This is a genomic window from Paenibacillus sp. J31TS4, assembly GCF_018403265.1.
In the GTDB taxonomy this organism is placed as follows: domain Bacteria; phylum Bacillota; class Bacilli; order Paenibacillales; family NBRC-103111; genus J31TS4.
This window is the reverse complement of the sequence record NZ_BOSI01000003.1, coordinates 57672-173014: the sequence shown is the minus strand read 5'-3', so window position 1 is coordinate 173014 and position 115343 is coordinate 57672. Positions and strand designations below refer to the sequence as shown.

General features: G+C 55.5%; 96 protein-coding genes, 5 tRNA genes, 1 pseudogene and 2 riboswitches (2 of these 104 cut by a window edge). Of the genes and pseudogenes, 79 read left to right on the top strand and 23 right to left on the bottom strand.

What is annotated here, in order from left to right; genetic code table 11:
- The 7 genes in view from rfbC to KJS47_RS15685 are tightly spaced (at most 44 nt apart) and all read left to right on the top strand, a layout consistent with a single transcriptional unit that may run on beyond the window.
- Positions 1 to 71, top strand: the final stretch of a protein-coding gene (gene rfbC / locus KJS47_RS15715) for a dTDP-4-dehydrorhamnose 3,5-epimerase (RefSeq protein WP_213526015.1). 475 nt of this gene lie to the left of the window's left edge; 71 of the gene's 546 nt are visible here — the last part of the coding sequence; its start codon lies beyond the left edge, outside the window; it ends in the stop codon at positions 69 to 71.
- A gap of 15 nt (positions 72 to 86) precedes the next feature.
- Positions 87 to 1106 (top strand): dTDP-glucose 4,6-dehydratase, encoded by a 1020-nt coding sequence (gene rfbB, locus KJS47_RS15710; protein WP_213526014.1) that lies wholly within the window; start codon positions 87 to 89, stop codon positions 1104 to 1106.
- 1 nt (position 1107) lies between these two features.
- The gene (gene rfbD / locus KJS47_RS15705) at positions 1108 to 1959 is read left to right on the top strand and encodes a dTDP-4-dehydrorhamnose reductase (RefSeq protein ID WP_213526013.1); all 852 of its coding nucleotides are present in this window, start codon (positions 1108 to 1110) and stop codon (positions 1957 to 1959) included.
- Positions 1956 to 2939 carry a glycosyltransferase family 2 protein gene (locus tag KJS47_RS15700; protein ID WP_249716435.1) on the top strand — a complete coding sequence of 328 codons (984 nt, stop codon included), beginning with the start codon at positions 1956 to 1958 and terminating at the stop codon, positions 2937 to 2939. The genes rfbD and KJS47_RS15700 overlap by 4 nt, the downstream gene beginning before the upstream one ends.
- Positions 2940 to 2983: 44 nt before the next feature.
- Positions 2984 to 3850 (top strand): glycosyltransferase family 2 protein, encoded by an 867-nt coding sequence (locus KJS47_RS15695; protein ID WP_213526012.1) that lies wholly within the window; start codon positions 2984 to 2986, stop codon positions 3848 to 3850.
- Positions 3851 to 3857: 7 nt separating this feature from the next.
- Positions 3858 to 5258, top strand: a complete 1401-nt coding sequence (locus KJS47_RS15690; protein ID WP_213526011.1) for an undecaprenyl-phosphate glucose phosphotransferase — start codon at positions 3858 to 3860, stop codon at positions 5256 to 5258.
- Between the two features lie 16 nt (positions 5259 to 5274).
- Positions 5275 to 7779 (top strand): LTA synthase family protein, encoded by a 2505-nt coding sequence (locus KJS47_RS15685; protein ID WP_213526010.1) that lies wholly within the window; start codon positions 5275 to 5277, stop codon positions 7777 to 7779.
- Between the two features lie 161 nt (positions 7780 to 7940).
- Here KJS47_RS15685 and KJS47_RS15680 read toward each other — a convergent pair whose 3' ends face one another.
- On the bottom strand, positions 7941 to 8894 hold the full coding sequence (locus tag KJS47_RS15680) for a PfkB family carbohydrate kinase (protein WP_213526009.1): 954 nt from the start codon (positions 8892 to 8894) through the stop codon (positions 7941 to 7943).
- Between the two features lie 84 nt (positions 8895 to 8978).
- Positions 8979 to 9653 carry a hypothetical protein gene (locus KJS47_RS15675; protein ID WP_213526008.1) on the bottom strand — a complete coding sequence of 225 codons (675 nt, stop codon included), beginning with the start codon at positions 9651 to 9653 and terminating at the stop codon, positions 8979 to 8981.
- A gap of 415 nt (positions 9654 to 10068) precedes the next feature.
- Here KJS47_RS15675 and KJS47_RS15670 point away from each other — a divergent pair, with 415 nt between their 5' ends.
- Positions 10069 to 12405, top strand: a complete 2337-nt coding sequence (locus KJS47_RS15670; RefSeq protein ID WP_213526007.1) for a S9 family peptidase — start codon at positions 10069 to 10071, stop codon at positions 12403 to 12405.
- Between the two features lie 534 nt (positions 12406 to 12939).
- On the opposite strand, the gene KJS47_RS15665 is transcribed toward KJS47_RS15670, so the two are convergent.
- Positions 12940 to 14226, bottom strand: a complete 1287-nt coding sequence (locus KJS47_RS15665; protein WP_249716433.1) for a copper amine oxidase N-terminal domain-containing protein — start codon at positions 14224 to 14226, stop codon at positions 12940 to 12942.
- Positions 14227 to 14618: 392 nt separating this feature from the next.
- On the opposite strand from KJS47_RS15665, the gene KJS47_RS15660 reads away from it, so the two are divergent.
- The 6 genes from KJS47_RS15660 to KJS47_RS15635 all read left to right on the top strand — a co-directional run bounded on the left by KJS47_RS15660 (position 14619) and on the right by KJS47_RS15635 (position 22487).
- Positions 14619 to 15569 (top strand): phosphotransferase family protein, encoded by a 951-nt coding sequence (locus KJS47_RS15660; protein ID WP_213526006.1) that lies wholly within the window; start codon positions 14619 to 14621, stop codon positions 15567 to 15569.
- A gap of 414 nt (positions 15570 to 15983) precedes the next feature.
- Positions 15984 to 17321, top strand: a complete 1338-nt coding sequence (locus KJS47_RS15655; protein ID WP_213526005.1) for a hypothetical protein — start codon at positions 15984 to 15986, stop codon at positions 17319 to 17321.
- Between the two features lie 247 nt (positions 17322 to 17568).
- Positions 17569 to 18750 carry an alanine racemase gene (gene alr / locus KJS47_RS15650; protein ID WP_213526004.1) on the top strand — a complete coding sequence of 394 codons (1182 nt, stop codon included), beginning with the start codon at positions 17569 to 17571 and terminating at the stop codon, positions 18748 to 18750.
- A gap of 352 nt (positions 18751 to 19102) precedes the next feature.
- Positions 19103 to 19354, top strand: a complete 252-nt coding sequence (locus tag KJS47_RS15645) for a CopG family ribbon-helix-helix protein (RefSeq protein ID WP_213526329.1) — start codon at positions 19103 to 19105, stop codon at positions 19352 to 19354.
- A 3-nt stretch (positions 19355 to 19357) separates the two neighbouring features.
- On the top strand, positions 19358 to 19708 hold the full coding sequence (locus KJS47_RS15640; protein WP_213526003.1) for a type II toxin-antitoxin system PemK/MazF family toxin: 351 nt from the start codon (positions 19358 to 19360) through the stop codon (positions 19706 to 19708).
- A gap of 556 nt (positions 19709 to 20264) precedes the next feature.
- A complete protein-coding gene (locus KJS47_RS15635) occupies positions 20265 to 22487 on the top strand; it encodes a Tex family protein (protein ID WP_283772085.1) in 2223 nt (740 codons plus the stop codon).
- 345 nt (positions 22488 to 22832) lie between these two features.
- Here KJS47_RS15635 and cmpA read toward each other — a convergent pair whose 3' ends face one another.
- Both cmpA and KJS47_RS15625 read right to left on the bottom strand, forming a co-directional pair.
- Positions 22833 to 22994 (bottom strand): cortex morphogenetic protein CmpA, encoded by a 162-nt coding sequence (gene cmpA / locus KJS47_RS15630; RefSeq protein ID WP_213526002.1) that lies wholly within the window; start codon positions 22992 to 22994, stop codon positions 22833 to 22835.
- A gap of 74 nt (positions 22995 to 23068) precedes the next feature.
- Positions 23069 to 23419 carry a hydrolase/acyltransferase gene (locus KJS47_RS15625; protein ID WP_213526001.1) on the bottom strand — a complete coding sequence of 117 codons (351 nt, stop codon included), beginning with the start codon at positions 23417 to 23419 and terminating at the stop codon, positions 23069 to 23071.
- Positions 23420 to 23629: 210 nt separating this feature from the next.
- On the opposite strand from KJS47_RS15625, the gene KJS47_RS15620 reads away from it, so the two are divergent.
- The 6 genes from KJS47_RS15620 (at position 23630) to KJS47_RS15595 (ending at position 25066) form a co-directional block, all read left to right on the top strand.
- On the top strand, positions 23630 to 24100 hold the full coding sequence (locus KJS47_RS15620; RefSeq protein WP_213526000.1) for a SprT family protein: 471 nt from the start codon (positions 23630 to 23632) through the stop codon (positions 24098 to 24100).
- Between the two features lie 154 nt (positions 24101 to 24254).
- Positions 24255 to 24330: transfer RNA gene (locus KJS47_RS15615), tRNA-Asn, on the top strand.
- Between the two features lie 7 nt (positions 24331 to 24337).
- Positions 24338 to 24428: transfer RNA gene (locus tag KJS47_RS15610), tRNA-Ser, on the top strand.
- Positions 24429 to 24744: 316 nt separating this feature from the next.
- Positions 24745 to 24819 (top strand) — tRNA-Glu (locus tag KJS47_RS15605).
- Between the two features lie 8 nt (positions 24820 to 24827).
- Positions 24828 to 24903, top strand: a tRNA-Lys gene (locus KJS47_RS15600).
- Between the two features lie 77 nt (positions 24904 to 24980).
- Positions 24981 to 25066: transfer RNA gene (locus KJS47_RS15595), tRNA-Leu, on the top strand.
- 116 nt (positions 25067 to 25182) lie between these two features.
- Here KJS47_RS15595 and KJS47_RS15590 read toward each other — a convergent pair.
- Positions 25183 to 25818 carry an NAD(P)-dependent oxidoreductase gene (locus tag KJS47_RS15590; RefSeq protein ID WP_213525999.1) on the bottom strand — a complete coding sequence of 212 codons (636 nt, stop codon included), beginning with the start codon at positions 25816 to 25818 and terminating at the stop codon, positions 25183 to 25185.
- 149 nt (positions 25819 to 25967) lie between these two features.
- On the bottom strand, positions 25968 to 26411 hold the full coding sequence (locus KJS47_RS15585; protein ID WP_213525998.1) for an Rrf2 family transcriptional regulator: 444 nt from the start codon (positions 26409 to 26411) through the stop codon (positions 25968 to 25970).
- Positions 26412 to 26720: 309 nt separating this feature from the next.
- Between KJS47_RS15585 and KJS47_RS15580 the strand changes: the two genes are divergently transcribed.
- From KJS47_RS15580 to KJS47_RS15550, 7 genes are all read left to right on the top strand, one after another.
- The gene (locus KJS47_RS15580) at positions 26721 to 28268 is read left to right on the top strand and encodes a trypsin-like peptidase domain-containing protein (RefSeq protein WP_213525997.1); all 1548 of its coding nucleotides are present in this window, start codon (positions 26721 to 26723) and stop codon (positions 28266 to 28268) included.
- 374 nt (positions 28269 to 28642) lie between these two features.
- Complete coding sequence (locus tag KJS47_RS15575) at positions 28643 to 29941, top strand: MFS transporter (protein ID WP_249716429.1); 1299 nt, start codon at positions 28643 to 28645, stop codon at positions 29939 to 29941.
- Between the two features lie 577 nt (positions 29942 to 30518).
- A complete protein-coding gene (locus KJS47_RS15570; protein WP_213525996.1) occupies positions 30519 to 31736 on the top strand; it encodes a Gfo/Idh/MocA family protein in 1218 nt (405 codons plus the stop codon).
- A gap of 77 nt (positions 31737 to 31813) precedes the next feature.
- Positions 31814 to 32593: an SDR family NAD(P)-dependent oxidoreductase gene (locus KJS47_RS15565; protein ID WP_213525995.1), complete on the top strand. Its 780-nt coding sequence runs from the start codon at positions 31814 to 31816 to the stop codon at positions 32591 to 32593.
- Positions 32594 to 32658: 65 nt separating this feature from the next.
- The gene (locus tag KJS47_RS15560) at positions 32659 to 35010 is read left to right on the top strand and encodes a hypothetical protein (protein WP_213525994.1); all 2352 of its coding nucleotides are present in this window, start codon (positions 32659 to 32661) and stop codon (positions 35008 to 35010) included.
- A gap of 301 nt (positions 35011 to 35311) precedes the next feature.
- Positions 35312 to 36667, top strand: coding sequence for an extracellular solute-binding protein (locus KJS47_RS15555; RefSeq protein ID WP_249716428.1), 1356 nt, complete (start codon positions 35312 to 35314; stop codon positions 36665 to 36667).
- Positions 36668 to 36706: 39 nt separating this feature from the next.
- Positions 36707 to 36904 carry a twin-arginine translocase TatA/TatE family subunit gene (locus tag KJS47_RS15550; RefSeq protein ID WP_213525992.1) on the top strand — a complete coding sequence of 66 codons (198 nt, stop codon included), beginning with the start codon at positions 36707 to 36709 and terminating at the stop codon, positions 36902 to 36904.
- Between the two features lie 445 nt (positions 36905 to 37349).
- Here the strand turns inward: KJS47_RS15550 and KJS47_RS15545 are convergent, their stop codons facing one another.
- On the bottom strand, positions 37350 to 38129 hold the full coding sequence (locus KJS47_RS15545) for an IclR family transcriptional regulator (RefSeq protein ID WP_213525991.1): 780 nt from the start codon (positions 38127 to 38129) through the stop codon (positions 37350 to 37352).
- 350 nt (positions 38130 to 38479) lie between these two features.
- On the opposite strand from KJS47_RS15545, the gene KJS47_RS15540 reads away from it, so the two are divergent.
- The 12 genes from KJS47_RS15540 (at position 38480) to ptsP (ending at position 52593) form a co-directional block, all read left to right on the top strand.
- Entirely contained in the window at positions 38480 to 39793 is a 1314-nt protein-coding gene (locus tag KJS47_RS15540) for an aspartate aminotransferase family protein (RefSeq protein ID WP_213525990.1), read from the top strand.
- 36 nt (positions 39794 to 39829) lie between these two features.
- Entirely contained in the window at positions 39830 to 40669 is an 840-nt protein-coding gene (locus KJS47_RS15535; protein ID WP_213525989.1) for an amidohydrolase family protein, read from the top strand.
- A 48-nt stretch (positions 40670 to 40717) separates the two neighbouring features.
- The gene (locus KJS47_RS15530; protein ID WP_213525988.1) at positions 40718 to 42433 is read left to right on the top strand and encodes an IlvD/Edd family dehydratase; all 1716 of its coding nucleotides are present in this window, start codon (positions 40718 to 40720) and stop codon (positions 42431 to 42433) included.
- Positions 42434 to 43012: 579 nt separating this feature from the next.
- A complete protein-coding gene (locus KJS47_RS15525) occupies positions 43013 to 45142 on the top strand; it encodes a BglG family transcription antiterminator (protein ID WP_249716426.1) in 2130 nt (709 codons plus the stop codon).
- A gap of 26 nt (positions 45143 to 45168) precedes the next feature.
- On the top strand, positions 45169 to 45603 hold the full coding sequence (locus KJS47_RS15520) for a PTS sugar transporter subunit IIA (protein ID WP_213525987.1): 435 nt from the start codon (positions 45169 to 45171) through the stop codon (positions 45601 to 45603).
- A gap of 4 nt (positions 45604 to 45607) precedes the next feature.
- Positions 45608 to 45874, top strand: a complete 267-nt coding sequence (locus tag KJS47_RS15515) for a PTS sugar transporter subunit IIB (RefSeq protein ID WP_213525986.1) — start codon at positions 45608 to 45610, stop codon at positions 45872 to 45874.
- 34 nt (positions 45875 to 45908) lie between these two features.
- Entirely contained in the window at positions 45909 to 47204 is a 1296-nt protein-coding gene (locus KJS47_RS15510; protein WP_213525985.1) for a PTS ascorbate transporter subunit IIC, read from the top strand.
- Positions 47205 to 47897: 693 nt separating this feature from the next.
- A complete protein-coding gene (locus KJS47_RS15505; protein ID WP_213525984.1) occupies positions 47898 to 48890 on the top strand; it encodes a phosphotriesterase family protein in 993 nt (330 codons plus the stop codon).
- A gap of 18 nt (positions 48891 to 48908) precedes the next feature.
- A complete protein-coding gene (locus KJS47_RS15500) occupies positions 48909 to 49670 on the top strand; it encodes a creatininase family protein (RefSeq protein ID WP_213525983.1) in 762 nt (253 codons plus the stop codon).
- 3 nt (positions 49671 to 49673) lie between these two features.
- Entirely contained in the window at positions 49674 to 50408 is a 735-nt protein-coding gene (locus KJS47_RS15495) for an SIS domain-containing protein (RefSeq protein ID WP_213525982.1), read from the top strand.
- Positions 50409 to 50563: 155 nt separating this feature from the next.
- Positions 50564 to 50830 (top strand): HPr family phosphocarrier protein, encoded by a 267-nt coding sequence (locus tag KJS47_RS15490; RefSeq protein WP_213525981.1) that lies wholly within the window; start codon positions 50564 to 50566, stop codon positions 50828 to 50830.
- Entirely contained in the window at positions 50830 to 52593 is a 1764-nt protein-coding gene (gene ptsP / locus KJS47_RS15485) for a phosphoenolpyruvate--protein phosphotransferase (RefSeq protein WP_213525980.1), read from the top strand. Before KJS47_RS15490 ends, ptsP begins: the two co-directional genes overlap by 1 nt.
- 262 nt (positions 52594 to 52855) lie before the next feature.
- On the opposite strand, the gene KJS47_RS15480 is transcribed toward ptsP, so the two are convergent.
- Positions 52856 to 53671 (bottom strand): DUF2935 domain-containing protein, encoded by an 816-nt coding sequence (locus KJS47_RS15480; protein ID WP_213525979.1) that lies wholly within the window; start codon positions 53669 to 53671, stop codon positions 52856 to 52858.
- A 216-nt stretch (positions 53672 to 53887) separates the two neighbouring features.
- On the opposite strand from KJS47_RS15480, the gene KJS47_RS15475 reads away from it, so the two are divergent.
- The 3 genes from KJS47_RS15475 to KJS47_RS15465 all read left to right on the top strand — a co-directional run bounded on the left by KJS47_RS15475 (position 53888) and on the right by KJS47_RS15465 (position 56433).
- Positions 53888 to 54682, top strand: coding sequence for an alpha/beta hydrolase (locus KJS47_RS15475; protein ID WP_213525978.1), 795 nt, complete (start codon positions 53888 to 53890; stop codon positions 54680 to 54682).
- A gap of 68 nt (positions 54683 to 54750) precedes the next feature.
- A complete protein-coding gene (locus KJS47_RS15470) occupies positions 54751 to 55524 on the top strand; it encodes an SDR family NAD(P)-dependent oxidoreductase (protein WP_213525977.1) in 774 nt (257 codons plus the stop codon).
- A gap of 318 nt (positions 55525 to 55842) precedes the next feature.
- A complete protein-coding gene (locus KJS47_RS15465) occupies positions 55843 to 56433 on the top strand; it encodes a UxaA family hydrolase (protein WP_213525976.1) in 591 nt (196 codons plus the stop codon).
- Between the two features lie 118 nt (positions 56434 to 56551).
- Here KJS47_RS15465 and KJS47_RS15460 read toward each other — a convergent pair whose 3' ends face one another.
- Both KJS47_RS15460 and KJS47_RS15455 read right to left on the bottom strand, forming a co-directional pair.
- Positions 56552 to 57430, bottom strand: a complete 879-nt coding sequence (locus tag KJS47_RS15460) for a VOC family protein (RefSeq protein WP_213525975.1) — start codon at positions 57428 to 57430, stop codon at positions 56552 to 56554.
- Positions 57431 to 57514: 84 nt separating this feature from the next.
- Positions 57515 to 58558, bottom strand: coding sequence for a serine hydrolase domain-containing protein (locus KJS47_RS15455; RefSeq protein ID WP_213525974.1), 1044 nt, complete (start codon positions 58556 to 58558; stop codon positions 57515 to 57517).
- Positions 58559 to 58898: 340 nt separating this feature from the next.
- On the opposite strand from KJS47_RS15455, the gene KJS47_RS15450 reads away from it, so the two are divergent.
- The 17 genes from KJS47_RS15450 (at position 58899) to KJS47_RS15375 (ending at position 75741) form a co-directional block, all read left to right on the top strand.
- The gene (locus KJS47_RS15450) at positions 58899 to 59369 is read left to right on the top strand and encodes an NUDIX domain-containing protein (protein WP_213525973.1); all 471 of its coding nucleotides are present in this window, start codon (positions 58899 to 58901) and stop codon (positions 59367 to 59369) included.
- A 195-nt stretch (positions 59370 to 59564) separates the two neighbouring features.
- Positions 59565 to 60398, top strand: coding sequence for a YwmB family TATA-box binding protein (locus KJS47_RS15445; RefSeq protein ID WP_213525972.1), 834 nt, complete (start codon positions 59565 to 59567; stop codon positions 60396 to 60398).
- A 268-nt stretch (positions 60399 to 60666) separates the two neighbouring features.
- Positions 60667 to 60750: riboswitch (cyclic di-GMP riboswitch) on the top strand.
- Between the two features lie 83 nt (positions 60751 to 60833).
- The gene (locus KJS47_RS15440) at positions 60834 to 61049 is read left to right on the top strand and encodes a hypothetical protein (RefSeq protein WP_213525971.1); all 216 of its coding nucleotides are present in this window, start codon (positions 60834 to 60836) and stop codon (positions 61047 to 61049) included.
- Between the two features lie 419 nt (positions 61050 to 61468).
- A riboswitch (cyclic di-GMP riboswitch) is annotated at positions 61469 to 61552 on the top strand.
- A gap of 86 nt (positions 61553 to 61638) precedes the next feature.
- Positions 61639 to 61761 (top strand): hypothetical protein, encoded by a 123-nt coding sequence (locus tag KJS47_RS24270; RefSeq protein ID WP_283772084.1) that lies wholly within the window; start codon positions 61639 to 61641, stop codon positions 61759 to 61761.
- Between the two features lie 16 nt (positions 61762 to 61777).
- Complete coding sequence (locus KJS47_RS15435) at positions 61778 to 62185, top strand: hypothetical protein (RefSeq protein ID WP_213525970.1); 408 nt, start codon at positions 61778 to 61780, stop codon at positions 62183 to 62185.
- A gap of 50 nt (positions 62186 to 62235) precedes the next feature.
- Positions 62236 to 64065: a polysaccharide biosynthesis protein gene (locus tag KJS47_RS15430; protein ID WP_213525969.1), complete on the top strand. Its 1830-nt coding sequence runs from the start codon at positions 62236 to 62238 to the stop codon at positions 64063 to 64065.
- Positions 64066 to 64464: 399 nt separating this feature from the next.
- Positions 64465 to 65358: a UTP--glucose-1-phosphate uridylyltransferase GalU gene (gene galU, locus KJS47_RS15425; protein WP_283772083.1), complete on the top strand. Its 894-nt coding sequence runs from the start codon at positions 64465 to 64467 to the stop codon at positions 65356 to 65358.
- A complete protein-coding gene (locus tag KJS47_RS15420; protein WP_249716424.1) occupies positions 65351 to 65935 on the top strand; it encodes a sugar transferase in 585 nt (194 codons plus the stop codon). The genes galU and KJS47_RS15420 overlap by 8 nt, the downstream gene beginning before the upstream one ends.
- A gap of 27 nt (positions 65936 to 65962) precedes the next feature.
- On the top strand, positions 65963 to 66931 hold the full coding sequence (locus tag KJS47_RS15415) for a glycosyltransferase family 2 protein (RefSeq protein ID WP_213525968.1): 969 nt from the start codon (positions 65963 to 65965) through the stop codon (positions 66929 to 66931).
- Entirely contained in the window at positions 66888 to 68018 is a 1131-nt protein-coding gene (locus KJS47_RS15410; RefSeq protein WP_213525967.1) for a glycosyltransferase family 1 protein, read from the top strand. The genes KJS47_RS15415 and KJS47_RS15410 overlap by 44 nt, the downstream gene beginning before the upstream one ends.
- A 69-nt stretch (positions 68019 to 68087) precedes the next feature.
- Positions 68088 to 69221: a glycosyltransferase gene (locus KJS47_RS15405; RefSeq protein ID WP_213525966.1), complete on the top strand. Its 1134-nt coding sequence runs from the start codon at positions 68088 to 68090 to the stop codon at positions 69219 to 69221.
- Positions 69218 to 70315 (top strand): EpsG family protein, encoded by a 1098-nt coding sequence (locus KJS47_RS24415; protein WP_213525965.1) that lies wholly within the window; start codon positions 69218 to 69220, stop codon positions 70313 to 70315. The genes KJS47_RS15405 and KJS47_RS24415 overlap by 4 nt, the downstream gene beginning before the upstream one ends.
- Before the next feature lie 19 nt (positions 70316 to 70334).
- Positions 70335 to 71423, top strand: coding sequence for a glycosyltransferase family 2 protein (locus KJS47_RS15395; RefSeq protein ID WP_213525964.1), 1089 nt, complete (start codon positions 70335 to 70337; stop codon positions 71421 to 71423).
- Positions 71420 to 72532, top strand: coding sequence for a glycosyltransferase (locus KJS47_RS15390; protein WP_213525963.1), 1113 nt, complete (start codon positions 71420 to 71422; stop codon positions 72530 to 72532). The genes KJS47_RS15395 and KJS47_RS15390 overlap by 4 nt, the downstream gene beginning before the upstream one ends.
- A gap of 65 nt (positions 72533 to 72597) precedes the next feature.
- Complete coding sequence (locus tag KJS47_RS15385) at positions 72598 to 73896, top strand: flippase (protein ID WP_213525962.1); 1299 nt, start codon at positions 72598 to 72600, stop codon at positions 73894 to 73896.
- Between the two features lie 23 nt (positions 73897 to 73919).
- Entirely contained in the window at positions 73920 to 75227 is a 1308-nt protein-coding gene (locus KJS47_RS15380) for a UDP-glucose dehydrogenase family protein (protein ID WP_213525961.1), read from the top strand.
- A 31-nt stretch (positions 75228 to 75258) separates the two neighbouring features.
- On the top strand, positions 75259 to 75741 hold the full coding sequence (locus tag KJS47_RS15375; protein ID WP_213526323.1) for a VanZ family protein: 483 nt from the start codon (positions 75259 to 75261) through the stop codon (positions 75739 to 75741).
- 38 nt (positions 75742 to 75779) lie between these two features.
- Here KJS47_RS15375 and KJS47_RS15370 read toward each other — a convergent pair whose 3' ends face one another.
- Entirely contained in the window at positions 75780 to 75941 is a 162-nt protein-coding gene (locus tag KJS47_RS15370) for a hypothetical protein (RefSeq protein WP_213525960.1), read from the bottom strand.
- Between the two features lie 588 nt (positions 75942 to 76529).
- Here KJS47_RS15370 and KJS47_RS15365 point away from each other — a divergent pair.
- The 3 genes from KJS47_RS15365 (at position 76530) to KJS47_RS15355 (ending at position 79195) form a co-directional block, all read left to right on the top strand.
- Positions 76530 to 76682, top strand: a complete 153-nt coding sequence (locus tag KJS47_RS15365; protein WP_213525959.1) for a hypothetical protein — start codon at positions 76530 to 76532, stop codon at positions 76680 to 76682.
- Positions 76683 to 76877: 195 nt separating this feature from the next.
- Positions 76878 to 78143 (top strand): sensor histidine kinase, encoded by a 1266-nt coding sequence (locus tag KJS47_RS15360; RefSeq protein WP_213525958.1) that lies wholly within the window; start codon positions 76878 to 76880, stop codon positions 78141 to 78143.
- Between the two features lie 224 nt (positions 78144 to 78367).
- Complete coding sequence (locus KJS47_RS15355; protein WP_213525957.1) at positions 78368 to 79195, top strand: SPL family radical SAM protein; 828 nt, start codon at positions 78368 to 78370, stop codon at positions 79193 to 79195.
- 221 nt (positions 79196 to 79416) lie between these two features.
- Here the strand turns inward: KJS47_RS15355 and KJS47_RS15350 are convergent, their stop codons facing one another.
- Positions 79417 to 80472, bottom strand: coding sequence for a metallophosphoesterase family protein (locus KJS47_RS15350; protein ID WP_213525956.1), 1056 nt, complete (start codon positions 80470 to 80472; stop codon positions 79417 to 79419).
- A 197-nt stretch (positions 80473 to 80669) separates the two neighbouring features.
- Between KJS47_RS15350 and KJS47_RS15345 the strand changes: the two genes are divergently transcribed.
- Positions 80670 to 82031, top strand: coding sequence for a sodium-dependent transporter (locus KJS47_RS15345; RefSeq protein WP_213525955.1), 1362 nt, complete (start codon positions 80670 to 80672; stop codon positions 82029 to 82031).
- Positions 82032 to 82321: 290 nt separating this feature from the next.
- Here KJS47_RS15345 and KJS47_RS15340 read toward each other — a convergent pair whose 3' ends face one another.
- Complete coding sequence (locus KJS47_RS15340) at positions 82322 to 83563, bottom strand: Nramp family divalent metal transporter (RefSeq protein ID WP_213525954.1); 1242 nt, start codon at positions 83561 to 83563, stop codon at positions 82322 to 82324.
- Positions 83564 to 84104: 541 nt separating this feature from the next.
- Here KJS47_RS15340 and KJS47_RS15335 point away from each other — a divergent pair.
- Positions 84105 to 85385, top strand: a complete 1281-nt coding sequence (locus tag KJS47_RS15335) for an ArsB/NhaD family transporter (RefSeq protein ID WP_213525953.1) — start codon at positions 84105 to 84107, stop codon at positions 85383 to 85385.
- 21 nt (positions 85386 to 85406) lie between these two features.
- Positions 85407 to 85697: a hypothetical protein gene (locus KJS47_RS15330; protein WP_213525952.1), complete on the top strand. Its 291-nt coding sequence runs from the start codon at positions 85407 to 85409 to the stop codon at positions 85695 to 85697.
- Positions 85698 to 85864: 167 nt separating this feature from the next.
- On the opposite strand, the gene KJS47_RS15325 is transcribed toward KJS47_RS15330, so the two are convergent.
- Positions 85865 to 86428 carry a hypothetical protein gene (locus KJS47_RS15325; protein WP_213525951.1) on the bottom strand — a complete coding sequence of 188 codons (564 nt, stop codon included), beginning with the start codon at positions 86426 to 86428 and terminating at the stop codon, positions 85865 to 85867.
- Positions 86429 to 86733: 305 nt separating this feature from the next.
- Complete coding sequence (locus tag KJS47_RS15320; protein WP_213525950.1) at positions 86734 to 87390, bottom strand: aminotransferase; 657 nt, start codon at positions 87388 to 87390, stop codon at positions 86734 to 86736.
- Positions 87391 to 87745: 355 nt separating this feature from the next.
- On the opposite strand from KJS47_RS15320, the gene KJS47_RS15315 reads away from it, so the two are divergent.
- The 5 genes from KJS47_RS15315 to rlmD all read left to right on the top strand — a co-directional run bounded on the left by KJS47_RS15315 (position 87746) and on the right by rlmD (position 92189).
- The gene (locus KJS47_RS15315) at positions 87746 to 88036 is read left to right on the top strand and encodes a YerC/YecD family TrpR-related protein (protein WP_213525949.1); all 291 of its coding nucleotides are present in this window, start codon (positions 87746 to 87748) and stop codon (positions 88034 to 88036) included.
- Between the two features lie 157 nt (positions 88037 to 88193).
- Positions 88194 to 89009 carry a sirohydrochlorin chelatase gene (locus tag KJS47_RS15310; RefSeq protein WP_213525948.1) on the top strand — a complete coding sequence of 272 codons (816 nt, stop codon included), beginning with the start codon at positions 88194 to 88196 and terminating at the stop codon, positions 89007 to 89009.
- A gap of 16 nt (positions 89010 to 89025) precedes the next feature.
- Positions 89026 to 89970, top strand: a complete 945-nt coding sequence (locus tag KJS47_RS15305) for a diacylglycerol kinase (protein WP_213525947.1) — start codon at positions 89026 to 89028, stop codon at positions 89968 to 89970.
- Positions 89971 to 90147: 177 nt separating this feature from the next.
- The gene (locus KJS47_RS24120) at positions 90148 to 90510 is read left to right on the top strand and encodes a hypothetical protein (RefSeq protein WP_249716422.1); all 363 of its coding nucleotides are present in this window, start codon (positions 90148 to 90150) and stop codon (positions 90508 to 90510) included.
- Positions 90511 to 90620: 110 nt separating this feature from the next.
- Positions 90621 to 92189, top strand: coding sequence for a 23S rRNA (uracil(1939)-C(5))-methyltransferase RlmD (gene rlmD, locus KJS47_RS15300; RefSeq protein WP_374707035.1), 1569 nt, complete (start codon positions 90621 to 90623; stop codon positions 92187 to 92189).
- Positions 92190 to 92518: 329 nt separating this feature from the next.
- On the opposite strand, the pseudogene KJS47_RS15295 reads toward rlmD, so the two are convergent.
- Positions 92519 to 92617 (bottom strand): annotated as a pseudogene (locus KJS47_RS15295) (NAD(P)H-dependent oxidoreductase); the annotation flags it as partial.
- Between the two features lie 278 nt (positions 92618 to 92895).
- On the opposite strand from KJS47_RS15295, the gene KJS47_RS15290 reads away from it, so the two are divergent.
- The 4 genes from KJS47_RS15290 to KJS47_RS15275 all read left to right on the top strand — a co-directional run bounded on the left by KJS47_RS15290 (position 92896) and on the right by KJS47_RS15275 (position 100443).
- Positions 92896 to 93885, top strand: coding sequence for a tRNA dihydrouridine synthase (locus KJS47_RS15290; RefSeq protein ID WP_213525945.1), 990 nt, complete (start codon positions 92896 to 92898; stop codon positions 93883 to 93885).
- 106 nt (positions 93886 to 93991) lie between these two features.
- Entirely contained in the window at positions 93992 to 94561 is a 570-nt protein-coding gene (locus tag KJS47_RS15285) for an SF0329 family protein (protein ID WP_213525944.1), read from the top strand.
- A 653-nt stretch (positions 94562 to 95214) separates the two neighbouring features.
- Positions 95215 to 99999, top strand: coding sequence for a metallophosphoesterase (locus KJS47_RS15280; RefSeq protein WP_213525943.1), 4785 nt, complete (start codon positions 95215 to 95217; stop codon positions 99997 to 99999).
- A 216-nt stretch (positions 100000 to 100215) separates the two neighbouring features.
- Positions 100216 to 100443: a hypothetical protein gene (locus KJS47_RS15275; protein ID WP_213525942.1), complete on the top strand. Its 228-nt coding sequence runs from the start codon at positions 100216 to 100218 to the stop codon at positions 100441 to 100443.
- 246 nt (positions 100444 to 100689) lie between these two features.
- Here KJS47_RS15275 and KJS47_RS15270 read toward each other — a convergent pair whose 3' ends face one another.
- The 3 genes from KJS47_RS15270 to KJS47_RS15260 form a co-directional block, all read right to left on the bottom strand.
- A complete protein-coding gene (locus KJS47_RS15270; protein ID WP_249716420.1) occupies positions 100690 to 101616 on the bottom strand; it encodes a carbohydrate ABC transporter permease in 927 nt (308 codons plus the stop codon).
- Between the two features lie 12 nt (positions 101617 to 101628).
- Positions 101629 to 102594, bottom strand: a complete 966-nt coding sequence (locus tag KJS47_RS15265; RefSeq protein WP_249716418.1) for an ABC transporter permease — start codon at positions 102592 to 102594, stop codon at positions 101629 to 101631.
- Between the two features lie 64 nt (positions 102595 to 102658).
- Positions 102659 to 104272, bottom strand: coding sequence for an extracellular solute-binding protein (locus tag KJS47_RS15260; protein WP_213525941.1), 1614 nt, complete (start codon positions 104270 to 104272; stop codon positions 102659 to 102661).
- A 334-nt stretch (positions 104273 to 104606) separates the two neighbouring features.
- On the opposite strand from KJS47_RS15260, the gene KJS47_RS15255 reads away from it, so the two are divergent.
- From KJS47_RS15255 to KJS47_RS15245, 3 genes are read left to right on the top strand one after another with little or no spacing between them, the layout of a single operon-like run.
- The gene (locus KJS47_RS15255) at positions 104607 to 106016 is read left to right on the top strand and encodes an FAD-dependent oxidoreductase (protein ID WP_213525940.1); all 1410 of its coding nucleotides are present in this window, start codon (positions 104607 to 104609) and stop codon (positions 106014 to 106016) included.
- A gap of 31 nt (positions 106017 to 106047) precedes the next feature.
- On the top strand, positions 106048 to 107460 hold the full coding sequence (locus KJS47_RS15250; protein WP_213525939.1) for an MBL fold metallo-hydrolase: 1413 nt from the start codon (positions 106048 to 106050) through the stop codon (positions 107458 to 107460).
- Positions 107461 to 107492: 32 nt separating this feature from the next.
- The gene (locus KJS47_RS15245; protein WP_213525938.1) at positions 107493 to 108095 is read left to right on the top strand and encodes a histidine phosphatase family protein; all 603 of its coding nucleotides are present in this window, start codon (positions 107493 to 107495) and stop codon (positions 108093 to 108095) included.
- Here the strand turns inward: KJS47_RS15245 and KJS47_RS15240 are convergent.
- Positions 108092 to 108889, bottom strand: a complete 798-nt coding sequence (locus tag KJS47_RS15240) for a helix-turn-helix domain-containing protein (RefSeq protein WP_213525937.1) — start codon at positions 108887 to 108889, stop codon at positions 108092 to 108094. The two genes, KJS47_RS15245 and KJS47_RS15240, sit on opposite strands and share 4 nt — an antisense overlap.
- A gap of 501 nt (positions 108890 to 109390) precedes the next feature.
- On the opposite strand from KJS47_RS15240, the gene KJS47_RS15235 reads away from it, so the two are divergent.
- Positions 109391 to 111076, top strand: a complete 1686-nt coding sequence (locus KJS47_RS15235; RefSeq protein ID WP_213525936.1) for a ribulokinase — start codon at positions 109391 to 109393, stop codon at positions 111074 to 111076.
- 305 nt (positions 111077 to 111381) lie between these two features.
- Here the strand turns inward: KJS47_RS15235 and KJS47_RS15230 are convergent, their stop codons facing one another.
- The gene (locus KJS47_RS15230) at positions 111382 to 112221 is read right to left on the bottom strand and encodes a malate synthase (protein WP_213525935.1); all 840 of its coding nucleotides are present in this window, start codon (positions 112219 to 112221) and stop codon (positions 111382 to 111384) included.
- Between the two features lie 374 nt (positions 112222 to 112595).
- On the opposite strand from KJS47_RS15230, the gene KJS47_RS15225 reads away from it, so the two are divergent.
- Positions 112596 to 114875 (top strand): ATP-binding cassette domain-containing protein, encoded by a 2280-nt coding sequence (locus KJS47_RS15225; protein ID WP_213525934.1) that lies wholly within the window; start codon positions 112596 to 112598, stop codon positions 114873 to 114875.
- 254 nt (positions 114876 to 115129) lie between these two features.
- On the opposite strand, the gene KJS47_RS15220 is transcribed toward KJS47_RS15225, so the two are convergent.
- Positions 115130 to 115343, bottom strand: partial view of a PQQ-dependent sugar dehydrogenase gene (locus tag KJS47_RS15220; protein ID WP_213525933.1) — the 3' portion only. The gene runs 1199 nt beyond the window's last position; only the last 214 of its 1413 coding nucleotides appear in the window; its start codon lies beyond the right edge, outside the window — the gene reads right to left on this strand; it ends in the stop codon at positions 115130 to 115132.

Below are 115343 nucleotides of genomic sequence, written 5' to 3'. Positions count from 1 at the left end.
CGACCGAACCGATTCTATCGGAAAAGGATAGGAAGCATCCTGTATTGAGCGAAGCGGACACAAACTTTTAGACAGGAGGACCCAGCATGAGAGTACTGGTGACCGGAGGAGCCGGGTTTATCGGCAGCAATTTTGTTCATTACCTCCTCAAAACCTATCCGACCTATGAAATCGTGAACCTGGACGCCTTGACCTACGCCGGCAATCTCGAAAATTTGCAAGGCTTAGAAGGGCGGAAAGGCTACGAATTCGTGAAAGGCGATATTGCGGATGCTACGTTGATCGAACAGATCTTCCAAAAGGGAGTGGACGTGGTTGTCAATTTTGCGGCGGAATCCCATGTAGACCGAAGCATCTCTGACCCAGGCATATTCGTTCATACCAATGTGGTGGGGACGCAGGTGCTTCTGGAAGCGGCTCGCCGTTATCAGGTGACTAGGTTCGTTCAAGTTTCAACGGATGAAGTATATGGAACTTTGGGGGAGACAGGACTGTTCACGGAAGAGACGCCGCTTGCTCCGAATAGTCCTTACTCGGCCAGCAAAGCCGGCGGGGATCTGCTTGTTCGCTCCTATCACGAAACCTACGGTCTGCCGGTGAACATAACGCGCTGCTCCAATAATTACGGGCCGTACCAGTTTCCCGAGAAGCTGATTCCGCTTATGATCTCCCGAGCGTTGGCCGACCAGGCTCTGCCCGTCTATGGCGACGGATTGAATGTCCGGGATTGGCTGTATGTAGAGGATCACTGCAGCGCGATTGATCTCGTTATGCATAAGGGTGAAGACGGAGAGGTTTACAACATAGGCGGCAATAACGAGCGAACGAACATTGCCATCGTCAAGACGATTTTGCAAGCGCTGGGTAAGCCGGAATCTCTGATCACCTATGTGCAGGATCGGTTGGGCCATGATCGGCGCTACGGAATCGACGCCACCAAGATCCGTACCCGCCTTGCCTGGCAGCCGAAGTACCCGTTTGAGGCTGGAATCCCGGCAACCATAGAGTGGTACCTTCAAAATGAAGACTGGTGGAAACGAATTCTTTCGGGCGAATACCAGGAATATTATGCGAAGCAGTACGGCGCTCTTGCCAAAGGAGAGTAGCATGAAACTTATCGTAACCGGAGCAAACGGGCAATTGGGTCGGGACTTGGTCCGGACCCTAGGCGAACGTCATGAGGTTCATGGGTTCGGTAGGCAGGAACTCGATATTACCTCCCCTGAAGCGTGCAGGCGTGTGCTGGAGGAAATTCGGCCGGATGTCATCCTTCATGCCGCAGCCTACACTGCAGTGGATAGGGCGGAGACGGAGGAAGAGGAGGCCTATCGGGTCAATGCGGATGGCTCTCGCAATTTGGCTGTGGCCACCGAGCGTATAGGGGCCAAGCTATGCTTTATCAGCACGGATTACGTATTTGATGGAGGGTCCTCAACGCCTTACCGGGAATACGACAACACCAATCCTCAAGGGGTATACGGGAAATCGAAGCGGGCGGGGGAACAACTGGTCCAGACTCTGTGCTCCAAGTATTTTATCGTACGAACCTCTTGGGTTTTTGGCGTGCACGGGGCAAATTTCGTGAAAACGATGCTGAAGCTGGGGCCGGAGAAAGGAACGCTTAAGGTTGTCTCCGACCAAATTGGATCGCCGACGTATACGGTGGATCTATGTTTGTTTCTGGAGCAACTGGTGGCCACCGAGCGATACGGTATCTACCATGCTTCCAATACCGGAGTATGCTCCTGGTATGAGTTTGCGAGCACGATTTTTGAGGAAGCAGGGCTGTCTGTAGACGTACATCCATGCACAACTGAGGAGTTCCCTCGGCCGGCCAAGCGGCCGCCCTTTTCCGTGATGGAACACTTGGCTATCCGGTCAAATGGACTTCAGGATTTGCGGCCGTGGCGGGAAGCGCTGCGGGACTTTCTAAGAGAGCTAGGGACCGCGTCACCATGAGCAGGGTCAAAAATGGGGATCGCGCCAGCATAAACACGGTAAGTGTCCATATCGTAACCTATAACAGTGCTGTGGATATCGAGGCCTGTCTGGAGGCCGTTCTAGGCCAGACGTATCCGCTCCATGAGATAGTAGTCGTGGATAATGCTTCTCAAGACGAGACGGGAACGATTCTTCAGCGCTACTCCGACCAAGTCCGCATCCAATGGAATGCGGAGAACACCGGCTTTGCCCCCGCGCATAATCAGGCGATTCGTTCCTGCTCGAGTAAGTACTTTCTTGTTCTTAATCCGGATGTGGTTCTTCATCCGGATTATGTTCGTTGCTTGATAGAAGCGTTGAAAGAGAGTGGACCGCGGATCGGAAGCGCAACCGGCAAGCTGCTCGCTAGGGAGAATCCTAAGCTGATCGACAGCACCGGGCTGGTTATGAAGAAAGCCCGAAGGGCATTCGATCGAGGCGCGGGAACGCAAGAGGAGCAATGGGCCAAGCAGGAAGAGGTGTTCGGCGTTTCCGGCGCGGCTGCGTTATATGCCACCAACATGGCTAGACAGATCAGCGTGGAAGGGGAGTTTTTTGACGAACAGTTCTTTGCCTACAAGGAGGATGTGGACGTAGCTTGGCGGGCCAGGTTATTCGGCTGGAGCGCTCTCTATTGTCCGAATGCGATCGCCTACCATGAACGGGGCTGGAAGTCAGGGACGCGCGCCAAGCAATCGCTGAGAGTGCGGCGCTTTTCTTACATCAACCGGTATCGGATGATTTATAAAAATGATCAATGGCGCTATATCCTACGTCATCTTCCGTCCTTGCTACTCTATGAGCTGCTCAGCTTCCCGTATTTTTTGCTTCGAGAACCACAAGTTCTCTCCGGGTGGAGTGACTTCTGGAGAGATCTCCGCACGCTTAAAAAGAAACGCTCCTTTATCCAAAATCAAAAGAGCAAGGATTGGGCGGAGGTTTATACGTTCTTTCAATAGGCATACCATATTCATCCATGTTATAATACATTTGGTGATCTTTCGTGGACTTAAGTATTGTGATCCTCAATTATAATACCCGTGAATTAACGAAGAGAGCGATTCAATCGGTCTATGAATCTCGTACGTCTTTTTCCCTAGAGATTATTCTTATAGACAATCATTCAACAGATGGTTCGGTAGATTGTTTGCGAGAGGCGTTCCCGGATATTCATCTGATAGAGAACAAGGAGAACGTAGGGTTTTCACGTGCCAACAATCAGGGAATCCGTGTAGCTCGCGGCCGCTATGTGCTGCTGCTCAATTCCGATACTATCTTGGAAGAAGACACGCTTGAGACGATGCTTACCTTCATGGAGGCCCATCCTGACGTCGGTGTCAGCGGATGCAAAATTGTGCTCCCCGATGGAACGCTGGACAAGGCCTGCAAGAGGGGATTCCCGACGCCTTCCGCGTCTTTTTACTATGCGTTCGGCATTGCGAAGCTTTTCCCGGACAATCCGCGTTTCAACCAGTACCAGCTAGGGTACCTGGACGAAGACGAGGAGTATGAGGTCGACTGCCTGGTCGGTGCGTTCATGCTGCTCCGCAGGGAAGTGCTGGACGAGGTGGGACTGCTGGATGAGACCTTTTTTATGTATGGAGAAGACATCGACTGGTGCTACCGGATCAAGCAGGCCGGTTGGCGGGTCTACTATTACCCGAGAACCCGGATCACCCATTACAAAGGGGCTAGCAGCCGCCGAAAGCCGTTCAAGATTGTGTATGAATTTCACAGAGCCATGTACCTGTTTCATCATAAACACTATAGAAAAAAATATAATTTTCTTATCAATGCGCTGGTTTACAGCGGTATCGGCGTCAAATTGACCGCCGCCGTCATCAAGAACCGGCTCAGACAAGTGAGGTGAGGAGCCCATGATTCGCAAAAATCAGGGAATTCTGGCCCAGTTATACGCCGCGAGCGACTTCGCCTTCATTCAATTGGCGTTCCTCGTCTCGTTCTGGCTGAAGTTTTACTCAGGCTGGATTGCGACCGACGGACATCTGCCGATTCAAACCTATTTTATCTGGAGCTTGGCTTACGGCGGAATTTCGGTCGTGCTCGGCTTTTTCCTGCATTTGTATACACCGAAGCGTAAGAAGAGGTTTGCCTTTGAGGCGTGGAAGGTTATCCAGACGCAGGTGCTCAGCCTGCTCATTTTGATTAGCTTGCTGTTTATTGGAAAGGAAGTCCACCTTTCCCGGGAATTTTTGGCATTATTCCTCATTTTCAGCATCGGCTTCTTGGGAGGTTACCGGTATTGGGTCAAGGTACTGCTAAAGCAGATGCGAGAAAAAGGGTATAACAAGCAATTTTTGCTCATCCTCGGGGCAGGGGAAGTCGGCAAGCGCTTCTATGACAATTTGCTTCAGCACCCAGAGCTCGGCTATGAGGTTGTTGGATTTCTGGATGATTACTTGGTACGGCATGAGGTGGGGCGTTATAAACCGATCCTCGGCACCGTAGACGAGCTAGAGACCATCCTGCAGGGAGTCTTGATTGACGAGGTCATCATCGCGCTCCCTCTGGCCGCTCACGAGAAGTATGGGCGCATTATAGCCATATGCGAGAAATACGGCATCCGCACGCTTATTATCCCGGATTTCTTCAACTACCTGCCGGCTCGCCCGCATTTTGACCATTTTGCCGGGATGCCGCTCATCAATGTGAGAGACATACCGCTGGATAGCCTGGGCAGCCGGACGGCTAAGCGATTGTTTGACATCGTGTTTGCGTCGGCCGCGATTCTGGTTACTCTGCCGGTGCTGATGGCCATCGCGATTGGCATTAAGCTGACCTCGCGGGGTCCGATCATCTTTAAGCAGGAGAGGGTAGGGCTGAACCGCCGTGTATTTTCGATGTACAAATTTCGTTCGATGCGTGTGATGAGTGAAGGAGAGTCCGACACCCAATGGACGACTCTCGACGATCCGCGTAAAACCAAATTTGGCGCTTTTTTGAGAAAGACCAGCTTGGATGAGCTCCCTCAGTTTTTTAACGTGCTGCTCGGCCATATGAGCGTGGTCGGCCCGAGGCCGGAGCGTCCTTATTTTGTAGAGCAGTTCAAGGAGAGGATTCCCAAATACATGATTAAGCATCATATCCGTCCTGGCATAACGGGATGGGCGCAGAGCAACGGTCTGCGCGGCGATACCTCCATCGAGGACCGGATCAGCTACGATATTTTTTATATCGAGAACTGGACCTTCTTGTTCGATCTCAAGATCATCTACAAGACAATATGGAACGGATTCGTAAACCGGAATGCCTATTAAGAGGAGAAACAATAGCATGAAAACCCAGCTCGCTTTTTCTCGTACGAAAGATAGTAATAAAAAAAAGGTGATTTTTAACACTGCCAATTTACTTATAGTGTTAGCAATAATCTCAATCCTTTATTATTCTCTCATTGGCTTCTTTAATAATAGACTTATTATTATCTTTAAGACTGATATTGTTGGATTACATAAAGTATATTACGATGTCGGTGAGGGATTTAATGAAGGAGATACAGTAGGAACAGTACTCGAAAAGAAAGAGGGTAGTCAACGGTTAGTATTTGATTTGCCGAGCAAACGCATATATAAATTGCGATTTGATCCAGGGGATAAAATTGGAAATATTGAAATTGAGAGTATCGTTTTTAAACAAGGCTTTTCCGAACAAGAGATCATTAATCAATTTATTAGTTATAATGATCTCAAGGTTGAAGGTGAAAGAGGCCATACATTAAGGCTTGTTTCTACTGGCGAAGACCCATATTTATCAACAACCGTGTTATCAGGGGCAGAAATAGGAAAATATCAAAAGGTCATATTTATTGCCTTAAGTATCATCCTTGGTATAGTGTTATTTTTTTTATTAAAAAAATATACAAACCATTTAGAATTAGCTTCTCGATTGGTACGTAAGACAACACAGAGTAAGTTTTTTACCACTTGTTTGCGCCTTGTCCTATACAGTTTGGACATTGTTTTGCTAATTTCAAGTATATATATTAAAATAGTATACTTTTCAAATACAATAGGTGTTCCTATAAATATTAAAGTTAAAATGTATTCACTTGCCCTCCTGTTATTGCTGGCTTTCCTGCTCTCATTACTAAAGAAGTTCCGATATAGATTTTTTCTTGCTGCTAGTATCAATTTATTGCTAACTTCCCTTATCTTTGCTGACTTAGTATACAATTCTTATTTTAATGACGTTCTAACGGTATCTGTGTTGTCCTATGCAAGTCAACTGTCTACTGTAGCAAGTAGCGTGGGAGAGCTTATTAACATTAAATATCTCGTCTTATTCGGTGACCTAGTTGTTTTATTTTTTGTAGGATGCTTTATAATAAAATTTAAATCGATACAGGTTTCTTCAGGAGTAGTAAGATCTACTCGCATTTTCTGGACTATTGGACTGTTGTTTTCTATTGTTCTCTTTACAAACTTGACAAGCGAAATTAAAAAGGATGAAGGTCACATATATAGCAGCAATTTCTCACATAAGGACTTAATTAAATATCTAGGTGTAATTAATTATCATTTTTATGATGCTTTTCAAGTTGTCAAAAGCTCTGTTAATAAACCTGAGTTATCAAAAAAAAGGGTAAGTGAAATTAATGCTTGGATAGATAATCACAGGCAAGAGTCATTCAAAGAAAAAAATGAATATTTCAATTTGGCCAATAATAAGAACCTAATACTGCTTCAGTCAGAGTCCTTTCAAAACTTTTTAATTGGGTTGAGGATCGGAGGAGAGGAAGTAACCCCTAATATAAATGAGTTCGCTCGAAACAGCATTTATTTTGAGAATTTTTATGATCAAACCCATCTGGGAAGAACTTCCGATGGGGAATTTGTTGCAATGAACTCCATGTATCCATTAAGCGTGGGTGCCCTCTCCATGACATATCCTGGAAACAAATTTACTTCTCTTCCACATTTATTTAATAAAATCGGCTACACAACTTTCGCTACTTCTCCCTTTAGAGGGGACTTTTGGAATAGGGCTGTCATGCATAGTAATTTCGGGTTTGTAAACAGTGCTTATGTCAAGGAATATAAAATTACAGGGGATAACATTATCGGATTGGGATTATCGGATGAAATATTTTATGAACAAGTAATACCAAAATTAATGAGCTTGCCGCAGCCTTTTTTCTCTTTCATGATTAATCTAACGAATCATCATCCATATAGTGATATCTCTCAAATAAAGGAACTAGACATAGGGGATTTGGAGGGGACATTGTTAGGGAATTACTTGCACTCAGCTCACTATGCTGACAAAGCTTTTGGGAGGTTGATTGCACTTCTCAAGGAAAGTGGATTATACAATAATACGGTCATCGCTTTTTACGGGGACCACGATGCGGGGATTCCTGAGACAGATATTGCCTTAGTAAGTAATAACCCGAATACAGGAGTTTTTCTAAAAAAGACAGTTGATAAAGTTCCATTTATCATTCACATTCCCGAATATAACAAGCCGAGGACAATTGAAACTGTGACAGGTCATTTAGACATAAGTCCCACTTTAGCTTACCTGTTCGGTTTGGATATTTCAGATTCATTCTTTATGGGCAAAAACATGCTGACAAATCAACAGATTCAAGATGTAGTAATCTCCAGAGATGGTTCATATGTTACTAATGATCATGTTTATGCATTTGAGACTTGTTATGATAACAAAGGGGATGCAATAGGATCAGACGCGTGTGCTGATGAGCTGGAAACGGCAAAAAAAATCTTGAACATTTCGGATGAAGTAGTGCAAACGAATTTTTTAGCAAATAAAAGACATTAACTAGTGCGTTCAAGTTGCCTTCCCCTCTCCTTTACGACTAAGTTGTCGTGGACTAGGAGAAGGGATATTTTTTTCTTAACTCCTAAAAAACTTCTCTATGTCTTTTTCTCATTTTTTAATATTGAAGGTATGTGTGTCATATGTTACTTTTCAGTTTGGGACTAGTTAACCAACAATCCTTGAAACAGAGGGTCCGCCAGCATGCGTTCCCGCAGGTCCCGGCAGTTGTTTTCCTCCGACTCGATCGTCCAGGCGGCTACCTTGGTGCCGCAATGGACTGCGTCCGCGAGCGGGAGCCCGCGTACCAGCGCCATGACGGTGCCGCTGAAAAACGCATCCCCGGCCCCGCTCGTATCCACGAGCCGGGCGGGCTCCGCGGCCTGGACGCCTAACGTCTGCGTCTCGGCGTCGTAGAACACGCACCCTCGCTCGCCGAGGGTGACAACCATCGCGCGCAGCCCAAGCTCGTCTGCGCATAGCTTCAGGAGGGGCAGAAGGTCCTCCGGACGATGCCCCTCCAGCTCCTGCCCGAGCAGGCGGCCGGCTTCATGCTCGTTGCAGATGAAGCAGGCGAGGCCGCGAAGCAGCTCGGGGCAGCTCAGGACGACATCCAGGTTCCCGGGGATGCCGTAGACGGGCTTGCCGGCAGCTTCGGCAAGAGCCAGCACGCGCCGGGCGAGCGTCTCGTTCAAATCGAGCTCGAGCACGGCGTGCGAGCTTTGGCGAAGCAGCCTCTCGCCTTGGCGGTCCAGGAGGCCGGCCAGCTGTTCAAGGTCCGGCATGTGAGAGATCGATCCGGCCAGATTGCCGGTCTCGTCGAGAATGGCGAGCCACATGCCCATGCCGTCCGCCTCCAACTCCTCCACGAAGCTCGTGTCCACGCCGCTCTCCTGCAGATGCTGGAGCACCTCCCGGCCGACGCCGGTGCGGTCCACCGTGGTCAGGAAGGAAGTCGGCAGATCCAGCCGGGCCAGATTTTCGGCCACGTTGCGGGCAACCCCGCCGTGCACGAAGCGGACGCTTCCCAGATTCCTCCCCTGGGGGCGGTAAAGCTGATGGGCAAAGCCTTTGCAATCGACGAACACAGTGCCGATAACGGCGACAGATGGCAACATAACGGGTAACTCCTTTTATAGGCAAGTATGGATGGCTGTACAAAAACGGTCGGGGCCGCTCGTCGGCAAGCCGAGAGAGGTCCATTAGACAGTATACCGAATGACGCGCGCATGGGTATAGCCGAATGAGCATAAACCTAAGAAAAAAGGGGGAGTGGGCATGCTGGAAGAAGCGCGGGACAAGCTCAAGCATACGGCAGGCCCGACGGAAGACACGGCTGTGTACGAAGCCGGCGCCGCGGAAGCTGGCGAGACGCGCAACGGCGGCCCCGCCGAGCCGCAGTCGCAGTCGGGCCCGGGCGCGAACGCCGCGGAAGCCGCTGGCGAAGCGCCCAGCGGCGTCCCCTGCGAGCCGCAGGCGCAGCCGCGTCCGAGCGCGAACGCCGGGACATCCGCTGGCGAGGCGCCCAGCGGCGTCCCCAGCGAGCCGCAGGCGCAGCCGCGTCCGAACGCGAGCGCCGCAGCATCCGCTGGCCAAGCGCCCGACTGCGACCCCGCCGAACCGCTGCCGCATACGCGTCCGAGCGCGAACGCCGCATCCGCCGGCGAAGCGCCCAGAGGTGACCCCGCCGAGCCGCAAGCGCAGCCGCGTCCGAGCGCGAACGCCGCAGCATCCGCTGGCGAAGCGCCTAGCGGCGGCCCCGCCGAGCCTCCGCTGCAGCCGATCCCGGAACCGCCGGCAACCACCACCGGCATACCCGAGCGAACCGGCGGCATTGGCAAGGGCCTGGTGTACGGCATCGCTTTCGGGGTCGCCATCTGGGGGGCTGCTGCCCTACTTCTTTGGTGGTGGCTCGGAGCATAAGCAAGGGGCGGGTAACCCGGCACAGAATGAAAAGGACGGCAGAGGCCGTCCTTTTTTACGGCCGCAATAAAGGTGCTGAATGACCTGCGGGAAGCCTATTGACTAATCTTACCAATGATGTGTATACTGTGTATATTGATATGAACAGTATGCACAGATGCTTATATTTTGTAGGTATGGCGTATGTTAGTGTCTTTTTGCCCAGATGCCCATACCCGTAGGTGTAGTCTTTTTAGCACAGACGCTCCTATCCGCAGGTGTTGTACTTATTAGCATTCCGTTTGATCCTGTGCATGCTCGTTCGACCAGTTGCTATTCCCATACATACTTTCATCGTCAAATTTAGCTAGGAGAGAGAGAGGACTTCCCGTGAAGAAAACGAAAAAAACATTATTATCCGCTGCCTTATCCGCGGTCCTGCTGACATCGGTACCGGTTGCGGCGCTGGCTAACGCCTCGCAGGCGGACAGTTGGTATGCGAGCGGCATGCAGACGCTCATCAACAAAGGCATCTTGGCCAAAGAGACATCCTACGGAAGCCAGGTCAGCGTGAAGGAGTTCCTCGGCTACGCCCTGCGCTCAGTAACGTTCCAGCACGGTTCGGAAGCCATGCAGCAGGAAATTGTGAAGGACTGGGTACGGGACGGCGAGCTGGCCGACCGGGGCGCGCCGATCAAGCGCGGCGAGATCGCCCGCATCCTCGTGAGGGCTCTGGGTGAGGAGAGCAAGGAACAAACGCTCGCGGATTACGCAGACACCGCCCGCAAACTCGGTCTGCTGTCCGGCTATGAGGACGGCAGTCTCAAAGAGCAGAATGCCGCGACGCTCGCGGAAGCCGCTGTCGTGCTCGAGAACTACAAGAAGGCGCAGGCGGCCAAGAGCGGCAGCCAAGGCGTCCCTGCCATCCCGGTAGAGGACTTCATGCGCAATCCCGGCAGCTTTGCCTACGAGATGTCGCCGGATGGCGAGTATCTGTCTTACGTCGCTCCTTGGGAGAGCCGGTCCAACGTATTCGTCAAAAAGCTCGACGGATCGGGCGAACCGATCCGCGTCACGAACTCCAAGGATCGCGACGTAGCTGCTTCTTTTTGGAAGGACGATCAGATTCTGTACGCAAAAGACAATGCGGGGGACGAAAATTACCACATCTATAGTTCCTCCTTCAATGGCAGCGAGGAGAAGGACCTGACACCACACCCGGGCGTCCGTGTCGGCATCGTCAGCCTGCTGGCGGATGTCAAGGACGAGATCCTCATCATGATGAACAAAGAAGACAATACGGTATTCGACGTCTATAAGCTGAACGTGAAGACGGGCGAGACGAAGCTTGTCGCCAAAAACTCGGGCGCGATTCAAGGCTGGATCGCGGACCATGACGGCCAGATCCGTCTGGCGATCGCCTCGGACGGCGTCACTGGCACGATCCTGTACCGGGACAACGAAGAAGAGGAATTCCGCCCCTTCCTCGAGATGAAAGAGAGCGACCAGATCCTGCCGATCGCTTTCTCCAAGGACAATCAATCGATCTATGCCGTCTCGAACAAGGGCCGGGACAAGATGGAGCTGGTGGAATACGACCTGACGGGCAAAGAGAAGGTGCTTTATGCTAATCCTCAAGTCGACATTACAAGTGCCCACTACAATGCGAAGCAGGATAAGCTGCTGTACACGTACTATGTGACAGATAAAGTGCATTACAAGTTTTTTGATTCGGCGTTCGAGGCGCTGTTCCGCAAAATCCAGACGAAGCTGCAGGCCGGCGAGGGCGACATCGGCATTAACGACTACAACCAGGACATGACCAAATTCATCGTGAGCTACTCGACCGACAAAGTCTACGCCAAGTACTATTTCTACGACGCGACGACCGACGAGATGACGGAGCTCGCCAACCTGAGCGAATGGCTGAAGCCGGAGCAGATGGCCGACATGCATCCGATCTCGTACAAAAGCAGAGACGGCCTTACGATTCACGGCTACTTGACGCTTCCTAAGAACAAGCCGGCGGAGAACCTTCCGCTCATCGTCAACCCGCATGGCGGCCCGTGGGCACGCGATATGTGGATGTTCAACCCGGAGGTTCAGCTGCTCGCAAACCGGGGCTATGCCGTCCTGCAGGTGAACTTCCGTTCCTCGACCGGATACGGCAAGGAGTTTATGAATGCAGGGAACAACGAATGGGGTCGCAAAATCCAAGATGACATCACGGACGGCGTCCAATGGGCGGTCGGCCAGGGCATCGCGGATCCGGAGCGGATCGGCATCTACGGCGCTTCCTTCGGCGGGTACGCTACGCTGGCGGGCATCACGTTCACGCCGGATCTGTACGCGGCGGCGGTCGATTACGTCGGAGTTTCGAACATCTTTACGCTTCTCGAGACGCTCCCGCCTTACTGGGAGACGAACCGGAACATGTTCTACGAGCGCGTAGGCCATCCCGAAAAAGACAAGGAGCTGCTGACCGCCGCTTCGCCGGTGTTCCACGCCGACCGGATCGAGACGCCGCTGTTCGTCGCGCAGGGGGCGAACGATCCGCGGGTGAACAAGGCGGAGTCCGACCAGATCGTAAACGCGCTGCGCGCCAGAGGCGTCGACGTCGAGTACATGGTCAAGGACAACGAGGGCCACGGCTTCATGAACGAGGAAAACCGCATTGAGTTTTACAACGCGATGATCAAGTTTTTGGACACGCACCTGAAAAAATAACGGCTAAAGGACCTAGGGGAAACCCGAGCCGTTCCAGCAGACGGTCCCGGGTAATCCGGAGCTGCTCAACAGGCGGCCCTAGAAATCCGGAGCCGCTCCTTAGGTAATCCGGAGATTAAATGCCACTTAGGCGTGCCGAGGCGCTCACCACCTGGAGCATGCTCCGGTTTCCCCGCCATAAGAACAGCAAACCCCCGCTCAAAAGGCCAAAGCCCTTGAGCGGGGGTTTTTTTTGTATCTTCTTTGGAGATGGGGCGAGGAGGAGGCGGGCATGGGCGGCGTTCCGGCTAAAGGCTGGCAGCAAGGCTGCCGACTAGCTAGGGCGGGGACACAAGGCGCTTGGAGGCATAGGTTCGACACTGCTAACCATAAGCCGATTCGCGGACTCTCAAGGCGGCACACCTAGTGGCCGACGGCACCTTCACCGAGCCTGCGGCCGTCTTGAGGAAGACCACCCCGTACCGGACGCGATGCAGGAGCGTCGCTTCCAAACGCCACGGCCGCCTCCGACAAAGCCCCACGAGCAGCCGCCAACTACGGCTTCGTGGTGATGACCACCGTCTGTGTCGCGTCGATCCAGTCCACCTTGGCTTCAAGCGCTTCGCTGACAAACCGGATTGGCACCATCGTGTTGGAATCGACGAGCTGAGCGGCAATGACGAGTTCCACTGGTTTGCCGTTCACCGTGGCGTTCCGGCTGTCGATGGCGAGGTAAATGGCCGTTCCGCCTTTGACCGCGGTGACCGAGCGCTCCTCGTTGTTCCACTTCACCTCGGCTCCGAGCCGCTCGAAGATGGCGCGCATCGGCACCATCGTATTGCCTTCGATCTTGACGGGAGGCTGCTCGAACGACTGACGCTCCCCGTCGATGATGACCTCGATGCCGTATCGGTCGAGCGGACCGAGCTCCACTTGGAGCGGACGGATCGTCAGGCGTCCGCCGAAGTCGCGCTCCCTTTTCTCCTGCAGTCCCTCGACGGCTTTTGCGCGGCGTTCGAGGATGGTGGCGACGGCTTTGTCACGCGTCTCGGTAACCCGCGCTAGTGTATCCTTTCGCACGTCGGTGAGCTTCTTAACAGTTTCATCATAGGTCTTCTGCAGGCTTGCCTGGCCGTCCGTCAGTATGGTATCCATCCGGCGGGCCGCCTCCGTCCGGCTGAGGTTCCCCTGCTTGTAGGACCACATCGTGCCGGTGCTGTAAGCCGGGTTTGCCTCGTTGCGCAGCTTCCACATCGTGCTGGTCGAATAGCTCGGATTGACCGTGTTCTTATAGTGCCACATGGTGCTGGTGGAGTAGCTGGGATTGACCTCATTCTTGTAGGTCCACATGGCGCTCGTCGAGTAGGCCGGATCAATCTGCTTCGCAAACGACCAGTGTGCGCTGGTCGAGTAGGACTTGTCCGACGCCGTCTTGTATGCCCACATCAAGCCGGTGGAGTAGGAGGGATCGGCTTGGCGGCGGTACTCCTGCAGTTTGTTTTTGCTAGCGTAATCGCTGCCGACCTGGGTCTCTAGCTGCTTCACATCCGCCTGGAACAGCCCGGTGAGGTAGGACAGATCGTCCGCCAGCAGCTGCTCCAGAAGCTTTTGCTGAGCCGCGGCCGCATCCCGCAGCGTCTCGTAGTCGCGGGTAGACTGGGCGAGCGTCTCCTCATACCGCTGGCGTTCCTTCAGCTCGAGCTGCGCGTACCGATCCCCGATCTCCTGAATAAAAGCCGAGTCCGCCGCAAGCGCCGCCGTCGGCGACAGGACGGAGAGCAGCAGGACGGCAGCCGCCATGGCTTTGCCCGGCGAGGTCTTCTTTTTCAACCAGTTTCGCACGTCAATATCCCCCTTTGTTCTTATCCGATCGGAGAAGTCCGGTGCCCCGGAAGCCCCTCCGAATGGTTCTTTTCTCCTCCTTCCGCCAAATTCCTCCAATATTTGTTAAATTGCAACGAAATGACTAGAGAGCAGAGCAGTTAGTTGCGACTTAATGACTAAGCCGGAAAGAACGGGTTCAGCCAAATTCTCCGGGAGGAGTTTGCCGAGTAGAGGAGAAGTAACTGGATTAGAAGCAACAGGAGAAGCAGCTAGAATCGAAGCAACTGGAGTCGAAGCAACTGTAATTGAAGCAACGAGATAGAAGAAATAAGGATGGCCGGTGACAGCGGGAACGGATGTTTTCCGGGACGGCGGTCACCGGACTTGTGAGGAGAGGGGAAGAGAAACTGATGAACCATTCCCATGTAAACGAAAGCCTGCCTGCGGAAGTGGAGGACTGGGTGAAACGTGGGGTCGATTCCCGTGCCGAGGTGGTGGCGGTGCGCCGGCTGCAGGGAGGCGTCTCTGCCATCGTACAGCTGGTGACCCTCCGCATCGGTGAGGACGTGTGGGAGGTCGTCCTGCGCCGGTTTCATGACAAAGAGTGGCTCGAGAACGAGCCGGATCTTGCTCGTCACGAGGCGGCAAGCCTACAATGGGCGGTCCGGACCGGCGTGCGGGCGCCGGAGATTCTCGCCTATGAAGAGAGCGGACAGGTTGGCGGCATGCCGCTTGTCCTTATGACCAAGCTGGAGGGTACCGTCCTGCTCCAGCCCCGTTCGATGGAGCGCTGGCTGGACGGACTCGCTGCGGCTCTGGCCTCCATCCATGCGGTCGACGCCGACGGATTTCCCTGGACGTATCGTCCTTATCAGAGACTGGAGGCATTCATGACGCCCGACTGGTCGCCCTACACGGCCGAATGGGAGGCAATCATTCGGATCGGCAGAGGTCCGCGTCCTTCGGTGAGAGAATGCTTCCTCCATCGGGACTACCATCCGACGAATGTATTGTGGGTGGAGGATGAGGTCAGCGGAGTCGTCGACTGGGTGAACGCATGCCGGGGACCAGCCGGCGCCGACGTCGGCCACTGCCGCTGGAACCTGGCGATGCTGTTCGGCGTAGCGGCGGCGGATGCCTTTTTGGCTGCGTATGAGCGCCATGCCGGCGAGCGGTTCCGCTACGAGCCTTACTTCGATGTGCGGGCGCTGCTGGATGTGCAGTACGGGCCGCCCGAGGTCTACCCCGGCTGGACCGCCTTGGGAATGCCAGGGCTGACGAAGAAGCTCATGGCCGAGCGGACGAACGACCTCATGCTCAGCATTCTGGAGAGAGCCCGCGCCGCGGGCCTTACCGGCTGAGCGGGAGAGAGCGCCGTCTGCGAGAGGCGCGACACGGGCAAGGGCACGAGCGGCACGGAAGCAGGGCGCATATTGCCCACTCCTAAGCAATCTTGTAACATCAATCGGTAAGAAGCAAGGGAACGATACGGCCAGCATGGACCGAAGAGCATACACAGCACAGCAATGGCAAGCTTGAGACGATGGGCGGGCCACCCCGCAGCATGGAACGGAACAGCAAGCACGAGCCGAACAGCAAGACAGCGCAAACGCGCTGGATATAGGGGAGCCGGGAACGGCTCCTTTTTCTTTTGCCCGGAGGTTGGAACGGAGCAAAGCAGGACAGGGCTGACGAGTCGGGGGCCAGTCTGCATAAAGGGCCAAGTACCCACATAGACATGTACCAGTGGACAAATCAGGGAAGAGGTGGAGAAGATGCGTCGAATCGCCTGGGGAATGGTGTTCGTCTTAACGGCCATGCTGCTGCTGGCCGGCTGCGGAACCAAGGATGCGGGAGCGGTCGTCAAGGATCTGAACAACACGGTCGACAAGCTGGAGAGCTACGAGGGGACGGGCCGCATGGTGCTGCATTCGGGCCAGCAGCCGCAGGAGTACCAGGTGGAGGTGTGGTACCAGAGCCCGCACTACTACCGGATCTCGCTGACGAACGACAAGAAGGACATCACGCAGATCGTGCTGCGCAACGATGACGGCGTCTATGTGCTGACGCCCCATCTGAACAAGATCTTCCGTTTCCAAAGCGACTGGCCGGACAACCAAGGACAGGTTTACCTGTATCAGTCGCTCGTTCAGAGTATTCTCGCCGACAAGGAGCGGCAGTTCACGACCGAGGAGAACGCCTTCGTCTTTGACGTCCTGGCCAACTACGCGAATGCCTCCCTCGCGCGGCAAAAGATCTGGCTGGACAAAAAATCGTTCGCTCCCCGGCACGTCGAGGTGGCGGACGCCAATGCCAACGTCATGGTGTCGGTCGACTTCAATCACTTCGAATTCAACAAGAAATTCGATAAGGACGCATTCGACATGCAGCGCAACATGACGGCTTCCCGCCTGCAGGAGCTGCCGACCCTGTCGCAGGAAAATGCCAAGGCCAGCGAGGCACAGAAGCAGGCGGCGGGACCGCAGCAGCCGGCCAAGACAGAGCCCGGCAAGACGGGCACGGAGCAAAAGTCCGGTGCAGCTGAGCCGGGCAAAACGGGCACGGGTCAAAAGTCCGGTGCAGCCGAGCCAGGCAAAACGGGTACAGAGCAAAAGTCCGGCGCTGCCGAACCGGGCAAAACGGCCACGGAACAGAAGTCCGGCGCTGCCGAACCGGGCAAAACTACCACGGAACAGAAGTCTGGCGCAGCTGAGCCCAGCAAGACGGGCAGCACATCCGGTCAGGCTTCCGCGCAGCAAACAGCGACGCCTCCGAAGTCGACCATCGTCATCGACCCGATGTATACGCCTAAGGGGACGAAGATGACCGAGATGGGCGAAGTGAAGCTGGGCGGAGAGGTGGGCGTGATCCAGCGCTACTCGGGCAGCTACAATTACACGCTGCTGCAGTCCCGCCCCGTCGTGCAGGCGGCCTCCAGCCTGACAGGCAGCGTCGTGGATCTTGGCTTCTCCTTCGGCGTCCTGTACGGCGACAGCCAAAAGACACTGCAATGGATGTACGAAGGCGTGGAATTCCGGCTGACGTCCGGCGATCTGCCGAGCGACGAGATGGTCAAAATCGCGCAGTCCGTGCAGGGTCAAGTCGGCAAATAAGGAGTCGTCAGGGGACGGCCGAACCGGCCGTCCCCTTCTCCTTTGGCGAAGCCTATAACAGGGTGAAGAATGGAAGGAGATGCGAGAGGCTGGTGGATGTTACCGGGAGGACTTCATTGACAGCGTCAGACACAGCCTTTACCATGGATTTATTATGGAAGCATTACGACCAGAAGAAGGGGATCGCCCGACAGGCCAGTTCCGCCGCCGGGCCCCCTTCTTACGCTGTCAAAGAAGGTGAACGGGTTTGGATTCGTTTTACCGTCCGACTTGGCTTGAAATTTCGCTCGATGCGCTGAGGGCCAATCTGCTGGCTTTCCGGCGGCGGCTGCCCGAAACGATCCGGATGCTGGCTGTTGTGAAGGCCGATGCCTATGGGCACGGCGCGGTCGAGGTGGCGAAGGAAGCGCTGGACGCGGGAGCCGAGTATTTGGCCGTCGCTCTGCTGGACGAGGCGCTGGAGCTGCGGGAGGCAGGCGTCACCGCTCCGATCCTCGTGCTCGGCTATACGCCGGAGACAGGCATCCCGCTCGCGCTTGAGCACGACATTACGCTTACGGTGTTCACGGACGCCATGCTGGAGGCGCTGGCCGCCCGGGCGGGCACGGGGAAACGTGCCCGGGTCCATATCAAGCTGGACACCGGCATGGGACGCATCGGCCTGCACGACGAGGAGGAGGCGCTCGCGTTCATCCGCCGGGCAGTTGCGATGCCCGAGCTGAATGTCGAGGGCATGTTCACTCACTTCGCGAGAGCGGACGAGGAGGACAAGAGCTACACGTTCGAGCAGCACGCCCGGTTCGAGCGAGTCGTGAAGCGGCTCGACGCGGAGGGGCTCTCCATCCCGCTTCTCCACACCGGGAACAGCGCGGCCGCGATCGAGCTGCCGGAGCTTAGCTACAACATGGTGCGGCTCGGCATCAGCATGTACGGCATCTACCCGTCGGACGAGGTGAAGAAGGACATCGTCCGCCTGGAGCCTGTCATGGCGCTCAAGACGACGATCGTCCATCTGAAGGAGCTGCCCGCCGGCTGCGGCGTCAGCTACGGCTCCCGCTACGTCACGCAGCGGGACGGCGAGAGGATCGCGACGCTGCCGATCGGCTATGCCGATGGCTACTCCCGCATGCTGACCGGCAAGGCGCAAGCGCTCGTCCGCGGTGTCCGGGTACCGGTGGCAGGTACGATCTGCATGGACCAGTGCATGCTGACGCTGAAGGACGGGCCCGAGGCCGCCATCGGGGACGAGGTCGTCCTGTTCGGCCGGCAGGGAGAGGCCGTCCTAGCGGTCGAGGAGCTGGCGGACGCGATGGGGACCATTCCCTACGAGGTCGTCTGCATGATGGCGCGCCGCTTGCCCCGAGTGTATATACGCGGAGGACAGGCAGTGCGGACCGTGAACCGGCTGCAGACCGGACGGAACGGCTAAGGCTCCGTCCGGCCGGAGCCGAGTATTCGGCGGAATCGTCCGCATCCGGGCATGGTGACGGAAGAGGAAGCATAGCGTAATCAGGGGCCGCTTTATGGGGCTGCTCAGTCCGGCAGAGACCCCCTTGCGCCTGCTTCCGCCGAGTATCGGCCTTGGATCGGAAGTGGAACAGGGTCCCTGGCGCTGCCGGGAAGCGGATGGACTTTCACTAGGAATGCAGCATGTTTGCTATATGCAATGCATATATTTTTTCTTGTATGAAATTGCTTGTATTCCGTTATAATGGTAATATGGGTTTGTGTAACGTTATGGGGGTGCGAGACCGGTGTCCAATGTGAACACGAAGAGGATCATGATTAGCTTGCCAGACCACCTTTTGCAGGAAGTCGACGGCATTGTGGAATTGGAAAATTCCAATCGCAGCGAACTGATCCGTCAGGCGATGAAGCTCTACCTGATGGAGCGCAAAAAGAGATATCTGCGCGAGTCTATGCAGCGCGGGTATATGGAAATGGCCAAGATCAATCTCCATATCGCATCGGAGGCTTTTCAGGCGGAAGAGGATGCAGGAAGCACAGTAAACCGCTTAGTTAGCGGGGTGTAGCCTTTGATAGTCAAACGAGGCGATGTGTTTTTTGCGGAACTTTCCCCGGTGGTCGGCTCCGAGCAAGGGGGCCTTCGGCCGGTGCTGGTCATCCAGAACGATATCGGGAACCGATTCAGCCCGACCGTCATCATTGCCGCCATCACGGCACAGATTCAAAAAGCGAAGCTGCCGACGCATATCGAGATTGATGCGGCGACTCACGGCTTCGACCGGGATTCGGTCGTGCTGCTGGAGCAGATCCGCACGATCGACAAGCAGCGGCTCACGGACAAGATTACGCATCTGGACGATGAGACGATGCGCCGGGTGGACGAAGCTTTGCAAATCAGCGTAGGTCTTATCGACTTTTAGCTTCCGGAGCGGAAGGGCTGTCCGGCGGGCGCCCGGAAGACCGATACCCGCACCGGATCCGCACGCGAGCGGCCACAGGCCGGCGTGAGGTACGGACCGGTGCCCAGACCGCATGGACAGAGGCCCGCGAGCGGGGCTGCTGCAGAGAGACGGCATCGCCTCAGGCGGCCCGCAAGCCAGGAAGCCGCGCACAGATTCGGCAGCGGCCAAGAATCCGATGTCGCCGCGAGGTGGACAGGGGCTTTGTCGTCCCTGTCGTTTGTCGCGTTGACGCGGCAAAGCTGCCGGGTTGCGGGCGGACTGGCCGGGAGGCAGCCCGGCGGACGGGTGACAGGGAAAGCATAAACACAGGAGAGAGAACGGGGGACGGATGTCCGCCGTTTTTTCGTTGCCGCCAAGGGCCTGGCTGCGCAGCAGCGCGCCACTTGCGTTCGGTCCGGACGACCTTAGCGGCGGAATCGGCTATAATGGAAAGAGAACTGGAATCCAATTAGCAGACCTTCCGGGAGGCAATGCGGGATAGCATGCCTTGCGGAAGGGGAGTGAGGAGCGTTATATGGCAAACGGAACGGAACCGCTGCTCGAGCGGCCGATGGAGCAGACGGAGGAAGAGAAGGCGAAAACGCAGGAGCGGATTCTGAAGCAAATTGCGCAGGAGCTGAAGCTGGCGCCTGGCAAGGTCAAGACGACGGTCGGCCTGCTGGACGAGGGCAATACGATCCCCTTCATCGCGCGCTACCGGAAGGAAATGACCGGGGAGCTGGACGAGAACGCCCTGCGCGACATTGAGGAAAGGCTGCAGTATTTGCGCAATCTCGAAGCGCGCAAGCTGGAGGTGCTGCGCCTCATTGCCGAGCAGGACAAGCTGACGCCCGAGCTGCGGGCCGATATCGAGAAGGCGGCCAAGCTGCAGGAGCTCGAGGATTTGTACCGGCCGTACCGGCAAAAGCGCAAGACTCGCGCGAGCGCGGCTAAGGAGCGCGGGCTGGAGCCTCTCGCCGATTGGCTTTGGAAGCAGCCTAGGCAAGGAGATGTCGAGCAGGAAGCCGCCCGTTACGTCGATCCGGAGAAAGGCGTAGAGACGGCGGAGGCTGCTCTGCAGGGAGCGATGGACATCCTCGCCGAGCAGCTGGCCGACGATCCGAAAATCCGGGCGTGGGTCCGGTCGTTCACTTGGGAGCAGGCGACTCTCGTCACTGCGGCCAAGGACAAGTCGCAGGAATCCGTCTATGAGATGTATTACGACTACCAGGAGCCGGTCAAAAAGCTGCCGCCGCACCGGACGCTCGCCATCAACCGGGGTGAGCGAGAGGACGTGCTCAAGGTGAGCCTGACAGTCGATGCGGCGAGGATCACGGACCAGATCGCCCGGCAGACGATCAAGCATTGGGGGTCGGTGGCGGTCGATACGCTGAAGGCGGTCATCGAGGATGCCTACAAACGGCTCATCGCGCCGGCGGTCGAGCGCGAAATCCGGGGCCGGCTGACGGAGCAGGCGGAGGAGCAGGCGATCGGGATTTTCTCGGGCAACCTGCGCAGCCTGCTGCTGCAGCCGCCGGTCAAAGGCAAGATCGTGCTCGGAGTCGATCCTGCTTACCGGACCGGCTGCAAGCTGGCGGTCGTCGACGAGACCGGCAAGGTGCTCGACATCGCGGTCTCGTACCCGACGCCGCCGAACAATAAGGTGACGGAGGCGAAGGCGCTGTTCCGGAGGCTCGTCGATACGCACGGCGTCGAGCTGATCGTCATCGGCAACGGGACCGCCTCCCGCGAGACGGAGCAGTTCGTTGCGGATTTCATCCGCGAGCACAATCCATCGCTCGCCTACAGCATTGCGAGCGAGGCCGGGGCGAGCGTCTACTCCGCGTCCAAGCTGGCGCAGACGGAGTTTCCGGAACTCGATGTCGCCGAGCGGAGCGCGATCTCGATCGCCCGCCGGATGCAGGATCCGCTCGCGGAGCTGGTCAAGATCGACCCCAAGGCGATCGGCGTGGGCCAGTACCAGCACGACGTGTCGCAGAAGCGGCTTGAGGAGAGCCTCGGCGCGGTCGTCGAATCGGCGGTCAACCACGTCGGCGTCGATCTGAACACGGCGTCGCCGTCTCTGCTCGCCTATGTGGCGGGCGTGAACGGGACGATCGCCAAGAACATCGTCAAGCACCGCGAGGAGAATGGCAAATTCGCGAGCCGCAAGCAGCTGCAAAAGGTGCCGCGCCTCGGCGCGAAAACGTTTGAGCAGTGCGTCGGCTTCCTGCGGATTCCGGGCGGGGACAACCCGCTCGACAATACGCCGATCCACCCGGAGTCGTACGACGTTGTGGACCGCTTGTTCCGCGAGCTGAAGGTTGAGCTGGCCGAGCTGGGCTCGGCAGGGCTGAAGGAGCGGCTGCAGGCCGTCCAGGCCGGTGAGCTGGCCGACCGTCTGGGCGTCGGCGTCCCGACGCTGCGCGATATTCTGGACAGCCTGCAGCGTCCGGGACGCGACCCGCGTGAGGAACTGCCTCCGCCGATCTTCCGCAAGGACGTGCTGAAACTCGAGGACCTGAAGCCGGGCATGGAGCTGCAGGGCACCGTTCGCAACGTCATCGATTTCGGTGCCTTCGTCGACATCGGCGTGAAGAATGACGGACTTGTGCACATCTCGCAGCTGAGCAGCCGGTTCGTGAAGCATCCGATGGATGTCGTCTCGGTCGGCGACACAGTCACCGTCTGGGTGCTGGGCGTGGACGAGAAGAAGGGCCGCGTCAGCCTGACGATGCGGAAGCCGGATCGTGCGTAGACCGGATCACGCAAGGACCGCGCATAGGCCGGACCGAGCGTAAGCGGACTTCACGGCTGCCGAACGGTGAGTGCGCGGATCGCATGCTAACCGACGTGTGTAGCGCGAGACGATGCGTAGGCCGGGTCGCCACAAGTCGGAGCGGGAGTAAGCCGAATATGCGGAAGCCGGATCGCTTCCGGCCGTGCGAAATACGTACCGTCCGCGTGCAGCCGCATCTATGCGGAACCGACAAAGAGCATGGGCGATTTGCCCATGCTCTTTTTTTTGGCATCTTATTCGATTCGGCGGCTGTGTGCCGCTCCAGTCCCTAGCCCGCAGGGCGGGCCTGATCGGGAATTTCATCTACCGGTGCTCGTCGCTCCTGGACGACAGGGAGGTCTCCTGCTCCCTCCAGGCGGCCTGCTTCGTCCGGTAAAAGAACCAGCAATCGTTCAGCAGCTTGACCTGCTTCCGGTTCTTGTTTTGAAACGCCCGCATCAACTGATGACATAACCACTGCGGCATGGCTCCTGCCCCTTCCTGCTGAGAGTACCCGTATCCCTACCTTATGGGCGCTCCCGGCATTTCGTGCAGGTCCATCAGTCGGTTTCTTCCTCATACCACTGCTCCAGCTGCGCCTGCAGAGCCCGGATCTCGGTCAGCAGCGACACGAGCGGATAATGGGTCTCAGTGACGGCCGCGAACTCGCTCTCCAGCCGGTTGATATAGGCGAGACCGCCGGTTATCGGGACGAGGCCGTCGACGATCTCCAGCTCGCCGCATTCCGCCACAAGCCGGGGCAGCGCCGGCACGTTGGCCGCCGTCAGCTTGTCGATTTCCTTATGCAGGCGGCGGTTCAACGCCGTCAGTTGATAGAGGTGAGTGGCGGGCATTTCCACATACTCCAGCTCATTTCCCAGCTGGAGCAGCCCATAGCGCATGTTCGGCATGGTCAAGTTCCTTCCTTCGCGTCAAATAGTCCGTTGCCGGGCGCATCCGCGAACGGCGGCCGCCCGGCTGCTACTTGACAGTGTATCCTACCTTGCGAGACTATTTCAATAGAGACGTCGCAGCAGAACGGGCGGAAGCGGTCATTGCCGCGGACCGTCCACGACATCGCCGCCGCCCGGACGGGCGCGCATCGCATAAGGAGATATCGCATGACCAATATAGAATTGCAGGCCTGGGTGGAACGGGTCTCTCTTGCTTCGTTCGGCGTGCCGTTCCGGCACCGGGCGACGTTCAACTCGAGGCTCCGCTCGACGGGCGGGCGCTACTTTACCAAGTCGCATAATATCGAGATCAGCACCAAGCAGTATGAGACATTCGGCGCCGAAGAGGTCGAGAAAATCATCAAGCACGAGCTTTGCCATTACCATCTGCATCTGAGCGGGCGGGGGTACAAACACCGGGATGCCGATTTCCGGCGGCTGCTTGAGCAGGTGGGCGGGTCCCGGTTCTGCTCCGCACTGCCCGAATCGCGGAAGAAAGAGCCTTACCGCTACCGGCTGTTCTGCGGCAGCTGCGGGATGGAGTACAGGCGCAAGCGCCGGGTCGATACGAGCAAATACGTCTGCGGACGCTGCCGGGGCCGGCTGCGCCTGGAGACGCTGCCGTCCGGCGGGGGCTGACGGCGCCGTTAGGCAACACGGCAAACGCATGCCAGGGTCGCAGACAGCTCCCGAGTGCCGGAGAAGGAGCGAGGGGAGCCGCTTTCCCATGCGGGGCGCGGTTTCCCATCTTGACTCCTTATTCTGATCGTGTTACATTAAGACATATCCATATTCCCTGATAGCTCAGTTGGTAGAGCACTCGACTGTTAATCGAGTTGTCACAGGTTCGAGTCCTGTTCGGGGAGCCATTATCTTGGAGAGATACCCAAGTGGCTCAAGGGGACCCTCTGCTAAGGGGTTAGACTGCGTAAGCGGTGCGAGGGTTCGAATCCCTCTCTCTCCGCCATTAATGGATCGGATAGCGGAAGCTGCGAAAGCGGCTTTTTTTGCTGTTTGGAGACCTTTTTAGGGACCCATAAACAGGGGCCGGGCCGGCCTGTCCGTTGCGGCGGCGCTCTAGGAGTGCAGGCCAAAAGGGGAGCTTCCCGCTGCAGCCCGGGAGTCGGGAAGAGGGCCGAGCGGAGCGAGCCGAATGCGACGACTGCCCAAGCGAAGCGGACGGTAGAGGACTCGCGAAAAGGACTTGTCAGCGAACTACGAATCCGCTATAATAACAAATGTCTTCTTGCCGGACCTCCGGCGAAGGCTGACTGGATGACGATGGCCCGTTGGTCAAGGGGTTAAGACACCTCCCTTTCACGGAGGTAACAGGGGTTCGAATCCCCTACGGGTCACCAATGAGCTCGAGCCATTAGCTCAGTTGGTAGAGCACCTGACTTTTAATCAGGGTGTCGAAGGTTCGAGTCCTTCATGGCTCACCATTGCTGCTCGATTGGGCAGGAATGGGCGGACGCTCCGAGCACGAACGGCGGCGATCCAATCCCTCGTTTGTTCATATGCGGTTGTGGTGGAATGGCAGACACGCTATCTTGAGGGGGTAGTGGGCGAAAGCCCGTGGAGGTTCGAGTCCTCTCAACCGCACCATATTCGAAATTGGAATCCTTACGCAGGCGTAAGGATTTTTTTGTTTGTCTGGAACATGCCGAACCAGAGTCTCCGGTAGGAAGACTCTGGTTCGGCTGGCTGCAGGAGAGGGAGCTTCAGCGAGCTTCGCCTACGACTGTGAAGCGCTCGTTGACGTGCTGCGGATGCTCGAGCTCGTCCAGGACGGCGATGGCGAAGTCGGCGTAGCTGATATAGCTGTTCCCTTCCGAATTGACGAGCAGGTTGTTCCCGCCGGCCCGGTAGGCACCGGTCCGAGGGCCTTGCGGATCGAAGAAGGCTGAGGGGCTGAGGAACGTCCAGGCGAAGCCGGAGGACTGGAGCAGATCCTCCAGGTTTTGGGCCTGGTTCGCCGCCGTCGCATAATATTCGCGTGGGAAGCCCGGCGTGTCTAGGACGCGCACCGATTGGGCTTCGTCTGCGAATAGGCTGCCGGCTCCTCCAACGACGAGAAGCCGGGTCCCGGAAGCGCCCTTCATAGCCTCGATTAGGTGCCGCCCGGCTTCCACGTGCAAGTGCTCTTGGCCGGGGGCGGCTCCGAATGCATTGATGACGGCGTCAAACGGCTTCAGGTCGTCCGAGGTCAGGGAGAAGATATCCTTCTCCAAAACCGGCAGACCTTCGGCCTTGGACGCATCCCGGACGAGCCCGGTCACCTGGTGGCCTCGGCGGAGCGCTTCCTCCGCGATGAGCCGGCCGGCCTTGCCGCTCGCTCCGATAATTGCAATCTTCATATCGTTAACCTCCCGAATGGATTGTTATGCCCAACTTGTAACTATTATAGTTACAGGTGATGGCCGCTGTCAATCCTTCCTCTTTATCCTGCCCTATCAAGAAAAAAACGCCTGTCTCCAAAAGAAGACAGGCGCAAAAGAGGTCAACTTTAGACAGGGATGCTGTGAAGGATGTCCGTCAGACGAATGCGGTCCAGCTCCGATTCCATCGCTCTCTGGGCAGAGACGAATACGGGGAGGATCGCGGATTGGATGCTCCGTCCGACAGGACACTCGGGATTAGGACATTCATGAACGGCAAACAGGCCGTTTTCCTCGACTACCTGAACCGCCCGGTAGATGTCGAGCAGCGTAATGGCGGATGCCTCCTTGGCCAACCGGGCCCCCGCGACGCCGGACTTGACCTGCACGAGTCCTGCCCTGCTCAGCATGCTCACGATCCGGCGGACGACCACGGGATTCGTGTTGACGCTGCTGGCGAGAAAGTCGGATGTGTTTGTGCCTCCCTTGTTCATCTCGAGAAGGGAGAGAATATGAATCGCAACGGCGAACCGGCTGCTTATGTTCGTAGGGAACGCCTCCTTTTGCGGCATGTCGGTCTGCAACAAATCCAGACAAAGAAGGATTTCGAGACGGGCCCGTCGTCCTTTCTCCTTAGTTTACTATACATCGTGCCGGTTCTTCTATCCGCCTTCCCGGCAGATCCCACAAGCATGGCGCTGGGCGGAAAAAGTCGTACGCTGGCGGCTGAAGGAAGACATTGCGGAGCCCGGAATAGGGACTATTCACAAGAAACGAACGGTGCTATAATCGGTTAGCTGCAGGTTTGCCTAATTTTGGAAATAATCAGACTGCGGCTCAAACGATTACATACACGGGGAAAAAGTACGCGTGTTTTACCTGTGCGGTTGGAGGAGAACCCTATCAAGAAGAAAAGCCATCATCGCCTTGTTACTTGGTTTCTAGCTGTCGTATTGCTGGCCGGCCTTGGGCTGCAGCCTGCGCCGGCCCGAGCGGAGGCACCTGCCGTCAAGGTTCTGCTGGACGGACTGCCTGTCGCTTTTGAGGAGCAGCCCATCCTGGAGGACGGGACGACGCTGGTCGCGTTTCGGCCAATCTTTGAACGGCTCGGCCTGACCGTCTCGTGGGATCCACAGACCAAGACGGTGAGCGGCGTGCGAACCGGACTCAAGATCGTCCTGACGATCGACCAGGCCAAGGCTTACGTGAACGGTCAGGCGGTGACGCTGGAGAAAGCTCCGCGGCTGGTGAACGGCAATACGCTCGTCCCGCTCCGCTTCGTGGGCGAGGCATCTGGTGCCACAGTCAGCTGGGACGGCGAGACGTCCACGGTCCTCATAGCGCCGATGCCAGTCGAGCGGACGGTGGAGGAGATCGCCCGACAAGTCGACAAGGTGGTCTATCTGGAGACAATGGACGAGAAAGGCAAAGCGGTGGGAGCCGGGAGCGGCTTCCTGCTGACGCCGGACGGCCGGATCGTCACCAACTACCATGTGGTGGCGGGAGCGAGCAGCGTCCGGGTCACCTTGGCGGACAAGAGGGAATATACAGTCGACCAGGTTCTGTATGCCGATGAAGAGAAGGACCTCGTCGTGCTCAAGGTGAAGGACATCGACCTGCCTGTCGTGCAGCTGGGCGATTCGGATCAGGTGAAGGCGGGGGAGACGGTCGTCGCGATCGGCTCGCCGCTCGGCATGACGAATACCGTCTCCACGGGCATCATCAGCAGCGCGTCCCGTCAGCTGGAGGGGCAGACCTATATCCAGACCACCGCTCCACTGGATCATGGAAGCAGCGGCGGTCCCCTCTTTAACTTGAAGGGCGAGGTGATCGGCATTACCTCAGGAGGACTGGGCAGTTTTGCGAATCTGAATCTGGCGGTTCCGATCAACGAGCTGAAGAACTTGATGGAACAGCCGGCCGCTCCGAAGCCAATGCCGCTTGAAGAGACACGGGCGGATTGGTTTGACATGCTGATGGAGCTCGAGGATCGGCTGAACGATGAGTTCGGCGGGCCGGTCCGCTATATTGCGGACGGCCATACGTTCCACATGTCGTTCGAGGTGGACCAGGACGAGGAGGAAGGCACGATCTACATCGACGCGGTTGTGCGGGACCGGCAGGAGGGTGCGGATCTCATCCGGCTGCAGCAGCAGTCGCCGAATCTGATCCCCGATTTCTTCCGGAAGATCGGAAACGAGGCTCACAAGGACATCCCCGACAATGTGCAGTTGATGATCTGGCATTCGTTCCGGACGACGGAGTTTCCTTCCTCCTATAAGCCCAAGCAGATCGAGAAGGACGTTGACGGCAGTTATATCGTGACGCTGCCGCTCTATGCGGGATACCTTGACTTTGCCGAGAAAAAACTGTACTTCATGGTGGATCCGTCGGGCCGGAACAGCACGGAGAAGGAGCTGCCGCTCTAGACCGGATTGAATCCGCAGTCGAAGAGCAAGCGGTTCGGGGTGTACCCCGGCACCGCAGACGCGTAATCAGTTAGCGTTCCGGGATCGGACGGAGCAGCAGCACAGGGCGGGAGACCGCCGGCGAGTGGAACGGCACCCAATAGTGAGGCATGAACTAACGTTGGGGCCGTCCCGAGGCTGGCGGTTTCTTTTGTTGGGCACAGAAACCGGGCGATGCATAAAAGCCGCCGAATCCAGCCATACCAACAGGTACCGGGCATTCGTCCAAGCCAAAATCCGATTAATCCTACGGTTATTGGCGGATATATTATGCTCCACCGGACGACTGGAGAGCCGAAGAGGCCGGAAATGATCGCTCAAGAGGAGGTTTGCGCTTGGAAGCCGGTAAGCGAGGGGCGCTATTGTCCGTGGCGACCATCCCCCTCATCATGACGCTGGGCAGCTCGATGGTGGTGCCTGTGCTGCCCAAAATAGCCGACCAGCTGGGCGTCTCGCCGCTGGCCGTCAGTCTGCTCATCACGGTCTATTCCGCGGCCGCGATCCTGCTCGTTCCTCTGGCCGGCTATTTGTCCGACCGCTTCGGCCGAAAGGCCGTCATCCTCCCAGGTCTGCTGCTGGCAGGTATGGGGGGCGCCGTGTCGGGTACGGCGGCTTGGCTGTGGACCGGTCAGGCTGCCTATGGGGTCATCCTCGCCGGGAGGCTGCTGCAGGGGATCGGTGCGGCAGGGGCGGCCCCAATCGTTCTGCCGCTCATTGGGGACTTGTATCGGCGGGAATCCGATGTCAGCCGAGGCCTCGGCATCGTGGAAACCGCGAATACGTTCGGCAAGGTGCTTAGTCCCATTTTGGGAGCGGCTTTGGCGGGCGTGGTTTGGTTTTTCCCGTTCTTCGCGCTTCCCGTTTTTTGTGCTGTGTCGATGATACTCGTTGCGTTCCTCGTCAAGGCACCCCAAGGCGGCAAAGCGCGCGAGCTAAAGCCGTTCGGTCCGTTTCTCTGTTCGCTATTCCGACTGTTTGGGGTTAAGGGACGCTGGCTGTTTTCCGTGTTTGCCATTGGGGGCGTGGCGATGTTCGTTATATTCGGCGTCCAGTTCTACCTTTCCTCGATCCTGGAGGCCGAGTACGGCATTCGGGGTGTCCGCAAAGGACTGCTGCTCGCCATCCCGCTCGCCTCGATTAGTCTCACCTCCTATCTGACGGGGCGTTGGATCGGCCGCAGCAAGAAGGGGATGAAGCGGGCCGCCGCCGGCGGGCTGCTGCTGTTGACCGCCTCGCTCCTTGCCGCCGGGCTATTGGAACGGCTTCCGTACCTGCTCGGAAGTCTGTTCGTCGGCGGCATCGGCATCGGGGCCGCGCTGCCTTGCATGGACGCCTTCCTGACGCAGTGCTTCGAGGAGGAGCAGCGGGGGACGGTCACCTCGCTGTACAGCAGCGCCCGCTTCCTCGGCGTCGCCCTCGGACCACCTGCCGTGTCGCTCCTCATGCAGAGTTCGCACCGGACGCTCTTCTTCCTGCTGGCCGTTCCGTGCGCCGCCGCCGCTTTGCTGGCGCTGTTCGCGATCCGGCCGCGGGAGGGAGGCGCAGCGGGCGGCGATCGGACCGCGCGCAAGCGGTCGTCAATAGCCGAGCGGGTGACCGCCCGGCTGCGCACACGGAAGCCGGTCCGGCAGTAGCGGGACCGCGCTCCGTGCCACGCGACGCATGCAGCCTCTCCGCAAAAAGCGGACCCTCGCACCGTGCACGCGTGAGGTAGTGTTGCCCACGCGGCGTAACGCAGAGGCTTCGTCCGCCGTCGATTGCTCCACCACGCCGGCTCATGGCCTCCGCCTCTCAGCGCCGGGTGCTCCCTCTACGCCGCTTCTCTCCAACGTCCAGTGCCGCTGGGCGTTTTTATATGTCCCATTGAAGAAATATCGCCCAACTCGTTGACAGCGCTTTCAGGACAATTCTATAATAAAACAAACCAGGAACAAACCAGGTTTAGGAGTATCAGAAGTCGATTGAGAACACGACTGGCTGGCCGGCGGGGAGTGCTTCCTGCTCACCAAATAGGGCAAAGCCGGCGCTCATTACAAGCGAAATGGCAAGGAGACCCCGAGATTATCGAAGAACGCCTACACGCGGGATAGTGTCGACAATGACAACATCGTCGAGGTGTACGGCTGGTTCAAGCCGTGATCGCCGGAGCGCCCGGGCAAGCCAATCATGTTAAAGGCGGAGAAACCAATCCGCCCGAAGGGGAGTTCGCTCGTGAAACATGGGGATAGGCCTGTACGTCTGGCCGTGGTAGGCGGAAGAAGGGGAGCCGCGTTCCATGCGGCCCTCGAAGCAATGCCGGAGCGGGTCGCTCTGGCGGCGGTATGCGAATATAACGAGGAGTATCTGGCCCAGTGGAAGGAGAAATACCCGGAGATTCGCACCTACACCGAATACAGCAGGCTGCTGGAGGATCCGGGGGTGGACGCCGTCCTGCTGGCGACTCCGCTCCTCCTCCACGCCCGGCAGGCGATCGAGGCGCTCCAAGCGGGCAAGCACGTGCTGAGCGAGGTGATCGCGGCGCACACCTTGGAGGAATGCCGGGAGCTCGTCGAGACGGTCGAGAGCACCGGGCTTACGTACATGATGGCCGAGAACTACTGCTTCATGCGCCAGAACCAGATGGTGCTGAATATGGCGCAGCAGGGCACGTTCGGGGAGATCACGTTCGCCGAGGGCGGGTATCTCCACGACTGCCGCAGGCTGACGCTGCAGCCTGACGGACGGCTCGCGTGGCGGGGCGAGCTGCAGCGGGACTACAACGGGATGAACTACCCGACGCATTCCCTCGGCCCTGTCGCCCAGTGGCTCGGGATCGGACAGACCGATGAGCTCGAGACGCTCTCGACGTTCACGTCGCGAGCCGGCTCCATGGCCGGCTACGTGCGAGAGCAGTTCGGCGACGCTCATCCGGGGGCCGATCCTTTCTATTGGAAGCAGGGCGATACGGCCGTCACGCTGATTCGCACCCGGAACGGAGCCGTCATCTCGCTGCGGGTCGACTGGGTGTCCGGGCGGCCGCATCAGATGACCCATTATGGACTGCAGGGGACCCGCGGCGCTTACGTCTCCGAGCGCAGACAGGGCGAGGAACCGCTCGTCTGGCTCGCAGGCCGGTCGCCCGGCGCCTCGCCCGGGCGAGAGGGAGACCTGGAGCCCGAATGGGAGCCGCTCTCGGCCTACCGTGCCGAGTTCGAGCACCCGCGCTGGAAGCGGTGGGGGGACGAAGCGGACCGGACGGGGCACGGCGGCGGCGACTTCTTCGTCATCGAGGAATTCGTAAGCGCCGTGCGTGAAGGCCGGCGGCCCGCAATCGACGTCTATGACGCGGTCCGGTGGAGCTCGGTCTTTCCGCTGTCAATGCAGTCGGTGGTGAAGGGAGGCCAGCCGATTCCGTTTCCCCGCTTCGATGTTAGCCGTCCGACGTCCTAGCAAGCGGAGGAAGGCGGATTTTGCGCAGCATGAGAGTGGCAGACCTACACCGAATAAGAGACGGAGGTAGCCGGTTCATGAGATTAAGAGGGAAGCGTGCCCTGATCAGCGGGAGCGCGCGAGGCATTGGGCTGGGAATTGCCGAGCGGTTCCGGCAGGAGGGCGCATCGGTCGTGCTGCTGGATTACCGCGAGGAGGAGCTGGCGGCGGCTGCCGCCGGACTCAAGGACCGCTGCCCGGAGCAGCCGGAATTAGGCGTATGCACCGTTGTCTGCGATATGAGCGATCCGGCTGCGGTCGAGCGGGCAGCAGACGAGGCATGGAGCCGGTTCGGCGGACTTGACCTGCTCGTCAACAATGCGGGAGTTGCGACCCGGGAGCCGTTTCTGGACATCCCGCTCTCCCGCTGGCAGCGGACGCTGGACATCAACCTGACCGGCATGTTCCGGCTGAGCCAGCTCATCGCCGGACGGATGGTGAAGGAGAGCATCCGGGGCGCCATCGTCAACATGGCGTCCAAGAACGGCGTCGCCGGCAGCACGATGCTCGCTCATTACAACGCGTCCAAGGGCGGAGTCGTCCTGCTGACCGAGTCGATGGCGTCGGATTTGGCGCGCTACGGCATTCGCGTCAACGCGGTCGCGCCGGGCTTCATCGACACGCCGCTCGACCGCGAGCTGAAGCAGAAGGGAGAGCCGGGCCTCGAGCTGACCGCCCGGACGCCGATGGGGCGTCTCGGCACAGTCGAGGAAGTGGCGAATGCGTTCCTCTTCCTCGCCTCGGACGAAGCTTCCTATATTACGGGAGCGACGCTTGTCGTGGATGGAGGCCATCTGGCCAACGCCGGGGATTTGTAAGTGCAGTCCAATTCCAGGGACCGGACAGGTCCTACCAAAGTTGATCAAATGGAGGCTGGGAAACGATGAATCAGGACGGCTGGACACCCGAAGCGGGAGCAAGCGAAACAGGCGGCGAGGGCCGCAAGGCAGGCATCAGCAGACGCAAGATGCTGCAAACATTAAGCGCGGGAGGCGTGCTGCTTGCCGGCAACGCCCTTGTTCCCCGGCTAGCCTTTGGGGCGGAAGAGACAGTGGGAACGGAGCAGGCGGACACCGGCCTCTCGGGCAAAGGGAGCGGAGGACCGACCGGCATGCTGCAGGTTCCGAACGTTGAGGCACTGCTGAATCTGCCGCAGGGACAGTGGAAGCAGGGGACTACTGTCTATGTAGGCGGCTATTACCGGGAAGGAGACGGCGGCGCTAAGATCGTCCGCTGGGTAGAGGGGAGCACCCGTCCGGACAACGGCGGTTCGGTCCACGACCCGACTGGAGGAAAAGGCAAGCCCGGCCGCTGGGAGCAGCTGCACGGCGGCGTAGGGGATTTTCGCTGCTTCGGTATTTTCGGTGAGACCAAGAATGCGGACGACGCGCTCGACGCCATGGTGAACGACCCGGCGATCTACCGGATCGAAGCGCACACCAATCTGAACTTTGTCCGCCGGCATAAGTACAGCCGCAGCGGCATCGAGCTGGATTTTTACGGCCACACCGTAACGACGAACGGCATCGAGCTGAACACGCGCGACAATCCGTTCGGAGCCGTCCTGTTTTTCCAGGGGACGCCTGCCGGACCGACCCAGACCGTCACGCTGTCGGCCGAACTCATTGAGCTGACCGACGTGTTGGAGGTGGCCGACGCCTCCGCCTTCCAGGTCGAGGACTGGTGGATCGCCCAGGTGAAGAACAACCCGGGCGGCGGCGCCCAGCGGGAGCTGGATTATCTGCTGAAGGTGACGGAGATTCTCGACAGCAAGCATATCCGGGTCAACTACAAGCTGGGCTGGGCGCTCGCTGCCGGGCGGGTCATTACATACAAAAAGATGAATCCGGTGTTCCGCTGCCATGTGCGCAATATGCGGTTCGTTGGCGTGCCGGTGCCGCCGACCAACTCCACGAGCGAGAGGCCGTTCGAGACGTGGGACCAGATCGGCTCGAACCCCGTCGCCTATGAATTCGCGGTGGAATGCGACGTGTCCGGCGTGCGGGCGACCAAGGTGTTCTGGCCCGTCGTGCAGCGCCGCTACTGCACGCATTACGTCACGGAGCGGTGCGAGCTCATCAATCCCGAGGAACGGGACTGGGGCGGCACGGGCTATCTGACCCAGCAGCTGAACGTGCTCTACGGGCATGTCCGGGACTGCAATACAAGCAACGCACGGCACCTGAACGACTTCACCTGTGCCGGCTACTGCATGGTCGAGAACTGCCATGGCGACGGCGACGATTACGGTCCGTTCGTCACGCACGGCCAGTTCGAGCACGATCTCGTTTACATAGGAAATTCCGGCCTTCTGTCGTTCGCCAACAGCGGGACGACCTGGGGCGACAGCGCCAAGCGGATTACCGTCCGCAAGCACGTCGCTACCCGGATCGTCGCCCACAAGAAGCTGACGGATCTCACGCTGGAGGACGTGCATGCGTTTTATAAAGAGGGGCTCGCCAATTCGGGCACGATCTGGGCGAACGCCGACGGCCTCCAAATGCGCGGCTGCACGGCGGAGACGATGCTAACTCTGTCTCGGAGCTCGAACCGCTCCAAGCGGGCGAACCTGGCCGACGGCTGCACCTTCGGCATGACGAAGGATTACGAGATCTCCCGTCCGGTGCGGAGCACGGCGGTCGGCAATCTGCCCGTCGACGCGGACTTCACGATGACGAACTGCCAATTCCTTAACGTGGATAACAACAACATCGGCAGCTTCGAAAGGCTGGTCTTGGTCAACACGTGGTTCAAAGGGGCGTCCCCTGCGGCGTCCCCGATCCGCGTAGGCAGCAAGGAGATCGTCATGCAAGGCGGCGGCTTCCAGAACACCGGCTTCGTGCTCAAGGGGGCCTACGACCAGGCGGCGACGGGCAAGCCGGAGCAGGCCGTTACGGTCGACGGCGGCGCCGTCTTCCACGGGACCAATGCGGAGAAAGCGTTCCTGAAGAGCGTCGATCCGGCGAACAACGTCACCTGGAGCTTCGGCGGCGTCGTGAGCCGGCCGGCGGATGCGGCGACCGCCCACTTCCAAATCGAGGGCGCCGCCAACCGGCTCAAGGCGATCGGCTCCCGGTTCGTCGGGGGCAAATACGAAGCGGCCAAGGGCGGCTTCGGCGGGTCGAACTACTTCTTCCTGACCTCCTGCGTCGAAGAGGGAGTGAACCGCTCGTCGCTTCCGGCGGAAGGGGACGGCATCAAGCATAGCGAGGGCAATCTGACGATAGGCGGGTAACTGCAACGAAGAATCCAGATGATTCGGAGAGCCTGCGAAACGGGTAACGACGAGCAGGCGGCTCCGCCGATCGCGGCCGTTCTTTACGGAAGGGTATCCAGCTTATCGGAACTTGCCCGCAGGACGGCAGGGAGCGGGAGGAGATAGACTAGGAACGAACGCGGCCGGCGTCAGCGCCGGCCGCGCATCGTCCTGCTATTGGAAGGGTTTGGGAAATGGTATACTAATTACGCGTCTCCCGCGGCGCAGCCAAGCGGCCGCGGATCATATAGAATGAGGGTTTGCTATGGAGAAGGGAAGCATGCACCAGACTTCACGGATGAGGCTGAACGAGCTCGTCCGCACATTACGAGAAGAGATACGGACGGGGAAGCGGAGGGCCGGGGAGTTTTTGCCGTCGGAGAAGACGCTCGCCGTTCAATACCACTTGAGCAACCAGTCGGTTCGCAAAGGGCTCGACATTCTGGTCGGCGAGGGGCTCATCGAGAAGCTGCCGCGGGTTGGGACCAAGGTCATCGGCCAGCCGGAAGCGGGCCAAACGACGATCAAATTCGGCTTTCACTCGTCAGTGACGGGAGAAGCGGATATCCATGGTCTGCTGGCGCGGTTCCACGAGAAGCATCCGCATATCCGCGTCCAGGCGGTGCCGGTTTCGAGCGACCATTTCGGCTACGTGAAGACATACCTGTCCGGGGGCATCTTCGACGCCATCATGATGAACTATACGGACTTCCGCTATTTCACGGAGACGAACGACGCGCAGCTGCTTCAGCCGCTGCAGCGAGACCCGGGACATTACGAGTTCCTGTCGGACGCATTCACGCTGAACGGCCGTCTGCTTGTCCGCCCGTTTATCTTTTCTCCGCTGATTCTGTGCTACAATCGGGAGCATTTTCGCGAGGCGGGGCTCAATGAGCCCGACAGCAGCTGGCGCTGGGAGGATCTGATCCGCAACGCGGCCAAGCTCGCCATCCCGAACGAGCGAATCGGCTTCCACAGCGACTTCTATTCGCCGAACCGGTGGCCGCTCCTGCCGCTGCAGATGGGTGCGCGCTTCGAGCGCGGCGCCGGCGGCCGCATCCGGCTCGCCGATACGCGCATGATGGAGGCGCTGCGCATTTGCCGGGACATGAAGAACGAGCTGCCTCTCCTGTCTGAAGGCATCACGACCGGAGAATCGGAGCGTCTGCTGGCGAACGGCAAGGTGTCGATGGTCATTACGAGTTACTTTTACTTGAATTACTTAAAAGGAGAGACGGCGTTCGATCTGGCGCCGGTCCCTTATCTGGAGAAGCCGGTTACGCTGCTGCTGAATATCGGCCTCGCCGTGAACAGCCGCTCCGCGAATAGGGAAGCGGCGGAGGAGCTGGTCAACTTCCTCACCTCGGAAGAGGCGCAGCAGGTGATCCGGCAGCAGACCTACAGCCTGCCCGCCCTGCGGACGGCGGCCGAATGGAACGGCGACTCCGGGCTGTACCGGCCGTCGCGGTTCTCGCTGTTCCGCGAGACGATCCCGGGCTTCCGCTATTTCACCGACATGGGCGTGACGGTGCAGGAGCTGGCGGAAATCAACCGGGAGGTCAAGCTGTTCTGGGCCGCGCTTGAATCGGAGGAGACGTTCTGCGCCCGTATCGAGGAGAAGGCTCGGCACGCGTAACAATATGTGATCCCCCAAGGGGAGAGAGGCGGTAGCTCTATGTTCCTGAACATCGGCCTGACCGGCTGGATTCTGATTGCGCTTGTGGTCATTCTCGTGATGAAGCCATCCCGGCTCCCGGCGCTCGGCCGGGCGATTCGCTCGACCATCGGCGACTTCCGCAAGAGCAGGCGGGAGGAGTCCGAAGACCACAGCCGGGAGGACAAGCAAGACGACCGGAAGCCGGACGGTTGCTGACGGTCAGTGGGAATTTGCCGGAGAAGGCAGAGCTCTATTCCGGCTCTAGGCTATTGCCATGGGAGCTTCGGCCTCCGTCCTGCGCACATCATTATGTAAGCGCTACCGGAGATTGGCGCGTCTGTTGGCCGACCTATTGTGCAGGAGAGGAGGTCGCTCGCGACCTAACGGAGCTCTGTAGGTCATACAGGGACTTCATGACCCGTACGACCCCGCTCGGTCACGGCCCCGTCCTTGCCCTCAGCCGAACCGGTTAACCCGCTTAACGTTTCACCGGGCTGATGGTTAGCCCGGTTACGGCGGCTCTCATAAGGTTCTGCCCCCGGGGATATCCTGGGGCCCCCGCAAAGTAATAGGAATTTACTACGTCAGCATCCGCTTCACTTTGTGAGGATGTTTCGGGGCCCCCGCAAAGTACTCGGAATAAACATCGTCAGCATCGGCTTCACTTTGTGGGGAGGGGGTATCCTAGCCGCTCGGAAATCCGATTGGCCGCATTCTTGACCTGCTCGCCGACGCGCGGAATGTCGTGGATGGGCAGTTCGGTCCGCAGTGCCGTGATGCTGACCGCGGCCTTGAGAACGCCGAGATGGTCGAACACCGGTGCGCCAATGCAGCGGATGCCCGATTCGCCTTCTTCGTCCTCCACCGAGTATCCCTGCTGGCGGATAATCTCCAGCTGGGTGAGGAAGTCCTGCCGGTTCGTGATGGTCCGCTCCGTCTTCTCGGGGAGGCCCTTGACTCGGATCGCTTCCTCCACCTGCTCAGCCGGCAGGAAGGCGGCGATCGCCTTGCCGACACCGGAGGCATGGAGCGGCTGCCTCTGTCCAATATAGGTGGAGAACTTAACGAATGCCTGGTTCTCCACCTTGGCCAGATACATGGCCTCATATTGATCGGGAACGGCGAGATGGACGGTGAAGCCCGTCTCGTTCATCAGCTCCTCCATCACCGAGAGGGCACGGTCGCGGATGTCCAGCCGGTTCAGGGCGGAGAGCCCGATCGTAATGAACTTGGAGCCGAGGGAGTACTTACCTTCGGCGCTTTTGAAAATATATTGATGTTGCTCAAGCGTATTCAGAATGAAGAAGACGCTGGTCTTCGGAATCTCGACCATCTTGCACAGCTCGCTGACGCCGAGCGGCGTGTCGTGCACCGCGAGCGTCTCGATGATGGCGATGGCCTTGTCCAGCGCGGGAACCTTGTATTTGTTGTCGGTGGTCATGATGGCTGCACACCCCTAATTAAACATCGTTTAATATTAAAACCAACTTCCTTTTGTTTACTATACAAACAAATAGGCCTTACCGTCAATGTTAACCGCTGGTTAACCATGCAAGGGCAGACCGGGGTCGACGGGGACCGTCCTTGGACTGACCGGACACTGAGCGAGGACTGGCCGAGGGTTGACCGTTGGCTCCCTCCGCGGCAGTTCTTTTTCCCGCCAATCTCGCCAGTCGCCGGGAACAGCCGGGAGAAGAATCGCGTCCGGCGTATTGACAGAACGGGGCAGGAGGATTATTTTATAAGAAACGTGTTTAATATATAAAACAATGTTTAACAAGGAGTGAGCAGATGAGTACATTGGCTGTCAACGTCTCCAAAGGTCTGTACGAGAAAGCGAAAGAGTTTACACCGGGCGGCGTCCATACGTCGATCCGTAACGTAGAGCCTCATCTTATTTTTACCAAAGCGGAAGGCGCTTACATCTATGATGCCGACGGCAACCGCTATATCGACTACCAGGCGGCGTTCGGTCCGTTCGTGCTCGGCCACCGTCATCCCTATGTAACTAAGAAGGTCGTGGAAGCACTCGAGCGCACCGACCTGTACGGCGTAGGCACGACCGATCTCGAGATCGAGCTCGCCGAGAAGATCTGCAAGCATATGCCGTCGGCGGAGCAGGTGCTGTTCTGCAATTCGGGCTCCGAGGCGACCTACCACGCGATCCGGCTGTGCCGGGCCGTTACGGGCCGCAAGAAACTGATCAAATTCCAGGGCTGCTACCACGGCTGGCACGACTATGTCGCCCGCAACATGCTGAGCGCACCGGACATGATCGGCAAGCGCGATCCCGGCTCCGCGGGCATGATGGACGAGGCGATCGACAATACGCTCATCTGCACGTTCAACGACCTCGATGACGTGCAGCGCACGCTCGAGGAAAACAAGGGCGAGGTCGCGGCGCTCATCGTCGAACCGATCCCGCACAACATCGGCTGCGTCATGCCGCAGGACGGCTTCCTGCAGGGGCTCCGCGACCTGTGCTCGCAGCACGGTACCCTTCTTATTTTTGACGAGGTCATCACCGGCTTCCGCCACGACATTGGCGGCTTCCAAAAGGTATGCGGCGTTACGCCGGACCTGACCACGATGGGCAAGGCGATGGCGAACGGCTTCCCGATCGCCGCGATCGCAGGCAAGAAGGTATACATGCAGCGCTTCAATACGTACCCGGGCGGCGACGTCTGGTTCGCCGGCACCTATAACGGCCATGCCGTCGGCACCGCCGCGTCCATCGCGACGCTCGAGATGATGGAGAACGAAGGCGTGCATGAGCACATCTTCCGTCTGGGCGAGAAGATGCGCCAGGGCATCCGCGACATCCATGCCGCCATGGGCCTCGAAGCTTACGTGGCGGGCTTTGGCTCGGTCTGGACGACTTACTTCATGGACCGCGAGCCGCTGAACTACACCGATTTGATGGACAACAACGCCGAGGTTTATGTCGACTACCGGCGCCGGCTGATGAACCGCGGCATCTTCAAAATGCCGATGAACATCAAGCGCAACCATATCAGCTTCAGCCATACGGATGCGGACATCGACCATACGCTGACCTGCATCGAGGACGTGCTCAAGGAGCTGCGCGGCGAAGGCAAGCTCTAAGCCGGCCGCCCGAAACCGAGGAAGGGGACGTTAGCCATGATATTCGATTGCCATACCCACTTATTCGGACCGGGACAGTTCGGAGGCGCCACGCTCGCCGCCGCCAAGCGGGCCTGGGGCGGTGACCAGGAGCTGCTGGTGACGCCCGAGATTCACTGGGAGCTCGTCAAGGACTTCGCAGGCGCGATCGTGCTCGCATTCGACGCGCCCGCGACCGGAATCAACGTGCCGAACGAATATGTCGCCGAGTATGTAGCCAAGCATCCCGGCAAGCTGTTCGGCTTTGCTAGCGTCGATCCGAACCGGGAGAACGCACCGCAGCTGCTGGAGACGGCCGTCAAGGAGCTGGGACTCGTCGGGCTTAAGCTTGGCCCAATCTACCAGAACTTTTATCCGGATGCCAAGGAGCACTTCCCACTGTACGCCAAGGCGGAGGAACTCGGCGTGCCGATTCTGATCCACCAGGGGACGTCGTTCGTGCCGGAGGGCTATCTGGACGCGTCGCGCCCGGCGGCGCTCGATCCGGTCGCCCGGGCGTTCCCGAACCTGAAGATCCTCATCGCCCATATGGGCCATCCGTGGGTCGATGAGTGCATCGCGGTCGTACGCAAAAATCCAAACATGTACATGGACGTCTCTGCACTCGGTTCGCGCCCGTGGCAATTCTACAACGCGCTCGTCTCCGCGATGGAGTACGGCGTGACGCACAAGATTCTGTTCGGCTCGGATTATCCGTTCTTCACGACGGAGCGGATGATCGAGGCGCTGCGAAACATCAACGCTCTGGCCGAGAGGACGGCACTGCCCCGCATTTCGGAGGAGATCATCGAGGGCATTCTTCACCGCAATACGCCCGAGCTGCTGGGCCTCGTCTAGGCAGGGCGGTACAGAAACGAAGTTTAACTTAAAGGAGCGACCGGCAAGATGGCAGCGGATACCGAGAATACGAAGCGAAGAGGCGAGAACTATTTCACCGACGGAGGGCTGTGGGGCTTTATCCACCGGTCCTTCACCAAGTCGATGGGCTACACGGAGGAGGATCTGGCGAAGCCGGTCATCGGCATTTGCAACACGTTCAGCGAGCTGAACAAGTGCCACTCCCACTTCAACGAGCTGGTCGACTACGTCAAGCGGGGCGTCTGGCAGGCGGGAGGGCTTCCGATGGAGTTCCCGACCATCTCGATCGGCGAGCCGTACGTCAAGCCGACGACGATGCTGCTGCGCAACCTGATGGCGATGGATACCGAGGAAATGATGAAGGCTCATCCGATCGACGGCGTCGTCCTGATCGGCGGCTGCGACAAGACGGTGCCCGCCCAGCTGATGGCGGCGGCGAGCGCGAACATCCCGGCCATCGTCCTGACTGGCGGCCCGATGCTGAACGGCCGGCTGCACGGCCGGAGCCTCGGCGCATGTACGGACTGCTACCAGTTCACGTTGGAGCACAAGGCGGGCAACCTGAGTGACGAGCAGCTCGCGACGGCGGAGAATGCGATCTGCCGCAGCGACGGCCACTGCATGGTCATGGGGACGGCCAGCACGATGGCGTCCATCGCCGAGGCGATCGGCATGGCGCTGCCGGGCTGCGCCGCTATCCCGGCGCCGGACAGCCGCCGCCGCCATATGGCCGAGCGGACCGGCAAGCAGATCGTCGCGCTCGTGAAGGAGAACATCCGCCCGCGCGACATTATGACCGAGCGGGCGCTGGAGAACGCCATCCGCGTCACGATGGCGAGCGGCGGCTCGACCAACGCGATCATCCACCTCGTCGCGATCGCCGGACGCCTCGGCATCCGTCTGCCGCTCGAACGCTTCGACGAGCTGGCGGCCTCGACGCCGTTCCTGCTCAACCTCCGGCCGTCCGGCCAGTACCAGATGGAGGAGTATTTCGAGGCCGGCGGCGTGCCGTCGCTTATGAAGGAGATGGAGTCTCTCCTGCACGGAGACTGCCTGACGGTGACCGGCGGTACCATCGCCGAGAACTTGAACGGCGTCGAGGTGCTGGACCGCAATGTTATCTTCCCGCTCGACAAACCGCTGGACCCGCAGGGAGGCATTGCGGTGCTCCGGGGCAACCTGGCGCCGAATGGCGCGCTGATCAAGCAGACGGCGGTTTCAGCGCATCTGCGCAAGCATAAGGGTAAGGCCGTGGTGTTCGAATCGCCGGCGGATCTCGACCGCCGCATCGACGACCCGGGGCTCGACGTGGATGAGAACAGCGTCCTCATCCTCAAGAACGCCGGGCCCAAGGGAGCCCCGGCCATGCCGGAGATCGGGCAAATCCCGATTCCAAAGAAGCTGCTACAGAAGGGCGTGCGCGACATGGTCCGCATCTCCGACGCCCGGATCAGCGGCACGTCGTATGGCGCGCTTATCGTCCACGTCGCGCCGGAGGCCGCGATGGGCGGCCCACTCGCGCTCGTGCGCGACGGCGATGTCGTCGAGCTCGACATCGCCGCCCGCCGGCTGCACATGGAGGTGGACGAGGCGGAGCTCGCCCGCCGCCGCTCGGAATGGCGGGCGCCAGAGCCGCATTACGACCGCGGGTACGGCCTGCTCTTCATCGAGCATGTGCTCCAGGCGGATCGTGGCTGCGACTTCGACTTTCTCGTGCCGAAGGAGCTGCGGGATCAGGAGTGAGGCCTGATCCCGCCGGACCGCCCGGCCGGCTGGCCACTGCCCGCAGGACGAGCGGTTCGTTAAGCAAGGCAACATTAGCGTATTTGACACGGCAATCCAATCCGAACAAAGCCGATGCGCCCCCTGGGGTATCGGCTTTTTCGCGTTTGGCGTGCGTCAAGCCGTCCCGACGGAGAAGGGAGCCGTCCGCTCTCTTGGGACGAGTGGACTCGCCTGCTTCCCATCCGCGACTAGTCCGAATGGACTAGAAATGTTCATATTTTTCTGAGAATAGCCAAGGAAACTAGTCCCTCCCCGTCGATATAGAAGCAACCGGTCAAGCGGAATGAGTGGCCGAAGACCAACCCAAGTTCTATTGACCAACAGAAAACCATCCGAAAAATACGCGGACAGCAGCGGATATCGGATGGTTTTTCCTATGTCAGCAAATGCTATGGACAAGGGGGGCATACAATCGTTGCACACTTCCGGTGCCATCATTTGAACGCCCGGGCGTCTTCTAAGGGTGGAAGCGCTCCTATATAATGAAAGCAACAGAAGCTTACAGGAAATGCGCTCCGACGAAAGGAGGAGATCCTGATGGATGAACGCAGCATGCAAATCCTGACCCTTCTGCAGGAAGCGGACGGATACGTGCCCGCCTCCGTCATGATGGACAAATTCCACATTTCCAAGCGGACGGTTTATTACGATCTAGACAAAATTAACCATTGGTTAATTACAAACGGGCTGGATCCCGTCGAGCATCTGCGGGGTTCCGGTTTCCGCCTCCCCAAGGAGGCGAAGGATCGGCTGCCCAAGCTTGTGCAAAGCTTGACCGTCCGGCAGTACTATTACTCGCCCGAAGAGCGAAAGGCCTGGCTCGCCATTCATTTGCTGACGCAGAAGGAGCCGCTGTTCAAGCGGGACCTCGCCGAGCTGCTCCAGGTGAGTCGGGGCACGGCGCACCAGGACCTGGCCGCCGTCCGAGAGACCTTTACCCGCTACGGCGTCGGCATTTCGTTCGATCGGGTGCTCGGCTACCGGCCGACCGGCCGGGAGGAGGACAAGCGGCGCGCACTCACCGAGGCGCTGTCGCCCATCCTCTCTGACGTGAGCTGGAAGGAGTTCGTGTCCCAGGTCAGCGGGCTCGTCAACGCGAGCTTGACCCGGACGCAGCTGCCTCAGCTCAAAGAGGAGGACCTCGCCTCCGTCTACGGCATGATCGACCGCTGCGAGGCAGCGCTCGGCATCGAGCTGACGGACGAGATGGTGGTTCACCTCGCGTCCCGGCTGCTTCTTTTTGCGAGCCGGATCGCCACGGGTGAGACGGTAAAGCTCGACAGGGACGAGGCGGAGGCGCTGCGGCGCACTCCGGAGTACCGGGCTGCGGAGGACCTCGCTTCCCAGCTCGGCGCGCTGCTCGGCATCCGGCTTCCGGGCGACGAGATCGGCTACCTGACGATCCAGCTGCTCGGCGCGCGTCTCAATCGCGCCTCTTCTCTACCGGATGAAAGTGGAACCGACGAGCGTATCCGGGAGCTGACTGCCGAGATGATCGACCGGTTTGAGCGCCAGGCGTGCGTCTATTTTCACGATCGCGAGCAGCTCGAGAGCAACCTGCAGGTTCATATGAAGCCTGCCTATTACCGGTTGAAATACGGCATTCGGCTGCCGAATCCGGCTGTCGACTCGATCCGCGACCGGTACGGGGAGATTTTCGTCCTGACCAAGGCGGCCGTCAAGCCGTTCGAGGACTATCTCGAGCAGACGATGCCGGACGATGAGATCGGGTATGTGGCGATGCATTTCGGCGGCTGGATGAAGCGCGAGCAGGCCGTTCCGGCGGGCCGCCGCAAAGCGGCGATCGTCTGCGTCAACGGCGTCTCCACTGCCCGGATGCTCAAAGCTCAGCTCGAGCAGCTGTTTCCGTCGCTCGATATCCTCGAGTTTTTGTCGCTTCGGGACTATGAGCGCTACGAGGGGGACGCGGACGTTATCTTCTCCACCGTCCCACTGCAGGGAGGCTCTCGCAAAATCTTCAAGGTGAGCCCCATCCTGTCGGATCTCGAGAAGGCCGATCTGCTCGCCGCCATGAGCGGCATTGCTGGCGGTCCCGGCCGTGGCGGCGTCGGCTCCGCCGAGACGCAGGCGCTGCAGCTGCTCAAGCTGATCCGCCGGCACGCGGACATCCGCGACGAGGAGGCGCTAGGCGGGGAGCTGACCCGCTTCCTCGCCACCGGGATGGCCGGCGTGGATGCTGGCGAGAAGCCGGTGCTTCGCGAGCTGCTCACCGAGGCGACGGTCCGGGTGCGGCCGTCCTGCCGGAATTGGCGGGAGGCGATCCGACAGGCGGCCGAGCCGCTTGCGGCCAACGGCAGCATCACCCCCAGCTACATCGAGGCGATGCTCGGCAAGGTGGAGACGTACGGCCCTTATATGGTCGTCGCTCCCGGCGTCGCCATCGCCCACGCCAAGCCCGAGGAGGGGGTGAACCGGCTCGGCATGAGCCTGCTCAAGCTGGAAGAGCCGGTCGCCTTCTCCGAGGAGGAGAAGCACCAGGTGCGCGCCATCGTCGTGCTGGCCGCCCAGGATGGCGAGCGGCATCTGCGGGCGCTGCAGGACCTGACCCGGCTGCTGCGGGAGGAAGAAGCCCGCACCCGGCTGCTCGAGGCGTCGACCGTCTCCGAGCTCCTAACGTTATTCGACACCAATATACCGCAAGACTAGTTAGCGCATAGAAGGGGTTGTTACCGTTGAAATTTCTGGAACCGGCCATGATCGATCTGGCGGCGAACGCCGCCACTCCGGAGGAAGCGATTCGGGCGGCGGGCCGCCTGCTCGTCGAGAGTGGAGCCGCCGAGGACTCTTACGTGGAGGCGATGGTCGCCTCTTACGAGGCGAAGGGCCCGTATTTTGTTCTCGCTCCGCACATCGCTCTCCCCCATGCCAAGACGGAGGACGGGGTGCACGAGGCGTCCGTCTCGCTCGCCCGGCTGCAGGAGCCTGTGGCGTTCGGCCACAAGGCGAACGATCCGGTGAAGCTGGTATTCGCTCTCGGATCCGCCTCGAACGCTGACCATATCGCGCTGCTTCGCAAGCTGACTTTGCTGCTGAACGACCCGGCGAACATTGAGCTGTTCAAAACCGGCACGCTTGACCAAATTACGGCCATTCTAAAGGAGGACTAACAAGATGAAAGTATTGTGTGTATGCGGATTGGGACAAGGAACTAGCCTTATTCTTCGGATGAACGTAGAGACGGTACTGCGGGACCTCGGCGTCGGCGCAGATGTGGAGCATACGGACGTTTCGTCGGCCGCCGGCATGTCTGCCGATTACATTGTCACCAGCAACGAGCTGGCACAGAGCCTGCAGGGCCACAGCGCACAAATCGTGATCGTGAACAACTACTTCGACCTTGCCGAGATCAAGGAAAGGCTGCAAGCGGCTCTTGCCTAACGGTCCGCTTGTCAACGATTAGGGAGGGAATTGGATGAACGTCATCTCATGGATTGCGACGAACGTCTTCGGCACACCGGCGATCCTGCTCGGCTTCATTGTTCTGCTGGGCCTGGTGCTGCAAAAAAAATCGACGAGCCAGATCATCAGCGGCACGTTCAAGGCGATCATCGGCTTTTTGATCATCAACGCGGGGTCCGGCGTCATCGTCGGCGCGCTCAATGTGTTCGAGCCGATGTGGAAGGAAGTGTTCGGCCTCGAGAGCGGCTCGCTCGGCAAGTTCATCGGGCAGGACGCGTTTAACAGCAAATACGGCAGCATGGTGACGCTGGCCATGTTCCTCGGCTTCCTCATCAACGTGCTGCTCGCCCGCTTCACCAAGTTCAAATACATTTACCTGACCGGCCACATGATGTTCTGGACGGCAACGATCTTTGCAGGGGTAGTCGTGCATACGGTCGGCGATGTGTCCTTCTGGAAGATGGTTCTCTTCCTGTCGGTTATTCTCGGTCTCTACTGGACGTTCCAGCCGGCGGTTACCCAGCCGTTCATGCGCAAAATCACCGGCAACGACAACATCGCTCTCGGCCATACGTCGGCTTCGGTCTCGCTGCTCTCCGCCTGGTTCGGCAAGCTGCTGGGCAACAAGAACAACGACGCCGAGAAGATCAAGGTGCCGAAGGGACTCGAGTTCCTGCGCGACTCGAACGTCATTACCGCCCTCAGTATGGGCATCCTGTTCCTGATCGGCGCGATCGTCATCGTGCTGAAGAGCACGCCAGGCGCCCAAGAGCTTGTAGGCAAGGCCGGCGACCAGAACTTCATCATCTACTCGATCGTGCAGTCGTTCACCTTCGCCGGCGGGATTGCCGTCGTGCTTCTCGGGGTGCGGATGTTCATCGGCGAGCTGGTGCCGGCGTTCAACGGGATCGCCACCAAGCTCGTGCCAGGCGCCAAGCCTGCGCTCGACAGCCCGATCGTGTTCCCGTATTCGCCGAACGCGGTTATCCTCGGCTTCATCGGCGCCTTCGTGGGCGGCCTGATTTGGCTGGTGGTACTCGGTAGTACGGTGTCGTACATTTTCGTTCCGACGATGATCGTGCTGTTCTTCCACGGGGCGACGGCCGGGGTCTTCGGCAACGCAACCGGCGGTGCGCGCGGCGCCGTCATCGGCGGCTTCATCACTTCGACGGTGGTGGCCTGGGGCCAGTTCTTCATGGTCAAGTATCTGATCAGCTCGACGATTCCGGATACGGCCATGTGGGCGGCGGACTCCGATATGTTCATCATCGGTCCGATCGTCAGCTTCTTGGCTAAGCTGTTCTTCTAACAATCACGAGGAGGGGGAGTCCTGTCATAGGAAGCCCCCTGCTTTGCACCTGAAAAAGGCTTTGGGCGAAGGCTCCGTAGGCTTGCGAGGCACAGTTTTGCAGGCTGCGAGGGCATTAGCTCCGGAGCAAAACCTTTGCGGGCAGGCGGCTGCGGGCCGAATGGCCTCCGGCTCCGTTGCAAGCCCGTTTCCTTGATGGAATGGGCCTTCGGATGGTGGAAACGGGCCCGCAAAAGTCGCTTCTCCGGCTCATTCGCCCCTACGCCGCGGGCATCGAAGAAGGTTTCGCCTTCGGCGGGGGCCTCTTGCAGGCTCGAGGCCGTCTTGTGGGCCTCTGCTTCGCAGGATGCGGGCGGATGCTCCGTAGGCTTGCGAGGCACAGCTTTGCAGGCTGCGAGAGCATAGGCTCCGTAGCAAAACCTTTGTGGGCAGGCGGCTGCGGGACGAATGGCCTCCGGCTCCGTTGCGAGCCCGTTTCCTTGATGGAATATGCATTCGGAAGGTGGAAACGGGCTCGCAAAAGTCGCTTCTCCGGCTCATTCGTCCCTCCGCCGCGGGCATCGAAGAAGGTTTCGCCTACGGCGAGGCCTCTTGCAGGCTCGAGGCTACCTGCGAGAGCAAGCTCCGCAGGTTTAACGCGGGCATAAGCTCCATATTTTAACCAACAAAATTACCTATGGGAGGGTTTCTAGCATGAGCTTCATTCGTACGCTGACCAAAGACATCGCCCCCGACCAAATGGGTTTCACCTATTCGCACGAGCACATCGTGTGCCGTCCGGACTTCTGGGTTCAAAAGGGAGAGGACGATCTGCTCCTCGACGATCCCGAGAAGTCCAAGCTCGACGTGCTGGACTTCAAACGCCTCGGAGGAGACACCATCGTAGACGCGACGGCGATCGACTACGGACGGGACGTACCGGCCGTGCACCGAATCATGGAAGAAACCGGCGTGACGATCGTTGGCACCGCCGGCTTCAACAAGAGTTTCCTGTGGGACGCCAAGATCAAGGAAGAGCTCAAGCCGCTGCTCGGCAACTACCGCACCTACGCCGAATGGATCGACGCCAAGTCGATCAACGAGCTTGCCGACTGGGTCATCCGCGAGGTGGAGGAAGGGCTCGAGGGCACGCCGTTCAAGGCCGGCCAGGTCAAGTTCGGCACCGGCTACAACCGGATTACGCCGCTTGAAGAAAAAACGCTGCGCGCCGTCGCCCGCGCTCATCACGAGACGAAAGCCCCGATCCACTCCCACACGGAGGTGGGCACGATGGGTCTCGAGCAGCTCGAGCTGCTGCGGAGCGAGAACATTAACCTCGAGTACCTGAGCCTCGGCCATATGGACCGCAACCCGGATCCGTACTACCACGAGCAGATCGCCAGCACCGGCGCGTTTCTGAGCTTTGACGGCATCGGCAAAATCAAGTACGCTCCGGAAAGCACCCGCATCGCACTCGTCCTCAACATGGTCCGCAAAGGCTACGAGGACCAGGTGCTGATCAGCGGCGACACCGCCCGCAAGACGTACTACAAGCACTACGATTACGGCCTCGGCCTCGAATACATCATCGGCAAATGGGTGCCGCGCTTCATCGACGAAGCGAACCGCGAAGGGTTTGACGGCGAGAAGCTGATCCGCAAATTCTTCGTCGAAAACCCGGCCCGCTGCTTCTCGTTCAAGAAGTAGGAAGGAGGCGCGATCCGCATGAATTTTCAACAGCAATCGTCTTACGAGGCCCAGGCGCTGATCGACCGCTGCCAGGCGGCGATTCTGCCGATCGGCGCCGTCGAGGCGCACGGCCCGCATCTACCGCTAGGCACGGACAACGTGCTGGCGGAGCGGCTGTCGTACAAGCTGGCGGAGCGGACGGACAGCATCGTGCTGCCGACGCTGCCGTACGGCCAGGTGTGGAGCCTGCAGACGTTTCCCGGCAGCATCAATGTCTCGAACGAGGCGCTGATCGCGATGCTGTACGATATCGGGGAGAGCCTGCACCGGCAGGGCTTCCGGATTTTCGTCATGGTGAACGGCCATCTCGGCAACGGCGTTGCTCTCAAGGAAGCGGCCCGCAAGCTGTACCGGGATTATCCGGAGCTGAAAGTGTTTTATTTCTTTTATCCCGGCGTCGGGCAGGTAACTGCGCGTGTACGGGAGTCGTCCTCGGCACATTCGTCGTATTTTCACGCTTGCGAGCTGGAGACGTCGTATATGCTCTACCTTGCGGAAGAGCAGGTCGACATGAGCAAGGCGCTGTCGGAAGCGCCGGAGATCCCGATGGAGGCCGACTGCACGCCGACCCCGTGGGAGACGTTCACGTCGACGGCCGTACTGGGCGACGCCCGGCTGGCCACCAAGGAAAAAGGCGAGGCGATCGTCGAGACGGCGCTCGCGAACATGGAGCGGATGCTGATGGACGCCAAGCGCCGGCTGGCCGGCGGGCAGACCCCGCATCCGGAAGGAGAATAGGCTATGCTGCATACGTATATGGACCGGATTCATGAGATGCTAAAGCAAGTGGAAAGCACGGAGGCCGAGACAATGAAGCAGGCGGCCGCCAAGGTCGCGGACTGCCTCGCGGACGGCGGGATCGTTCACCTGTTCGGCTGTGGCCACTCGCATATTTTGACCGAGGAAGTGTTCTATCGCGCCGGCGGCCTTGCTCCGCTGCGCCCGATTCTGTACCCGCCGCTCATGCTGCACGAAGGCGCGGTCCGCTCGTCGGAGCTCGAGCGGCAGAACGATCTGGCCGCCACCTTCATGGACGACCAGGACATCCGGCCGGGCGAAGTCGTCTTCGTCCTCTCGACGTCGGGCCGCAACCCGGTTCCGGTCGATGTCGCTCAGATCGCCAAGGCGAAGGGAGCCTACACGATCGGCATCACGTCGCTCGAATACTCCAAGAGCCAGCCGTCGCGCCATGCGAGCGGCAAGCATCTGTTCAACTCCGTCGATCTGTGCCTGGACAATCACGCGGTGCCGGGCGACGCGGTACTGACGCACCCGAATGTCAAGGTTCCGTTCACCCCAACGTCGACCGTCATCGGCGCGGCGATGCTGAACGGCATTCTGGCCGAGGCGATCGGTCTGATGGCGGACCGCGGCCAGGAGCCGCCGGTATTCCTGAGCGGCAATATCGACGGAGCCGACGAGCATAACAACCGGCTGATCGAGCAGTACCGGGGACGGATTCCTCTTTTGTCCTAGGTTAGGGAGACCGAGGGGAAGCGTCCTCTGAGGCGGTTATAGATAGGTGGGTCGCTCGAGAACGGATAGAGATTCGCTCGTCCGCGCCGGGCCGCGATCGTGCGGCCTGACGCCGGGCAGGGCGGGGAGAAGCACATGATAGGAGGAGATCCATAATGTACGCAAGACAAGTGACGATCGCGAATCAGGAAGGGTTCCACGTCCGGCCGGCGCAGCTGTTCGCGGACAAGGCAGCCGAGTTCGAGGCGGAGATCAAGGTTAAGGCGGCGGACGGGGAAGCCGACGCGAAGAGCATGCTCGAGCTGATGACGCTCGGACTGGAAAAAGGCTCTGCGATCACCATCGAGGCCGACGGCGCCGATGCGCAGGAGGCAGCCGACGCGCTCGCCGGTCTCGTTGAGAGCAAATTTGGTGAAGACTGATGGACGCTCGGACGATGCAAGGCATCGGTGTCTCGGACGGCATACGCATCGGTCCGGCGTTTTTGTACCGGCCGCACGGCGAGACGGCCGCTCGGACAGCGGGACAGCCAGGCCCTGGTGAGGAAACGCCGCGTCTCGGCGAGGAGGAAGCCGCCCGCGAGACGAAACGGCTCGAGGCCGCGCGCGACGCGAGCGTAGCGGCCTATGACGCGCTCATCGAGCGGGCAAAGCTTACCGTCGGCGAGCAGCAGGCGGCGATCCTCGTCGGGCAGCAGCGGCTGCTGACCGACAAGGCATTCTACCCGCCGATCGCGAAGCTGGTCGCCGAGGAACGGCTGCCCGCCGAGGCGGCCGTTCGTCAGGTGGTCGAGCAGGTCGCGGGCAAGTTCGAACGGCTCGCGAGCGACTACATGCGCGAGCGCGCGGCGGACATCCGCGACATCGGCGGCCGCTTGCTCGGCGAGCTGACCGGGGAGGGGGCGGGCCAATTGGCGAGCCTAACGGAGCAGGTCATCCTTATCGCGGACGATCTGGCGCCATCGGACACGGTCCAGCTCGACAAAAACGTCGTGCTTGCCTTCGTCACACGCAAAGGTGGGAAGACGTCGCACACGGCGATCCTGTCGCGGTCGCTCGGCATTGCCGCGGTTGTCGGCGCGGGTAACGCGCTGGACGAGATTCAGGACGGCGACCTGCTCATCGTCGACGGCGCCGCCGGCGTATGCCATGTGCGGCCGGATGAAGCCACCGTGGCGGAGTACCGGACCCGGATGGAGGAGGAGGCGCGCCGCCTGGAGCAGCTGGCCGCATTCCGGGAGGCGCCTGCCGCTTCCCGCGACGGCAAGCGCATCGAGGTGGCCGTCAACATCGGCACCGTGAAGGAAGCCGAGGCTGCGGCGGACAGCGGGGCGGAGGGCGTCGGCCTGTACCGCACCGAGTTCCTGTTCATGCACAGCGATCATCTGCCGACCGAGGAGGAGCAGGCTGATGCCTACACCCAGGTTGCGGAGCTGTGGGGCGGCCGGCCGGTTATTATCCGGACGCTCGACATCGGCGGCGACAAGGCGCTGCCGTATTTGCCGCTGGCGAAGGAAGAGAACCCGTTCCTCGGCTACCGGGCGATCCGCATCGGCCTGGACCGGCCGGAGCTGCTCCGGACGCAGCTGCGCGCCATTCTGCGCGCCAGCGCCCACGGCAAGCTGCGGGTCATGTTCCCGATGATCTCGTCGCTCTCCGAATGGCGGCGGGCAAAGGCCATGCTTGAGGAAGCCAAGGCGGAGCTGGACCGGGAAGGCGTCGCGTTCGACCGCGGCATCGAGGCCGGCATCATGGTCGAAATCCCGGCCGCCGCCATGCAGGCGGACTCATTCGCGCGCGAAGTGGACTTTTTCAGCATCGGCACCAACGACCTCGTCCAGTACACGCTCGCCGTCGACCGGATGAACGAGCAGATCGCGCATCTGTACGATTATTTCCATCCGGCTGTGCTGCTGCTCATCCGCCGCGTCATCGTCGCCGCCCACCGGGCGGGCAAATGGACCGGGATGTGCGGGGGCATGGCGGGGGATCCGCTGGCCGCGCCGCTGCTGCTCGGCTTCGGCCTCGACGAATGGAGCATGGACGTCTCCTCGATCAACCGGATCAAGGAGACGGTCAGCCGCCTCGACAGCGCAGAATGCACCGCTCTGGCCGACCGTCTGCTCGAGGAGGCGACGCCGGAGGATGTGCGCCGTGAGCTGAAGGCTTATGTGGACGGTTTGTAGGCATTCCTTTTCCTGGAAGCAGGGGAATGCAAAGAGGACTGTGTCTGAACCGAGAGCGTGCTCTCGGGGCTAGATACAGTCCTTTTTTGTATGTCTCTTTGGCATGCAAATCGCCGTCCCTGCTTTGTTTCACGTTTCCCTGACAAATCGGCTCTTGCCGGCCCTGACCACCGTCCTATGACGCCGAACACCTCGCGCTGGGAACTTCGTGCGGTGTGGAATGTACTGGTTCCTGCTACTTCCTCCCGCGCTCCCGCGTGCTCTAATGCCCGCTCACTCCCTGATTCCCTTTCCCTGTCAGCGCTGCTTCGAATTCGTCGATGATCATCAGGAAATGATTCGCTTCCCGGAAGACGTGGTCGGCGAGCAGAGGATGGATAATACTTTTGATCTTGCATTGCTCGATCAGATCGCGGGCGGTTTTCTTGAAATCCCTCAGCGAGACGACGGAGACCCGATTCTGGTCTAGGAACTGGCTCAGCAGAGGAACCGTTTGAGATTGGGGACGCATAGAGTCCAGGTCGACCGCCTGGTACAGCAATTGGTCGAACTCCTGGCTGAACTCTCTCGCCTGATCGACGAGCTTGCGTTCGGACGGATCCAGGAGATGCCCGATGAACTTGGCATGATCCGCCATGATGCGCAGGAAGAACACATTCTCGTCGATGATCGCGTCGGGCAGAGGCTCCAGCCTGCCCTGGTTCAGCTCAGCAAGCCGGTTCCGGAAGTAATTGGCCTCCCGGCTGATATGGTCGACGAGCAAAGGAAAGTTGTTCTGTCCGGGCAGCTGGCAGGTCAGAATAAGGCCCAGCACCTTGCGTTTGAAGGCCCAGATGTGGGCGGCCGCCGAATACACTTCATTGTTGAACTCCCGGATCACCGCCGGATCCGTGTTGACCCCGAACGAGTAAGCTTGTTGTTCGATCTTCTCAAACAAGTAGAAGAATTGATTGGCCTCCTGGATCAGTTGGGTATCCTCCCTTCGGAAGCCCAATCCCAGGAAAAACGAGTGTTCCTTCATAATCCGGGACCAGAACCGGATTTCTTCCAGTGACTGGCTAACAAAAGCATCCGACATAGACCCACCTCCATCGTCCTCTTGGTTATCTGTATGGCGGCACGGCTTGACCCAATACCTGGTTCTCCTTTCTTCCCGCCGGACAGACACTTGCAATTCAGGTAGGGCGGAGGTAAGGTAAAAGCAGGAAATGGAAGCGCTAGCAGGAATGCCGCCAGGCATCCGTACCGGCGTGAAAGAAAGAGTCATTCTGCATCGCCCGGAGGGAAGACGACCTTGACCGAATCGATTGTGCTCTGGCCGGACGGCGCGCCCCAGGCCGCCGGCCGGGAAGAGGAAGATTGCCCGCGCCTCGAGCTTTATCCGCTCGCGGGCGAGGGCCCGCACCCCGCCGTCGTCATCTGTCCCGGCGGGGGATACCAGCGCCGCGCGCCCCATGAGGGCGAGCCCGTGGCGCGCTGGCTGAATGCGGCCGGCATCGCCGCATTCGTGCTTCATTACCGGGTAGCGCCGTACCGCTACCCGAGCGCGCTTCAGGATGCCCGGCGCGCGATCCGCCTCGTCCGCCACCATGCGGCGGACTGGGGAGTGGATCCTGCGCGTGTCGGCATTCTGGGGTTCTCCGCCGGCGGCCATCTAGCGGCCGCCACAGCGACGGGGACGGAGGCGGAGGAATCGCCTCCAGTGGACGCCGCGGATGGGCAGAGCGGCCGGCCGGACGTGCAGGTGCTGGCGTACCCGGTAATCTCCTTCGGGGAGTTCCGGCACCAGGGCTCGCTGGATCGGCTGCTCGGCCCGGAGCCGGAGGAGACGCTGGTCCGCCAGCTGTCCGCCGAGAACCGGGTGACCGGGGACACGCCGCCGGCGTTTCTCTGGCACACGGCCGACGATGCGAGCGTGCCGGTGGAGAACAGCCTGCTCTACGCGATGGCGCTCGGCCGCAGCGGCGTTCCGTATGAGCTGCATGTGTTCCCGAGCGGGCGGCACGGCCTCGGGCTCGCCGGCGAGCATCCGCACGCCGCGCAGTGGACGGGGCTGTGCGAGAGGTGGCTGCGGCAGCAGGGGTTCTAGACGGGCCGTCCGCTCCCGCGGAGGGACGGCGCAGGACGCACGTATACCTGAGGAAGAGAGGGATAGGGATGAGACTGCAGGACAAAGTCTGCCTGATCACCGGCTCGGGGTCCGGCATCGGGCAAAGCACCGCATTCTTGTTTGCGTCGGAGCGCGCGGTTGTGATCGTGAACGACCGCGACGAGGCCAAGGGCCGGGAGACCGCCCGCCAGATCGAGGCGGAGGGCGGCGAGGCGATGTTCGTCCAAGGGGACGTGACGAGCGAGCGCGAGATGGAGGCGCTCGCCGAGGCCGTCCTAATGAAGTACGGCCGGGTCGACGTGCTGTTCAACAATGCCGGAATCAGCGGAGTCGGGGCGCTGCACGAGGTGGAGGAGGAGGCATGGGACCGCATCATGGCCGTCAACATCAAGGGCGTCTATTTGGCGTCCAAAGCCGTGCTCCCCTCCATGATGGAGCGCCGCAGCGGCACGATCATCAACATGTCGTCGTGCATCGCCGAGATCGGGCTGGCGCGCCGGGCTTCCTACGCGGCGACCAAGGGAGCCGTGCTCGCCATGACCAAGTCGATGCAGGTCGACTATGCCCCGTATAACATCCGGGTTAACGCGCTGCTCCCCGGCACGATTCTGACGCCGTTCGTGGAGGATTACTTGCGCAAGTCCTATCCCGATCCGGAGGAGGGAATGGCGACGCTTCGCAGCCGCCAGCTGAGCGGCGAGCTCGGCCGCCCGGGGGACGTGGCGAACGCTGCGCTGTTCCTCGCCTCCGACGAGTCCAAGTTCATGATGGGCTCTCCGCTGTACATAGATGGAGGGGTTGTGTTCGGCAAAAACGCCTGACCCCTTAGTCCCGTTAGGCGGCGCTGCCCCGCCCGGGACCGCTGCGTATCCTCTAAGCACACCACGCAGCCGGAGCCCGTTCCCGTTAGCACATTTTTGCAAAAAGCCTGCCGGCCGGCAGGCTTTTTTCTCTTCTGTAATGGCCGGAACCAGCAGGATTCGTGTAGGCTAGTAGGCGCTTTCTTTAGCGAATATGACGAAATTAGCAAATTCATGCAACCAAAGTCCTATTAGCGGGGTATTAATGGTATATAGGAACAATTGGAAGAGTTAGTACGAATGGAGTGGCAAGCCACATTTTACAGGCAGGTGAACAGCATGATGCAACCAAAAGCCGCCGGTACCCGGAAGTCGATGCCGACCCCGCGCGTTCCCGCAGCTGCAGACGAGCAGAGTTTGGCGGCAGGCACCGCCTCGGAGCAGCTCCCGCACAACGAGAACAGCATAGGGCAACAGAGAGATTCCCTTCCATCCCCTGAGGGTGATCGGCTGGGAACGGATCAGGAAGGGACGGGCAGGAAGCGGGTGCTTGTACTGCCGACCGTCGTCTGCGCCAATCCGCTCTGCGCCCGCATCAGCCAGATGGCGCCGGGCACGATCGTCTTCGAGCACCAGCTCGGCTGTGGACAGCTGGAGGCCGGACGGCGGGATGCGTTTGGCGAGCTTGTCCGGCAAGCAGCCCGCCCCGAGGTCGGCAGCGTGCTGATCATCAGCCATGGCTGCGAAGTGATAAATCCGTACGAGCTGGAAGAGGAGATCGGCCGGCTGGGCAAGCCGGTCGAGGTTCTGGACATTCTGACGGCGGGAGGCTCGGTCAAGACGCTGCGAGCCGGTGCGGAGATGGCCCGGCGGATGCAGGAGGCGCTGGACCGCGGGGCTTTGTTACAGACGGGGACAGGACATGCGTGAGCGTTCCGAGTCTGGGAAGCCGATGCAGCGGACTTTTTGAACCGATACGGTTACACCACCCGATAAATAACGACAGGGTCACTTCCTTTTCATTGGGAAGTGACCCTTTTTCGAAAGATCAGACGAAGCTGCTAACGTTGAACCGGTTGCCGTCCCGGTCATACAAGTGGAACAGGGCCAGCCCCCGGCCGGTGAAGCCACCCATTTCGCCGACCATGACTCCGCTGTCCTTCAGGAATTGGTAGTACGCGAAAAACGCGTCCCGGCCCTGGACGAAGCAGGTTGGCCGAACCGGTCCGTCGACTGGGCCGGTATAGGCACCGGGCGGGAGCGACTCGAGGATCCACAGCGATTTGCCGTCCGGGTGATGGTTGACCCCTAACGACATCACGGCATAGCCCTCCTCGCGATGCACCGCCTCTACCTGCATCCCTATGTACCGCTCGTACCACGGGACCGCCTCGTCCAGATGGCTGACCCCGATCCGGACGCAGACGTCCTCGTTGGGGCCGCAAGGGGGGAGCGGGACGGGAGAGGGCGCCTGCTCCTCCACGAAGGCTATGCGGGTACCCTCCGCCGTCAGCCACGCATCGAAATACCGGTGGCCGCCAGGACCGGCATAGAGGTCGGTGACGCGAACCCCTCGCCCCTCAAGAGCCGAGCGGGTCTGCTCGAGGTCCGCCGCCCGCAGACAGAGCCGAACGTGTGGATCGACTGTTCCGCGCTCCGCGTAGTGATAAGGCAGGCGCTGACTGGTGACGGAGGACGTGAGCCACAGGCCTCTGCCCATATGTGTCATTTTGCCCTGGGCCGCTCTAGGGTCGGGCTTCCAGCTCTCCTGCTGGCGCACGCTCCAGCCTAGATTTGTTTCGTACCAGCGGACCGCTTCCTCATGGTAATCGTAGAGAACGTCGATACTGCCGCCGTCGTACAGCAAATCCGGGACTACCCGGCCGCTGCCCACGACCGGCTCCGTATGCACAAGCTGCTCGTTCACGGAAATTCCTCCCTCGATCGAGATTCGATTCGAGGAAGGATTCGGCAGCGTTGGTGGGGTTTCCTTCCATATACTGGGCGAACTTTACTGCGAAGCCAGCGCGAGCCGCATGGACAAGCGAATGGGAAGGGCGGGGTTCGCCATCTGATTCAGATCACCGACCAGATACAGCTCCCGCTGCGGATAATAAAAGGCAAAGGAGCCCGTCGAGCCGGAGTGGCCCAGGAGGTCTCCCTTCTCGGCGAAGGGCATGAGGAGGCCGCCGAGGGCGACCCGCATGAACCCGCCCCCGTAGTGGAGCGGCCCCATTCTCAGCTGCAGCCGGTTGTAAGTCATGAGCTTGCCGAGAATGTCCCGGTCGAACAGCCGGCCGCTCCAGAACCCTTTGAGGAAAACCATCATCTCCCGGGCGGTCGAGACGGCGCCGCCGCTTGCCCGGCAGCTGCGGATGAACTGCGGCCGTTTCAGCACCTGGCCGCGGCAGTAGAGGGAAGGAATCGCCTCGTCCCCCGTATGCGGCAGATAGGTCTGTTCGAGACCCAACGGGGCGAAGATCAGCTGCTCGTAGGCTTCCGCCAGCGGCAGGTCCGTCACCTTTTCGATGACTTCTCCCAGCAGATCGAAGTTGATGTTGTTGTAATAGGCTTTGCCTTTGGTGCGCGGAGCGAAGTGAGGGGGGAGGGCTTTGGTCCATTGAAGGAGCTCGTCGAACGTATAAGCGAAGTCCTCCCGGATGACGGCGCGTTTAAGCGAATCCTTCTTTTCCTCGTACTTGTCGGGCAGGCCGCTCACCTGGAACAGCAGGTCCGACAGGGTAAGGGCGGAGGAGTAGTCCTGTCCCTTGTACCGGTGCAGTCCTTCCAGCAGGGACGGGGCGAAATAAGCGGACAGCGGGTCGTCCAGCGACAGCTTGCCCCGCTCTCGCAGCGTGAGGAGGCAGCTCGTCGTGAACAGCTTGGTGATGCTGGCCATGAGCAGCGGGGAATCCACCTCTTTGCCGGCATAGCCCCGGCTCCAGGAGAAGGAGCCGTCAGCTGTCTCGAGGAGAACGGCGCCTTCGTGCAGAAGCGGGGAGGCCATCGTCTTGTCGAAGATGGCTTCATAGGTTTTGGCTTTGGTAGCGTCCATGGGAAGTTCCTTTCATCAGGAAGGCTCGCGATGCGAATGAGAGATTTTTCTATTTTATCGGATGCCGGAGCTTTGCCGGTAAAAGGGAGAGCCGCTGCCAGGCGGTTTCTGGCAGAGCTTACCCCAGGGGTTCCAGCTTCCCGAAGCCTTCGTCGCGCAGAGACTGTTCAATTCGCTTGCGGATCGCTTCGATCTTGTGTCATTTACCTTAATTTGTCAATTGACCTGGACAAGATAGTTTATCAAAAGACAACAAAAAAAGGCCCGCGAGAGCCCTGACAGGGATCCGGTGATTCGCCATCGAAATAGAGATCCATTACGACCTGGGAGAGTGTTGTTTGTGGAAGCCAAATTTTATTATAGAAGCCCCGAAGCTCCGACCCCTAACCAACCAATGAGTATAGGGGTGGTGGCATTCATCAAAAGTAACGACTGCCTCTTATTAGAAAGACGAATGGACAGCGAGAGATGGGCATTTATTGGAGGGGCCATCCAAATGGATGAAGATCTAGTGGAAGGGCTCAAACGCGAAGTAAAAGAGGAAACGGGCCTAAACGTACGGGACGTTAACCTGTTTGGTACCTTTTCCGACCCTTCCAGAATCATTGCATTTCCGGATGGGAATGTGAAGCGGATTATTACGCTCGCTTATGAGGTGGAGGTAGAAGAGGATAACGAGCTAGTTTGCAGTGAAGAATCGAGAGAGCTTAGGTTCCTTTCAAAGGAAGAGCTGGATAAGATTCATCTAGCAGAAACGCATATTCCCATCCTACGAGCTTATCTGGACAAGGAAAGGATCGTATTGGAATGATCGGTCTACCATTCTAAAGGACAAGTGGGCAGAAAATCCCTAATCGAATTAACGCGTCGGCAATATCCCTAGTGGTGGTGACGATCATAACTCCCCTCCTTTTGCAGCTTGGCCTTCTCCATGTATATTCTTTCTCCCTTCCGGCTATCCTGTTACTAGATTGCTAGATTCGGATGAAGAAAGGGGTTCTCTCCCATGAGCCAAGCCGTCCGCCTCCCCGCCGCCGCTCCCACCATTCCGGCCAAGCCCGCCGGCCTTCGCCGGCTCGGCCTCGCCGTCTTCGCCGCCGCAGCCGCACTCGTCTTCGCGCTGCAGGGTGCGCTGCCGTCCGCTCCGGCGGCGGCTGAGGCGGACCGTGACCTCGCCGCCGTGTGGGCGCTGTCCCGCACGGTGCTGCGGGACGACGCTCCCGCGCGGCTCGTCGTCCGCCACGCCGCCGAGCTGGCTGCCGTACCGGCGGAGCTGCCGGCGCTCGGCGACCGGCTCGCCGCCGGCCTCGGGCTCGCGGCGGGCGAGCTCAGCCGCCGCGCGGACGGCGGGGCCGCCTACACTGCGGCGGCCGAAGCGGACGGCGGCACCGTCACCCTGCGGCTGCTGCCTATGAACGAACGGTCGGTCTTCGTGACCGTTCAGTACGAGGCAGCCGAGCAGGCGGCGCTGCGCCCGGCCCGCGCCTGGCAGGCCGCCGCAGAGAGCGCGCTGCGGGCGGCGGGCATCCGCCCGGCCTGGAGCGTGCAGGTGCAGGGCGAGCTGAACGCCGCCCTGACACCAGACATCGCCGCCGCGCGGAACGACGACAGCCTGGGCCTGGGCGCTTTTTGGCGGCAGCTCGAGGACGGGCTCGGCGCCAAGCCGGTGGAGCGCTACACGGACGCGGCGACGGAGAGCCGCTCTTACCGGGCTCCGCAATTCGAGGCGTCGGTGCTCAGCGGCGGCCGCCCGATCGGCTTCCAGGCGGCGGTTCATCGGACGACGGAGGGGTTGTGGCGGGTCACCGTGGGCACGCCGGTGCTGACCCTAGAATACTAATTTTTCAGGACTCAGCGAGGGAGGTTGGAGGGGAGAAGGGGCAGGAGTATATCCTAAGTCCCGCTTTTCCTTCAAATTTAAGATAAAATCGCCAAAATAGAGAGGGTCTAAGGACATTGATAAAATTCTTCTTTCGGGAGGGTCCATTCAGGAAACTTTTTTTGGGTGGTCAAACGAGAAAAACATAATATAATGGGAATATATTGAAAGAGCAAACCTGAAGCAGCGCAAGAAACCGGCCCCACCCATGTAGGGCGGCCCGGGTTTAACTTAATAGGGGAGCGTTGAAGTCTACTCTGTATATGGGCACTTGGGGTAGATGGAGCTACTAGTGCAACCGACCATCTTTCAGAACCTTGAAAGGTGGTTTTCTGTTTATTTAACCTTGTCTGATCAGGTAGCGGGTCTACACTATAGTCCGGAAGGTGATTGAGAATGAGTCGGTACATTGAGAATGACTCCGAGTTTGTGTTGGCGATCGTGCTGAAGCATCCTGTTTCAATCTGGAATAATGAGCACCTGATCGATACGGGCGGTCACGTGGAGTGGGTAACGCCCAAGACGGTCCGAATCAACAGCCAGGCATATCCACGGGAATTCTACCAATTCCGGGTGGAGCAGCAGCAGGTCGCCAAGGGCATTACGTCCTAGTCTCCCGGGCATCCGGTTAATCGAATAACGCGAAGCGGACGCATGTGTCCCTTCCTTCGACAATGAAACCTCGGCGGGCGGTCCTGCTGGGGTTTTTGCGTATTTGGCGCTCTTTGTCGAAAGATATTTGGGGTCTTTCGTCATAGTTCTATATAACTTCGAGGGCAGTGGACGAATTTGGGTGGGTCGGAGAGAGGATTTTTTTGATTTACGGACAAAAAGCTTTTGGCCGAGAATACGGGACAATCCGCGCCAGATCGCCACTTTTCTGGATTTGTTTACACCATATTCCAGAAGAATCGGGACGTGTAGCACGTTTTTGTAAAAAAAAGTTGCGTAGGTCCCAAATTTCGACAAAAAATCATGCCTTTCTTCCTATATAATAAAGGAAGAATTTTCCGATGGATAACTTATACAATTTAAAATATGGGAGCGTTGAAGTCTACTCTGTATCTGGGCACTTGGGGTAGATGGAGCTAGTAGTGCAACCGACCATCTTTTTTCGCATACGCGGGAGGAGGTGGTTTTTTTATGGGACTCGCCATCGCACATGTCGAAGTGAGGAGGAACCAGGATGCCCTTAATTCCGATGAAAAGGATATGGACGCCGCTCGAGCTGGCTGGGATTCAGCTCTACTACGCCGAGGACCGCCACTGGTACATGAAGCGTAGAGGCAAACCGATCAAGCGCCTGTTTAACAAATCCAGATGACATTGAGGGTGAGAAGATGAAAGGATTCTGCAAGATCGACGGCTGTGAGAAGAAAGTGAAGGCGAAAGGTTTGTGCTCCATGCATCATCAGCGCTGGTGGCGCAACGGCGATCCGCTGTTCCTGAAGCAGCAGATCAAGAAGATTTGCAAGGAAGAGGGCTGCGGCGAGCTCGCCAAGTGCAAGGGCTACTGCACCGTGCATTACGCGCGCTGGCGCAAGTACGGCGATCCGCAGCAAGTGCGCCAGGTTATCGCTACCTGCACGGTCGAGGGCTGTGACAAGAAGCACCGCGCTCGCGGCATGTGCGCGTCGCACTACCAGATTTGGTCGCGCCGCAACGCAGCGGAGAATAGAAAGCTGAAGGCACTCAAGCCATGGATGACGGTTCCCGCTCATCCGGTTCCGATAGAGGTTGTAAGATGAGATCGGCAGTCCTGGGCGGGCTGCGCGAACAGTAGGGGGAAGGAAAGCAAGTGAGCTATTCCAAACGATTGTTTCTATTAATAAGCATGGATTCGGCCATTGTCCTCATGTCCATCTATCTGTGCACATTCATCCTCGTGCCGTCAATCTCGGGGTTTAGCCCGGTCCTCGCTGTCAGCGCAGCCGTCCTGCTGCTCGCCCATCATGTGTTCGCTCACCGCTACAAGCTGTACAAGCGAGTGTGGCGGTACGCGAGCGTGGGCGAGCTGATCGCCATCAGCAAGGCGGTGACCTATTCGATCCTCGCCGCGGCTATTGCGCAGCTCGCTGTGAGCGGTCACATCTATGTGAGAACGCTGTTCGTCACCTGGATGATGCATCTTCTGCTGATCGGAGGGCTTCGGTTTGCCTGGCGGCTGCTCCGGGATACGTATACGAAGGAGCTGCCCGGCAAGCAGAAGGCCCTGATCGTCGGAGCCGGCTCGGCGGGCTCTCTCATCGCGCGTCAGCTCAAGCACAAGCCCGATTCCGAGCTGTATCCGGTGGCGTTCATCGACGACGATGCGAGCAAGCATCAGCTGGAGGTGTGCGGCATGCCGGTCGTGGGCGGGCGGGACCAGATCGAGGAAACGGTCAACCGGCTCGGCATCTCCCATATCCTCGTCGCTATCCCTTCACTGCGTAAGGGGGACCTGAACGCCATCGTCCAGGCATGCAGCAAGACCAGCGCCAAGGTGCAGATCGTGCCGATGCTCGACGACCTCGTGAGGGGCAAAGTCTCCCTGAACGAGCTGAGGGATGTGCAGGTCGAGGATCTGCTCGGCCGCGATCCGGTCGAGCTCGATACGCAGGCTATTGAAGAATACATAACCGGCAGCACTGTCCTCGTGACCGGAGCAGGTGGCTCGATCGGGTCCGAGATTTGCCGCCAGGTTAGCTCCTTCTCTCCGGCCAAGCTCATTCTGCTCGGGCACGGGGAGAACAGCATCTATGCGATTGAGATGGAGCTTCTCCGGACATTTGGCAGGGAGATGGAGATCGTCACCGAGATCGCGGATGTCCAGGATCGGGACAAGCTCATCCAGGTTATGCTGAAGCATCACCCCCGGGTCGTTTTCCATGCCGCTGCGCACAAGCATGTGCCGCTCATGGAGCGCAATCCCGAGGAAGCGATCAAGAACAACATTCTCGGTACGCGGAATGCCGCCGAAGCGGCCCATGCGACAGGCGTCGAGACGTTCGTCATGATCTCAACGGACAAGGCGGTCAATCCGACGAGCGTCATGGGAGCGTCCAAGCGAATTGCGGAGATGCTCATTCAGAACCTCGACCGCACCAGCAATACGCGGTTCGTCGCCGTCCGCTTCGGCAACGTTCTCGGCAGCCGGGGGAGTGTCATCCCGCTGTTCAAGGAGCAGATCCGCCGAGGCGGTCCCTTGACGGTGACCCATCCGGAGATGGAACGCTACTTCATGACCATCCCCGAGGCGTCGCGTCTCGTGCTGCAGGCCGGCGCTTTGGCGCGTGGCGGCGAGATCTTCGTGCTCGACATGGGCGAGCCGGTCAAGATCGTCGACCTGGCCGCCAACCTGATCCGGCTCTCCGGCTTCGAGATCGAGGAGATCGGCATTACGTTCAGCGGCATGAGGCCGGGCGAGAAGCTGTTCGAGGAGCTGCTGAACGAGAACGAAGTGCATGAGGAGCAGGTTTATCCCAAAATCTACCGGGGCAAGGCCGCCCTTCCGTCGGAATTTACCGTAGTTCAAGAGATACTGACACAGTACAAGCAGTGGGATGCCCCCACGACCCGGCAGCGCCTGTTAGCGGCGGCCGGCGGGAGCGCTCCCGCATCTGCACCTGAACCGGTTCCGCTTGGCTGACAATGCAACATGAGAACCAAATAGTCCTATTCAACCTACCTATCAGTATGGTAATATTTTCAATAGTCTAGTTTGTTAGACCTATGACATCCCTACCAGGTTGGGTCTTGAAGGACAGGTCAAGTCTGCTGTACCTCTATCACGGCGGGCACTCGGTTATGCTGTGGGCGGAAGAACCGCCTTAGACGTGGATCGTCATGGGTATAATGTGAGGCTGGGTTCAATGCCCGTGTAGAAATGCCGTTTTTATTGCATAAATACAGGGGAATCAACCTTGGCAAGAGAGACAAGGCGCTTGTTTCTGTTGCCGAGGTTGATTTTTTGTTGTGGGGAGAGATGACGCGAAAGAGCCCATATCCCGCTTAGCGGGACGATCTGAACAAAAAAGGAGAATCGATCATGAAAGTACGCAAGGCCATCATCCCGGCAGCGGGACTCGGCACCCGGTTCCTGCCGGCAACCAAGGCAATGCCCAAGGAAATGCTGCCAATCGTAGACAAACCGACCATCCAATACATAGTGGAGGAGGCTGTCGCGTCCGGCATTGAAGATATCATCATTGTGACAGGCAAGAGCAAGAGGGCCATCGAGGACCACTTCGATACATCGTTCGAGCTGGAGCAGAATCTGATGGACAAGGGAAAGCTGGAGCTGCTGAGCGAGGTGCGCAAATCCTCGCATATGGCGGATATTCATTATATCCGGCAGAAGGAGCCGAAAGGACTCGGCCACGCTATCTGGTGCGCACGCAAATTCATCGGTAACGAACCGTTCGCCGTCCTGCTTGGTGACGATATCGTGCAGGCAGACAAGCCGTGCTTGAAGCAGATGATCGAGGTGTTCGACCGCTATCGCTCTTCAATCGTAGGGGTACAGCAGGTACCGGAGCAGGACGTCTCCCGGTATGGCATCGTGGACGCACAGCAAATGCAAGATCGGCTCTACAGCGTGCTTGGCCTAGTCGAGAAGCCGAAGCAAGAGGAGGCTCCCTCGAACCTGGCCATCCTCGGACGCTATATCCTCACACCGAGGATCTTCGACATCCTTGAGAGCCAGGAAACCGGAGCTGGCGGCGAGATCCAACTGACGGACGCGATCTCCACCCTTAACCAGCACGAGGCTGTTTACGCCTATGACTTCGAGGGTGTTCGCTACGACGTAGGAGAGAAGATGGGGTTTATTAAGACGACGATTGAGTTTGCGCTGCAGCATGCGGAGCTGCGCGAGGAACTGTTGGCATATTTGGGTCAGATAGAGAGAGACCGGAAGCGGGAGGGACATTACGTTGTATAGGAGTTTTGGCAAGAGGATATTTGACATTCTCCTTTCCCTAGTTGGCATTCTTGTTTTGTCTCCGATCTTTCTGCTGTTGATCCTTCTGATCAAGCTGGATTCCAGCGGGCCGGTCTTCTTCAAACAAAGAAGAATGGGCAGGCACAAGCAAGAATTTAACATTCTCAAATTTCGCACTATGAAAGTCGATACACCTAGCAATACACCGACTCATCTTCTAGAAAATCCAGATCTATACATCACCAAGCTAGGAAGACTTCTGAGGAAATCGAGTCTGGACGAACTGCCGCAGCTCATTAATATCTTGATGGGTGAAATGAGCGTTGTGGGACCAAGGCCGGCGCTCTGGAATCAGTATGATCTCATTGCCGAACGTGACAAATACGGAGCGAACGATATTCGCCCTGGCTTGACCGGATGGGCTCAGGTGAATGGCAGAGATGAAATTTCGTTGGTGCAAAAAGCGTGTTTTGATGGCTCGTATTGCAACAATACAACCTTAAAGTTCGACATTAAAATACTTCTAATTACCATCATTAATATAGTTAAATCCGAGGGAGTAAAAGAAGGCGTTTAAAAACACATTAGTAAAAAAGGTGACTATATGAATAGTAAAGTAAGTATAATAATCCCAACTTTTCGAAGGGTTGCTCCTCTTCGAAGAGCTATAGAATCAGTCATTAATCAAACATATACAAATATTGAGATAATAATAGTAGATGATAATGAGAAAGAGAGCAGTTACAGGAAAGAGGTTAATCAAATTATTGAAGAATATCAACAAAAATTTAATAATATCCTCTATATAAAAAATAAGAAGAACTTAGGATCAGCACAGACTAGGAATATCGGAATAGAGACATCGAAGGGGGATTTTATTACCTTTTTAGATGACGATGATATCTATTTGCCAGATAAAATAAAGAATCAATTAACGTATATGTTAGAGAATAACTTGGAAATGAGTTTCGCGGATTTATGTCTTATGAACGAAAGGGATAGAATTGTAGGTTATAGAACTAAAAATAGGCTTAAGAGTTTGGAACATAGCAATTTAATGAAATACCATCTTAAGCATCATATAACAGGAACTAATACTTTTATGTTTAAAAGGGATCTTATCACAAGAATCAACGGATTTGATTTAATCGATGTTGGTGATGAATTCTACTTAATGCTTAAAACTATACAAAGTGGTGCACGAATAGGTTATTTGCAAAGATGTGATGTGATTTGCTGCGTCCATAATAATGATGGGGGGTTGTCCACAGGCCATAAAAAAATTGAGGGAGAAAACTATTTGCATAAATGTAAAAAGAAATTTTTTAATATGTTAACATTTAGTGAAAAGCGATACATTAATTTCAGGCACTATGCTGTTCTTACATATGTAAATCTAAAGAGAAAAAGACTGATGCCTGCAACCAAATATGGAATAATTACCGTTATGTTTTATTGCGACATCATTATAAACGAAGGTTATATTATCATGAAAAGTAGATTAAGTCGTAGATTGGCAGGTAGAGAAAATGAACAAGCCCATAAAGGTACTGCAGTTTGGAATGACATATAATGCCGGTGGGGTTGAAAGTTTTATAATGAACTATTTTAGAAACTTAAACCCGAATAGAATTAAGACTGACTTTATTAATATGTATTCAAGCATAGCATACCAAGAAGAAATAAAGGAATTAGGGGGAGAAATATATAATGTTACACATTTTATGAAAAACCCCATTAAAAATTACGTTCAAATCAAAAGGTTAATTAGGAAAAATAATTACGACATTATACATGTTAATATGCTTTCAGCTGCTTATATTTCTCCATTATTAGCGGCAAAAAGGTGTGGGGTTAAATGCATAATAGCCCATTCTCACAACTCTTCATCCCCACCGGGTATACTGCGTAAATTTCTCCATTATCTCAATCGGAGGAATGTGAAAAGATACGCAAATTACCACTTAGCTTGTTCAAATGTTGCGGGGGATTGGTTGTTTGGAAAAGTACGACTTAAGACCAATAAAAGCAAACCTCTTTTAATAAACAACGCAATAGAATCGGAAAAATTTCAATTTAACCCGAATACTAGAAGAGATATCAGGGCTGTTCTTGGGATTAAAGACAAATTTGTAATAGGACATGTTGGAAGATTTAGTGAACAAAAAAATCATGAATTCTTAATTGATATTTTTAAAGATATTATTATTAGAAAATCTAATTCTGTATTATTGCTAATTGGAAAAGGTGATATGGAAGAACGTATTCGAAAAAAAGTAATTTCACTTGGCTTAGAAGGTTCAGTTCTTTTTTTAGGAGAGCGTTCTGATATTCATACAATTATGCAAGCGATGGATGTCTTTGTTCTTCCTTCATTATATGAGGGTTTACCAGTGGTTGCTATTGAAGCTCAGGCATCAGGATTAAAGTGTTTTCTCTCCGATTCTATCGCACGGGACAGCGATATTACAGGAGATGTCGAATTTATTACCCTAAATGGATCTACAGAAGACTGGGTTAAAAAGCTTTTACATTATTATAAGGGTTATGAAAGGCAGGATACCCTTAATAAGATAATAGACAAAGGCTATGATATTAAGAATAGTGCTGCATGGTTAGAAAAACTCTATATAACTATTTCAAGAGAAGAGGCCAACTAGCAAGAATCGTGGCTTCAGTAGAAAGATAGAGTTAGGAGTTTAGTTAAATATTATGGAGGAGTTGTCTTTTTGAAGGTCTTACATATAGCATGGCTTGATAATAATAAATCAAATGGCGTATCTGTTATAGTTCCAGGCCATGTAAAATCTCAATGTATATACTCCACTGTTGCTTTATTGAACTGTTCGAAAATTGATATAAGAAATAAAGAAGATGTAGTGGGTTATACTTACTTCTCATTGGATGATTGTCCCGACGGAAATATTTCTAAAATATTGGGGTTTGAAAAACCGGATATTGTTATATTTCATGGCATCTACTTTTTCTACTATTTTAGAGCAGCCAAATATTTGATTGAACAAAGCATTCCTTATGTCATTACCCCACATGGTAGTCTAACTAACTCAGCTCAACTCAAGAAGAAATATAAAAAAATTGTAGGTAATTTTCTCTTTTTTAACTACTTTATCAAAAATGCTTCCGCTTTACAGTACCTTACAGAAAGGGAAAAAGAGGATTCCCTAGATTTTAATATTAATTCATTCGTTTGCGGTAATGCAATAGAATTAGGGGCCATAGAAGTAACAAGAGGTTTAAAAAATGATAATTCTTTTAATATATCCTATCTCGGCCGATTAGATCCTTATCATAAAGGAATAGATATATTACTAGAGGCTTGTAACAGAATATCAAGTTTTATGCGGGGAAATAATATTAAATTATTTATAAATGGGCCTGATGATAATGGTGGAAGAAAAAAAATAGGAAATATTATTAATAAATATAACTTGGAGGATATTGTAACTCTGGGAGACGCTTTATACGATGACCAAAAACGCAAAAAGTTGTGTGAAAGTGATTTGTTTGTTTTGACTTCACGCTTTGAGGGTCAGCCGCTTGCTGTTTTGGAAGCTTTATCCCTTGGAGTTCCTGTATTATTAACTCCCGGTACCAATATGGCTGATGACATCGAAAAGTATAAGTGTGGATGGAAGGCGGACTTTAGTGTCGATGGTATAGCAGAACAAATTATTAATGCATATAGGGCGAGAAGCGAGAGGGAATTATATACTAAAAATGCATTAAAGTATATAGCTGATAAGTATTCCTGGAGTAATGTTTCTAGGAGGGCTATTGAAGAATATGAAAAAATAGTAAATGCAGTAAATACAGTAAATATAGAAAGGGTTACTACCTGGTGATCGTATATGGATCGGCTTTAACTTTCATTTGCTTAATAGCTGCCATTTTTTCTAGTAGAGGATGGGGGAAGACAAGTAAAGTTATATTTCTGTTTGTATCATTTTTGATACTATTTGGAATCTCCGGATTTCGTGCACACAATATTGGTAACGATACAAATTCATATATAAATTTCTATGAAATAGTAGGGTATTCCTCTTTAGACTATTTGTGGGATTTCTATTATGAAAAAGGGTTTGTCCTGCTAAATAAATATTTGCATATAATTTCCGATAATAGCCAAGTGTTATTGATTACTACAAGTTTTATAATAATTAGCTCCATGATGGTCTTTATCTACAAAAACTCAAATATAGTTTGGTTAAGTGTGTATTTATTTATTGTTATGATGTTTTTCTATAGTTCGATGAATATAATGCGGCAGTATTTAGCCATGTCCTTACTAGTACACAGTTTTAATTTTGCGCACAGGAAAAAGCCAGTCCAATTTTCTGCCACTATTCTACTTGCTACTCTTTTTCACAAATCTAGCATTATCTTTGGCTTGGTTTATTTCCTGAACAAAATAAAATTCAGTTATAAAATATTGTGTCTATTTTCCCTAGTTGTCATCTTATTGTTCAATTGGTTCTATCCTTTTATTGAATATATAATGATAAAAACAAATCAATATGGAGGTTATACTAGTTATTTCGACAGCAATAAGATGGGAAACATTATTAATGCTGTTGTTTACGGAATGATATTCGTTTTCGGATTGTTTATTAAGTATTACAAGGAATCAGAACCAGAGGCAGTAAAACGAGAAAACGCAGTAAGAGGAAAAGGTAATTTACTTACATTAATAGCTATGATTACTGTCGGAATAGCTATTCTATCTATACGAATGAGTATATTAGGTAGAATGGTCGAGTACTTCTCTATTTTCCTAATAATTTTTTTACCAAATATAATTTCAGTAATAAAGAAAAAGAGTATTAGGATAGTTAGTATTATTTTAACTGTAGTATTCTTCTCATTCTACAATATAATTATTTTTGTTTACAGGCCTGAATGGTATCAAGCCACCCCGTTTTACTTTTTTGTTAATTAAATAAACTCAGGAGGACACTGTGAAGTCTCCCTTTTTTAGTATTATCATACCTATGTTTAATGCGGGAAAGACAATAGGTTCATGTCTTGAGTCACTAATAAATCAAAGTTTTAAAGACTTTGAGATAGTAATTATTAATGATGGTTCTATTGATAATAGCCAACTCATCTGTAAAGAATTCTTGGCTGATAAGCGAATTAATCTAGTATACCAAAAGAATCAAGGAGTAAGTGTTTCCAGAAATAGGGGGATATCTCTATCTTCGGGAAAATACGTAGTCTTTGTTGATGCAGATGATTGGATAGAGCACGATATGCTTGAAGTTTTTTACTCTTATATTGTAAAGTCTAACTCTGATATCCTTATTGGAGGTATAATTTTTGATTATATAAATTATAGTAAATATCTTGGCGTTAAAGAATCAATGTGGGGAAGTAATACATCTACTATTAGGGAGATGTTACTTTCATTAGATAAATTGAATTTAATAGGTTATAGCGGTGGAAGGGTAATAAAACGAGAAATCATTAAAAAAAACAACATATGTTTTGACCCGATAGTAAAGAATATGGAAGACTTTTTGTTTAATTGCAAGGTATTGTTTAATTCTAGATCGATTTGCATAATAAACCAAAATAAGTATCACTACATCGTTAAAAGTAATTCGTTAAGCTCTAGCTATTCACCCGAGTTATATGAGACGTTTAATGAGATAAGCAAATTGTTAAGTCAACTGTTCGCTAAACACAATATTGACTCCCTCCTGTTGAATAACACTTATGTTCTTGGCATTCAAACCTGTGTCCATAATATTTATCAATCGGGAAGTCCGCTGGATCGTAAACATAGGATCTCCTTCCTTGAGGAAATACTTAATGAGAAAAAGGTTCAATATGCTCTTTCTCGATATGATAATAAGAAGGATGTCTTTACTAAGATATTTTGTTTTTTATATAGTATAAATGACGCAAATATCATGGATAGTGCTTACAGAGCTCTATTTTGGTCCCGAAATAAGTTTAAAAACACTTATAATATGTTTCGAAAAATAATTTTTAGAAACAAAAGAGAAATATATGAAGTAGAAAGAGTGAGAGAGAATATATGAGAGGTTATTATTTAGTTTCGATTTCAAAAGAAATCATGCATAAGAAATATGAAGGTGTGGCCAAAAAGATACATTCGCAAATAGAAATATTTAATGGCGAATCTTTATATACGAAACTATATTGTTACGAAAGTAAAAATAGTTTCCTTTTTAAAGTGGCAAGACACCTACCTTTCAATTCATTTGTTTTTGAAAAGAAATATAATAGCGAATTTAATGGATCGGATTTTATTTATATTAGAAAAATGGCATTTGATATAGATTTCATACTACTTCTTAAAAATATAAAAAAAAATAACCCGAGAATTAAAGTGGTTATTGAATTGCCCACATACCCTTATGATAAAGAAAGAAGCCGCCGGATTATATACTTCGCATCAAATATCAAAGATGCGTTTTATAAGCATAAATTAAAAAAGTATGTTGATAGAATTGTAACCTTTTCAAATGATGATATTATATTTGGAATTCCTGCTATTAAGTTATCAAATGGAATAGATTGTAATAGAATTACATCTAAAAAACCAAGTGACGCAAAAGAAATTCATGTAATTGCAGTTGCAATGTTGTCATTCTGGCATGGTTATGACCGATTTATAGAAGGCCTAGGATTGTACTATAAATCAGGAGGAAAAAGGGATGTTGTATTACATATAGTGGGAGATGGAGATGTTATTAATTTTTATAAAAACAAAGTCCATGAATATGGACTACAGGATAAGGTTTTCTTTCACGGTAAATTGTATGGTCCCTCATTAGATGAACTGTATGATCTATGTGAAATTGGTCTAGATGCCATGGGGAGGCATAGAAGCGGAGTATATTATAACAGCAGTTTAAAAGGAAAGGAATATCTAGCTAAAGGATTGCCTATAGTCTCAGGGGTAGAAACAGAGTTAGATTATATCAAAGATTTTAAATATTATATGAGGGTATCAGCTGATGATTCTCCGATAAATATCAAGGAAATAATAAGCTTTTACGACAGCGTTTATGTTGGTAATAGCAAAAACAAAGTCATTTCGGAAATAAGACGGTATGCGGAAAAAAACTTTGACCAAAAAGTATGTATGCAGCCACTAGTAAAGTACTTGTCAAGCGGAAATTGAAAAGATATAGAAACCAAGGAGGAGAAAATCTTATTATAAAGGTTGGAGAGAATGGAAGGAAGTTGTTGAATAATACAACTTGGATGCTGTTCGACAAGGTAATAAGGGGAATTGTAAATTTAATTTTATTAATGTTAATAGCTAGATATTTAGGACCCAACAATTACGGTTTGCTAACCTTTTCTTTATCAATAATAGCTATTTTTTCAGTAATAAGTAGTCTAGGGCTAGAGGGAATCATTATAAAATACTTTGTAAGCGACCCTCAAAACAAGAGTGTTATTGTAGGCACGTGCATTATTCTTCGAACCGTATCTTCTGCTTTGTCAATAATAGCTATTTTGATCTTTATTATTATACTACAGCCCGAAGATAAATCAGTATTTTATATCGCATTTGTCCAGTCTCTTAGTCTGCTATTTTCCTCGCTTGATGTGATAGACTTTTGGTTCCAGTCTAAACTTCAATCTAAATATATCTCGCTAGCCAGAATAATATCCACTACTTTGGTCACTGTTTTTAAGTTAATGCTAATAATGTTTAACTCTGGCGTATTTTTATTTGCATTGACCAGTAGCGTTGAAGTGTTAATAGTATCAATTATTATTTTTGGAGTATATAGAAAATATAACAGTGAAAGATTGCTCTTTTCTTGGGAACTTTCCAAGAATATATTGTCTCAAAGTTATCACTTTATAATTTCAGGTTTACTTATATCACTGTATACACAGATGGATAAAATTATGATTGGAAAAATGATTAACCAAAGTTCTGTTGGAATATATTCAGCTGCAACTACCCTATCAGACTTGTGGATAATAATTCCGATAACAATCATAAATTCTGCAAGGCCTATAATCATGGAGTCTTTTAACAAAGATAAGGTAAAATACTTGAGACAATTGAAACAACTCTATTCCATAGTTATTTGGCTGGGGATTATTGTAGCATTACTATTTAAAATTTTTGGAAGCATACTTATTCATATGTTTTACGGAATTAGCTATATTGAAGCAACAGAAATTCTACAAATTACTATATGGTCATCGTTGTTTGCATTGCTTGGTGGGATAAGGGTAATATGGTTAGTCTGTGAAGATAAGGTGAAATACAATAAATATTGCGTTGGAGTAGGAGGAACTGTAAATTTGCTAATGAACTTCCTTACTATTCCTATTTGGGGTATTAACGGAGCGGCCTTTTCAACGTTAATAGCCCAGGTAATTGTACAACTTATTGCTCCTTTGTTTTTTAAAGAAATGCGCATATCTGTTAAGCATTTGATTGAGGCTCTATTACTGTATGATAATTTTTCATTGAAAATAAACAAATTTCTTAATAACGTAAGGCGCTTTAACCAATAACTAGATGAATGTGGGAAGATAAAATGAGAATATCGGTAATTGGTACTGGCTATGTTGGATTGGTGACAGGTGTTTGCTTGGCTGAAATTGGACACACCGTAACTTGTGTTGACGTCGATTCGTTCAAAATTAAGATGTTAAAAGAGGCTAAATCGCCAATATATGAACCACTCTTGGAAGATCTAATGTTAAAAAACATATCTAATGGAAAATTGTACTTTACGGACAGTTATTGTGAAGGAATAAATGACGCAAAGGCGATATATATCGCTGTTGGAACCCCACCTAAAGATGATGGAACAGTAAATCTAGAATATTTAGATGGCGTAGTTAATACTATTTCTGAACACATAAGTGAATATACTGTGATTATAACTAAAAGTACTGTTCCAGTCGGGACTAATAAGAGAATAATGGAGTGTATCTTACAAAAGAAAGTTGACAGGTCTTTATTTGATATAGTTTCTAATCCTGAATTTTTGCGTGAGGGGTCCGCTGTTCAAGATACTTTTAAAGCTGATCGAATTGTTATTGGTACTGACAGTGAAAAAGCAGCTAAACTAATGGAAGAAATAAATGGTCCCTTTGAGGTCCCCATCTTTAAGACTGACCTTCAGAGTGCTGAATTGATTAAATATGCTTCTAATGCATTCCTAGCGACCAAAATAAGTTTCATTAACGAGATTGCAAATTTATCGGAGAAGCTAAATGCGAACATAGAAGACGTTTCAAGAGGGATGGGGCTTGATAAGAGAATAGGTAGTAGTTTTTTGAACGCTGGAATTGGTTATGGTGGTTCGTGCTTTCCTAAGGATACTAAAGCTTTAGTTCAAATTGCAGGTAATGTTAGACATGAATTTGAATTACTTAAATCAGTCATAAATGTAAATAATAATCAACAACTTGTGTTAGTAAGCAAGGCGAAAAAACGTTTTGGCTCACTAAATGGGCTTAATATAGCTGTTTTAGGCTTAGCATTTAAACCTAATACAGACGATATGAGAGAGGCTGCATCAATAAAAATAATACAACAACTACTAGAGGAGGGAGCAAATATTGTTGCTTATGATCCTGTTGCCATAAATAAAGCAAGGGAACATATTTCAGGAAATCTTCAATATACTACTGATCTCAAGGCAGCAGTTAATAACTCGGATTGCATTTTTATATTGACAGAGTGGGACGAAATTAAGAATGTTAATTTATCTGAGTGGAATAGCTCCCAACGAAAGATAATTATTTTCGATGGAAGGAATTGTTACCCGCTTGATAAAGTTCGTTTATTAGGCATTGAATACCATTCAATTGGAAGACCAATTATTAATGGATAAATATTAGCGGAACAAAAGAAGGTGAAGCCCCATCAAACGCCTACTCTACCTGATCCCGCTCCTGGCGTGGCTGTTCCTGATCTTCCACCTGTCCTCGCAGCCGTACAAGGTCCAGAACATCCAGCCCTTCTTGAAGGAGAAGGTGTCGGAGCAGACGCTGAGGCAGGTGGTACCGGATGTGACCTTCCGGTACCACAAGTCGGTGGTGGACGCCAAAAGGAACCCGTACGGCTTCGTCGAGTTCCTCTTCCGGAAGGCGGCTCACTTGTTCGTCTACGGGATGCTCGCGGTGTTCGCGTTCGTCGCGCTGCTGCCGTATCGGGGGCATGTGGCGGCCAAGGCCGCGTTCGTGCTGGCCGCTGTGGCAGCCACGGCGCTGGTGGACGAATGGAATCAGCTGCAGCGGGGAGGGCGGACCGGGGCCATCCAGGATGTCTTCGTTGATTTAACCGGGGCTGCGGTGGCGCTGCTGGTGGTGCTCTTGCTCGTCAAGAGCCGCCGGCGCGCCCCGTAGCCTTTTTTGCGTTTCGCCGGCCGCTCACGCTTCCTCGCTCACGCTTCCTCGCTCTCGCTCCTCATCAGCTTGAGCAGAATCTGCTGCAGTTCGTGCACGTACGGCCGGAGGGTCGGATCCGGCGCCGGCGCGGCGGTGGTCTCGACAAACTGTCGCAGGTCCTGCAGGAACTGCGACAGCCTCGGGTGCGGCTCTCCCACCTGAAGGGTCCCTCCTTTTCTCTACTCTTTGGCGTTTCCTCTACCGTATGCCGCCTGGCCCGTGTCGGCTTTGGCATTCACCCTAGCTTGTTCGCCTTTTTTTCTTGGCTTCGCTTTTCGCTGCCGGCTGCTTAGCAGACTTGGGTTCCGGGCAGACTGGGTGCTAGCGGGGGTTTCTGCCGCTGCTTCTAATCGCTGCTGGGGAGGAATGGGGTTTGCTTAAAGGATTGGCATGGGGCGTCACGCTCAGTGTCCCGCTCTGGCTCGCCTTGTGGGGCTGGGTGCTGCTGCTGTCGGATTGGCTCGGATAATCCCGGGAGTCCTAGGGGATTGGCGAAATTTGGCAGGCAAATTGGCCTTTTTCGGCTACAGACAAGTCCCCGCTGGCTCAGCTAGGATAGAGTAGGGATCCGCTTTATTTTTTTGAAAGCGGTTTACTTCATTCGCCGTTTGGGTATGTAGTTTGACAGAAAGCCTGCCGATATATAGAGGGAAGTGGAATAAAATGGATGTCTTCTCCATACTCTTGACCATCGGACGGGCCGCTCCGCCAGGTGTCTGGCGGTGAATGGATGGAAGGGGAGAAGAATGCTGAAGGAGATCCGGATGATCTGGCACCGGTTTTGGTTTCGTCTCTATATGACGCTGCTTCAGGATTGTCTCGACGCCCGGACGCGGGCCAGGCTGCTGCAAAAGGCCGACTTTCATAATTGCTGGCTGGTACTGAACAAGGGGGCCTGACCGAGCCGTTCTGTTTCCGCTTCGCGTTGCAACGCTATTGTCTTCCGTGAACCGGATTTTATGGAATTGTTTAACAATGTGACATATTTCTCTGTTCTCCTCATCCCGGGAGAATGGTATATTCAGGTGGATTGCTAGTGTCCATCACCCTGGTTTTCGCTTCCACAATCCGGAAATGAGGCAACCGTCATATACTTGAAAGATTTGATTAATCAGCTCGTCTTCGTCGCGGCCCCGATCCTGGCCTACCAGGCTTGGCTGAAGCCCCAGCCGGCGGAGTCGATGTCTTTCCTGCAGCGGGTTCTCCTGTTTGTGCTGGGTGCGGGCTCGATGGTGCTGTGCCTGCTGTTTCCCGTCCATCTCGCCTCCGGCTACCGCGTGGATCTCCGGCTCGTGCCCATGACTCTCGGGTTTCTGTACGGAGGCCGGCTGAATGGGAGCCTCCTGTTCCTCCTCTACGTGGGGATTCGGCTGCTTACGGGAGAGACGGGCCCGCTAACCGCTTCGCTGCTCATCTATCTGTTCCTGCTCGTGCCCTGTTACCTGTTTGCGCCCCGGTTTCAAGCCGCTACCCGCGCCGGGCGCTTCCGATTCACCCTCGGCCTCGTGCTGTTGGCCCTCCCGATCCGCATTGCCGTGCTGACCGTCTTTCAGCCCGATCTGCTCTACTCCCAGCCGCTCCTCATGCTCGGGCTGTTTCCGTTCTTCCAGGCTTGCGGCATGTGCCTCTCCGTCTATCTGGTCGAGATGACGCGGGAGAAGCAGCAGCTGCAGCTGGAGCATGCGCTTGCGCTGCGCAACCGCGCGGTCGGGCAGATGGCGGCGGCGGTCGCCCACGAGATCCGCAATCCGCTCACGGTCGTCAAAGGCTTCCTGCGTCTGCTTGAGCGCCAGCGGGAACTGCCCGAGGACAAGCAGCTGGAGTATCTCGTTCTTATGCAGACCGAGGTCGACCGGGCGGATCAGATTATTCGGGACTATCTGTCTCTTGCTAAGCCGGACCCCGGTCCCCTCGAGCCGCTGAGGCTCGTAGAGGAAGTGACGGCGGTGCTGGACGAGCTCGCCGCCTATGCGGTCAACCACGGCGCGACGCTGAGCTTCGAGAACGATCTCGCCGACGAAGTGGTTTCCGGCAACCGGGAACGGGTTCAGCAGCTGTTCGGAAACTTGTTGCAAAATGCAATAGAGGCGATGCCGGATGGAGGGAAGGTCTACATAACGGCTACACGCGAGAAGCAGATGGCGGTTATCCGCATTCACGACGAAGGGGTCGGCATGACGCAGGAGGAGCTGGAGCGGCTCGGCACCGCTTTTTATTCGACCAAGGAGAAGGGCACCGGGCTCGGACTCATGGTCAGCTACCAGATCGTTGAAGCGATGAACGGCAAGCTCAAGGTGCACAGCGTCAAGCACCAGGGGACGACCTTCACGCTGGCGCTTCCGCTCGCGTCCCCCGCTTGAGGGGACAAGCTGCCGCTCCCGCTTCGCTCCGTCGAGGTGTGCCTCGCCTCGTCCACCCGCTTTAGTACGGAGAAGCTGTTTGCCATAAACGAATGCAGGACCCCCGGCCCGTCCGGAGGGTCCTCGCCCGTTTCCGCCCGCACGTCTGCGTCAGTATCGAGAGGAGGCGGGGAGCCAGGCGGCCGCCGGGGAGAAAGTCTAAAGAAGGAAGGGAGGGGACCGGCATGGGCAGAGAACCGATCGTCGAGACGCGGAAGGAGCCGAAGCGGCTCCTCAATCCGGCAAGCGGCTTCCTGGAAGGCTACACGTATACGCTGAATCCGTATGCGGGCTGCACGTTCGCCTGCTCGTACTGCTACGTGCGGCAGATGCCGGTAGCGCTGTTCCGAGGCATGCCTTGGGGCGGCTGGGTGGAGGTCAAGACGGGCGCAGGCGCGCTCCTGCGACGCGAGCTGAAGCGGGCCAAGGCGAAGGGGCCGGTGACGATCTTTTGCTCGTCGAGCACCGACCCGTACCAGCCGGCGGAGGCCAAGGAAGGCGTCATGCGCGCGCTGCTCGAGGCGATGATGGACGAGCCGCCGGACTTCCTGCTGCTGCAGACGCGCAGCCCGCTCGTTACGCGCGACATCGATCTGCTCCGCCAGCTTGGCGAGCGGGTGCGCGTCAGCGTGACGGTGGAGACGGACCTCGAGCCGGTCCGCCGGGCGTTCACGCCCTATGCGCCGCCGATCCAGGGACGTCTCGCAGCACTCCGGCGGCTCGCCGAGGCGGGCGTGCCGACGCAGGCGGCGGTCGCTCCGGTGCTGCCCTCGAGCCCGGCGTTCGCCGAGCGGCTCGCGGCCGTCGTCCCGCGCGTCGTTGTGGACGACTACTTCATGGGAGACGGCAGCGGCGGGCGGCGCACGGCCAAGAGCGGGGTGGCCGCGATCTATGCCTCACTCGGCTGCGAGGCCTGGTACCGGCCGGACGCGTACGTCGGCGTGCTGGAGGCGATGCGGGAGGCGTTCCCGCCCGGGCAGGTCAAGGTGAGCCGTGACGGCTTCCTACCGTAGCGGCTCTCAGCCATGCGGCGGCGGCTGGCCCGCACGCGAAAAGGCCCTTCCCAATAAGGAAGGGCCTGCCTCGTGAACGGCTGAGCTTGGCGGAGGGCGGCCACAGAAGCGCGGACAAAGGCTTCCGGTAATGGAGCCTTTGGGCTTGGGCTCGTGAAAGCCCCCGTGGCTCAAACAGCCGGCTCCGCGGGATACCCCGAGGATAGGGTGTGGAATGCCGGTCAGCCGCCCGCGGTGTACGGGATCGTCCAGTCGGCGCTGGCGATCCAGGTGCCGTCGCCGAACTCCCGGCCGCGCACGTGAATCTCCCGTTCATAGAGCTGGATGTACATACCTTGGGACAGACCGGTCGTCCGCAGACGGCCGACTGTCGAGTTAGTGAACCAGTGGAACGTCGCGTGCTGCTGGTAATGGTTCTCCGAATTGAAGTCCCGGTGCGTGTGACCGGAGAAGACGAAGACGTTCGGATACGGCGCGAGAATGTCGCGCAGCTCGTTCGCCCGGATGACCCGGTGGGTCGCACCGTCCGAGCCGACCGGCGGCAGCGGCTGGTGGATCATGACGACGATAGGGCCGCCCTTGGGCGCGCGGGCCAAGCCGTCCTTGAGCCAAGCGAGCTGGGCGTCCGAATACCACGCGCCCTCGCCGACTTCCGGCTTTTCCTGCTGGTACGCCTCCTGCGACAGCAGGAAGACCGGGATGCCGTTCGCGTCGAACTGGCTGTACGGCTTCTCCAGCTTCAGGAAGCTCATGAACCGCTCCCGGGACTGGGCGTCCGTCTTGCCGTTCGGCTTGGTCTCCGTCGCGAAGGCGCCGGCGCTGTTGATCCATATGTCATAGTAGTCGTGGTTGCCCATATTGGCGTATACAGGCGGCAGCTTGAAACCGTTCAGCACGGTGCGCAGCTGGCGGTAATCGCTCTCCATGCCGTAATCCGTCAGGTCGCCGCCGAGAACGATCGCGTCCGCCGGCGTCTCGGGCTTCTGGGTATCTGCCAGTGCTTTTTTCAGCTTGTCTGATGTGCTCGGGTCATAGGTCGTAATGTGGAGATCGCTGAGCAGCCAGAGGGAAGCGACGAGCTTGCCCGGTCCCTGCGGCGTCGGAGTTGGCGTTGGGGACGCGGGAGCGGGAGAGGGCGAGGGGCTGCCGGCCGGTCCGGCGGCGGCGCCGGTCTCCTCGGACGAGGAGCGGGTCAGGTAGCGGTAGAGGGAAGCGGCTCCGAGCGAGGCGGCGACGAAGACGCCGGCTGCCGAGCGCAAAAATTGCCGTCGATTCATGGTTCACTCCGTTTCACTTACTAATGGTTGGGTACTATCATCATATCCGGAATGGAAATGGATGGCAACGGACAAGCGGTGAAAAATGGCGCCGCCCGGTAAACTGTCATTTTCCACTTGGCGGAATGGACACGCTATAGGTACAATGGAACACGTTCGTTTAGCAATTAGACATCTAGACACGAGGGGTTGGCAGCATGACAAAACAAGCAAGCGAATCACGCGCCGGGGAGCGGTTCAGCTCGACGGGCTTCATCATCGCCGCGATCGGCAGCGCGGTCGGGCTCGGCAACATGTGGAAATTCCCTTATATCACCGGCAAATACGGGGGCGCGGCCTTCTTCCTGGTCTTCATCATCTGCCTGCTGCTGGTCGGGCTTCCGGTCCTGCTGGCGGAGATGGCGATCGGCCGGGGCGGGCGGGGAGACGCGGCGACGAGCTTCCGCAATCTGTCCCGGAACAAAGTCTGGAGCGGCTTCGGCTTCCTGTCGATCGTCGGCTCGTTTATGATTCTGTCCTTCTATGCCGTGGTGGCCGGCTGGACGCTGAAATACGGGCTGCAGTCGTTCACCGGCTCGCTCTATGCCAATCCGGACTACGCCGCCGTCTTCGGCGCGTACGCCGGCAGCCTCCAGCCGATCGCCTGGCAGGCGCTTGTCCTGCTTCTGACCGGCTGGGTCGTCGCCCGCGGAGTCTCGGGTGGCATCGAATCGTTCAACAAGGTGCTCATTCCAGGGCTGCTGATCCTGCTCATTATTCTGATGATCCGGGGCTTGACGCTGCCGGGAGCCGGGGCGGGCGTCTCGTTTTTCCTGGAGCCGGATTTCTCCAAGCTGACGCCGACCTCGATCTTGGTGGCGCTTGGCCATGCGTTTTTCTCCCTGTCGCTCGGGATGGGAACGATGCTCACGTACGGGGCGTATGTGGACCGGCGACAGTCGCTCGGTTCGGCGACGCTCGCGATCGGGGCCGGCGATCTGCTGTATGCCCTGCTGGCGGGGCTGATCATCTTCCCGACGTCGTTCGCGTTTGGCCTGGAGCCGGCGCAGGGACCGGGACTCATCTTCGCCGTCCTGCCCGCCGCGTTCGCCTCCATGCCGCTCGGCGCCTTCTTCGGCGGCCTCTTCTTCCTCCTGCTGGCGATCGCCGCCATTACGTCGACAGTGTCGCTTCTGGAGGTTTCGGTGGCGTACTCCATGCGCCGCTGGAGTTTCAGCCGTCCCAAGGCGACAGCTCTCACGGCAACCGCCTGCTTCCTCGTCGGCATTCCCGCCGCGCTTTCGGTCGGCGGCCCGCTCGGCGATCTGGTTATTGGCGGACGGACGTATTTTGACTGGCTGGACTTCATCGCATCCAACATCATCCTGCCGCTCGGCGGGCTGGCCGTGACGCTGTTCGTCGGCTATGCGTGGAAGCGGGTCGGCGATGAGGTTGGGCTGAGCGCCCTCTGGTTCCGCATCTGGCTGATCCTCGTCCGCTACGTCGCGCCGGTGCTCGTCGTCTTCGTCTTCCTGTTCTCGACAGGCATTTTCCGCGTCCTGTTCGGCTGGGGCGAGTAAGCGCAAGGAAAGATCGCTGGCTGCACGGCCTTAGATTGGTAGCAGTTCGGTCCTCGAAACATAGTGGCACTATAAAAAACGGACACCTGCTTAGGCAGGTGTCCGTTTGATTTTCTCGGGGCAGGTGGAACGGCTCGCGCCCCTCTTGGCTCATCTCGTGGCAGGAGGATAGCCCGCGTCCTCCTGCCTTTTCTCGGGTTGGCGGGGCGACTGGGGACGAGAAGCGCTTCCGCTTCTCGTCCCCTTCGGCCATACCCTCTGCGACGTGAGCAGTCCCTTTCAAAGCTCTTTTACTTGAGCAACTCCAGCAGCTGGCTGTACGACAGGTACAGCAGCCAGACGGTAGCGAGCACCGCCAGCACGTTCGTGACCGGATGGTTTTTGAACGAGCCGATGACGTTCTTGTTGTTGCCGAGCAGGAGCAGCACGACCGCAATGAGCGGAGCGCCCAGCACTGTGGTCGCCTGCGCGACGACGATCAGCTGGATCGGATTGGCCTTCAGCACGACGGCAATCAGCGTACTAACGACGAGCAGAATCGTGCTGAGCACTTTGACGCTCCGGTCGTTCAGCGTCCGGCCCCAGCCGAGGCCGTCCGACAGCATCATGCCGCCGAGCACGGCGTTGGCGACGAACGAGGAGAACGAGGCCGCGAACAGACCGAGCAGGAACAGCCATTTGGCGAGCGGCCCGAGCAGCGGCTCGAGCTGGACGGCCATGTCGACCGCGCTATCCACCTTAATGCCCTTGGGCGCCAGGACGGCGGCCGACGTGATCATGATGATCATGCTGAGCAGGCAGAGGATGGCGATGCCGACGAGGGCACTGGCGTTGCTCTTGCGCAGGTCGCCGAGCCTCCAGCCCTTGCCCTGCACCATGTAAGCCTGCCCGGCGGCGCCGGCGATGCTGAAGCTGGTCGCGGAGATGGCGATGACGAGCCCCCACATCTTGGGCGCGGTCGGGACGACGCCCGCCGCCAGCGCGCCGAGATCCGGCGTGATTTTGAACAGATTGCCGACGAAAGCGATGATCATGAGAATGACCATCAGCATCATGATCTTCTCGAGCATCTGGTAGAAGTTGCTGGACGTCCACAGGAAGACGAGCGTAATAGCGAGGAAAATGCACGCCCACAGCGTGATGCCTCTGCCGAACATCGCGTCGAACGCGAGGCCGACGCCGACGTTGTTGCCGGTCTGGAAGCCTCCGGTGATGAGGAAGACGCAGAGGCCGATCAGGAAGGCCAGCCAGCGGCCGTAGTTCCGGCTTACAAGCGTAAGCAGCGACTCTTCGTTCAGGCACCCGATTTTGCCGGCGATGACCGTATAGGTCGACATGAAGATGGCGGCGGCGAGGACCGCCCACAGAATCGAATATTCCAGCAGAGCGCCGGATTTGCTGCTGACGGTGATGCTGCCGGGTCCGAGAACGGTCGCCGCGGTAATGAACCCGGGACCGAGCAGGGCGAGGAATGCCTTCCAGCCTCCGATTTTTTGAATGGACTGACCTGTATCCGTTTTCAATTGACTCATCGACGGGATGCCTCCTATGCGAAAATAGTCTTGGTGCTTGCGCACCTTTAGCCGAATCATAGCAGATAACAATCGGTCGAAAAAAGTCTTTAAGTCGTCTCGAAATGTGGAGAAAAGAGGGGGAAAGGATCGGGAGGAAAGAGGGGGCGACTGGCGGGGAAAGAAATGAAAAATGAATACGGGGACTTGGACGAGGGACAAACAGAGGGAAATGAGGCGGCCAGCCCCGTCGGCGCCGAACAACCTTCCTTTACAGCAAATTCCCCCTCATGCTATAATGAACCTCGGATTCCGGACGGGGAGACCGTCCGTGATGCAAGCAACTGCCAATTCGGCGCGGACGATGCAAGAACCCACGAGGACGCATGTCTAACGCGCGGCCATCAATTGCATAGAGAACACATGGAGGAGCCTGCCACCAGCGGGCTCTTTTTGCGTTTTTTCGGCACGCGACCGGGGTTCTCATCGTTTGGGGCGGATTGGAGCAACTTAGAAACAGAGGCAGGCGTTCCAAAAACCTGCCGGACAGAGGGGGAGAGACATGGATCAGCAGGCCATCGGCGCCATCGTATTGTTCTTATTGACTTATGCGTTCATCGTGGCGGAAAAAATCCACCGCACCATCATCGCCATGACCGGCGCGGTTCTCGTCGTGATCCTGGGACTGGTGGACCAGGAGACGGCCATCCACCACATCGATTTCAACACGCTCGGCCTCCTGATCGGAATGATGATCATCGTCAGCATCACGGCGGAGACGGGGCTGTTCAGCTTCATCGCCATCAAGGCGGCCAAAGGGGCCAAGGGCGATCCGGTCCGGATCCTGCTCCTGCTGGCGGTCATTACGGCGTTCGGCTCGGCCTTTCTCGACAACGTCACGACCGTGCTGCTTATGGTGCCCGTCACCTTCAGCATCACGCGGCAGCTGAAGGTGCCGCCCGTTCCGTTCCTGATCGCGCAGATCATCTCGGCGAACGTGGGCGGGACGGCGACGCTGATCGGCGACCCGCCGAACATCATGATCGGCAGCGCCGTCAAGGAGCTGACCTTCATGGCGTTTCTGACGAACCTTGCGCCGATCATCATCGTCATCCAGCTGCTGCTGCTGCCGATCTTTGTGTTCCTGTTCCGCAAGCAGATCGCCACGACAGACGAGCGCAAGGCGAAGCTGATGGCGATGGATGAGAAATCCGAGCTCGGCGACCGTTCGCTGCTCACGAAGTGCCTGGTGGTGATGGGACTTACCATTCTCGGCTTCTTCCTGCACCAGACGTTCCATCTGGAATCGGCGACGGTAGCTCTGGCAGGGGCATTCCTGCTCCTGCTCCTTACCGGCGAAAAATGGATGGAGCACGCGCTCCACAAGGTCGAGTGGCCGACGATCTTTTTCTTCGTCGGGCTGTTCGTCCTCGTCGCCGGCCTCGTCGAAACGGGAGTCATCTCGAGGCTTGCGACCGAAGCGATCGAGCTGACGGGCGGCAACGTGACGTCGAGCGCGCTGCTCATCCTGTGGCTGAGCGCGCTGGCGTCGGCTTTTCTCGATAACATTCCGTTCGTCGCCACCATGATTCCGATGATCCAGGAGATGGGCAACCAGGGGATTCAGAACCTCGAGCCGCTCTGGTGGAGCCTCGCGCTCGGCGCGTGTCTCGGCGGCAACGGTACCCTAATCGGCGCCAGCGCCAACCTGATCGTCGCGGGCCTTTCGGGTAAGGAAGGGCATCCGATCAGCTTCGTGCAATATTTGAAGATCGGCTTCGTCGTCATGCTGTTCACCGTCGTCGTAGCGAACATCTATCTGTATCTGAGGTATTTGCTCTAAAGAAGAGAGGAGGCGCCGATCATGGCCAAGCTAAAGTACGACTATGACCCGAGGGTCCTCGACATCGGAGAGAAGGCAGACCAAGGAGACGTAGAGTTCCAATTCCGCATCCTGCAGGACAAGGAGCGCGGTCTGGCGTCACTGCGCCGCATCCGCGACAGGTTCCACGACAACCCGATCGTCACCGACGTGCTGTTCTACCAGCAAGACAACGGCGAGGTGCAGGTGATCGTGAGGGGCGACTTTTATGAAGAATTCATCCTCGCGCTCATGAAGCACCGGCTGCTGCGCCGGGTTTGGTGGGAGGAGTAGATGGGGCGGGCCTTTGGCTCGCTGAGGAAGACTAGAGGGCGGTACGTCTGCTGGAGAGGCGGGACTGGCGATCGAAGTCATACCGTATGACAAACCGAAGGCAAACAAAAACGAGCCGGCTTCGCATGTGCGAGGCCGGCTCGTTTTTGTTATGGAGAAGCATGATGCTATTTGCCCTTTTCGCGCTCGACGGCTCGTGCGTTGCCGTACGCTTCCCAGAACTGCTCGCCGGTCTGGAAGTCGTACCAGAGCATATGATCGCGTGTGCCCTTTTCCTGGGCGAACCAGGCAATCTTGCCCGAGGTATAGTCGTAAGGCGATATGTATAGGAAGTCGAGTTCCGACTCGGGAATTCCTTTCTTCGCGAGCTCGGCGAGAATTTGATCTCGGGGCTTGCCGTCCTTTGTCAAAACGGACCCGTACTCCTTGATCTCCCCGGGCTTGCCGGCTAGCCAGACGACCTTCTCCTGGCCGCTTGCATCCTTGCCGGTAATCATCATGAAGCTTGGCCCGCCTGGGTGAATGGCCTGCGTCTTGTCGACGGTGGCCAGCAGCTTGCGGTCCTCCACATAGGCGCGCGCGGTCTCTTCCGAAGGAATCGCTCCTCCCGACACCTGCTGCTGCGCCGGATCCCGGTTGATCCCATAAACCAGCAAATAAACGGCTCCCACCACTACGACTATGAGAATCGCCATAATGAGCGTCGCTTTCATCGTTACCGAAGCTTTCAACGTACACAACCTCCTTATCTTCTCCCATTTTATCAGATCGTCCCTCATGCTCCTAGATCCGGATTGTGGCGGTTTGAAGGAGGAAAAAGAGGCGGGGATGCTTGTCCGCCCGCTGGGAAGGCGTAAGGCCGCCAGAAGGGATGGCGGCCTTGCGGCCGAGCGCCGGGGTGCCGGCGAGGGCACCGAGCGGGCGCCCAGGGGCGCAGCTGCGCCAACTTGCCGGCGTGGCGCTGAGCGGGCCGGCCAGGGACGCAGCCGAGCGCCGGGGTGACGTGTGCGCCGTGCGGGCGCCCAGGGGCGCTCCGCTAGCGCCGCCGCGTGCGGGCGCTGCCGCGTCGAGCGGCGGGCCGCGTGCCGGTGCGCCGGCGAGCGCCGGCAGCCGTGCCTCTGCGCCGCCTGCGCCTAGATGCCCGCCCGGTGCCGCCGGGCGCATCCTTCGTCGCGGCTTTGGCGCCCAGCGAGCCGAACAAGAGCTTCAGCATCGGGCCCATCTGCTGCATGGTGGAAAAGATCTTTTGCACCTTGGTCATCGTGCCGAGGATGCCGTCGACGCCGCCCATGCGGTCCACGACGCCCTTGATCTGATTGAAGTCGAGCTTGCTTCCCCCTCCGCCTCCGCCAAGCAGGGCGCCGAGCCCGCCCCCGCCTCCGCTGGGAGCTCCCGCACCGGGAGCGGCGCCCGGAAAGCCTGCCCCGGGGGCACCCGGGAATCCGCCGCCAAACCCGCCGCCGAAGAAGTCCCCGCCTCCGCCGAAGCCCCCGCCGAACCCCCCGCCGAACCCCTGTGCCGGCGGTCCGCCGCCCCACATGCCGGGCTGGCCCAGAGCGGATGTGCTAGGAGCTCCGCCATTGAACAATCCGCGGGTATAGGCGACCTGCTGCTCCGGATAGTGACCGGAGGCCGGATAGCCGCTGTAAGGCGGGATCGGCTGACCCGAGCGCGCCATGTCGATTCGTTTCATTTCCTCACAACCCTCTTCTTTATTATAGTGACCAATGAGCGGGCCGCGCCGGAATCGGCGCTGTGCCTGGTGCCGGCCCTTTTTTGCCGCAAGAGCCGGTTGTCAAATTTGACCGTGCAAAGAGTTCGGCGAAAACAGAACCGAACCGCTTCACTATAGGGCCTATTTTGTTTATAATCTATGTGGTGGGCAAATGTTTGGATTGGACGTCTGTCACGGGTTATGGAATGTTTTTGGGATTTAGCCCACTAACGCGTAGCTCGTTTACTGTTTCTCCTTCATAAAGGAGGAATCGCGCCAACAGCTGTCGAATGAAACAGACCAAGACCGAACGGAAAGAAGGAGAACCAACTTTATGCAGCTCAAAAAGCTAAACGACAAAGCGATCGATCAATTGTTTGAAGCGATCCTTACTCTTAAAGACCTCGAGGAATGCTATGTTTTCTTCGACGATCTGTGCACGGTCAATGAAATCCAGTCGCTCTCCCAGCGCCTTGAAGTGGCGCGGATGCTGCGGAAGGGGTACACGTACAACCAGATTGAAGCCGAAACCGGCGCGAGCACGGCGACGATTTCCCGGGTCAAGCGTTGTTTGAATTATGGCAACGACGGGTATAAAATGTCACTGGAGCGCTTGGGGCGTTAACGGCATAGCGGACAAGAGCAAGATCGAGTCACGGGCAATCCCCTCCATGCTGGAGCGGGATTTTTCGTGCTTAGGAGGCTTGCCGGACACTGCCCAGACGGTGGCCGCAAATGGGGCCCAGCCAAATTCCGATAAGGAAGCAAAGGAGAGCGACCAGATGACCAACCAGCCGAACGGCCAGACTGCCTCCAGGCGATACGGCCTCCTCCTGATCAGCCACGGCTCGCGGGACGCCGAATGGGTGCGCCTCGTCGACGAAGCGATCGCCGCGGCCAGGCTGCCCGCCGATATGCCGGTGTTCGGCTCGTTCCTCGAGCTGGTCGAGGGCCGGCTCATTCCGGACGGCATCGCCGCACTGGAGGGAGCGGGCGTGACCGACCTGATCGTCCTGCCGCTGTTCGTGTCGGCAGGCAGTACGCATATCGAAGAAATCCGGTATGCGCTGGGCGATCTCGCCGAGACGCGGCTGCCGGCAGATTTGGGGCCTTTTCCGGTTCGGGTGCGAGTGCACATGGGCCCGACCCTTGACGAAGACCCGACATTTCTTGCCGAAATGGTATATAATAAGCTGAATGAACTTTCCGTGCGGCCAGACCGGGAGCTGGTGCTCCTCGTCGGGCACGGAAGCGCCGAGCAGGGCTTCCACGCCCGCTGGCGCGAGACGCTGCGAGAGACGGCCCGGTGCCTCCGGCAGCTCGGCGGATTCGCCGAGACGGACGGTGCCATGCTGCTGCCGGACCAGTTCGCGTGCAAGGTGCGCGCCTGGCGCAGACGGAGGCCGGAGCTGACGCTGCTTGTCGCTCCGCTTTTTTTGAGCGAGGGATACTTCACGCGGCGGGTCGTACCGGCCCGCGGAGAAGGTCTGGACTACCGGTATAACGGCAGGGCGCTGCTGCCCAGCCCGCTCCTTCCGCGTTGGATCGAACGGCAGGCGCAGCGCCTGAGCGGCGCCCCCTCCACCGATTATGAATGAACAGGTGATTAAGCATATGGCCAAACGAGCAAGATTGATCTATAACCCAACGTCCGGGCGGGAAGAGATGAAGAAACGGCTGCCGGAGGTGCTCCAGCGACTGGAGCGGGGCGGACTCGAGACGTCCACCCACGCCACCAGCGGCGAGGGCGATGCGACGCTAGCCGCGGCAGAGGCCGTGAAGCGCGGCTTTGATATCGTCATCGCGGCGGGCGGCGACGGCACGCTGTACGAAGTCATCAACGGGCTGGCCGAAAAGAAACACCGGCCAATGCTCGGTCTTTTGCCGCTTGGGACGACGAACGATTTTGCCCGTGCGCTCAACATCCCCCGCCGCTGGGAGGATGCCGTCGATCTGATCATCCGCCAGCATACGCGGCCGATCGACGTCGGCAAGATGAACAACAAGTATTTTATTAATATAGCGGGCGGCGGCTCGCTCACCGAGCTGACGTACGAGGTGCCCAGCAAGCTGAAGACCGTGCTCGGCCAGATGGCGTATTATATGAAGGGACTCGAGAAGCTCCCCCGTCTGCGGCCGATTCACCTGAAGCTGCGGGCCGACAACCTGGAGATCGACGAAGAGGTCATGATCTTCCTGATCGCGAACAGCAACTCCGTCGCCGGCTTCGAAAAGCTCGCCCCCGAGGCGAGTCTGAACGACGGCAAGCTGGATCTGTTCATCCTGCGGAAGTGCAACCTCGTCGACCTGATCCGGATCGTCTCCCTCGCCATGCGCGGCGAGCACCTGAGCGATCCTCTGCTCATCCATACGGCGACGTCGCATATCGAGGTGTCGTCTCCGGACTACGTGCAGCTCAACCTGGACGGCGAGCTCGGCGGCACGCTGCCGGCGACCTTCTCGGTGCTGCCGGACCATCTGCACATCCTCGTAGACGAATCGGGCAGCACGACATATAAGAAAAAAACCTTGATAGGCGGAGTGACACGGAGACTATGAGCAAACACAAGGCAGGCGGCCGGAGCCAGGGACACGGCCGGCCGGGAGGCGCAGGCAAGGGCCGCACCGGCGGCGAGACGGAGAAGAGAGGCTTCGGCGGGAAAGCCGGCGGCCCGGGGCCGGCAGGTCGAGAGGCGGCCGGTGGCCGGGAGCCGATTGCGAAGGGCCAGCAACGCGGTGGCGAAGGTCAAGAGCGAGGAGCCCGTGGAACGGCTGGCGGTCGTTGGGCGAGCGGCGCTCGAGAGCGAGCCGGTGGCCAGGAGCGTGCGGGTCAAGAGCAGACCGAAGGCCGCGGGCCGAATCGTGAAGCGAAGGGCCGGGGAGCGCAAGCGCATAGCGGAGGCGAAGGCCGGGAACGCGGAGCTCGTGGAGCGTCTGGTGGCCGTTGGGCGAACGGTAGTCGTGAGGGATCCGGTGGCCCAAAGCGAAGCCACAAAGACAGATCGACTTTCGGGCGTGAGCAGGTGGACGCCGGCCACTTTTCCGCTCAAGCGGAACGTGGTCCCGGCTTTCGGAACTCCCACCATATTGATGAAGTAATCAGCCAAGCAAACGGACGAAGCTCGAAGGCTGCCCGCAAAGGCAAGGCGCCCAAGGCAAACGGCAAACCGTTACAGGTAAGTGCCAAAGCGATCAACGCGGATGCCAGCTTGGCATTGTCGGATAGCCGCTCGTCTCAGGCAGAGCGTGCACCGGAGTCCAAAGCCAATGGTGGTTCGTCCGCCAAAAAACCAAAGCTGACCGGCGTCCCGGTCAGCAAGAACGAGATCGTGGTCGCGGATATCATCGGCCTTAGCCATGATGGAGAAGGCGTCGGGCGGGCGAAGGGTTTTACCCTTTTCATCGCTGGTGCTCTTCCCGGCGAAAAGGTCCGCGTTCACGTCCTGAAGGTGAAAAAGCAATACGGCTACGCCAAGCTGCTGGAGATCGTAGAGGCGAGCCCGGACCGTACGGTGGCTCCTTGCCCGATCTTCGCTCAATGCGGCGGCTGCCAGCTGCAGCATTTCAGCTATGATGCGCAGTTGCACCATAAGCGGCAGATTGTCGTTGACGCGCTGGAGCGGATCGGCAAGCTCAAAGTGGCTGGAGAGCAGGTGGACGAACAAGTCGAAGAGCGCACTGGCCAGATTGAGGAGCAAATTAAAGAACAATCGGCCAGAATGGACGAGCAGGCGGAAACCGAAGAACGCGCGGGCATCCGAGTCCTCCCGACGATCGGGATGGATGACCCTTGGCGGTACCGCAACAAGGCGCAGGTGCCGTTCGGGGAAGAGGAGGGCGGCTTGGTCGGGGGCTTTTATGCGCAGGGCAGCCACCGGATCATCGACATGGAGGCCTGCCTGATCCAGCATGAACAGAACGATTCGGTCGTCGCCCGCGTCAAGGAGATCGCCCGTGATCTCGGCATCTCCGCGTACAACGAAGAGACCCACCAGGGGCTTCTGCGGCATGTCGTGGTCAAATACGGCTTCCGTACGGGCGACATCATGGTCGTGCTCGTGACGAGCGAATCCGTCATCCCCAAGGTCGAGGAGTGGGTCTGGCGGATCCGTACGGCATTGCCGGATGTGAAAAGCATCTGCCAAAACGTCAACGACCGCCGGACGAACGTCATCTTCGGCGATGAGACCCGAACGCTGTGGGGCGACGACGTCATCCACGATTTCATCGGGGATGTCAAGTTCGCGATCTCCCCGCGTTCGTTCTATCAAGTCAACCCGGTACAGACCGAAGTCCTGTACCGGCAAGCGCTCGAGGCGGCCGGTCTGACCGGGAGCGAAACGGTTATCGATGCCTACTGCGGCATCGGGACGATCTCGCTCTTTCTCGCCCGGCACGCCAAGCAGGTCTACGGGGTGGAGATCGTCGAAGACGCCGTCGCCGATGCCCGCCGCAACGCCGCGCTGAATGACCTCCACAACGTCACCTTTGCCGCAGGCAAGGCGGAGGAGGTCATTCCCGCGTGGAAGCGGGACGGCATCGTGCCGGACGTCATCGTCGTCGACCCACCCCGCAAGGGCTGCGACGCCGCTTTGCTCGAGACGATGCTGGAGATGCGCCCATCGCGCATCGTCTACGTCTCGTGCAACCCGGCGACGCTGGCCCGCGACCTGCGGGCGCTGGAGGACGGCGGCTACCGCACCGTCGAAGTGCAGCCGGTTGATATGTTCCCGCATACCGTTCACGTAGAATCGGTGGCTTTGTTGGTTAGGAATTAGGATGATGTGAAAACCGTTGATATATAAGGCTTCTTGGGGCTTTACAATGAGACTATTTTCTATGAACAGCTCTCAAAGCCTAAATAATCGTACCAAAGCCTAAAAAGTCGCGTTACGAGCCGAGCGAAATTCAGGGACTCACTCCTGTCTTTCCTCGGCTTTTTACTTTGAGGGGAGGAGGGAAGAGGGCTTTGTAGGGAAGGAAGTTTCGCTCCGGCGATACAGGGTGTATGCAAATTAGATTAGATTGCTTTTGACCTACATTTCCTTTCACAACATCGAAAAGCCTGTCTAATTTTACATTACTGCCTATCAATTCCCTTAGGTCACTTTTCACCTTTTGATCCATCAGTCCATCCGAAAGCAAAAACATCGTCGAACCACTTTTTCAATAAAAGCGGATAACTGTACCCAAACAACGGAATTCGAGTGTGCCAAAATCACCAGTGTTGTCATTGTGGACTCTCCCTTCCAAAACCCCCCATAGAGCTTATTTTCAAAGACCCTTGCCTCCTATTACTTCAAAGTACGTACTGGACTTGAAAAAAAAGAAATGCAATAATAAATAGTTAAACTGACTTTATGGATAGAGGAAACACTGGAAATACTAGGTGGAGAACGGAAATAATTAATCTTTAATCATATGCTTACGAAAATTTCTGGTGGAGAATCTGTTCTTTTCTAAATGAGAGGATTTGAGTTTGAAGTGAATAATAATTTTTGGCTTGATTTACCCCGGCCTTTTTTTATCCTTGCACCAATGGAAGACGTGACGCACGTAGTTTTTCGCCATGTCGTTAGTGAAGCGGGCAGACCGGATGTGTTTTTTACGGAGTTTGCGAATACAGAGAGCTATTGTCACCCGGAGGGAAGCCATGCTGTGCGCGGGCGTTTGACTTATACAGCGGATGAGCAGCCCATTGTAGCTCATATCTGGGGGGATAAGCCGGAACACTTTCGTCAAATGAGCATCGGGATGGCGAAAGAAGGATTCAAAGGCATCGATATTAATATGGGTTGTCCTGTAGCAAATGTAGCAGAGAATGGGAAGGGAAGCGGCCTGATCTGCCGTCCGAAAACCGCAGCGGATATCATCCAGGCCGCAAAAGCCGGGGGACTGCCCGTCAGTGTAAAAACAAGACTCGGTTTTAGTAGAGTAGACGAATGGCGCGACTGGTTAACCCATATTCTGAAACAAGACATTGTTAATCTGTCCATTCATCTGCGGACAAGAGAGGAAATGAGCAAAGTAGACGCTCACTGGGAACTGATTCCGGAGATTAAGAAACTTCGTGATGAGGTGGCACCAGATACACTTCTGACCATTAACGGGGATATCCCTGACCGTCAGACCGGCCTCAAGCTCGCTGAGCAATATGGCGTGGATGGGATCATGATCGGGCGTGGTATTTTTCATAATCCGTTTGCTTTTGAGAAGGAACCGAAGGATCATAGCAGTAGAGAATTGCTTGATTTGCTGCGGCTGCATTTGGATCTACATGATCAATATTCAGCATTGGAGCCACGTTCATTCAGTCCCCTTGCCCGATTCTTTAAAATATATGTCCGCGGATTTCGAGGGGCAAGTGAATTAAGAAACACCTTAATGAACGCGAAGTCAACAAATGAAGTGCGTGCGCTGCTCAATGAGTTTGGAAGCAAGGAGCATGATGGGGCGGAGGAACCTAGGGATTAGGCTGCCAAGTAAACTAGAAAAAAGATTGAGGATCGGATGAATGGAGATGGGGAGAAACCTGGAGCTAACCAGTCTTTTCTCTGTTTTTTATATGGAGGGGGATTACATGTCCTGGAGCAAATTGAAGCAACAACTGGAGGGCTTTCTCAGTCCTGCGTTAAATGGAAGGGTAGAATACCGCGCACCAGGATACCGTTATCTGCCCGATAAATCAGGAATTTGTTATATTTCGGTAGATAAAAAGAACGTACTCAATATGAGTGACAGAATGAACTCTATTAGATGGTATCAAACAGAGCTGGAAATTAAGAATGATCCTACTATCCAAATTCCTATCAGCAGGGATACAATTGAAGCAGTCAGAAAAGATGCTAAGGGGCCAGTGCCGGAGGATCGTTTACTAGTCATTGCTAGAAGCAGAACAAGTTCAGAACATGCAAAAGAGCTTTTGTCAGCACAGGCTTCATTGAGCAAATCGAATTTTATCGTTGTGGCTAATAAGTATTTATCTACTTCTGTAGAGGAAAGCATAGAGAGCAACGAGATCCTATTGAATGTTCTAGCTTTGGTGGACAGAAGAGTTGGAAAAAAGCGGATTTTAAACATGTCCGAGAAGATGAAGGTAAAGCATCCGATTGTGCAGTATTTTTATGAATTACGGCGTAGCACATTATGAAGTGAATGATTTTTACCCGCCATTAACCTAAGTTTGGCAAGGGCCCCTGCAAATGAACAGGGTAGTGATAATGTATTGGCACACGGCTGTTGGAATACGGTAACGGGAGCGACCTATTACAACATCTATCATATATGGGCAACTAAGAGAGTTTAGAATCAGCTGGGAAATGAAAAGGCGAATCGCTTGCAACTGTTTTTTCGGGCTTACTTCCATTAATTCCAAGGTATCAATTTATTCCAGTTATTTATTAATATATTTGCAACGGGCTACCTCACCAGAGGCGGCCTTTTTCTGCGTGGTAAAATGACGGCGTATTTATACATCAATCCTACATGATTATGCATACACTCTATTTCAAGCCCTTCATAGATTCTCTTTCAAACAACAGGAAGTACCGCGCTTATATAGAATACCAGAATAAACTTGACTGATACGGAGGGGATGTTTATACAGAATGCTTTGTAAAGAAATACCCTGCCATACCAGCTACACGCAGAAGTTGCGGCTTGGAAACCAGTGCCGGATCGTACCCGAAGGGCATGAAATCAGATAACAGCGGCAGAACCGCCAGAATACATACAAGAAGTAGACAGCTGCCAATAACGAAGCACCAATCTTTACAATCAAGCTTGAGAAGGAGTTAGAGACTAATGAGCAAACGCTTTCATAAGTATCTTTCCTGTTTTTTGGCACTGGTAACCGTTTTTTCGCTGCTGCAGCCTATGGCGGCATTGGCGTCGGGAACGGTTAGCGGCTCGATGGCCCCGAAGATATGGCTTACGGAAATCTATCCTAACGACCTAGCACGCAATGCCACTTACACCGGGCTTAGCGGTGCCACCATCGACAGCATGGATTATATCGAGGTCTACAATGCTGCGGACTCGGAGATGGATTTCGGGGCCGACTACAACCTGGTCTATACCGATTCGGGTGACAAGCTATTCACTTTTAACGAAACCGAGTTGAAAATCCCGGCCAAAACGCCTGCCGTGTTCTGGATACGGCGTGTCGACTTGGAGGGGAAAGGGAAGACCATGCCGGACGAGGCGGCTTTCCGTACAAGCCTGGGGATCCCGGACGGTGTGCCGGTCTTTTCCGTCAATAACCAGACGGCTCTAAAAAATTCAACGGCCAAGGTGGCCATCGTGGCCAAAAGCAGCAAGGAAATCGTCTCCGCTTATACCTATACGACGGACGATGTGGGCTCGGCAGAGGGTACGAGCGTCCATCTTCAAGCGGTGGAAGGACAATCTGCCTGCCTGCCCCTTGCCTCGACGGCTCCCCCCTCAGCCGGCAAGGTGAGCGAGGTGCAAAAGAAGGTCAAGCCCCAGACGGTTAAGCCCAAGCCGACCGTCACACCGGGAGCCGTCAGCCGCACGAGTAACAGCACGGCATCCGTGACGTTCACTACGTACGCAGCCGATACCTACTATTATGAGGTTGTCGCCGATGGCGCTCCCGCCCCGGCCATCGATACCGTCAACGCGGTTGGCCATACAGTCGATGCGGATGGCGAAACGACGCTCTCCCTGACGGCGCTCTCTGAGGGGGCTCATGATCTCTATCTGGTCGGGAAGAATTCGTCGAACCAGGTCAGCGATCCACTGAAGATTGATATCCCGGCTTACACCGCATCTGCAAGCCAGGGGCTCTATCTAACCGAGATCATGCCGAACGATCTTCCGCGCCATGACCAATACACCGGAATCAGCAGCGCCGGCGTCGACAGCATGGATTATATCGAAATCTACAATGCCTCGGACTCCGAGGTAAATTTTGGGACTAACTACAACTTGGTGTATACCGATTTGTCGGTTTCGCCGGCTAAGGACGTTACCTTTGCTTATAATGAAACCGAGTTGAAAATTCCGGCCAAAACGCCTGCCGTGTTCTGGGTACGGCGCGTCGACTTGGAGGGGAAAGGGGGGACCATGCCGGACGAGGCTGACTTCCGGGCAAGCTTCGGGGTTCCGGATGGCGTGCCCGTCTTTTCCGTCAACAACCAGGTGGCTCTAAAAAATACAACGGCCAAGGTGGCCATCATGCCGAAAGGCAGCAGCGAGCCGATCTCCTATTACTCCTACGCGTCGGGCGATGCCGGCACCGTGGAGGGCTCCAGCGTTCAGCTTCAGGCCGCGGAGGGACAGAACAGGGCCCTGGCCATCGCCAAGAAGGCCCCTCCTTCCGCAGGCCAGGTGAGCGAGGAGCAGAAGACGGTTTTGGCCGATCCGGGGATTACGCCCGAGCTGACGCCTCTTTTTGAAACCAGCCAATATGACACCATCCGGGAGGGAACGGATCTCAGCATCCCCTATGCTTATGTGGACCCAACCGGCGTTAAGAGCTTTGTCGTCTATTACCGTACGAATCAATCCGGCGAGTGGACGGCTCAAGAGGGGAACTCGTTTAATAAGCGGGCGCCCGGTAAATTTTATGTGGAGATCGGTGCGGACCGTTTTCTGAGCAGCCCATACATCGAATATTACCTGGAAGCCAAAAACATGTTCCGCACGGCGGTTACGCCCGTCCATCGGGTTTCCGTCCTGCACAGCGATGATTTCTCCGGGCTGCGCTCGAACCTGGCGGAAGGCCAAACGGTTTCCGGCCGCGTCTACCTTGTCGGGAGATCCAGCGACAACGCGGCGGTAGACATCCGCCTTGACGGTGCTTTGGTGGACACTACCCGCCGGATGGAACAGGGAGCTTATTTTACCTTGGACATCGAGGGACTGGACGGGGCCAAAAACGCCATTACGGCCAACGGAAACCTGGTGCAGATCTTCTCGCGCTGGTATGACGTGCTGCCTTCCCGTGCCGTAATGATCGACAACGCCCTGTTTGCGTATAAGGCGAACGGTGACGCCGAGGTGAGCATTCGCATCCTGGCCGGAACGGAGATCGACGCCCTGGACACCACACCTGGCACGGACAGCGACAGCTTCACGGTGACGAATTTCTCCCTGGTGCTGGCGGACGGCACAGTTATTAATCCGGACGGCGCTGTTAAGGCATCGAATACCGTGACGTTGGGCAGCAGCAAGCGGGAGGTCGAGCTCCATTTCACCGTTCCTTATGCCTCCCTGAACGCCAACGGCACCGTCTGGGATACCCGGCAGGCGGAGGACGGAAGCCACACCGTCACCATTTCCACGGGAACCGACAGCCAAACCATCTCTGTGAACGTGGACAATACCGGCCCGGTGATCATCGCCGAGGTTCCGGAGCAGATCGACGGCGCGTATACGTTCCAGCCTCGCTATACGGATGCGTCGAATGTGGCCGAGGACACGCTTATGCTTAAGCTAGATGGGATGCTGCTGAGCGGAACCAGCTTCAACGGCTCGGAGCTGAGCCAAGGCCCCCACACGCTTACCGCTTCGGTGCAGGACACTTGGGGGAATACCGGAACCATGACGTGGACTTTCTCGTCCAGCCGCAATTACCCGGTCATCTCCCATGTCTCTTCGTCGGACGTGGGGACGGATTCGGCCACCCTGTCGGCCGTCCTGAGCAAAGGGAAGGACGCAGAGGTCTCCTTCCATGAGGCGCAGGCCTTGACCGTGGGCGAAGGCATTACCGTCTACCAGGGCTCCGGCGACGGTACGGCAAACGCCCAAGCCGGTTCCCTTGGTGCGGTGACCAGCAGCAACGGCAGCCTTCCTTACCAGATGTATGCCTTCGATGTGAACGCCGCGGACACCTCCCTACGGGTCTCGCTCGAGGCGGGAACGGATTATGGCAAAGACGTCCGCCTCTATGCGCGCAGCAGCTCCGGCGACCGGTGGATTCCGCTTCAAGCCGACCATGAGGACGGCAAAGTCTCCGCGGTATTCGAGACCGGCGATTACCTTGCTGATGGAAAGGTTTACGTGTTGGCCCAAGGAAGAGGCATCGAGATGCTGCCCTCCACCAAAGCCGGCCGTGCAAGCACGGTGGCCAATGATTATGTTTGGGATGGCACCGGCGAACCGGTTCAGTACGATTTTTCGATCGCCTGGGAGACCGACCCGCAGTATTACGTTCAAAGCTACCCGGAGAATTTCCAAATGCTCAACGACCATATCGCGGCCAATAAGGATCGCATGGACATCCGCTATGTCGTGAACACGGGTGATCTCGTAGACGACATCGACGAAATCTATCAATGGGACCGTGCCGACCGGTACATGAAAATTCTGGAGGATGCCCAGCTGCCATACGGCGTCGTGGCCGGAAACCATGACATTGCCAACCATAACGGCAAGTATTTGAATTATCAGAAATATTTCGGGGAGGACCGTTTTAAGGACAACGGCGTCTTCGGCGGTTCCTACCAGAACAACCTCGGCCACTATGACCTCGTCACCGCAGGCGGCCAGGATCTGATCTTTGTTTACATGAGCTATAATTTTGACCGGGAGGCCGTGGCCTGGGTTAACAAGGTTCTGGCGGAATACCCGGACCGTATGGCCGTTCTAGCCTTTCACAATTACGTAAAAGCGAATGCCGACCTGGACGAAGCCGGTCTCTACTACCAGAACGAAGTGGTCGCGAAGAACCCCAACGTGAAGATGGTGCTGAGCGGTCATTATACCGGAGCCGCCATCAACGTGGAAGGCTATGATGACGACGGGGACGGAGTGAAAGAGCGCAAGGTCTATCAGATCCTCCACGATTACCAGGGAGGGGAGCAGGGCGGGAACGCCTATTACAAGACGCTGTACTTTGATCTGGCGAACGGCAAGCTCTACATGAATGCCTATTCGCCGAAGCTGAATGATTATAATTACTTCGATAAGCGCAAATCGGCATCTTATGAAATTGGCACGAAGGAGGGCGGCCAGGACATTTACGAGCTCAGCCTGGACTTTGATACGGCGCCCAAAACGCTGACCGTCCGCGCGGTAGAGGCCGTGCTGTACAACAACACGGCCCTCGGGACGTCAGCGGCCAAGCACTCCACGGCATCGGTTACCGTGGATAACCTTGCTCCGGGAGAACACACCTGGATGGCCATCGCGGCAAATTCGGCGGGGAGAGGGTACAGCCGGCTTTCTTCCTTCACCACTAAAAAAACCGATAACACCGCTCCGGCTCTGAACGTCAGAACCGTGAGCCGTACCGGCGACAGCACCGCAACGGTAAGGTTCGCCGCCAATGAAGCCGGAGTCTACTACTACAAGGTCGTAAGTGATGGAGCCGGCGAACCGGCGATCGACATGAACGACGGAGGCACCGACTACGAAGCCCACAGGGCAATCCCCGTTTCGCTCGCCAACCTTACGGCTGGTGCAAAGGATCTGTACCTCGTCGCGAAGGACGCGGCGGGCAACGTGAGCCCGGCTTTGAAAATCGACATCCCGGCATATTCCGATCCGTCCGGAGGCCATAGCGGCGGGAACAACGGAGGAAATAATCGCGGAAAGCCGGAGGGAACGCCGGGCAGGCCTTGAATGACGCTAAACCGGTAATGCTTTCTCTCTAGATGAGCATCGGTTAGTAGCCGGGAGAAGAGGATTCCTGTTTCGAGCAGGAATTCTCTTTTTTATCCGAATATATTAGAATAAGAGCCCCTAAGAAGAATACATTTGATACTTCGAATCTATTAATAGTAACCAAAGAGCAAAAGGATATAGCTTTACTGGAAGTATTAGGGGAAAGAAATCCGAATGCAGCTCGATGAGGAAGTGGGTCCGCAAGGAGAGGTTTTGGTAGCAGGAAGCAAATTCAACCACATGTTGCTCCTCTCGGACGACGTACAAATACCAACGAAGGAGCAGCCGTGGCAGCGTCCACCCGATGTAAAAGCGGAACGCAAGCGCAAAACCGGAAAGGTCTTGGACCCTTTCCGGTTTTTTTGTATGGTGGACAGCCCGAACAAGCCGCCAACCCTATAATCTCTTGAAGGGAGGTTATCTCAATTAGAAGAGGAGGATACGGTGAATTTTTGAAATCACAGGTCCGGTCAATCTTTACGGCAGCAGCACCACGCTTCCGCCGGGAACCCTTAAGCTTATCGCGCAGGAAACCCGAGCCCATCAAGCGGTGGCTCGAGCGGTTTTCTGCTTTATAGGGCATTGGCGATCAGCTTTTTTTGTCAACATCCGCATTCCATCCTTCCCTGCTGAGGGGTATAAAGGCGGTTAACCTTTTACCGAACCGATCATCATTCCTTTGACAAAGTACCTCTGCAGGAAAGGATACAGCACGAGGACCGGGATGCTCGCGACCATGATGAGTGCATACTTGATGAGCTCGGCATAGCGCTGCGCTTCCGCGATGGATTCGGGATCGACGACGGCATCGGAGCCGTGAGCCGACATCTGGCTCGATATCAGGATGCCGCGCAGGACGAGCTGCAAGGGGTATAGCTCGGAACGGTGCAGGTAGATCAAGGCGCTGAAGAACGAGTTCCATTGGGACACGGCAGTAAACAAAGCCATGACTGCGATAATGGGGGCCGAGAGAGGAACCGCCATCTGGAAGAAGAAGCGGAACGTTGAGCAGCCATCCACTTTAGCCGATTCGAACATTTCCTCCGGCAGCGTGTTCTGAAAGAACGTCCTGATCACGATGACGTAATACGCCGATACGGCGGAAGGCACTATCAGCGCCCAGATCGTATCCACCATCCCCAATTTCTTGATGATAATATAGGTCGGAATCATGCCGCCGCTGAAGAACATGGTGATCACGACGAGAAACATGAGAAGGTTGCGCCCGGCCATTTCTTTCCGAGAAAGGGCGTATCCCCCCGGAATCATGAGGGCTAGGCTGATCACGACGTTCAGCACCGTGTACAGAAGCGAATTGCCGTAGCCTCTCCAGACATCGTTGTTATTAAGAATGATGCGGTAGCCTTCCAAGGTGAAGCCTTTGGGGATCAAGCTGACCGCCCCTGTATTGACCGCCGTCGGATCGCTGAACGAGGAGATAACGATGAAATACAAAGGGTACAGCACAATCAAGAGAAAAATGGACAATAGCGTGTAATTGATATAGTCAAACGCTTTGTCGGCCCGGGAACGCTTAATCCTGGACACTGCATCGAACGTATCCGTTTTGGCCATAGCCGATTCCTCCTAGAACAGGCTCTGCTGCTTGAATTTTTTGGCGAGCTGGTTAGCCGACAGCAGAAGTATGAAGTTAATGAGATTGTCGAACAGTCCGATGGCCGCCGAGTAGCTGTACTGCGCGCCGACCAAACCGGTTTTGTACACGTAGGTTTGAATAACCTCAGATGCATCGATATTGAGGTCGTTCTGCATCAGCAGGACCTTTGAGAAGCCGAGGGAGGCAAAGTGTCCCATCTTCAGAATAAGCAGGATCATGATGACGGGCATAATCGACGGGATGTCGATATGGCGTACCCGGTGGAATTTGTTGGCCCCGTCCATAATCGCGGCTTCATGAAGCTGCGGGTCGACGGCCGTTAAGGCGGCCAGATAGATGATCGCGCTCCAGCCCGTCGTCTGCCAAATCTCCGAGATGATGTAGATCGGCTTGAACCAGGCGGCTTCTCCAAAGAAGTTGATTCGTTCCCCGCCGAAGAAATCAATCAGGTTGTTGACCATACCCGTCCGCGGGTTAAGGAAGATGAACAGCATGCCCACCAAGACGACCGTCGAAATGAAGTGGGGAGCGTACGTAATGGTCTGCACCCATTTCTTAAACCGGAGCTTGGTAACCTGGTTCAACATCAACGCGAAGATGATGGCGATCGGGAAAGCAAAAATCAGCTCGTATAGATTGATCAACAGCGTATTTATGAGCGTGTTCCAGAAGGAATAGGAATTAAAGAAGCGTTCAAAATGCTCCAAGCCTACCCACTTGCTTCCGAGAATGCCGGCGCTGGCCCGAAAATTTTTGAAGGCGATTTGAAGGCCGTACATGGGCGCGTACTGAAAAATGGCGACATGCACAAGCAGCGGCAGCACTAAAACGTAGAGCTGCCAGCTGCGGAGAATCCGCAGCCGCAGCGCGACGACCCTCGGTTTGGCAACCGGCTTGGATTCGGTTAACATCGCCCTTTCCGTGTTGGTATTCATCTGTTATCTACCGTCCTTTGCATGATGCAAGCTGATGTACAACTCGCTTGATGAAGGTGTGCGGTTATTTTTTGGCCAGATTCTTTTTGTTGGTGTCATAACCTTCCTGATAGACCTTGATGAAATCCTTCAACCCCATTTTGTCCAGCGTTTTGAGGTAGTTGTCCCATTCTGTGTCAATTCCGCCTTTGACGATCCATTGGGCTTCCATTTTATCCGTATATTTCTTGATGTCCGTCTGGTAACGCTCAATTTGCTTGTACTGCTCGTCGGTGAACATGATATTCGGGAAGATCCAATGCTTCATGTAAGGTTTGAGGGCTTCATACCACTCGTCGAAGTCGGGATCCAACTGGCCGGGCTCAGCCTTCGGAAGGTTCTGCTTCTTCCGCATTTCTTCGGAGAAACCGTAGACGAAGCTGTTGTAAGGCGTTTCCTTAACCTTCCATTCCCCGGCGGTGAAGTTGGGTGGGTTCTCAATGATGTCATATCTTCCGTTATCGAGCTTCTTCAGGCGGTTAGGACCTTCGCGAAGCATCATGGACATTTCGGGTTCGTATGCCCGGTCCACCCATCTCATGGTCGCTTCCGGATGCTTGTTAACCTTCGTGATGGTGAACATGCCCGGAGTCATCTGCAGGTTGTTATACGCCGTGACCTGAGCTCCGGTAGGACCGACCAGGGGGATCATGGGAGAGCCATAATCCCAACGGAACGAAGCATTCGTGATCTGATCCGCGCTCCAGGCGAAGAATGCGCCGACCGACGCCTTCTTGCCGGCCGAAATCTTGGCAATATGCTGTGTGGAATTTTGCGTAAAGCTGTCAGGATCGATGAGGCCTAGCTCGTACAAAGAATGAAGGTACTTGATCGCATTCCTGAACTCTTCCGTTCCCCGAACGAATTGAACCTTGTCATCCTTCACGATGAACTGACGGTCCAAAGTATTGAAGGAGCCGAACAGATTGCCGAAGCCATACTGGCCATCTCCATATACGCCGGTAAGCGGGATCTCATTGTTGGGGTTGCCGTCTCCGTCCATATCCTGCTCTTTAAACGCTTTCAAAACTTTCAGCAAATCATCTGTCGTTTTCGGCATTTCCATTCCGATCTTCTTCAGCCATTCCTTGTTAATCCAAAGCGTGTTACCGTCTGCATGCTTATACTCCGACATGTTGGCGAGCGGAAGGGAGTAGATATGCCCATCGGGAGCCGTGATCGCCTGCCTGACCTCCGGATATTTAGTCAGAAAATTTTTGAGATTCGGTGCATACTTCTCAATCATATCCTCCAGCGGAATAAACGTCCCCTCCGCTCCGCCCGTAACGACCTGCGAGGTGGTGAGATCAAGGAGAACATCGGGAAGATCATCGCTTGCAATGATCAGGTTTCTCTTCGTCTTCCAATCGGTACCCGGCGTAAGATTCCAATTGATCTGAACGTTCGTTCCCTCGTTGATTTTCTTGAACGTCTCCAATTCGTTCCATTTGGCTCCGGTTCTGTCGTCGAAATTACCGGCAATGGTCAGCGTAATCGGTTTGTCCACGATCGGAAGCCCGGTTTCGTGAAAGTCTGCCGGCGTTTTTGCTGTTGCTTGCTTCTCGCTCGAACAGCCTGCTATCAGAATCATGATCGCGCTCGATAAGGCTGTGATTTGAGTTGCCTGTTTCATTTTCACGTTCTGTTTCCTCCTATAAGGATATATTGGGAGTGACCCTCATCCTGTTTCTTACACCCACATGTTAGCAACCCTATCCGGGCATAGTCCATGCACGTTCTTTTTCCGTACATAGATTTTGTTTCATTATCGCGACAGGCAGGTTCAATTGACTTTCCTTTTTTTGTCACCTCAGCAGGGTTTTGGGAACACCAATCCGGCGTTGTGAAACAAAGTCCATCTTTCATGAAGGATTTTTACATGTTCAGGCAGAGGAGCGCTACGTATAATGAGGGCCAAATGAAACTTCTTGCTCCCGGGTTGGAAGATTCCATCATAAGAAAGAAGGGAAAACATGGAGAGTTATTTGAAGCGAGAAGTTGTCCACACGGAAGTATTGGTTCTTGGCGGAGGTTCCGGAGGCATTGGAGCAGCGCTTGCCGCTGCCCGTGAAGGTGCCAAAACCATGATCGTCGACCGGCAGGGTTTCCTTGGAGGGAACATGACCATCGGGCTTCCGCTGCTCGCTTTTCTGGATGCACAAGGTCGCCAGGTTACCGGAGGCTTGCCTCAGGAAATCGTAGACCGCCTGACCGAGCTCGGCGGATCCTTCGGCCATCGCGAATGCCCGCTGCATAATTCCACGACGGTTATCGATCCCCAGTTAATGAAAATCGTCGTTTTCGAGAAAATCAAGGAATACGGGGTGCAGCCTCTTCTGCATTGTGAAATAATCGGGGTGAACGTAGAGGACGGAGTACTGAAATCCGTTATCTTAAAAGGAAAAGGCAAGGAAATCGAAGTGTTCGCCGATGTATTCATCGATGCGACTGGAGACGGCGACGTGGCCTACATGGCGGGAGCCGAGTTCGAGAAGGGGCAGTATGCCAACGGGGAAACCCAGCCGCCAACGCTTATGTTCACTGTCGGCGGGTTCAACCTGGAGAAATTCATGGATCACCTGGAGGAGCATCCGGAGGAATTGAGGCACGGCCACTCGATGAAAATCCGTCCCGGCTACACGGCGGAATTCCTGCGGGCAAGCGAAAATCACGTGTTCGTCGGCTTGAAGAATACGATCTCCAAGCTACGCGAAGAAGGCAAATGCCCGATCAGCCGGGATACGATCATCTACATCAACCTGCCAAGAGAAGGCTATATTGCCCTCAACTGTATCCGGATTCTTAACTTCGACGGAACCAAAGTCGAAGAGCTGAGCAGAGGAGAGGTGGAATCCCACCTGCAGGTTCTTCCGCTGATCGATATGCTGAAAGAACACATCCCGGGCTTTGAAAATATCTATCTTTCTTCCATCGCCCCTTTCCTCGGGATCCGCGAAACCCGTCGGATCATCGGCAAACAGATGATTCGAGAAGACGCTGCTGTAAACGGCATCATTCCGGACGATACAATCGCCTTGGGCTCGTACATTATCGACATTCACAGCGGGACGAACGATTCCACCGTTATCCGTTCCCTTGCCGGTCCTTACGGCATCACGTACGGGGCGGTTATCTCCAAGGACGTCAAGCGCTTGATGCTGAGCGGACGATGCATCAGCGTGGATCCGGTTGTATTCGGTTCCTCCCGCGTTATGCCGACCTGTATGGCTATCGGGGAAGGCGCTGGAATCGGGGCCGCTCTGGCCGTTCAACAGAAGATCGCTCCGGAGGACGTGGACGTTCAAGAGATCAGACGCCGGCTGCGTAACCATGGGGCCATTCTATCGCTGGAAGACGTCGCCGCGACGGCAGGCGCTCAATAATAGACTGTAAACGAATGGGGAGGGGTTTCTTTTGTCGGAAGGACAGTTAACCTTTTTTGGCGGAGTAGCAAGATCCGGGGGCGTGCAGGTCATGTACGGGAAGGGAAACCAGGCGTTGTTGTTCGATTTCGGCGTGGAACACAGCAGCCTGCTGTTCCCTACCCAGGTTACGCTTTATGAACCGGTCAATGCGACACCGGGGCGCGAGCTGCGCCAGTTTCTGCTGGGCGGAATGACGGCGCCGCTTCTGGAGCTGTACGACCCTGAACAACGCAAAGGGTTGGATGAAGCGAAAGTGCTTGGCGTCTGGGGGGAAAGCGAATTTCCCCGCTACGATCAAATCCATCTCTACATCGGGCATATGCATACCGATCATATGGCTCTGCTCCCTTTTGCACATCCGGATCTTCCCGTGTATATGAGCCATGATTCGCACGCTCTGTTCCGGGGGATGGTAGCCGGAGGACACAGCCTGGATACCAAAGCCAAGATCACGGTCTGCGACGATCTGAGCGTCCTGGACTTCGGGGAATTTACCGTTCAGGTCGTGGAGATGGATCACAACGCTACCGGCTCGTCCGGCATTATCATTGATGATGGTACGCATAAAATAGCGTATACGGGAGACTGGCGGAGACAGGGAAAGCATCCCGACCGAATTGACCGTTTCATCGAGCTGTGCCGCAGCAAGCAGATCGACGTGTTGATTACGGAAGGAACCCGGCTTACGGCCGACCCGTCCACGGTACCTCATCAAATGACGGAGGAAACGCTTTTGTCCCGCTTCAACGATCTGATCGGCGAAGCCGAGGGGGTCGTATATCTGCAGATATCGCCAAGGGATCTGGAGCGAATGGCCGACATGATCGCCATCTCGGCAAGCCTCGGGAAGAAGATTGTGATGGATGCCTCGCTCGCCGCCATTTGGAATGCCGCCAACCGGGAAGAGGTGCGCCGCCTGAACGGCCATCCGGCTCTAGACATTCCAGTCCGGATACTTGATGCCACCGTGACACAGGACGTGGCCGTTTCCGGCGAAACCGTCTCTCTCGAAGAGGTAGCGGAGCATAAGAGCGAGTACGTATATTTCTTCAAATTCCCTTCTCTTGCTCTTCTCATTGAGCTGGAGACGCTTGGGAACGCACAAGGCCGCTCGATCTTTATTCAATCCGATTACAGCGTTAAAATCGAAAGCCCTTCGATCAGCAAGTTTCTGAAAGCCTTCAACATTACGGGCCATTCCTTGTCGAACGGCGGGCACGCCCATCCGGAGGCGCTGGCAGACCTGATCGGGCGGATAGCGCCGAAGGCCGTAATCACGCTTCACAGCAAATTTCCAGAGTCGCAAAATACAAAAGGCGTTCATGCGTACTTCCCGACGAAAGGGGAAACCGTCAAGGTTTCGTCCATCCTTAACAGCGCCGCAAGCACCGTCAACGGGTGATGAACAAGAACGAAGAAGGGAGCGAGAAACGGGTGACAACCACAACCATTACATTTGTCAGGCACGGAATCACCGATCACAATATCGAGAACAGGGCACAGGGACACACCCAGAATCCGCTGAACGAGACCGGCCGGGCACAGGCGGCCCTGGTGGCCAAGCGGCTCGCCAAAGAAAGCTGGGATGTGTTCATTTCGAGCGATTTGCGTAGAGCCAAAGAGACCGCCGAGATCATATCGGCGGAAATCGGCAAGCCGGTCGATCTCTACGACGAACGGCTGCGGGAGATGGACCGCGGCTTGATCGCCGATACGATCGAGGAGGAACGGGTCCAGCGGTGGGGAGAGAAGTGGCATGAGCTCGATATGAAGCAGGAAACCCATGAAAGCATGCGGGCCCGCGGCCTCCGCTTCATTGAGGATGTGGCAGCTCGGTTTCCCGGCAAAAAGATTCTAGTCGTTACGCACGGCTATTTTCTGGGCCAGACGTTAAAGGAACTGATGGGGGATGAGACGACCGGCGACAAGATGTGCAATACATCCGTAACGACGGTCTATCTGGACAGCGGCAAATGGCGCTATTCGCTGTACGATTGCGTCCGTCACTTGGACGAGGCCAAAGATCCGGTGCTTTAAAGCCGGTTCTGATCCCGGTATTTGGATGGGCTTGTACCCATGTTCTTGGAGAAAACCCGGCTGAGGTACAGCCCGTTCTCATACCCGCAGCAGGTGGCGATCTGGTCGAGCGTCATATCGGTGTCAAGAAGCAGTTCGGCCACCTTGCTCATGCGCAGGAAGCGGACGTAATCCGAAGGGGCAATGCGGAAGGACTTCCGGAACCGCCGGGTAAACTGAACGGGGCTCAGATCCAAGGAATCGGAGAGCGCTCTCATGCTGAAAGGCGTATAAGCGTTCCGGTAGATCCATTCGGCAGCGAGTTTCATCAAGGCATCAACGGAATCCATTAGAAGCAACCCATCGCGCAGCTGCTCTTCTTCCCAAACCTCGCATGCCAGCTGCCAAACATCGTTCAGAATCATTTGTTTGCGCATCACGCTCCGCGGGTCGGACGAGAGATGAAGCCTCCGCAAATAGGCAAAATCGGAAACGAGGCGTTTGTTGTCCTGCGAACGGGCGAGAAACGTCGGCGGCAGCGGCTCCTTGGAAGGGGCAACGCTCTCCCCGATTTCAAAGCCGATGTAATGGAGTGCCAGGGGAGCGACCATTTCACGTTCAAACGCAAACCCCGGTGGGCAGAAGACCAGGTCTCCGGCGCCTGCTTCTCCGCGTTCTTCCCCAATGCGGTAATAGAACTTGCCGGATTCAACGGCAAACAATACCCAACAGGGGTAACAGTCGCGGTTCTTTTCGAACATTTCCTTACGCTCGAAGTAGGCATGTGAAACGACACGAATTGTTTGACTCCACAAAGCGGACGTGCTCATCTGTGTCACCCGAATCCTTTAGCAGTAAGATAGTTTATCAAGCGGATTACTAGATCCCAGAACGCGCTAGCAGGCTTCGTCGTGTGCAAAAAGTAAACGTCGTCCTACGGAGACGGCGTTTTTCCTATATCCGCCTTATTTCTCCTGCCCGTTCCTGGAATCTTTCCTGTCTATATTGTGTCTATTATGTACTATAAAAGAATAATAAACTGGCTCTTCTTCGTCAACCTGGAAGAAGGACGCGGAAACTAAAGATATAATTAAGAAATCGCCTATATCTACGGATACGGGGTATTTTTTATGTATCTATCAATTAAATCGATAATTTGCATTTTCGAGTTATTTCTCGAAAAAACCATGAAGGTGAGAGTTTTGGCTGATCACAAATTTGGCTTATAAGCTATTTTGAAAATGAAAACGAAACTATTGTACGTGGCAGCGTAGAGAGCAACTCGACAAGGATACTGTGAAGGGATTGAACAGACGATGAAAGCAAAATATGCCATTGGCGTCGATTACGGCACGGAATCAGGAAGGGCGTTGCTTGTAGATCTGACAACAGGGGCGGAGATTGCGGCGGCTGTGACTCCATATCCGCATGGTGTCATCGATGAAGAGCTGCCCGGTTCGGGCGAGAGGCTGGGACACGGATGGGCTCTGCAGCACCCCGATGACTACATGGAAGTGCTGCGGCGGTCCGTGCCGGAAGTGCTTCGTCAGGGGGGAGTGAGCTCCAATCAGGTGATCGGGCTCGGCATCGACTTTACGTCATGCACGATCATGCCGCTTGACCGGGAAGGTGTGCCGCTGTGCTTGAAGGAAGAATGGCGTGGCAACCCGCATGCATGGGTCAAGCTGTGGAAGCATCATGCGGCGCAGGGGGAGGCCAATCGGATCAATGCCCTTGCCCGCGAACGCGGCGAATCGTTCTTGCCGCGATATGGCGGCAAGCTTTCATCGGAATGGATGCTGCCTAAAGTGTGGCAGATATTGAACGAGGCTCCGGACGTCTATGCGTCCGCCGATCTCTTCATCGAAGCGGCCGATTGGGTTGTCATGCAGATGACGGGAAGGCTGGTCCGCAACAGCAGTATGGCCGCATATAAAGCGATCTGGCACAAGCATGTCGGGTATCCGTCCCCCGATTTTCTCACCGCGCTTGACCCTCGGCTGGCGGATTTGATCGAAATCAAGTTGCGAGGGCCCATTATGCCGCTGGGAACAAGAGCGGGCGGCCTGAGCTTAGAGATGGCCGCCCTCACAGGTCTCAGCCCCGGAACAGCTGTCGCCGTGGGCAATATCGACGCGCACGCGATGGTGCCGGCGGTCGGCGTCGTATCCCCGGGCAAGCTTGTCCTGGCGATGGGGACGTCGACGTGTCATCTGCTGATGAGCGATCAGGAATTGCAGATAGAGGGGATGGCAGGTGTCGTGGAAGACGGGATCGTGCCCGGGTATTACGGCTACGAAGCCGGACAGTCGGCGGTCGGCGATATTTTTGCCTGGTATGTAGAGGAAGCGGCACCCGCGTACATCCGGCAGAATGCGGACAAAGAGGGAGTCAGCGTCCATGGATGGCTGGAGCGCGAGGCTTCCGACTACCGACCGGGAGAAAACGGGCTTCTGGCCCTCGATTGGTGGAACGGTAACCGGTCGGTGTTAATGGACGCCGATCTTACAGGGATCATCGTGGGGATGACCCTGCAGACGAAGCCGGAGGAAATTTACCGGGCGCTGCTGGAAGCAACGGCATTCGGCACCAGGCGGATTATCGACGCTTTCACGCAGAATGGCATTCTAGTCGACGAGCTGTTTGCATGCGGAGGGCTTCCGCAGCGCAATAAGCTGCTGATGCAGATTATGGCGGACGTCACCAACCGGGAAATTCGCATCGCAGACTCGACCCAGACGGCGGCGCTAGGAGCAGCCATTTATGGGGCGGTCGCGGCGGGCGCCGAAGCGGGCGGGTTCGATTCGATCGCCGAGGCGGCCGGACGGATGGGCCGAATTCGGGAGAAGTCGTACAAGCCGATCCCGGATCATGTCGAAATATACGACAAACTGTACCGGGAATATATGGGGCTTTCTGATTATTTTGGCCGCGGCGGCAATGATGTGATGAAGAGATTGAAAACGATTCAATTCGAATCGGGCGAACGAAACTATTCATGAGAATGTGGTTATAGATAAAATGAATCCAATCCTCAAATCGAACGCATTCCGACTGGTAAAGCCGCGCGAAGTGACAGAGCAAGCAACGAACTGCGCGAAGATTACATCGCGGTAGAGCCTACGTTGGGCAACGGTGCATGTGGAGTGCTGTGTGTCGCTCGTAAGGAGATAACACCCTACTGAAATTCGCTCACAGAGCGGGTTAGAAAAAGCACAATGAATGGATAACTACAATAAGGGACGGTTCGCATGCTTCGTCTTATCATAAGATGAAGCATGAACCGTCCCTATATGTCATCAGATTATTATTGTTTTAAAGCTCCGTTCGCTTCTGGGATGTTATCCATGTCAAGGAGATTCATTTGACAGAAGTATTCCAGAAAGTTTTCAGCTTGTTGGATGTCTTCGTTATCCGTTTTTAATGCGATGATATCTTTTAAGATTTGAGCAGTCCAATCGTTATCGAAGTAACGATATTTACCGGAATTCCATGTCATTCTATGAGGATAGTTCTTGTTTCTATAATAATTCCAGAAGAGCATTTTCTCTGCCTCTTGTCCTGTGAGCTTGATTCTAAATTTCGTATGCGCCGGGACCATTCCATCATCGCTAAGATCGCCGGAAAATGTTTCGTTTACCATGTAGAGGCCGAGAATTCGTCTTTCTTTTTCTGGTTGATCCGGCTCCCTTGCAGTCAGAAGAGTTGCGCTGTTTGGACGCAATCGGGCTGCTTTGTTTGGTTGACCGTTATTTTTTCCGCTTTGAACCTCACCAATAGACACTTGCCAGTCATTAAATACATTTTGTTGCTCTTCTTCGTCCAACCAGAGAACAACTTGTGAGCTTACATGAATTTTATAATTCTTCAGTTTTTCTCTACGCTGCTGTTCAAGTGCCTGCCGCTCTATTGCTTCTTCACGTTTTCTTTCAAGTGCTTCTTTTTCCATTTCCTTTTTTGCAATGATTTTCTGCAAAGATTTTGCAGTATTCCGGTCATTTAGTATGATAAATTTTCCAAAGGCATCAGGATAAACGAATTTTCTAATACCATCATTAAAATCAACGGTGATGATAGACCCATTATGATCCACGATACTTCCATTACCAAAGACTTTATGAGTTATTTCTTCATTAATTAAATTCACTAACCCACTCTCCTCGTATGAATACTTAGGTATTAATAACATCCATATCTGGATAGCTTGCTTTCGATTGACTACATGGAGTGAGAATATGGTTATTTAAATCAAAAAAACCGCACTCAAATTCTGTCATGAAGAAGTTGTGCACGATTATCGAATATTGTCTCAATATTCTTATAATTTTATTTTACCATATAACTTAAAATGTTTCAAATATTTGATTGACAACGGTGATTACTTATCGTAAAATTAATATTTTTTTGATGTAAAACCATCTGCTAGCAAGAGCAGGGACAAGGTATATGGAATCTCCCCATTAGCGGTTAAATTTACAATAAAAAGAGGGCTTTTTATTTCGGTATAGAAAGGATGGTAAAATGTCGAAAACAAAAGATGAAATCATTCTCAGAGGGCTTAAAGAAAACAACCTAAAAAATATAGATTTAAACATACCCAAAGAAAAAATAATCGTATTTATGGGTCTTTCGGGCTCAGGAAAGAGCTCAGTCGTATTTGATACCTTGGCAACGGAAAGCAGAAGACAAATGACGTTTAACTATCCCCTCTATGTCAGAAATCAAATGCCGAGGTATGAAAGACCCCATGCCGATCTTATGCAAAACTTAAGCCCGGTTGTCGTAGTGGAACAAAGACCTATAGGGGGAAATTCCCGCTCAACCGTTGGCACCTATATGGATATCCATCCGTTGATCAGACTTTTGTTCTCAAGAATAGGAAAGCCATCCATCGGTTCTGCTACCGATTTTTCGAGTCAAAGCTCCTTTGGCAGATGTCCAGAATGCGGTGGGTTTGGAGAGGTCATTACGCCCGACCGAAATAAAATGATCGATTACGAGAAGTCACTTCGAGATTATGCGGTGAAATTTAAGCCATTATCGCCTTCCGGTTGGCAAGGCAGATGGATGATAACGGGCGGATTATTCGATCCGGATAAACCCATTAAGGACTACTCAGTAGAAGAACTCCACCTGCTATTATACGGTCCCCCCGAGGGTGAGAAAGTATATGCGCCGTTTCACACGAAGAATGGGCCTCAACCTCATGAGTGGGATGGGTTATTGCCCAGATTTACGCGTCTCTACATAAATAGAGATATCACAAAGCTTAAAGATGTATCCCAAGATGACGTCTTAGCTTTCTCAACCCATGCATTATGCCCGACCTGCCAAGGATCAGGCTTAAACCCAAAGGTGTTAAGATGTAAAATAAATGGTTTAAACATCGCAGAATACGATCAATTAGAGCTTACAGAATTACTAGCGGAACTAATGAACATAACAGGTCCTATGGGGGAATCGATCGCGCTCCAAGCGATTCCACATATCAAACAGCTAGTTAACATGGGATTAGGATATTTGAGCCTTTCAAGAAAAATGGGTACCCTGTCCGGCGGCGAAGCTCAAAGAGTAAAAATTGCTCGTCATTTAGGGAGCAGCCTGAACAATATCACCTACATCTTCGACGAACCAAGCGCCGGACTTCATCCAGAAGAAGTGGATCTGCTAATACAGATGCTAAAAAGTATTAAAGAACAACATAATACCGTAATCGTAATCGAGCACGACTTATCCGTAATCAAAGCAGCGGAGGAAATCATCGAGATGGGACCTGGAGCCGGTATACATGGAGGAGAAGTGATCTATCAAGGAACATTAGAAGGACTAAAACACTCTCCAACCGCAACCATCCTAAACCACAAACTAAAAATAAACAAAAATCCAAGGGATATAAAAAGTTATTTTACAATAAAAAAAGCAAATAACAATAACTTAAAAAATATAAGCGTAAACGTTCCTAAAAATGCTTTAGTCGCTATATGTGGAGTATCTGGTTCAGGGAAAAGCTCTTTAATGTTGGAGGCATTCGCAGAAAGTTACCCAGAAACCATAATGGTAGGGCAAGGAAGTATAGGCATCTCTAATCGTTCTACACTAGCTACATATATGGGAATCATGGATGATATTCGCTCCATATTTTCGAGAGAAACAGGACAACCGGCAGGTTTGTTCAGCTTTAACTCTTTAGGAGCATGTCCTGTTTGCGAAGGAAAAGGAGTGATCACGCCAGACGTTGCGTTTGCAGATCCTGTGACAATCCCTTGTGAAGCATGTGGCGGTACGAGATATTCAGACGAAGCACTGTCCTATCGATATCAAAATAAAAATGTAGTAGAAATTTTAGATTTAACGATCGATGAGGCTATGATCTATTTTCAAATGCCAAAGATCATAAAGAGGGTAAATACGTTAAAAGACGTAGGATTAGGGTATCTAACTCTTGGACAGACGACAAGCTCTTTAAGCGGAGGAGAAATCCAACGTCTAAAGCTCGCAAGCCACTTACAAAAAGAAGGACAAATCTACCTATTAGACGAACCATCCTTAGGACTGCACACGAAAGATAATGGAAAACTCCTAGACGTATTTCAAACTCTTGTAAACAGAGGGAATTCCGTTATCATCATCGAACATAATCTAGACTTTATTGCGGCGAGCGACTGGGTCATAGAACTGGGTCCTGGAGGAGGAAAACAAGGCGGACATATTATATTCGAAGGCTCACCAGAAGAGATGTTGCATGCAGAAACATTGACAGCGAAATGGTTAAAGGATGGAGCGAGAAAACAGTTCGCTTAGAAGGGATAGAGCAAGTGGATTTGGCCGCGCAGGGTACTGGGTGTTCGTTTGAGGGTCAGCTATTTCGCGGGCTCGATCGAACATGTACTTGGACGCGTAATACCCGTACCGCGTCCTCCAGGCAAAATCGACTCCTCTCGTTTCTCCCTTGCCCGCATACGGTGTTTGTGGAGTGTGTGGCTTTATTAGTGCGAGCTTATTGACATTTACCTGCTAGTTGAAGCCCGGCCTCCCACGGTCGGGCTTTTGTTGGATCAGGGAACAATCTCAAATACAGTGCCTTGGTTAAACTCAGCCACTTTCATAGAGCCATAAACCCCTAGATATAGCCGGGTTTGATTCAGATTGGTTCCTAGACTAACGTAATACGCAGCATTAGACCCAAAATGATAATCCGTTTCTATTACATGGTAATCGTTTTGTTTACAGTCGGCTGTTACCCTGGTATAGGCTAGAACGCCCCTAACA

Coding starts and splice junctions, on each gene's coding strand:
- rfbB (WP_213526014.1), top strand. CDS start 87: ATGAGAGTACTGGTGACCGGAGGAGCCGGGTTTATCGGCAGCAATTTT.
- rfbD (WP_213526013.1), top strand. CDS start 1,108: ATGAAACTTATCGTAACCGGAGCAAACGGGCAATTGGGTCGGGACTTG.
- KJS47_RS15700 (WP_249716435.1), top strand. CDS start 1,956: ATGAGCAGGGTCAAAAATGGGGATCGCGCCAGCATAAACACGGTAAGT.
- KJS47_RS15690 (WP_213526011.1), top strand. CDS start 3,858: ATGATTCGCAAAAATCAGGGAATTCTGGCCCAGTTATACGCCGCGAGC.
- KJS47_RS15685 (WP_213526010.1), top strand. CDS start 5,275: ATGAAAACCCAGCTCGCTTTTTCTCGTACGAAAGATAGTAATAAAAAA.
- KJS47_RS15680 (WP_213526009.1), bottom strand. CDS start 8,894: ATGTTGCCATCTGTCGCCGTTATCGGCACTGTGTTCGTCGATTGCAAA.
- KJS47_RS15675 (WP_213526008.1), bottom strand. CDS start 9,653: ATGGCGACCCCGAAAGCGATGCCGTACACCAGGCCCTTGCCAATGCCG.
- KJS47_RS15660 (WP_213526006.1), top strand. CDS start 14,619: ATGAACCATTCCCATGTAAACGAAAGCCTGCCTGCGGAAGTGGAGGAC.
- KJS47_RS15655 (WP_213526005.1), top strand. CDS start 15,984: ATGCGTCGAATCGCCTGGGGAATGGTGTTCGTCTTAACGGCCATGCTG.
- KJS47_RS15645 (WP_213526329.1), top strand. CDS start 19,103: ATGATTAGCTTGCCAGACCACCTTTTGCAGGAAGTCGACGGCATTGTG.
- KJS47_RS15635 (WP_283772085.1), top strand. CDS start 20,265: ATGGCAAACGGAACGGAACCGCTGCTCGAGCGGCCGATGGAGCAGACG.
- cmpA (WP_213526002.1), bottom strand. CDS start 22,994: ATGCCGCAGTGGTTATGTCATCAGTTGATGCGGGCGTTTCAAAACAAG.
- KJS47_RS15625 (WP_213526001.1), bottom strand. CDS start 23,419: ATGCCGAACATGCGCTATGGGCTGCTCCAGCTGGGAAATGAGCTGGAG.
- KJS47_RS15620 (WP_213526000.1), top strand. CDS start 23,630: ATGACCAATATAGAATTGCAGGCCTGGGTGGAACGGGTCTCTCTTGCT.
- KJS47_RS15590 (WP_213525999.1), bottom strand. CDS start 25,818: ATGAAGATTGCAATTATCGGAGCGAGCGGCAAGGCCGGCCGGCTCATC.
- KJS47_RS15585 (WP_213525998.1), bottom strand. CDS start 26,411: ATGCCGCAAAAGGAGGCGTTCCCTACGAACATAAGCAGCCGGTTCGCC.
- KJS47_RS15565 (WP_213525995.1), top strand. CDS start 31,814: ATGAGATTAAGAGGGAAGCGTGCCCTGATCAGCGGGAGCGCGCGAGGC.
- KJS47_RS15560 (WP_213525994.1), top strand. CDS start 32,659: ATGAATCAGGACGGCTGGACACCCGAAGCGGGAGCAAGCGAAACAGGC.
- KJS47_RS15555 (WP_249716428.1), top strand. CDS start 35,312: ATGCACCAGACTTCACGGATGAGGCTGAACGAGCTCGTCCGCACATTA.
- KJS47_RS15550 (WP_213525992.1), top strand. CDS start 36,707: ATGTTCCTGAACATCGGCCTGACCGGCTGGATTCTGATTGCGCTTGTG.
- KJS47_RS15545 (WP_213525991.1), bottom strand. CDS start 38,129: ATGACCACCGACAACAAATACAAGGTTCCCGCGCTGGACAAGGCCATC.
- KJS47_RS15540 (WP_213525990.1), top strand. CDS start 38,480: ATGAGTACATTGGCTGTCAACGTCTCCAAAGGTCTGTACGAGAAAGCG.
- KJS47_RS15535 (WP_213525989.1), top strand. CDS start 39,830: ATGATATTCGATTGCCATACCCACTTATTCGGACCGGGACAGTTCGGA.
- KJS47_RS15530 (WP_213525988.1), top strand. CDS start 40,718: ATGGCAGCGGATACCGAGAATACGAAGCGAAGAGGCGAGAACTATTTC.
- KJS47_RS15525 (WP_249716426.1), top strand. CDS start 43,013: ATGGATGAACGCAGCATGCAAATCCTGACCCTTCTGCAGGAAGCGGAC.
- KJS47_RS15515 (WP_213525986.1), top strand. CDS start 45,608: ATGAAAGTATTGTGTGTATGCGGATTGGGACAAGGAACTAGCCTTATT.
- KJS47_RS15510 (WP_213525985.1), top strand. CDS start 45,909: ATGAACGTCATCTCATGGATTGCGACGAACGTCTTCGGCACACCGGCG.
- KJS47_RS15505 (WP_213525984.1), top strand. CDS start 47,898: ATGAGCTTCATTCGTACGCTGACCAAAGACATCGCCCCCGACCAAATG.
- KJS47_RS15500 (WP_213525983.1), top strand. CDS start 48,909: ATGAATTTTCAACAGCAATCGTCTTACGAGGCCCAGGCGCTGATCGAC.
- KJS47_RS15495 (WP_213525982.1), top strand. CDS start 49,674: ATGCTGCATACGTATATGGACCGGATTCATGAGATGCTAAAGCAAGTG.
- KJS47_RS15490 (WP_213525981.1), top strand. CDS start 50,564: ATGTACGCAAGACAAGTGACGATCGCGAATCAGGAAGGGTTCCACGTC.
- ptsP (WP_213525980.1), top strand. CDS start 50,830: ATGGACGCTCGGACGATGCAAGGCATCGGTGTCTCGGACGGCATACGC.
- KJS47_RS15480 (WP_213525979.1), bottom strand. CDS start 53,671: ATGTCGGATGCTTTTGTTAGCCAGTCACTGGAAGAAATCCGGTTCTGG.
- KJS47_RS15470 (WP_213525977.1), top strand. CDS start 54,751: ATGAGACTGCAGGACAAAGTCTGCCTGATCACCGGCTCGGGGTCCGGC.
- KJS47_RS15465 (WP_213525976.1), top strand. CDS start 55,843: ATGATGCAACCAAAAGCCGCCGGTACCCGGAAGTCGATGCCGACCCCG.
- KJS47_RS15455 (WP_213525974.1), bottom strand. CDS start 58,558: ATGGACGCTACCAAAGCCAAAACCTATGAAGCCATCTTCGACAAGACG.
- KJS47_RS15445 (WP_213525972.1), top strand. CDS start 59,565: ATGAGCCAAGCCGTCCGCCTCCCCGCCGCCGCTCCCACCATTCCGGCC.
- KJS47_RS15440 (WP_213525971.1), top strand. CDS start 60,834: ATGAGTCGGTACATTGAGAATGACTCCGAGTTTGTGTTGGCGATCGTG.
- KJS47_RS24270 (WP_283772084.1), top strand. CDS start 61,639: ATGAAAAGGATATGGACGCCGCTCGAGCTGGCTGGGATTCAGCTCTAC.
- KJS47_RS15435 (WP_213525970.1), top strand. CDS start 61,778: ATGAAAGGATTCTGCAAGATCGACGGCTGTGAGAAGAAAGTGAAGGCG.
- galU (WP_283772083.1), top strand. CDS start 64,465: ATGAAAGTACGCAAGGCCATCATCCCGGCAGCGGGACTCGGCACCCGG.
- KJS47_RS15415 (WP_213525968.1), top strand. CDS start 65,963: ATGAATAGTAAAGTAAGTATAATAATCCCAACTTTTCGAAGGGTTGCT.
- KJS47_RS15410 (WP_213525967.1), top strand. CDS start 66,888: ATGAACAAGCCCATAAAGGTACTGCAGTTTGGAATGACATATAATGCC.
- KJS47_RS15390 (WP_213525963.1), top strand. CDS start 71,420: ATGAGAGGTTATTATTTAGTTTCGATTTCAAAAGAAATCATGCATAAG.
- KJS47_RS15380 (WP_213525961.1), top strand. CDS start 73,920: ATGAGAATATCGGTAATTGGTACTGGCTATGTTGGATTGGTGACAGGT.
- KJS47_RS15365 (WP_213525959.1), top strand. CDS start 76,530: ATGCTGAAGGAGATCCGGATGATCTGGCACCGGTTTTGGTTTCGTCTC.
- KJS47_RS15355 (WP_213525957.1), top strand. CDS start 78,368: ATGGGCAGAGAACCGATCGTCGAGACGCGGAAGGAGCCGAAGCGGCTC.
- KJS47_RS15350 (WP_213525956.1), bottom strand. CDS start 80,472: ATGAATCGACGGCAATTTTTGCGCTCGGCAGCCGGCGTCTTCGTCGCC.
- KJS47_RS15345 (WP_213525955.1), top strand. CDS start 80,670: ATGACAAAACAAGCAAGCGAATCACGCGCCGGGGAGCGGTTCAGCTCG.
- KJS47_RS15340 (WP_213525954.1), bottom strand. CDS start 83,563: ATGAGTCAATTGAAAACGGATACAGGTCAGTCCATTCAAAAAATCGGA.
- KJS47_RS15335 (WP_213525953.1), top strand. CDS start 84,105: ATGGATCAGCAGGCCATCGGCGCCATCGTATTGTTCTTATTGACTTAT.
- KJS47_RS15330 (WP_213525952.1), top strand. CDS start 85,407: ATGGCCAAGCTAAAGTACGACTATGACCCGAGGGTCCTCGACATCGGA.
- KJS47_RS15320 (WP_213525950.1), bottom strand. CDS start 87,390: ATGAAACGAATCGACATGGCGCGCTCGGGTCAGCCGATCCCGCCTTAC.
- KJS47_RS15315 (WP_213525949.1), top strand. CDS start 87,746: ATGCAGCTCAAAAAGCTAAACGACAAAGCGATCGATCAATTGTTTGAA.
- KJS47_RS15310 (WP_213525948.1), top strand. CDS start 88,194: ATGACCAACCAGCCGAACGGCCAGACTGCCTCCAGGCGATACGGCCTC.
- KJS47_RS15305 (WP_213525947.1), top strand. CDS start 89,026: ATGGCCAAACGAGCAAGATTGATCTATAACCCAACGTCCGGGCGGGAA.
- KJS47_RS15285 (WP_213525944.1), top strand. CDS start 93,992: ATGTCCTGGAGCAAATTGAAGCAACAACTGGAGGGCTTTCTCAGTCCT.
- KJS47_RS15280 (WP_213525943.1), top strand. CDS start 95,215: ATGAGCAAACGCTTTCATAAGTATCTTTCCTGTTTTTTGGCACTGGTA.
- KJS47_RS15275 (WP_213525942.1), top strand. CDS start 100,216: ATGCAGCTCGATGAGGAAGTGGGTCCGCAAGGAGAGGTTTTGGTAGCA.
- KJS47_RS15270 (WP_249716420.1), bottom strand. CDS start 101,616: ATGGCCAAAACGGATACGTTCGATGCAGTGTCCAGGATTAAGCGTTCC.
- KJS47_RS15265 (WP_249716418.1), bottom strand. CDS start 102,594: ATGAATACCAACACGGAAAGGGCGATGTTAACCGAATCCAAGCCGGTT.
- KJS47_RS15255 (WP_213525940.1), top strand. CDS start 104,607: ATGGAGAGTTATTTGAAGCGAGAAGTTGTCCACACGGAAGTATTGGTT.
- KJS47_RS15235 (WP_213525936.1), top strand. CDS start 109,391: ATGAAAGCAAAATATGCCATTGGCGTCGATTACGGCACGGAATCAGGA.
- KJS47_RS15225 (WP_213525934.1), top strand. CDS start 112,596: ATGTCGAAAACAAAAGATGAAATCATTCTCAGAGGGCTTAAAGAAAAC.